The sequence below is a fragment of the Streptomyces neyagawaensis genome (genome assembly GCF_023516595.1).
GTDB classification, from domain to species: domain Bacteria; phylum Actinomycetota; class Actinomycetes; order Streptomycetales; family Streptomycetaceae; genus Streptomyces; species Streptomyces neyagawaensis.
The window spans coordinates 1-83177 of sequence record NZ_JAMGBG010000123.1 but is presented as its reverse complement, the minus strand read 5'-3'; the positions used below and the strand labels follow the sequence as shown (position 1 = coordinate 83177).

At 72.8% G+C, this 83177-nt stretch carries 72 protein-coding genes, 1 tRNA gene and 1 pseudogene; 29 read left to right on the top strand and 45 right to left on the bottom strand.

All coding sequences use genetic code 11. The features are described 5' to 3' along the window. The 3 genes from M8J73_RS35995 to M8J73_RS35985 all read right to left on the bottom strand — a co-directional run. Positions 1-1560 (bottom strand): L-aspartate oxidase (locus M8J73_RS35995; RefSeq protein WP_249829549.1); only part of this gene is annotated, 1560 nt, incomplete at its 3' end. After that, on the bottom strand, positions 1557-2549 hold the full coding sequence (panC, locus tag M8J73_RS35990) for a pantoate--beta-alanine ligase (protein ID WP_055540745.1): 993 nt from the start codon (positions 2547-2549) through the stop codon (positions 1557-1559). The genes panC and M8J73_RS35995, both read right to left, overlap by 4 nt. Beyond that, positions 2546-3484 (bottom strand): Rossmann-like and DUF2520 domain-containing protein, encoded by a 939-nt coding sequence (locus M8J73_RS35985; RefSeq protein WP_055540744.1) that lies wholly within the window; start codon positions 3482-3484, stop codon positions 2546-2548. The genes panC and M8J73_RS35985 overlap by 4 nt, the downstream gene beginning before the upstream one ends. Before the next feature lie 298 nt (positions 3485-3782). Between M8J73_RS35985 and M8J73_RS35980 the strand changes: the two genes are divergently transcribed. The 3 genes from M8J73_RS35980 to M8J73_RS35970 all read left to right on the top strand — a co-directional run bounded on the left by M8J73_RS35980 (position 3783) and on the right by M8J73_RS35970 (position 6707). Then, positions 3783-4916 (top strand): threonine aldolase family protein, encoded by a 1134-nt coding sequence (locus M8J73_RS35980; protein ID WP_240501555.1) that lies wholly within the window; start codon positions 3783-3785, stop codon positions 4914-4916. Between the two features lie 68 nt (positions 4917-4984). Further along, a complete protein-coding gene (locus M8J73_RS35975; protein ID WP_055540749.1) occupies positions 4985-6091 on the top strand; it encodes a DUF5937 family protein in 1107 nt (368 codons plus the stop codon). Between the two features lie 82 nt (positions 6092-6173). Then, positions 6174-6707 (top strand): NUDIX hydrolase, encoded by a 534-nt coding sequence (locus tag M8J73_RS35970; RefSeq protein WP_055540743.1) that lies wholly within the window; start codon positions 6174-6176, stop codon positions 6705-6707. 57 nt (positions 6708-6764) lie between these two features. Here the strand turns inward: M8J73_RS35970 and M8J73_RS35965 are convergent, their stop codons facing one another. After that, on the bottom strand, positions 6765-7316 hold the full coding sequence (locus M8J73_RS35965) for a hypothetical protein (protein WP_055540742.1): 552 nt from the start codon (positions 7314-7316) through the stop codon (positions 6765-6767). 20 nt (positions 7317-7336) lie between these two features. Between M8J73_RS35965 and M8J73_RS35960 the strand changes: the two genes are divergently transcribed. After that, on the top strand, positions 7337-9919 hold the full coding sequence (locus M8J73_RS35960; RefSeq protein WP_249829548.1) for a hypothetical protein: 2583 nt from the start codon (positions 7337-7339) through the stop codon (positions 9917-9919). Positions 9920-10023: 104 nt separating this feature from the next. Here M8J73_RS35960 and M8J73_RS35955 read toward each other — a convergent pair whose 3' ends face one another. The 3 genes from M8J73_RS35955 to M8J73_RS35945 form a co-directional block, all read right to left on the bottom strand. Further along, a complete protein-coding gene (locus M8J73_RS35955; protein ID WP_249829547.1) occupies positions 10024-10653 on the bottom strand; it encodes an AAA family ATPase in 630 nt (209 codons plus the stop codon). 66 nt (positions 10654-10719) lie between these two features. Then, on the bottom strand, positions 10720-11388 hold the full coding sequence (locus tag M8J73_RS35950) for a response regulator (protein ID WP_055540227.1): 669 nt from the start codon (positions 11386-11388) through the stop codon (positions 10720-10722). 75 nt (positions 11389-11463) lie between these two features. Next, positions 11464-12666 (bottom strand): sensor histidine kinase, encoded by a 1203-nt coding sequence (locus M8J73_RS35945; RefSeq protein ID WP_055540226.1) that lies wholly within the window; start codon positions 12664-12666, stop codon positions 11464-11466. Positions 12667-12802: 136 nt separating this feature from the next. Between M8J73_RS35945 and M8J73_RS35940 the strand changes: the two genes are divergently transcribed. Beyond that, the gene (locus M8J73_RS35940; RefSeq protein ID WP_079054995.1) at positions 12803-13912 is read left to right on the top strand and encodes an SAM-dependent methyltransferase; all 1110 of its coding nucleotides are present in this window, start codon (positions 12803-12805) and stop codon (positions 13910-13912) included. A 13-nt stretch (positions 13913-13925) separates the two neighbouring features. Here M8J73_RS35940 and M8J73_RS35935 read toward each other — a convergent pair whose 3' ends face one another. Continuing rightward, positions 13926-15086 (bottom strand): NADH-quinone oxidoreductase subunit D, encoded by a 1161-nt coding sequence (locus tag M8J73_RS35935; RefSeq protein ID WP_063799246.1) that lies wholly within the window; start codon positions 15084-15086, stop codon positions 13926-13928. Between the two features lie 31 nt (positions 15087-15117). Here M8J73_RS35935 and M8J73_RS35930 point away from each other — a divergent pair, with 31 nt between their 5' ends. Next, a complete protein-coding gene (locus M8J73_RS35930) occupies positions 15118-15624 on the top strand; it encodes a PH domain-containing protein (protein WP_055540224.1) in 507 nt (168 codons plus the stop codon). Next, positions 15621-17126, top strand: a complete 1506-nt coding sequence (locus tag M8J73_RS35925) for a PH domain-containing protein (protein WP_240501469.1) — start codon at positions 15621-15623, stop codon at positions 17124-17126. Before M8J73_RS35930 ends, M8J73_RS35925 begins: the two co-directional genes overlap by 4 nt. Before the next feature lie 129 nt (positions 17127-17255). Here the strand turns inward: M8J73_RS35925 and M8J73_RS35920 are convergent, their stop codons facing one another. Both M8J73_RS35920 and M8J73_RS35915 read right to left on the bottom strand, forming a co-directional pair. Continuing rightward, complete coding sequence (locus M8J73_RS35920) at positions 17256-19091, bottom strand: putative sodium/potassium/calcium exchanger (RefSeq protein WP_420834089.1); 1836 nt, start codon at positions 19089-19091, stop codon at positions 17256-17258. 369 nt (positions 19092-19460) lie between these two features. Continuing rightward, a complete protein-coding gene (locus M8J73_RS35915) occupies positions 19461-20585 on the bottom strand; it encodes an alpha/beta hydrolase (protein WP_055539827.1) in 1125 nt (374 codons plus the stop codon). 192 nt (positions 20586-20777) lie between these two features. On the opposite strand from M8J73_RS35915, the gene M8J73_RS35910 reads away from it, so the two are divergent. From M8J73_RS35910 to M8J73_RS35885, 6 genes are all read left to right on the top strand, one after another. Then, positions 20778-22622: a phosphatidylglycerol lysyltransferase domain-containing protein gene (locus tag M8J73_RS35910; protein WP_249829545.1), complete on the top strand. Its 1845-nt coding sequence runs from the start codon at positions 20778-20780 to the stop codon at positions 22620-22622. Between the two features lie 167 nt (positions 22623-22789). Then, complete coding sequence (gene folP / locus M8J73_RS35905) at positions 22790-23656, top strand: dihydropteroate synthase (protein ID WP_249829544.1); 867 nt, start codon at positions 22790-22792, stop codon at positions 23654-23656. Beyond that, positions 23653-24156, top strand: coding sequence for a nuclear transport factor 2 family protein (locus M8J73_RS35900; protein WP_055522857.1), 504 nt, complete (start codon positions 23653-23655; stop codon positions 24154-24156). Before folP ends, M8J73_RS35900 begins: the two co-directional genes overlap by 4 nt. A gap of 249 nt (positions 24157-24405) precedes the next feature. Beyond that, positions 24406-24765 (top strand): dihydroneopterin aldolase, encoded by a 360-nt coding sequence (gene folB / locus M8J73_RS35895; protein WP_055522859.1) that lies wholly within the window; start codon positions 24406-24408, stop codon positions 24763-24765. Next, positions 24762-25373, top strand: coding sequence for a 2-amino-4-hydroxy-6-hydroxymethyldihydropteridine diphosphokinase (gene folK / locus M8J73_RS35890; RefSeq protein WP_055542202.1), 612 nt, complete (start codon positions 24762-24764; stop codon positions 25371-25373). Before folB ends, folK begins: the two co-directional genes overlap by 4 nt. A 120-nt stretch (positions 25374-25493) precedes the next feature. Next, entirely contained in the window at positions 25494-25979 is a 486-nt protein-coding gene (locus M8J73_RS35885; protein WP_055542201.1) for a DUF3180 domain-containing protein, read from the top strand. A gap of 8 nt (positions 25980-25987) precedes the next feature. On the opposite strand, the gene M8J73_RS35880 is transcribed toward M8J73_RS35885, so the two are convergent. The 7 genes from M8J73_RS35880 to dacB all read right to left on the bottom strand — a co-directional run bounded on the left by M8J73_RS35880 (position 25988) and on the right by dacB (position 35024). Then, a complete protein-coding gene (locus tag M8J73_RS35880) occupies positions 25988-26980 on the bottom strand; it encodes a hypothetical protein (RefSeq protein WP_240501697.1) in 993 nt (330 codons plus the stop codon). A 67-nt stretch (positions 26981-27047) separates the two neighbouring features. After that, a complete protein-coding gene (folE, locus tag M8J73_RS35875; protein WP_055542200.1) occupies positions 27048-27653 on the bottom strand; it encodes a GTP cyclohydrolase I FolE in 606 nt (201 codons plus the stop codon). 178 nt (positions 27654-27831) lie between these two features. Beyond that, positions 27832-29847, bottom strand: coding sequence for an ATP-dependent zinc metalloprotease FtsH (gene ftsH / locus M8J73_RS35870; protein WP_249829552.1), 2016 nt, complete (start codon positions 29845-29847; stop codon positions 27832-27834). 199 nt (positions 29848-30046) lie between these two features. After that, positions 30047-30607 carry a hypoxanthine phosphoribosyltransferase gene (gene hpt, locus M8J73_RS35865; RefSeq protein ID WP_055542655.1) on the bottom strand — a complete coding sequence of 187 codons (561 nt, stop codon included), beginning with the start codon at positions 30605-30607 and terminating at the stop codon, positions 30047-30049. Between the two features lie 86 nt (positions 30608-30693). Further along, the gene (tilS, locus tag M8J73_RS35860) at positions 30694-31878 is read right to left on the bottom strand and encodes a tRNA lysidine(34) synthetase TilS (RefSeq protein WP_249829543.1); all 1185 of its coding nucleotides are present in this window, start codon (positions 31876-31878) and stop codon (positions 30694-30696) included. A 191-nt stretch (positions 31879-32069) separates the two neighbouring features. Then, positions 32070-33194, bottom strand: coding sequence for an Rv3626c family coenzyme F420 biosynthesis-associated protein (locus M8J73_RS35855; protein WP_249829542.1), 1125 nt, complete (start codon positions 33192-33194; stop codon positions 32070-32072). Positions 33195-33368: 174 nt separating this feature from the next. Continuing rightward, positions 33369-35024, bottom strand: a complete 1656-nt coding sequence (dacB, locus tag M8J73_RS35850; protein ID WP_249829541.1) for a D-alanyl-D-alanine carboxypeptidase/D-alanyl-D-alanine endopeptidase — start codon at positions 35022-35024, stop codon at positions 33369-33371. A 79-nt stretch (positions 35025-35103) separates the two neighbouring features. Between dacB and M8J73_RS35845 the strand changes: the two genes are divergently transcribed. Then, on the top strand, positions 35104-35595 hold the full coding sequence (locus M8J73_RS35845) for an inorganic diphosphatase (RefSeq protein ID WP_055520960.1): 492 nt from the start codon (positions 35104-35106) through the stop codon (positions 35593-35595). A 145-nt stretch (positions 35596-35740) separates the two neighbouring features. After that, positions 35741-37459, top strand: coding sequence for a threonine/serine exporter family protein (locus M8J73_RS35840; protein ID WP_107424104.1), 1719 nt, complete (start codon positions 35741-35743; stop codon positions 37457-37459). A gap of 132 nt (positions 37460-37591) precedes the next feature. Here the strand turns inward: M8J73_RS35840 and M8J73_RS35835 are convergent, their stop codons facing one another. After that, complete coding sequence (locus tag M8J73_RS35835; RefSeq protein ID WP_055541908.1) at positions 37592-38548, bottom strand: DedA family protein; 957 nt, start codon at positions 38546-38548, stop codon at positions 37592-37594. 151 nt (positions 38549-38699) lie between these two features. Then, positions 38700-39461 carry a MerR family transcriptional regulator gene (locus M8J73_RS35830; protein ID WP_055541909.1) on the bottom strand — a complete coding sequence of 254 codons (762 nt, stop codon included), beginning with the start codon at positions 39459-39461 and terminating at the stop codon, positions 38700-38702. A gap of 89 nt (positions 39462-39550) precedes the next feature. Here M8J73_RS35830 and gad point away from each other — a divergent pair, with 89 nt between their 5' ends. Beyond that, positions 39551-40987, top strand: a complete 1437-nt coding sequence (gene gad / locus M8J73_RS35825) for a glutamate decarboxylase (protein WP_055541910.1) — start codon at positions 39551-39553, stop codon at positions 40985-40987. A gap of 62 nt (positions 40988-41049) precedes the next feature. Here gad and M8J73_RS35820 read toward each other — a convergent pair whose 3' ends face one another. The 6 genes from M8J73_RS35820 to M8J73_RS35795 all read right to left on the bottom strand — a co-directional run bounded on the left by M8J73_RS35820 (position 41050) and on the right by M8J73_RS35795 (position 46688). Beyond that, positions 41050-41796 carry an ABC transporter permease gene (locus M8J73_RS35820; protein WP_079055161.1) on the bottom strand — a complete coding sequence of 249 codons (747 nt, stop codon included), beginning with the start codon at positions 41794-41796 and terminating at the stop codon, positions 41050-41052. A 29-nt stretch (positions 41797-41825) separates the two neighbouring features. Further along, a complete protein-coding gene (locus M8J73_RS35815; RefSeq protein ID WP_055541912.1) occupies positions 41826-42794 on the bottom strand; it encodes an ATP-binding cassette domain-containing protein in 969 nt (322 codons plus the stop codon). A 103-nt stretch (positions 42795-42897) separates the two neighbouring features. Then, positions 42898-43539 (bottom strand): PadR family transcriptional regulator, encoded by a 642-nt coding sequence (locus tag M8J73_RS35810; RefSeq protein WP_055541913.1) that lies wholly within the window; start codon positions 43537-43539, stop codon positions 42898-42900. 26 nt (positions 43540-43565) lie between these two features. After that, a complete protein-coding gene (locus tag M8J73_RS35805; RefSeq protein WP_055541914.1) occupies positions 43566-44114 on the bottom strand; it encodes a DinB family protein in 549 nt (182 codons plus the stop codon). Between the two features lie 135 nt (positions 44115-44249). Beyond that, positions 44250-45710, bottom strand: a complete 1461-nt coding sequence (locus M8J73_RS35800) for an aldehyde dehydrogenase family protein (RefSeq protein ID WP_055541915.1) — start codon at positions 45708-45710, stop codon at positions 44250-44252. Positions 45711-45851: 141 nt separating this feature from the next. Further along, a complete protein-coding gene (locus M8J73_RS35795; RefSeq protein ID WP_492012104.1) occupies positions 45852-46688 on the bottom strand; it encodes a Sco1979 family transcriptional regulator in 837 nt (278 codons plus the stop codon). Between the two features lie 434 nt (positions 46689-47122). Between M8J73_RS35795 and M8J73_RS35790 the strand changes: the two genes are divergently transcribed. After that, on the top strand, positions 47123-47617 hold the full coding sequence (locus M8J73_RS35790) for an ATP-binding protein (protein ID WP_249829540.1): 495 nt from the start codon (positions 47123-47125) through the stop codon (positions 47615-47617). A gap of 72 nt (positions 47618-47689) precedes the next feature. On the opposite strand, the gene M8J73_RS35785 is transcribed toward M8J73_RS35790, so the two are convergent. The 5 genes from M8J73_RS35785 to rpmG form a co-directional block, all read right to left on the bottom strand. Then, complete coding sequence (locus M8J73_RS35785; RefSeq protein ID WP_055543410.1) at positions 47690-47956, bottom strand: DUF397 domain-containing protein; 267 nt, start codon at positions 47954-47956, stop codon at positions 47690-47692. 421 nt (positions 47957-48377) lie between these two features. Next, positions 48378-48611, bottom strand: a complete 234-nt coding sequence (gene rpsR, locus M8J73_RS35780) for a 30S ribosomal protein S18 (protein ID WP_055712106.1) — start codon at positions 48609-48611, stop codon at positions 48378-48380. Positions 48612-48614: 3 nt separating this feature from the next. Beyond that, positions 48615-49844 carry a CobW family GTP-binding protein gene (locus tag M8J73_RS35775; protein WP_249829539.1) on the bottom strand — a complete coding sequence of 410 codons (1230 nt, stop codon included), beginning with the start codon at positions 49842-49844 and terminating at the stop codon, positions 48615-48617. A gap of 5 nt (positions 49845-49849) precedes the next feature. Next, the gene (locus tag M8J73_RS35770) at positions 49850-50101 is read right to left on the bottom strand and encodes a type B 50S ribosomal protein L31 (protein ID WP_055542189.1); all 252 of its coding nucleotides are present in this window, start codon (positions 50099-50101) and stop codon (positions 49850-49852) included. 5 nt (positions 50102-50106) lie between these two features. Beyond that, positions 50107-50271 (bottom strand): 50S ribosomal protein L33, encoded by a 165-nt coding sequence (gene rpmG / locus M8J73_RS35765; RefSeq protein WP_055542188.1) that lies wholly within the window; start codon positions 50269-50271, stop codon positions 50107-50109. A 62-nt stretch (positions 50272-50333) separates the two neighbouring features. Here rpmG and rpmB point away from each other — a divergent pair, with 62 nt between their 5' ends. From rpmB to M8J73_RS35745, 4 genes are all read left to right on the top strand, one after another. Next, positions 50334-50570 (top strand): 50S ribosomal protein L28, encoded by a 237-nt coding sequence (gene rpmB / locus M8J73_RS35760; protein ID WP_055542187.1) that lies wholly within the window; start codon positions 50334-50336, stop codon positions 50568-50570. Then, complete coding sequence (rpsN, locus tag M8J73_RS35755; RefSeq protein WP_055542186.1) at positions 50570-50875, top strand: 30S ribosomal protein S14; 306 nt, start codon at positions 50570-50572, stop codon at positions 50873-50875. Before rpmB ends, rpsN begins: the two co-directional genes overlap by 1 nt. A 194-nt stretch (positions 50876-51069) precedes the next feature. After that, entirely contained in the window at positions 51070-51597 is a 528-nt protein-coding gene (locus M8J73_RS35750; RefSeq protein WP_249829538.1) for a hypothetical protein, read from the top strand. A 109-nt stretch (positions 51598-51706) separates the two neighbouring features. Continuing rightward, on the top strand, positions 51707-52282 hold the full coding sequence (locus tag M8J73_RS35745; RefSeq protein WP_055542896.1) for a DUF4232 domain-containing protein: 576 nt from the start codon (positions 51707-51709) through the stop codon (positions 52280-52282). A 95-nt stretch (positions 52283-52377) separates the two neighbouring features. On the opposite strand, the gene M8J73_RS35740 is transcribed toward M8J73_RS35745, so the two are convergent. Further along, entirely contained in the window at positions 52378-53604 is a 1227-nt protein-coding gene (locus M8J73_RS35740; RefSeq protein ID WP_055542895.1) for a DUF2786 domain-containing protein, read from the bottom strand. A gap of 301 nt (positions 53605-53905) precedes the next feature. Between M8J73_RS35740 and M8J73_RS35735 the strand changes: the two genes are divergently transcribed. From M8J73_RS35735 to M8J73_RS35720, 4 genes are all read left to right on the top strand, one after another. Continuing rightward, entirely contained in the window at positions 53906-54733 is an 828-nt protein-coding gene (locus M8J73_RS35735) for an ABC transporter ATP-binding protein (protein WP_372504079.1), read from the top strand. After that, the gene (locus M8J73_RS35730; RefSeq protein ID WP_249829536.1) at positions 54727-56886 is read left to right on the top strand and encodes an ABC transporter permease; all 2160 of its coding nucleotides are present in this window, start codon (positions 54727-54729) and stop codon (positions 56884-56886) included. Before M8J73_RS35735 ends, M8J73_RS35730 begins: the two co-directional genes overlap by 7 nt. 68 nt (positions 56887-56954) lie before the next feature. Further along, complete coding sequence (locus M8J73_RS35725; protein WP_107465369.1) at positions 56955-57680, top strand: Clp protease N-terminal domain-containing protein; 726 nt, start codon at positions 56955-56957, stop codon at positions 57678-57680. A gap of 169 nt (positions 57681-57849) precedes the next feature. Further along, entirely contained in the window at positions 57850-59556 is a 1707-nt protein-coding gene (locus M8J73_RS35720) for a bifunctional 3'-5' exonuclease/DNA polymerase (RefSeq protein WP_249829535.1), read from the top strand. 112 nt (positions 59557-59668) lie between these two features. Here M8J73_RS35720 and M8J73_RS35715 read toward each other — a convergent pair whose 3' ends face one another. From M8J73_RS35715 to M8J73_RS35675, 9 genes are all read right to left on the bottom strand, one after another. Then, positions 59669-63115, bottom strand: a complete 3447-nt coding sequence (locus M8J73_RS35715; protein ID WP_249829534.1) for an AfsR/SARP family transcriptional regulator — start codon at positions 63113-63115, stop codon at positions 59669-59671. A gap of 361 nt (positions 63116-63476) precedes the next feature. Beyond that, complete coding sequence (locus M8J73_RS35710) at positions 63477-64412, bottom strand: glycosyltransferase family 2 protein (RefSeq protein WP_055541375.1); 936 nt, start codon at positions 64410-64412, stop codon at positions 63477-63479. 132 nt (positions 64413-64544) lie between these two features. Then, positions 64545-64982 (bottom strand): DUF3052 family protein, encoded by a 438-nt coding sequence (locus M8J73_RS35705; protein WP_055541374.1) that lies wholly within the window; start codon positions 64980-64982, stop codon positions 64545-64547. A gap of 243 nt (positions 64983-65225) precedes the next feature. Then, complete coding sequence (locus tag M8J73_RS35700) at positions 65226-65768, bottom strand: GNAT family N-acetyltransferase (RefSeq protein ID WP_055541373.1); 543 nt, start codon at positions 65766-65768, stop codon at positions 65226-65228. 231 nt (positions 65769-65999) lie between these two features. Next, positions 66000-67409 (bottom strand): hypothetical protein, encoded by a 1410-nt coding sequence (locus M8J73_RS35695; protein ID WP_055541372.1) that lies wholly within the window; start codon positions 67407-67409, stop codon positions 66000-66002. 212 nt (positions 67410-67621) lie between these two features. Beyond that, positions 67622-68128: a hypothetical protein gene (locus M8J73_RS45645; protein WP_055541371.1), complete on the bottom strand. Its 507-nt coding sequence runs from the start codon at positions 68126-68128 to the stop codon at positions 67622-67624. Continuing rightward, positions 68116-68625 (bottom strand): hypothetical protein, encoded by a 510-nt coding sequence (locus M8J73_RS35685; protein ID WP_249829533.1) that lies wholly within the window; start codon positions 68623-68625, stop codon positions 68116-68118. Before M8J73_RS35685 ends, M8J73_RS45645 begins: the two co-directional genes overlap by 13 nt. A 145-nt stretch (positions 68626-68770) precedes the next feature. After that, entirely contained in the window at positions 68771-71263 is a 2493-nt protein-coding gene (locus tag M8J73_RS35680; RefSeq protein ID WP_249829532.1) for an FtsX-like permease family protein, read from the bottom strand. Beyond that, positions 71260-72054, bottom strand: coding sequence for an ABC transporter ATP-binding protein (locus tag M8J73_RS35675; RefSeq protein WP_249829551.1), 795 nt, complete (start codon positions 72052-72054; stop codon positions 71260-71262). Before M8J73_RS35675 ends, M8J73_RS35680 begins: the two co-directional genes overlap by 4 nt. A 475-nt stretch (positions 72055-72529) precedes the next feature. On the opposite strand from M8J73_RS35675, the gene M8J73_RS35670 reads away from it, so the two are divergent. Beyond that, on the top strand, positions 72530-73903 hold the full coding sequence (locus M8J73_RS35670) for a sensor histidine kinase (RefSeq protein WP_249829531.1): 1374 nt from the start codon (positions 72530-72532) through the stop codon (positions 73901-73903). Then, positions 73900-74676, top strand: coding sequence for a response regulator (locus M8J73_RS35665; protein WP_274757609.1), 777 nt, complete (start codon positions 73900-73902; stop codon positions 74674-74676). The genes M8J73_RS35670 and M8J73_RS35665 overlap by 4 nt, the downstream gene beginning before the upstream one ends. Here M8J73_RS35665 and M8J73_RS35660 read toward each other — a convergent pair. Continuing rightward, positions 74645-76750 (bottom strand): WD40 repeat domain-containing protein, encoded by a 2106-nt coding sequence (locus M8J73_RS35660; RefSeq protein WP_249829530.1) that lies wholly within the window; start codon positions 76748-76750, stop codon positions 74645-74647. The two genes, M8J73_RS35665 and M8J73_RS35660, sit on opposite strands and share 32 nt — an antisense overlap. Before the next feature lie 63 nt (positions 76751-76813). Here M8J73_RS35660 and M8J73_RS35655 point away from each other — a divergent pair, with 63 nt between their 5' ends. After that, positions 76814-77476, top strand: a complete 663-nt coding sequence (locus M8J73_RS35655; RefSeq protein ID WP_249829529.1) for a hypothetical protein — start codon at positions 76814-76816, stop codon at positions 77474-77476. A gap of 67 nt (positions 77477-77543) precedes the next feature. Continuing rightward, positions 77544-78536 (top strand): MBL fold metallo-hydrolase, encoded by a 993-nt coding sequence (locus tag M8J73_RS35650; protein WP_055542196.1) that lies wholly within the window; start codon positions 77544-77546, stop codon positions 78534-78536. 66 nt (positions 78537-78602) lie between these two features. Here the strand turns inward: M8J73_RS35650 and M8J73_RS35645 are convergent. From M8J73_RS35645 to M8J73_RS45800, 4 genes and pseudogenes are all read right to left on the bottom strand, one after another. Further along, a tRNA-Thr gene (locus tag M8J73_RS35645) sits at positions 78603-78679 on the bottom strand. A gap of 157 nt (positions 78680-78836) precedes the next feature. After that, a complete protein-coding gene (locus M8J73_RS35640) occupies positions 78837-80423 on the bottom strand; it encodes an alpha/beta hydrolase (RefSeq protein WP_055542197.1) in 1587 nt (528 codons plus the stop codon). 196 nt (positions 80424-80619) lie between these two features. Next, on the bottom strand, positions 80620-81825 hold the full coding sequence (locus tag M8J73_RS35635; protein ID WP_055542198.1) for a DNA polymerase III subunit delta': 1206 nt from the start codon (positions 81823-81825) through the stop codon (positions 80620-80622). A 585-nt stretch (positions 81826-82410) separates the two neighbouring features. Further along, positions 82411-83177: pseudogene (locus M8J73_RS45800) on the bottom strand (dTMP kinase); the annotation flags it as partial.

Genomic DNA, 83177 nt, shown 5'->3' with positions numbered 1-83177 from the left:
GGTCTCCTCGCGCAGCCGCGCGGCGGCGACCAGGACGCGGGCCACGCACAGGAGGTTGGTGGTCTCCCAGGTGTCGACGCCGGGCTCGGCCGTCTTGCCGTTCTCGGCGAGCGCGTCGCGGGCCTCGGCGTGCAGCCGGTCCAGGGCCGCCGCGGCGGTCGCCAGGGAGGCCTCGGAGCGCAGGACGCCGGCGCCCTCGGTCATGATCCGCTGGATCGCGAACCGTATCTCCGGGGCGAGCAGCGGGTGCGCGGGCTGCTCGGCGTACGGGACGGGCTGGGGCACGCGCGCGTGGAGGCCGTTCTCGGCGTGGGCGGCGGCGATGTCGGCGACGATGCGCTCGGCGTAGACCAGGCCCTCCAGGAGGGAGTTCGAGGCGAGCCGGTTGGCGCCGTGGACGCCGGTGCAGGCGACCTCGCCGCAGGCGTACAGGCCGGGGACGGTGGTACGGCCGTGGGAGTCGGTGCGGACGCCGCCGGAGGCGTAGTGGGCGGCCGGGGCGACCGGGATGGGCTCGGTGACGGGGTCGAGTCCGTTGGCGCGGCAGGCGGCGAGGATGGTGGGGAAGCGGTGTTCCCACATGTCGGCGCCGAAGTGCCGGGCGTCCAGGTACATGTGCTCGGCGCCCTGCTCCTGCATCCGGCGCATGATGCCCTTGGCGACGATGTCCCGGGGCGCGAGTTCGGCCAGCTCGTGCTGTCCGAGCATGAAGCGGGTGCCGGTGGCGTCGACCAGGTGGGCGCCCTCACCGCGCACGGCCTCGGACACCAGCGGCTGCTGGCCCTCGGCGTCCGCGCCGAGGAACAGCACGGTGGGGTGGAACTGCACGAATTCGAGGTCGGAGACCTCGGCGCCCGCGCGCAGGGCGAGGGCCACGCCGTCGCCGGTGGACACGGACGGGTTGGTGGTGGCGGAGAAGACCTGGCCCATGCCGCCGGTGGCGAGGACCACGGCGGGGGCGTGGACGGCTCCCACGCCGTCGTGCTGGCCCTCGCCCATGACGTGCAGGGTGACACCGGCGGTGCGGCCCTCGGCGTCCGTCAGGAGGTCCAGGACGAGCGCGTTCTCGACCGTGCGCAGTCCACGCGCGCGTACCGCCTCGACGAGGGCACGGGAGATCTCCGCGCCGGTGGCGTCGCCGCCCGCGTGGGCGATGCGGCGGCGGTGGTGGCCGCCCTCGCGGGTCAGCTCCAGGCCGCCTTCCTCCGACTCGTCGAAGTGGGCGCCGGTCGCGATGAGGCGGCGCACGGCGTCGGGGCCCTCCGTGACGAGGAGGCGTACGGCGTCCTCGTCACACAGGCCGGCGCCCGCGACGAGGGTGTCGTCCAGATGTTGTTCGGGGGTGTCGCCCTCGCCGAGGGCGGCGGCGATGCCGCCCTGGGCCCAGCGGGTGGAGCCGTCGTCGAGGCGGGCCTTGGTGACGACGACCGTGGCCAGGCCGGCGGCCTCGCAGCGCAGCGCGGCGGTGAGGCCGGCGACGCCGGAGCCGACGACGACCACGTCGGCGTCGATGGACCAGCCCGGTGCGGGCGCGTGCAGTCGTATGCCTGTGGTGCTCACGAGGCGGCTCCGAAGGTCAGGGGGATGTTGTCGATCAGCCGGGTCGTCCCCACCCGGGCCGCGACGGCGAGGACGGCTTCGCCGGTGAAGTCGTCGGGGATGTCGGTGAAGTCGGACGGGTCCACCAGGGCCAGGTAGTCCAGCTCCAGCGGGGGCTTCGCGCGCAGGGCCTCGTCGAGGACGAGACGGGCGGCGGCGCGGACGGCGGCGGGGCCGCCGGGCGCGGCCTTGGCCATGGCGTGGGCGTCGGCGGCCGCGCGGGACTCGCCGAGCGCGCTGAGGGCCTCGGCACGCGCACGCGTGGCGGGCACTTCGCGGGCACGCGCGCGGAGCGCCTCCTGCGCGGCGTGCCGGTCCCGGCCCGCGAACAGGGCCTGCGAGAGGGCGAGGGCGGTGCGGCGTTCCTGGGCGGACAGGTAGCGGTTGCGGCTGGAGAGGGCCAGCCCGTCGGGTTCGCGGACGGTGGGGACGGCGACGACGTCCACGCCGAAGTTGAGGTCCCGGACCATGCGGCGGATCAGGGCGAGCTGCTGGGCGTCCTTCTGGCCGTAGAGCGCCACGTCGGGGCGGGTGAGGTGGAGCAGCTTGGCGACGACGGTGAGCATGCCGTCGAAGTGGCCGGGGCGGGAGGCGCCCTCCAGGCGTTCCCCCATGGGGCCGGCGGTGATGCGGACCTGGGGTTCGCCGCCCGGGTAGACCTCGTCCACGGCGGGGGCGAACACGACGTCGGCGCCGGACTGTTCGGCGAGCTTGACGTCGGCGTCCAGGGTGCGCGGATAGCGGTCGAGGTCCTCGCCCGCGCCGAACTGGAGGGGGTTCACGAAGACGGTGACGACGACCTCGCCCTCGGTGCCCGCGATCTCGCGGGCGGTGCGGACCAGCGTGGCGTGGCCCTCGTGCAGGGCGCCCATGGTCATCACGACGGCGCGGCGGCCCGCACGCGTGCGTGCGTGCAGTTCGTCGGCGGTGCGCAGCACGGTGGTGGTCATCCGGCGTTCCCTTCGGTCCCGGTGGTCCCGCCCGCTCCGTTCGCGAGTACCCCGAGGAGGTCCTCGGCGAGCTCCGGCTTGAGCAGGCCGTGGGCGAGGGCCCGGTCGGCGGTGGCGCGGGCCATCGCCAGATACCCGGCCACGGTGGCGGGGGCGTGCGCGCGCAGCTCGGCGATGTGCGCGGCGACCGTGCCCGCGTCGCCGCGCGCGACGGGGCCGGTGAGGGCCGCGTCCCCGGAACGCAGGGCGTTGTCGAGGGCGGCGCCGAGGAGCGGGCCGAGCATACGGTCGGGGGCCGTGACGCCGGCCGTGCGCAGCAGTTCCATGGACTGGGCGACCAGGGTGACCAGGTGGTTGGCGCCGAGGGCGAGGGCCGCGTGGTAGAGCGGGCGGTCGGCCTCGGCGATCCACTCGGGCTCCCCGCCCATCTCGATCACCAGCGCCTCGGCGGCCAGCCGCAGCTCCTCGGGCGCCGTGACCCCGAAGGAGCACCCGGCGAGCCGCTGTACGTCGACGGCGGTCCCGGTGAACGTCATCGCGGGGTGCAGCGCGAGGGGCAGCGCCCCGGCCCGCAGCGCGGGATCCAGCACCTTCGCGCCGTACCGCCCGGAGGTGTGCACCAGCAGCTGCCCCGGCCGGACGGAACCGGTCTCGGCGAGGCCCTCCACGAGGCCCGGCAGGGCGTCGTCGGGGACGGTCAGCAGGACCAGGTCGGCGTGGCGCAGTACGTCGGCCGGGGGCATCAGCGGCACGTCGGGCAGCAGTTCGGCGGCGCGTCGCCGGGAGGCGTCGGAGACTCCCGACACGGCCACCGGGCGGTGTCCCGCGAGCTTCAGCGACGCGGCCAGCGCCGGGCCGACCCGGCCGGCGCCCACGACGCCGACGGTGAGCCGCGCGGGGCGGTCCTTCGGCTCTGGTTGCTGGAATGTACTCACTCGCGGTGGCCTTCCCGTTCCAGTCCGCTCCGGGTACCGGACGATTTCTCGTCATGTTAACGCGATTGGTTCGAGGGTCGATCGGTTGTCCACAGGCTGTGGGTTTCCGCGTGGAATGTCCGCAGGTCACGCCGGTGTGAAATCCGTGTCCCCGGAGGGCGGGGCACGGGATGATCAGGCAATGACTGACGCGGCGGAGAACACGACGGCACACATGCACGGCGGGACGGACTCCGCGGAGGGACGCGCGGCGGGCGAGGAGTCCTCGGCGGAAGCAAAGCTTGAGGAGTCCGCGGCGATGTCGCGGTACAGGCGGCGGTTGACCGCGCACCGCGCGGCGGACCGCGTGCTGTCGCGGCCGGGTGCCCTGGGGACCGTCAGGGAGCGGCTGGCCGTGCTCGACGCGGCCGGGGACGTGTACGACCTGGACGGCTCGGCGGACATCTACGGCAACGGGGTCGTGGAGGCCCTGGAGGAGCGGACGGCCGCGCTGCTCGGCATGGAGGCCGCCGCCTTCTTCCCGACCGGCACCATGGCCCAGCAGGTGGCCCTGCGCTGCTGGGCGGCCCGCACCGGGAACCCGGCCGTCGCGCTGCACGCGCTGTCCCACCCCGAGGTGCACGAACGGAACGCGTTCAGCCAGGTCAGCGGGTTGCGCCCGGTCCGGCTGACGGGAGAGGCCCGGCAGCCGACCGCGGACGAGATCGAGGGACTCCCCGAGCCCTTCGGGACGCTGATGCTCGAACTGCCCCTCAGGGAAGCCGGGTTCGTCCTGCCCTCCTGGGAGGAGCTGACGGCGCTCACCGAGGCGGCACGCGAACGCGACGCGGTGGTCCACTTCGACGGGGCCCGCCTGTGGGAGTCCGTGACGCACCTCGGCAGGCCCGTGGACGAGATCGCGTCCCTCGCCGACAGCGTCTACGTCTCGTACTACAAGTCCCTCGACGCCTACGGCGGTGCCGCGATCGCCGGTCCCAGGACACTGGTCGAGGACCTGAAAACGTGGCGGCACCGGTACGGCGGCCAGCTGTTCCAGCAGTTCCCCACCGCCCTGTCGGCCCTGGTGGGGCTGGAGCGGGAGCTGCCCCGGCTGCCGGAATACGTCCGCCACGCGCGCGTGGTCGCCGCCGCGCTGGGCGAGGGGTTCGCCCGGGCGGGGGTGCCGTGGGCGCGGGTGCACCCCGAGGTGCCGCACACGCAGGAGTTCCAGGTGTGGCTGCCGTACGACGTCGACGTCGTCGCGGAGGCCGCGGTCCGGCAGGGCGAGGAGACGGGGACGCTGCTGTTCGCCCGCGCCTGGGACAGGGGCGGGCCGGGACTGGCCGTCACCGAGGTGGAGGTGCGCGCGGCGGGGCTGGAGTGGACCGCGCAGGACGTACGGCGGGCGGCGGCGGACTTCGTGGAGCGGGTGAGGGCGGTGGTCGGGGCGTAGCCGGTGAGGGCCCTGCTCGCCGGGCGGCCGCGCCGGGTGTTGTCAGTGGTCGGGTGCACCATGTCGTCATGAGCGTGCGCATCGACATCACGGGGCTGCGGCCGGAGCGGGTGGCCTTCGTCCCCTCTCCCCTGGCCGAACTCGGCATGGCGCTGCACGTGCTGGCCGAGCCGGGGCACCATCCGGGGTCGCAGGGCTGGGTGACGGGGGTGACCGCCCGGCTCGATCCGCATCTCGCGGACCGGATGTGCGAGGCGGACTTCCTGTGGCGTACGACGTTCTCGGACCTGTTCATGCCGTTCGCCGGCGTCCCCGGCCGGGACACGCTCCCCGGCGGGACGCTCGCCGAGGAGCTGGACCTGCTCGACAAGCTGACGGACGACCAGTTCGTGGACGCGGGAATGGAGTTCGTCTGCACCCCGGGGTACGACTCGCGGAAGCGGGACGTGCTGTCCGATCCGGAGACACGCGGGCTCGCCCTGGAGTTGGCCGCCGCGCGGGGGCCGCGGCAGGTGCGGTTCGCGCAGCGGCTGCTGGCGGACCCGCCGGCCGTGCGGGCCTGGCTGCGGCAGTTCCTGGAGGACTGCGACGAGGCGTTCTTCGCCGAGACGTGGTCCCGGGTGCGCCACACTCTCGCCGGGGACGCCCGCCACAAGACGGAGTTGCTGCGCCACAAGGGCCTGGGCGAGGCGCTGGGCGCCGTGTCCCCGTCGATAGCTCATGACGAGGCGGCGGCCCGGATCACCGTGGACAAGCTGGTCGAGAGCCGGACGGCCACGGAGGACGGGGGACTGCTCCTGGTGCCGACGAGTCTGGGCCGGCCCCATCTCACCGTCCTGCACCGGTTCGGCTGGCAGCCGGTCCTCCAGTACCCGGTCGGTACCGCCGAGCCCGCCGCGCCGCCGTCGGTCGAGCAGCTCGCCCTGCGCATGACCGCCCTGTCGCACCCCGTCCGGATGCGCCTGTGCCGCAACCTCGCCCGCAGCGCGTACACCACGGGCGAGCTGGCGCAGATGTTGGGCATGACGGCACCGGAGATATCCCGGCACCTCGCCGTCCTGAAGAAGGCGGACCTCCTGACGACCCGCCGCCGCGGCCGGTACGTCCTGCACCAGCTGGACGTGGCGGTGGTCGCCCGCCTCGGCAGCGACTTCCTGGAAGGGGTCCTGCGGTAGGCGGGATGATCCAGCTGAGCAGGTGGGCGACCCGCGCCGGGCCCCGCCTCCGGCAACTGCGACCGAGGAGAGCAGGCGCACCATGCGATGGACCGTTCACGGCGAGCACACGCTGCACGACACCCCCTGGGTGCGGTTGAGGTCGCTGGACGTGACCCAGCCGGACGGCACCCGCGGCGACTACCACGTCGTCCGACTGCGCGATGTCGCCGTGACGGCGGCCGTGGACGACAGGCGCCGCGTGCTGATGATGTGGCGCCACCGCTTCGTCACCGACACCTGGGCCTGGGAGCTGCCCATGGGGCTGGTCGAGGACGGCGAGAGCCCGGAGGCCGCGGCCGCCCGGGAGTTGGAGGAGGAGACGGGGTGGCGTCCGGGGACGATGCGGGAGCTGATCTACGCGCAGCCGGCGGCCGGGATCATGGACTCACGGCACTTCGTGTTCCGTACGGACGACGCCCGGCACATGGGTGAGCCCACGGAACGCAACGAGTCGGACAGGCTGGCGTGGATCCCGCTGGCCGACGTCCCCGGCATGATCGGCCGACGCGAGATCGTCAGCAGCGCCACACTCGTGGGCGTCATGGCGCTCCTGCTGCCCGGGACGGCGACCTGAACCACCCGCCCGGGAACGCGCCGGGGACGGACGCGGCCCTGCTCAGGAAGCGCGCCGTCAACGCTGGGTGCCGAACTGCCGTGTGCCCGCGGCGATCCGGCGTTTCAGCTCCAGCGCGGCGGTGATGTCCTGGCGGGTGAACCGCGTCGGGTCCTTCGCGTACAGCTCCTGTCCGAGCCGCGAGGTGAACCTGTCCTCGGGGACGCGGTCGGCGTGCTCCGGAAGGAACTTGGCGACCTCCTCCAACGCGGCGATCGCATACGCGGTGGCCGCGCCGATCGCCCGGTGCTCGGCGAGCGGCGCGCTCAGCAGCCGTAGCCCGGACTCGGTCGACACCTGGTCGGCGACCCACAGGAACTCGCCGGGGTCCAGGATGCGCGAGGGCGCGGCGCCGCCGAACGCGGGAGGCTCCGGCGGCCGGTCGTCGGACAGCGTGAACTCGAACACGCGGGTCGTCCCGCACGCGGGGCAGACCCCCTCGTACACGCTGAGCAGTGCCCCGTCCCGCTCCTCCAGCCGGTGCTGCCGGTCGAACCCTGAAGCCCCGCACGCACAGGCACGCAGGTCCATGTACAGGTGCGCTTCTTGAGCCGAACGGGCGATCAACATGCCATCATCCTACGTGAATCATGGCGCTGATCAGGGGGGATGCAGTGGAATCGGGTGCGGAGAGGCGGCTGCTCGCTGAGGCCGAGGCCGCGTTGCCCACGGTGCTGCGGGACATTCGTCCCGGGCTGCTGACCGGTGTGTCGGCGGTCGAGCAGGACGGCCGGCGCTTCTTCGAGCTCGACACCACGGCCGGCGACAGAATCGAACTGCGCCTGGACACGGCGGCCCTGCCGCAACCGCAGCTGGCGCGCACCTTCACCAACACCACGACCGACCGGTACGTCGTGCAGCTCGCCGACACCCTGCGCCCGGAGCTGGCCGGGCAGGTGCTCTCCCGTGAGGTCGGGGAGCTGCTGGCGGTACGGGACCGGGCCACCGTCGGCGCACGGGTGCCCCTGGACAGCCTGCTGGCCCCCGGCGCGACACTGCCGGCGCATCCGGAGCTGTCCGACGCGGACCGGGGCCGGGCCGAGGAGTTCAACTATCTGGCGGCCCGGATGAACGACGCGGACCTGGGCGCGGCGGAGCGCCTCGACGCCCGTCACCGGTTCTCGGAGCTGGTCGACGAGTCGGGGCTGCGGCCCAGGGCGCCGGTCACGGACGCGAGTCACGCGATCGAGCTGTACGCGGCCGACATCCGCCAGGACGTCGTACGGCCCCTGCTGCGGGCGGGGGCGCGCGAGGCCATGGCGGAACTCGCGCGGCCGGTGGAGCGGCTGGACGCCGCCGACGCGCGCGCCGTCGTCGAGGCGCGGGCGACGCGGGCCGCCGAGGGGGCGGCGCCGGTGGTTCCGCCGGGGTTCACCATGCCGGGGCTGCGGCCCGACGGCTCGCCCGTGCCACGCGCGGAACTGGACCGGGCCGCGGCGGAGGCCGCCGAGCGGCGGACGTCGCTCAGCGGCCGCACGCTGGAGGAGCTGCGCGCCCGGCAGGCGGCACTGCCCGAGGGCCGGCACCCGCAGTACGAACTCATGATCGGAGGGGGTGCCGCCCTCGCGGCCCGCTCCCCGGACATGCTGCTCGTGGACGCGAGGGGGCGCTGGCACGTCGACCCCATCGAGGCGATCGTCCAGTCCGCCGACCAGGTGCGGCATCTGCGGCAGAGCGGCATGGGCGACCCGTACCAGTTCGCCGATCCGCAGCAGCGCGTGCCGCTGCCCGCGCTGCAGCTCTGGGAGGACACCGCCGCCGTCCGCGGTCCGCTCGTCGACGGGCGGGCGGAGCTCCGTGTCGGCGCCGAGGGCCGGCTCCTCGCCGAGATCAGTCCGGCGGACGGATCCGACCCGGTGACGGTGGAGGTCAAGGGGTCCCCGCTCATCGCGACCGGTATCCCGCCCGAGATCGTCCCGGGGGCCGACCGTCAGGTACCGACCGTGCCGGAGGCGACCGAGCACCTGGCCGAGGGGCTCGCCGCGCTCGGCGTCCCGGAGGCCGCCGCGGCCCGCGACCGGCTGCTCGCCCTGCCCGAGGGCCAGGACCGAGCCGGGGCCGCACTCGCCGTGCTCGCCGACGCGGGAGTCTCCGACAGCCTCGCGGCATCGGCGGATCCGCGGGTGGCCGGGGCGATGGAGACCCTGCGGGCGACGGCCGCGTGGGAGGAGGCCCGCGCCGCGGCACCCGGACGCGTCCTGATGGGCGACGAGGTGGGAGACGGTGACTACGACCCCTCCGTCGCCAGGGACTGGGTCATCGCCGGAGTGGGCGGCGCCGCCATCGCCAACGCCGAGATCATCCTGCAGGCCCGCCCCGACAGCCGGGTCTTCATGGTCGGCAAGGACGCGCCGTTCGTGCTGCACAACGACGCCCAGTACACGGCGCTGCGCGTCAAGCACGACGCCGAGTACGGCGGCGACGGCCGCCTCGTGACCTTCTCCGGCCGCTATCTCGGGGCGGTCGGCACGGTGACCGCCCCGGACGGCCGGGTCCGACTCGCGGCGCTGGACAGTGCGGGCAGGTCACTCGGGGTGGAGGGGGACGCCTATGTGGCGTGCCTGGGGCGGGTCTCCCGTCTGCCGCACGCCGTGGACTCCGTCGAGTCGTGGGCGCGGTCGGCGGGCGGGGAGGTCCGCGGCGAGCTTCGCTTCGACAAGGACCGCCAGTACCTCGGCTACCGCCTCGAGTTCGAGGCGCACGGGCAGCGCCACGCGTGCGAGGTGACGGGGGCCGCCTCGCGCATGCTTCCCACCCATGTCTTCGGCCGCGAGGACACAGCACGGCTCGCGGTCCTCAACGACAAGACCACTCCGCCGGAGAGCGGCAATGTCGCCGCCGGTTTCATGGCGACCGCCCTCCAGGGCAGCCACCTGGCCAGGCACAACGCCGCCGAGCGCGAACACCGGCAGGGACCGCCCCCGTCCGGCAGACCGGGCGGGGCGGTCGGGTCGGTCGGGGCGGCCGGGGCGGTCGGGGCGGCCGGGGCGGCCGGGGCGGCCGGGCCGGGCGACGCCCAGCGTGCCGCCAGCGCGGCGGCCCGTTCCCGATCGGCACCCCGGACGACACCGGGCCAGAACCGGCCCACGCCCCCCGGCCCCGCCGTGCCACCGCCGCACCTGCGCAACCGTCCGGGGCCAGAGCCCGGTCGCGGACGGGGTCCGGGCGCCTGACGAACGCGGAGGGTCTCCGTCGGCCGTCGCCGATCCCGGCGCCACCAGCTCGGCGGCGGCCCACGCGATCACGCCGTCACCCCGCGGAGCGGCCGCAGCGGCCCTCAGTCGAATCGCATGTGCCGTACGCCGACGCGGGCCTGGCGCAGGCGGGTGCGCAGGGGGCCGTCGGTGTTCGGGCGGAGGGTGAGGCCGGCGAGGACGGCGATGCGGTCCGCGGTCTTCGGGACGGTGGTGTGGTCGGTCCACAGGTGCTCGGCGAACTCGGGCTCCCCCAGCCGCTCCAGGCAGTGGTCGAGCCGCCCGACCGCCCAGCTCTCCCCGCGCAGCGAGGCGTTCCCGGCGATACGGCCGAGGAGGCGGCCGAAGCCGCGTTCCCGCAGGCGCCCCAGGACGGTCTCGCGCCGGGCGAGGAGCGTGAAGTGCCGTACGTCGTGGCCGAGTTCGCGCAGGCGGCCGACGGTCTCCGCGAAGCAGACGGGGTCGGTGACCGTCATGGGGGCGATCACCACACCGTCGTGCCGGGTGAGGGCGAGGTCGAGCACCTCGACGACTCCCTGCCGCCAGGACACCAAGTCCTGGAAGTCGCCGCGCAGTTCGGGCGGAAGCATGCGGTGCAGGCCGAAGCCGGGGTGCTCGGGGTCGCAGATGACGCTGCCCGGCAGCCGCCGCTGGATCTCATGTGCGGTGTGTGTCTTGCCGCCCCCGAAGGGGCCGTTGATCCACAGGAGCATGCGCGCACCCTAGGGTGCGCGTGTCACACGGGGGTCACGCTCCCGTGGACGCGGGGGACGGCCGGCTCAGCCGTGGCCGCCGGCCCGGACCAGCCCCGTCTCGTACGCGAGGACGACGACCTGGACGCGGTCGCGCAGGCCCAGCTTGGTGAGGATGCGGCCGACGTGGGTCTTGACCGTGGCCTCGGACAGGACGAGACGGGCGGCGATCTCGCCGTTGGACAGGCCCTGCGCGACGAGGATCATCACCTCGCGTTCGCGTTCGGTGAGCCGGTCCAGCTCCTTGTGCTCGGGGTCGGCGGCACCCGGCAGCAGCGGCGCGAACCGGTCGAGCAGCCGCCGGGTGGTGGAGGGTGCCACGACGGCGTCGCCGCTGTGCACGGAACGGATCGCGGCCAGCAGTTCACCGGGCGGCACGTCCTTGAGCATGAAGCCGGAGGCGCCCGCCTTCAGCCCGGAGAACGCGTACTCGTCGAGGTCGAAGGTGGTCAGGATGAGCACCTTCGGCGGGTTCGGCTCGGCGCAGATCCGGCGGGTCGCCTCGACGCCGTCCAGCTTCGGCATCCGCACGTCCATGAGGACCACGTCCACGGCCGTCGACCGCACCACCTGGAGGGCTTCGACGCCGTCGCCCGCCTCGGCCACGACCTCCATGTCCGGCTGGGCCGCCAGCACCATCCGGAACCCGGTGCGCAGCAGCACCTGGTCGTCGACGAGCATTACGCGGATCGCCATCGGGGTCCTCTTCCGTGTCCGTGGGGTGTCGTCCGGTGCCGTCCGTGACAGGTGTCAGCCGGTGGCACGGCCATGTCAGTGTGCGGGCTTGAGCGGCAGGAGGGCGCTGATACGGAAGCCGCCACCGGGCCGGGGACCCGCGTCGAGCGTGCCGCCGACCATACCCACGCGCTCACGCATCCCGATCAGCCCGTGCCCCCGACCGTCGACGCCGCCCTCCTCGTACAGCTCGTGCGGGGCGCCTTTGCCGTCGTCCTCGACGAGCAGACCCAGCCCGTCGTCGAAGTACACCAGCCGGACGCTCGCACCCGCGTTCGGACCGCCGTGCTTGCGGGTGTTGGTCAGCGCCTCCTGGACGATGCGGTACGCCGTCAGCTCCACACCGCTGGGCAGCGGGCGCGGAGTGCCCTCGATCTTGAAGTCGACGGGCAGACCCGCGGTACGGCACTGCTCCACGAGGTCGTCGATCTGCTCGACGTCCGGCTGCGGCACGTACTCACCGACCTCCTGGTGCTCGCCGGTGCGCAGGACGCCCAGCAGGCGGCGCATCTCGGCGAGGGCCTGGCGGCCGGTGGAGGAGATGGTCTCCAGGGCCTTCTTCGCCTGGTCGGGGGCGGCGTCCAGGACGTAGGCGGCACCGTCGGCCTGGACGACCATCACCGACACGTTGTGCGCGACGACGTCGTGCAGCTCCCGGGCGATCCGGGCGCGCTCGGCGGCGACCGCGACCTTGGCCTGCGCCTCGCGCTCCTTCTCCAGGCGGGCGGCGCGCTCCTCCAGCTGCGCGAAGTACGCGCGGCGGGTGCGCAGCGAGTCGCCGAGCACCCAGGCGAGGGCGAACGGCACCGTCAGGATGATCGCGAGCACGGCGTTGCCCAGCATCCCCGTCTGGCCCTCGGGCCACCGCATCTGCGCCAGGGGCGCGGCACACAGACCTCCGGCCAGGGCGAACCAGGAGGCCCAGCGGGCGCCGATCGCGGCGACCGTGTAGATGATCACCAGCATCGCGAAGTCGCCCGCGATCCTCGGCACGCCGAAGATCAGCTGGGCGATGCCCGCGGCGGCGGCCAGCACCAGCATCTTCTCCGGCATCCGGCGCCGCAGGGCGACCGAGAGGCTGAGCGCCAGGGCGATCGGTACGAGCGCGGCCTCGTTCATGCTCTCCGCGTAGTCACTGTCGATCGCTCCGCCGACCAGGGACGTCCCGAGCAGGACGACGGCCCAGAAGCTGTCGACCCATGTCGGGTGCCTGCGGAGGAAGTCATAGAGGCGCTGCACGTAACCCAGCGTAGGGAAGCGCGCGGCACAGCGGGGTCAACCGGAGGATCGATCCATGACAGGGCCAAGTACTCCCCAAGGTGGAGGCGGCATAGCCTCTGGCGGCGAGGGATCACCGGGACTTCGGGAGGGTTGCGTGGTTCACGACCGCGGGTCGGCGGAGGCCGACCGCTCCGCCGCGCCGGATCCGCACGGGTCACGGCCTCCCGCCCCCGGCGGGGCGGGCCCCTGGCTGCCGTGGCGTGCCGCCACCGAGGAAGCCCTGTACGGGCCCCACGGCTTCTACCGGCGGCCGGAGGGCCCCGCCGGGCACTTCCGGACCTCCGTGCACGCGTCCGCGCTCTACGCGGGCGCCGTGGCACGGCTGCTGTGCCGGGTCGACGCGGCGCTGGGGCACCCCCGTGAACTGGCGTGCGTGGACATGGGCGCGGGACGGGGCGAGCTGGGCGCCGGGGTTCTGGCGGCGCTCCCCGCGGAGGTGGCGGCGCGCACGCGCGCGTACGCCGTCGAGATCGCCGACCGGCCGGACGGCCTCGATCACCGCATCGAGTGGTGCGCCGAACCGCCGGAGCGGGTCACCGGGCTGCTGTTCGCCAACGAGTGGCTGGACAACGTGCCGGTGGACGTGGTGGAGGTGGACGCGGCGGGCACGCCCCGGCTTGTCCTCGTCCGCGAGGACGGCCGGGAACGACTCGGGGAGCCGGTCGGCGGCGAGGAGGCTGCCTGGCTGGAGCGGTGGTGGCCGGTGGCCGGGGAGGAGGGGCTGCGGGCCGAGATCGGGCTGCCCCGGGACCGTGCCTGGGCCGCGGCCGTCGCGGGCGTCGAGCGGGGGCTCGCGGTCGCCGTCGACTACGCGCACCTCGCGGACGCCCGGCCGCCCTTCGGGACGCTCACCGGCTTCCGGGAGGGCCGGGAGACAGCGCCCGTGCCGGACGGTTCCGGCGACATCACCGCCCACGTCGCCCTGGACGCCTGCGCGCTGCCGGGCGCGCGGCTGCTGACCCAGCGGGACGCGCTGCGGGCCCTCGGCGTCACCGCCGGCCGCCCGCCGCTCTCCCTGGCGACCACGGACCCCACCGCCTACGTGCGCGCCCTCGCGGGCGCCGGCGAGGCCGCCGAACTCACCGCGCCGGGCGGACTCGGCGACTTCGGCTGGCTGATCCAGCCGGTGGGCATCCCCCACCCGCTCGGGGAGGGCGACACGGCGTCGGACACGCCGTCCGGCACGGGGCACGGCGCGGAGTAGACGGGTCGGATCCCTACTTGTCGATGTCCCCCACCACGAAGAACATCGAGCCCAGGATCGCCACCATGTCGGCCACCAGGGTCCCCGGCAGCAGCTCGGTGAGGGCCTGGATGTTGTTGTAGGACGCCGAGCGCAGCTTCAGCCGGTACGGGGTCTTCTCGCCCTTGCTGACGAGGTAGTAGCCGTTGATGCCGAGGGGGTTCTCGGTCCAGGCGTAGGTGTGGCCCTCGGGCGCCTTGAGGACCTTGGGCAGACGCTGGTTGATCGGCCCGGGCGGCAGCTCGGCGAGCCGGTCCAGGCAGGCGTCGGCGAGGGCGAGGGAGACATGGGTCTGCTCCAGCAGGCACTCGAAGCGGGCGAGGCAGTCGCCCTCGTCGCGGGTGACGACCTTGAGGACGTCCTGGAGCTCCCCGTACGCCAGATACGGCTCGTCGCGCCGCAGGTCGAAGTCGACACCGGACGCCCGGGCGATGGGCCCGCTCACCCCGTACGCGTGCACGGCCTCCGCGGACAGGACGCCCACGTCCCGGGTGCGGCCCCGGAAGATCTCGTTGCCGAGGACGAGGTCGTCGAAGACGCCCATGCGGGAGCGTACGTCGGCGACGACGGCACGCGCGCGTGCGGTCCAGCCGGCCGGGAGGTCCTCCTTGAGACCGCCGACACGGTTGAACATGTAGTGCATGCGCCCGCCGGAGATCTCCTCCATGACGTTCTGGAGCTCCTCGCGCTCCCGGAACGCGTAGAACACGGCGGTGATGCCGCCGAGCTCCAGCGGGTACGAGCCGAGGAACATCAGATGGTTCAGGACCCGGTTCAGCTCGGCGAGGAGCGTACGCATCCACACCGCGCGTTCCGGAACCTCCATGCCGAGCATGCGTTCGACGCCGAGGACGACGCCCAGCTCGTTCGAGAAGGCGGAGAGCCAGTCGTGGCGGTTGGCGAGCATGATGATCTGGCGGTAGTCGCGCGCCTCGAACAGCTTCTCCGCGCCGCGGTGCATATAGCCGATCACCGGCTCCGCGTGCGTGATGCGCTCGCCGTCGAGGACGAGCCGCAGGCGCAGCACACCGTGCGTGGACGGGTGCTGCGGTCCGATGTTCAGCACCATGTCCGTGCTCTCGGCGGCACCGCCGATACCGACCGTCGTCTGTCTGGTCTCCGTCGGAGGAGTCATGGACACAGTCTGTCGTACGTACGCTGGCGGAATGGAGACGGGGACCGTGGAGGACGGCGCCGAGCGGGCGCAGGGTGAGCCGGTGTGGACGGGACTGCCGCGCGGGCTGCTTCGGATGAGACGACTGTTGCTGGTGGTGTGGCTGGGCCCGATCGCCGTCGGTACGGGCGTGCTGCTGGGCTGGCTGGCGGGGCCCGGCTGGACGGCGTTCGCGCTGCTGCCGCTGGGCCTGCTGCTGTGGGGCTGGCCGATGCTGGGGCGCAACTGGCGCTCCTGGCGGTATGCCGAACGGGCCGACGACCTGCTGATCAGCCGGGGGGTGCTGTGGCGTGAGGAGACTGTCGTGCCGTACGGACGCATGCAGTTGGTCGAGGTGACGTCCGGGCCGGTGGAACGGCACTTCGGGCTGGCGAGCGTGCAGCTCCACACGGCCGCGGCCGCCACCGACGCCCGGATCCCCGGCCTCGACCCCGAGGAGGCGGAACGTCTCCGCGACCGGCTGACCCAACTGGGCGAGGCCCGATCGGCGGGGCTGTGACCGTGCCGACCCCGGGCGCCGACGACGCCATGAGCACCACGAGGAACACGACACCGGAACAGCGCACGGCAGCCGAGCACCGGACGGGGGTCGAGCAGCGGACGGCAGTCGAGCAGCGGACGGGGGCCGAACAGCAGCCGACAGCGGTACATCAAGCGGCTGTGGAGGATCGGGCGGACGTCGACGGGGAGATCTCCGGCGGCCCGGCGGCCGTCGTGGAGCAGCGGCTGCATCCTGTGACGCCGCTGCGGCGGGCCTGGGCGCCGGTGGCGGTGGTCATCGGCTGGGCGGTGCACGATCCCGACGGGGCGCAGCGGCAGCTCACCCGGCTGGACCCGTCCACCCTCCTGATCGGGCTGGCCGTGCTGGTGCCGGCCGCTGCCCTGTACGGCTTCCTGACCTGGTGGTTCACCCACTTCGCGGTGACCGACAGCGAACTGCGCATCCGTACCGGCCTGCTGTTCCGCCGGACCGCGCACATCCGCCTCGAACGCATCCAGGCCGTCGACGTCACCCGCCCCCTGCTGGCCCGGATCGCGGGCGTCGCGAAACTCCGGCTCGACGTCGTCGGGACCGACAAGAAGGACGAGCTGGCGTACCTCGGCGAGGGCACCGCCCGCGCGCTGCGCGCCGAACTCCTCGCCCGCGCCGCCGGGTTCGCCCCCGACTCCGCGCAGGACGTGGGCGAGGCGCCGGAGCGGCAGCTGCTGAAGGTCCCGCCGGGCGTCCTGGCCGTCTCCCTGGTGCTCACCGGCGCCACCTGGGGGACCCTGCTGGCGGCGGTCGTCGTGCCCTCGGTGCTGTGGATCGCCACGGAGAGCCTGTGGACGGTCCTCGCGACGGCGCTGCCGCTGCTCGGCGCGGCCGGGGCGAGCAGTGTGGGCCGGTTCGTGGGCGAGTACGACTGGACGGTGGGCGAGTCCCCGGACGGCCTCCGCATCGACCACGGGCTCCTCGACCGGGCGCACGAGACGGTGCCGCCCGGCCGCGTGCAGACCGTACGCATCGTGGAACCGCTGCTGTGGCGGCGGCGCGGATGGGTACGGGTCGAGCTGGACGTGGCCGGGTCCTCGAACTCCGTGCTCATCCCGGTCGCGCCGCGCGAGGTCGCCGAGTCGGTGATCGCCCGGGTCCTGCCGGGGGTGCGCGTACCGGATGCGGCGGAGCTCGTACGGCCCCCGGCACGGGCGCGGTGGTGCGTGCCGCTGTGGTGGAAGGGGTACGGGCTCGCCGTAACCGACACGGTGTTCGCGGCCCGGGAGGGCCTGCTCCGCAGACAGCTGGCCCTGGTGCCGCACGCGAAGGTCCAGAGCGTACGGCTGGCGCAGGGGCCCTGGGAGCGGTTCAAGCACGTCGCCGACGTCCATGTCGACACCGGCGCGAACAAGACGGTCACCGCCCGCCTCCGCGACGCCACCGAGGCGGCCGCGCTCCTGCACGCCCAGGCCGAACGCTCCCGAACGGGACGGCGGGAGGCGCTGCCGGACAGGTGGATGGCGTAAAGCCCCGGGGCGGACCAGGAACGCCCGGAACACCGAGGCCGCCCAGCGCGTGGCATGGGCGGCCTCGGTGTTCCCGGCCGGTGTGGGCCAGGCGGGTCGTACGCTCCGGGCGGGGTGGGCCCGGTGGCCTCAGGAAGCCGCCGTCCGCAGCCCCTTCAGGTCGATCTGCTCCGTCTCGTCGTGGGCCGTGAGGTCGATGACCTGGCCGACCCCACGGGCCGCCTCGTCCCTGCGCTTGAACTGCGCCTCGGACTCGGCCTTGTGCAGCGCGAGCGCCTCCTGCCCGACCACGTCGGCGAGGTCCTCGTTCTGCACGGCCTCGATCACGTCCGCCTCCTTCTGCGTACCGAAGAAGTCGAACCCGCCCTCGACGGCCGTCCGCCGCTGCGGCGCCGCCGGGACGACGGCCACGGCGGTCGGCACCGTGAAGTGACCGGCCGGCCGCACCACGGGCAGGGCGGGCAGCGCGGACTCCGGCGACAACTCCGACTGCGACTGCGACTGCGACTGCGACTGCGCGGGAACGGGTGCGGCCGGAACGGAGGCCGCCGGTACGGGCTGGGCGGCCGCGTGCTCATGCTCGTCGACCGCCCCCGGCTTCCCCGCCGGATCGTCCTCCTCGGCGGTCACGACCGGAACCCGCTCCGCCGCGTCACCCTCGGCGGAACGTCCCTGCCGGGTACCACCGCCGTTCGGCCCGTCCGGATCGTCCTCCGGTGAACCGCCCTTGCCGGAACCGTCTTTCACGGACAGCGCCCGAACGGGCTCGTCCACGGCCAGGCCACCCGGCACGCCACCGGTCACATGCTCATCGCCCGAGTCGCCGGACTCCCCCGGCTGCCCCGACTGCCCCGACTGCCCGGCCTCGACGGACTCGACCGACTCGACCGACTCGACCGACTCGACCGACTCGACGACAGCCTCCGTCTGAGTCTGAGCCGCCGCCCGATCCTCGCCCTCGCCGTCTCGCCGACCCTGAGCCTCGGCCCCGTCCGCCTCATCGGCCGCGTCCGTCTCGGCCTCCGTCACGACGTCACCTTCGCCGCCGGCCTCAGCCTCGGTCACGGCGTCGGCCACCTCGGCACCACTCTCCGCCTCCCCCGACACCCCGGCCTCGGCCCGGGTCTCGGTCCCGGCCTGGTCCTCGGTCCGGTCCTGGTCCTCGGCTTCCGCCGCCACAGCCACGACCCCGGAGTCCGCCGCGGCCCCGGCCCCGGCGACGTCCTCACCCGAGACCTTCCCCGCGCCCTTCGCCGTACCCCGCTGGGTGATGATCCGCTCCAGCGCCGAGTTCGCCCGCAGCCACAGCGCGGAACCGGCCGGGGAGAACACCCCGGACGCGGGCTTCTCGCCATCGCCCGCCCCGCCCTCAGCGCTCTCGACGTCCTCGGCGTCCTCGGCGTCCTCGGCGTCGGCCCCGCCCGCCCCCCAGGGAGCGCCCGCCGCGGGAACCCCCTGCGGCGGCACCGGCGAAGCCTGCGCGGCGGCACGGCCCCGAGCCGCACCCGCCACCCCGGACGCGGCCCCGGAACCGACCGCGGCGGACGCGTCCCCCGTGCTCTCCGCGCCCTCGCCGCCGGCCGTCAGTTCCCGTGCCCCCTCCGGGACCGTCGTCTCGATCTCCAGCAGGCGGCGGCCCTCCAGGGCGCTCGCCCGCTCCGTCTCGGCGGTGGCGTACCGGCGCAGCAGCGCCGCGTGCTCGTTGCGGAGGTTGGCCAACTCGGTCCGCTTGGCGCGCAGCTTGTGCTCCAGCTTGGTGCGCAGTTCGCGGGACTCCTCGAGGTCCGTCTCCAGTTCCGCGACCCGCTCCTCGTGGCGCCACTCGTCGCTCGCCCGCGCGCGCGTGAGGTCGGCGACGCGTTTGCCCGCCTCGACGTCCCAGCGGCGCATGACCGCGGCGCCCACGGCCGCGGTGGCCGCGGCGAGCGCCGCGAGGACCCGGAGCACCGCCGGCCCGGAGAACACCCAGGGCCCGAGGGCGCAGACGAGCGAGACGCCTGCGATCGCCGTGGGGGGCAGCAGCCTGTGCAGAGGCGGTGAATGGCGGTGACGTCCACGTGGCATGGCCAGAAACTTACCGCGCGTAGGCGAATCATGGTGCCCCGGGCCGTAAAAACTCGGCCGCCCCTCTCACCTCTCACATGCCCTCACAAGCTCCCTCACCCCCGGGGCACCATTGCGCTCACCGGCGGCTCCTCTACTCGATCAACTCCCGTCATTCCAGATACGCCTTGGCCACATCACGCTCTTTCGCCACCCGCGCAATTCCACGGATTCCACGGATTCCACGGAATTGCCGACCGCCCGGAGCCGACCTGCCCGGACCCCCGCCCCTCACCGGTCACTGAGCCGTCCGCTGATCCACTGCAGGGTCGCCGGAATCTCCCGCCGCCACGTGTTGAAGTTGTGCCCGCCGCTGTCGAGGATGATCGACGAGATCCGCGTCGGCTGCTTCTCCTCGGCCAACGCGATGAAGTCCAGGGTGGCCTTGTAGTTGACCTCTCCCTGTTTGCTGCTGGTGACGAGGAGAGAGGTGTCGGGCGCCGGCCGGTGCTTGAGGTACCAGAACAGATCGGCCTCGTTCCGCAGCGTCTTGTTCCCTCGAAAGAGATCACCGGTGGTCGGGTCGATCGGCGCCTTGTAGTACGGCGAGAGTCCCGCGCCGGCGGCGTACGTACCCGGGTGGTGGACGGCGAGCTTCAGTGCGCAGTACCCGCCGGTGGAGTCGCCGATGACGCCCCAACTGCCGGGCCTCCTGCCGACCCTGTAGTGGTGGCCGACCGCGTCCGGCAGGTCCCGCGCGAAGAACGTCTCGGTCTGCGGGCCGCCCGGGACGTCCACGCACTCGGTGTCGCGCGGCGGCGCCACGGTCGGCCGCATCATGACCAGGATCATCGGCTGCGCCTTGCCCTCGCGGGCCAGCGTATGGGCGGTCTGCGGGAAGCGCAGGCCCTCGATGAGCGCCTCGGCGGTGCCCGGGTAGCCGGTGAGGACGACGGCCGCCGGGAAGCTGCGGGTGCGGTACCGGGGCTGGAAGTACTCCGGCGGCAGATAGACGTACGCCGGGCTGGCGATCCGTGAGGTACGGCCGACGATCTCGACCTTCTGGATCTGCCCGCCGACCTCGGGCCGGCCGCCGCCCGTCACGTTCACCGGCCGCGTGTCGAGGACCCGCAACGGGCCCCCGGTCTCGGCGTCGTCGTGGTCGACGACCACGCCCTGCCCGGTCTCGCGGCCGAAGAGGTCGGCCCAGCTGGCGTAGAACCCGAAGGCCTGGTTCGCGGTGAGGCCGATCGCCGCGAAGACGGCGACCTGCGTGGCCAGCAGCACCCCGATCCGTCCGCACACGGGCCGCCAGCCCCGTCGTGCCAGCCGCGGCCACAGCCACACCGTGCCGACGAACAGCAGCACGGCGGACGTCACCGCCAGCACCAGCACCATGTCGCTCGTAAGACCCATCGGGTTGTCCCCCGCCGTTCTTTCTTTCCCTGTCTTTCCCTGCCCTTTGGTTCAGCTTTCCGATGGAGAGTGAACCGACGTGGCCAAGCCGACGTCCTAGAGGGCGCAATGTCGCCGGATGCCGGAAAGGCGCCGGGTCCAAGATCACTCGCGGAACTACGGGATGCGATGTCTGTCAGGACAGATGGGGAAATGTCGGGTGGGGTTCCGGTCCGTTCGGGTCGGCTCCCGCTGAGCGCCGCTCGGCGCGCACGTGGCCTGCTGCGCGGGCCGCGCCCCGAGGCGGTGCCCGCTCTGGTCGCCAGGGCCTGCACGCTCGTCGGACTCGTGGACATCGCCGCCGGCGTGTTCCCCCGCTTCCGGCACAGCCGCATGCACGCCCTGGCGGAGGTGCTGCCGGGTGCCCTCGGCCCGTTCGCCGCGGCGATGTCGCTGAGCGCGGGGGTCCTCCTGCTGCTGCTCGCCCACGGACTGCGGCGGCGCAAGCGCCGGGCCTGGCGCGCTGCCGTCGTGCTCCTGCCGGCCGGGGCGATCGCCCAGTTCACCTACCGGCACTCGATCGTGGGCGTCCTCGTCTCCCTGGCGCTGCTCGTCCCACTGCTGCGCCACCGCGACGAGTTCCGCGCCCTGCCCGACCCCACCAGCCGCTGGCGGGCACTCGCCAACTTCATGCTGATGGGCACCGGTTCGATCCTCCTCGGCCTGCTCGTCGTCAGCGCCCACGCCGGGCACATGGTGGGCGACCCGAGCCTCGCCGACCGGCTCGAACACGTCATCTACGGCCTCTTCGGCTTCGAGGGACCGATCGTCTACGCCGGCAACACCTCCTGGACGGTCGCCTTCTCGCTCGGCGCCCTCGGCCTGCTGACCGCCATCACCACCATCTACCTCGCGTTCCGCCCCGAGCACCCGGCGGCCCGCCTCACCTCCGACGACGAGTCCCGGCTGCGCGCCCTGCTGGCCCGGCACGGCGGCCGTGACTCCCTCGGCCACTTCGCGCTCCGCCGCGACAAGGCGGTCGTCTTCTCACCGAGCGGCAAGGCGGCGGTGACCTACCGCGTCGTCTCCGGGGTGATGCTCGCCAGCGGCGACCCGATCGGGGACGTCGAGGCCTGGCCCGGCGCCATCGAACGCTTCATGGACGAGGCCAAGGCCCACTCCTGGACCCCCGCCGTCATGGGCTGCTCCGAGACCGGCGCCGAGGTGTGGACCCGCGAGACCGGCCTCGACGCCCTGGAACTGGGCGACGAGGCGGTGGTGGACGTCGCGGATTTCTCCCTCGCCGGACGCGCGATGCGCAACGTGCGTCAAATGGTGAAGCGCATCGAGCGCCTGGGTTACGAAACCCGGGTACGGCGCGTCCGTGACCTCGGCGAGGCCGAGCTGGACCGCGTCCGCCGCGCCGCCGAGGACTGGCGGGGCACCGACACCGAGCGCGGCTTCTCCATGGCCCTCGGCCGCATCGGCGACCCGGACGACGGCGACTGCCTGATCGCCACCGCCCACAAGGCCGATGAGACGCCCGGCCCCTACGGCGACCTGAAGGCCGTACTCCACTTCGTGCCCTGGGGCCCCGACGGCGCCTCCCTCGATCTGATGCGCCGCGACCGCTCCGCCGACCCCGGCATGAACGAACTCCTCATCGTCGCGGCCCTCGAAGCGGCCCCCCGTCTGGGCGTCCAGCGTGTCTCCCTGAACTTCGCGATGTTCCGCGCCGCCCTGGCCCGCGGCGAGAAGATCGGCGCCGGCCCCGTCCTGCGCGCCTGGCGCGGCCTGCTCGTCTTCCTCTCCCGCTGGTTCCAGATCGAGTCGCTGTACAAGTTCAACGCCAAGTTCCGCCCGCGCTGGGAGCCCCGCTTCGTCGTCTACGCCACCTCGCGCGACCTGCCCCGCATCGGCCTCGCCGCCATGCAGGCCGAGGGCTTCGTCAGCCTCGCCCTCCCCCGCGTCCTGCGCCGCCGCCCCAGGCCCCCGGCCCCCTGCGCCCACGCCGGACGCGACCACGACCTCAACGAAAGAACCGCCCAGGCGGTCTGACCCACCCCGGAACAGCCTGAGCGAGAGCCCCCACTACCCCGTGCCAGGGGCTCTCGCTCAGGTCGTCGTGCAACCCCGGCCGGCGGCCAGAGGTCTCCTCGACCGCCCAGCCGCCTGGCCCGGGCGGCGGAGCACCGGCCCATCGACAGGGGGCCTAGGCTTGTCGCATGAGCAAGCTGAACCGGCGCGGCCGAGTGGCTGGTATGCCTCTGTGGGACCGCTGCGCGGTCATGGGCGTCGTGAACGTCACCCCGGACTCCTTCTCCGACGGCGGCCGCTGGTTCGACACCACGGCGGCCGTCAAGCACGGTCTGGAGCTGGTCGCGGAGGGCGCCGACCTGGTCGACGTGGGCGGTGAGTCGACCCGCCCCGGCGCCACCCGGGTCGACCAGAGCGAGGAGCTGCGGCGAGTCGTCCCCGTCGTGCGGGGTCTGGCCTCCGAGGGCGTCACCGTCTCCGTGGACACCGTGCGCGCCTCCGTCGCCGAGCAGGCACTCGCGGCCGGAGCCACCCTCGTCAACGACGTCAGCGGCGGCCTCGCCGACCCCGCGATGATCCCGGTCGTCGCCGACGCCGGCGCCCCCTTCGTGGTCATGCACTGGCGCGGCTTCCTGGAGGGCGGCAACGTCAAGGGCGTGTACGAGGACGTCGTCTCCGAGGTGGTGGACGAGCTCCACGCGCGCGTGGAGGCCGTTCTGGAGGGCGGTGTCGCCCCCGACCGCGTCATCGTCGACCCCGGGCTCGGGTTCTCCAAGGACGCCGAGCACGATCTCGCCCTGCTCGCCCACCTCGACCGGCTGCACGGGCTCGGCCATCCCCTGCTGGTCGCCGCCTCCCGCAAGCGGTTCCTCGGCCGGGTGCTGGCCGGACCCGAGGGCGCCCCGCCGCCCGCGCGGGAACGCGACGCGGCCACCGCCGCCGTCTCCGCCCTCGCCGCCCAGCAGGGCGCCTGGGCCGTCCGCGTGCACGAGGTGCGCGCCACCGCCGACGCCGTCCGCGTCGCCCGCGCGATCGAAGGAGCCCGGGAGCGGTGAGTTCGGCCCACACCGACGTCGAACAGGTCGAACTCGCCAACACGGCCTTCTACGAGGCGATGGAGCAGGGCGACTTCGAGACGCTGTCCTCGCTCTGGCTGGACCCCGCCGACCTGGGCGTGGACGAGGAGTACCACGACCCTGCCGAGACCGGCGTGATCTCCTGCGTGCACCCCGGCTGGCCGGTGCTCACCGGCCGCGGCGAGGTGCTGCGGTCGTACGCGCTGATCATGGCGAACACCGAGTACATCCAGTTCTTCCTCACCGACGTGCATGTCTCCGTGACCGGGGACACCGCTCTGGTGACCTGCACCGAGAACATCCTCAGCGGCGCGCCCGCCCCGGACGGCAGCGACGAGCTGGGGCCGCTCGTCGGGCAGCTGGTCGTCGCGACGAACGTGTTCCGCCGTACGGCCGACGGCTGGCGGCTCTGGTCGCACCACGCCTCTCCCGTGCTCACCGAGTCCGCCGACGACGAGGGCGAGGAGTCACCCTCCTGAGTGGGGTGGGCGCCGCCGGACGGGGCGTGGCGTGACGGGGAACACGGCCGTGCGGGTATGGGCGGCGCCCGGCGCGTGAGCCATCGTGTTCCCTGCGGGAAACGCCCGGTGAACCCTTCCCCCCGGGGAGTGGGCACCGCCTTCCCCGGGCAGGCGCTGTCAGTGCCCGCAGGTAGATTCGAGGTGGCCGGTGTCGCGACCGCACCCGGAGGACACCGGCCGATACCGACGATTGCAGGAGTGATTCGCGTGGATCGTGTCGCGCTGCGCGGCCTGAAGGCCCGCGGGTACCACGGAGTGTTCCCGCACGAACGCGAGGAGGGCCAGACCTTCGTCGTGGACCTCACGCTTGGCCTGGACACCCGGCCGGCCGCGGCCGACGACGACCTCACAAAGACCGTGCACTACGGGATCGTGGCGGAGGAGGTCGTGGGCATCGTCGAGGGCGAGCCGGTGAATCTGATCGAGACCCTCGCCGAGCGCATCGCCCGGGCGTGCCTGGGGCACGAGGGGGTCCAGGAGGTCGAGGTGAGCGTCCACAAGCCGAACGCCCCGATCACCGTCCCCTTCGACGACGTGACCGTCACCATCACCCGGAGCCGAGTATGACCGCGTTCTTCACCGGGGGTCAGAGCGACCCGACCGTCCAGCCGGTGCCCGCCTCCGTGGTGCGGCAGGTGGACGAGGCCGACACGACTCTCCAGAACCCCCGGCGCGCCGTGATCTCCCTCGGCTCCAACCTGGGCAACCGCCTGGAGAACCTCCAGGGCGCCATCGACGCGCTGGAGGACACGCCCGGCGTGCGCGTCAAGGCCGTGTCGCCGGTGTACGAGACGGAGCCGTGGGGTGTCGCGCCGGGCAGCCAGCCCTCGTACTTCAACGCGGTCGTCGTCCTGAAGACCACGCTGCCCCCGTCGTCCCTCCTGGAGCGGGCGCAGGCCGTCGAGGAGGCCTTCCACCGGGTCCGCGACGAGCGGTGGGGCCCGCGCACGCTGGACGTGGACATCGTCGCCTACGCCGATGTGATCTCCGACGACCCGGTCCTGACCCTGCCGCACCCGCGCGCGCACGAACGGGCCTTCGTCCTCGCGCCCTGGCACGACGTGGAGCCGGAGGCCCTCCTCGCCGGCCGCGGCTCGGTGGCCGCGATCCTCGACGGTCTCACCCGTGAGGGCGTGTCGCCCCGCGCCGACCTGGAACTCCACCTGCCCGAGTAGTCGTTAAGGTCTACCGGGTCGGGGTCGTCACCCGACGCCGCCGGGACCGGGGATCGGACCGCCGTCCGACGCCCGCGGCTCCCGGTGTCCGTGGACCACCGGACTCGTCGAGAGGGCATCGTGAAAGAGCTGCGCATCAGGACGCTGGCCACGGTGTTCGTCGTGGCGGGGGTGCTGTCCTGGGCGGGGGCCCGGCTGTGGTACTCGGTGGGCACCCTGCCGAGCGTGCCGCTGGCCGCGCCCATCGTCCTCGCCCTGATCGCCGCCGTCCTCACCGCCACCGCGCTCTCCATCCGCAGCCGGCTCAAGGCCCAGCGGGAGCGGCAACCCGACGCCAAGGGGGTCGACCCCCTGATGGCGGCCCGCGCCGTCGTCTTCGGCCAGGCCAGCGCCCTCGTCGCCGCCCTCGTCTGCGGGATGTACGGCGGCGTGGGTGTCTTCCTCCTGGAGCACCTGGACGTACCGGCCCGCCGCGACCAGGCCATCTACGCCGGTTTCTCCGTCCTCGCGGGCATCGGCGTCATAGTGGCCGCCTTCTTCCTGGAGCGCGTGTGCAAGCTCCCGGAGGACGACGACACCAACGGGGGCGCGGCGCGGGCCGCCTAGGGGTCGGATCACCAGGGCATTCGGGCCGCGTGACCGTTGACCAGGAAGCCCGGGTGGGGGTCGAGGCGATAGCTGTAGAGGGTGAAGGGCTTGGTACTTCCGGCAGGACGCCGCCGTACGGCCCGCACTTCGGCCCACCCCGATTCCCTCAGGTCCAGCAGATGTCTCTCGGGTGTGAACGTGCCCCGTGACGGCCAGCTGTCGGCCACCACCAGATGCGAGGCCGCGCCGTGCGGACGAGGTGTGAATCTCGCTCCGACGACCTGGGCGAGCTCTTCGAGGAACGGAACGTTCGAGCTGACGAGCAGCCGACCGGACCATCTCTTGCTCCGGAACCCGTCCCCGTCCGTATAGCCGTCCAGGAAGCCGTCGAAGGTCTCCCTGTCCCGGAGCACCACGCGGGGAAACCGCTGTCGCTGGTGGTGCGCGTCCCCTCCCACGTACTGCCGCATCAGGTCGGCCAGGTACGACGAGACCACCCGCACACGAAAGCCGGGCACCGGCCGCCCCAGGTATCCCGAAGGGCGCGTCACAGGTTCCAGCCGTGCGCTCAGGCCCGTGGCGCTGCACAGGCTCTGCGCGTACCGCTCGGCGAACGCCCTGTCGTTGACCACGAGCGACACGTAGTTCTTGCCGACCGTGCCGTCCGAACAGGTCGCGCCGATCAGATAACCGAAGTCACGCCCCGGCCGGACGGTCAGCCGTAACCGGCACAGCTTCCTCGCCGGTGTCCAGGCCAGCACCGTCCCTTCGGCGTCTCTCGCATGCGTCCAGCCGTCCGGCGTGGCAAGCATCTGGTCCGGAGCCACCGTGAAGGTCACCTGGTCCGTGACCACGTCGACGACTTCGCGCACTTGGGCCGAGGTGACGGCCCTGACGGTCGTCTGGACCGTGCGGTGCCCGTCCAGCGCCCAGAGACGCGCTCCCACCCGTACGTCACACGCCCGCAGGCGTCCACCGACGGCGTTCACCGTCTGCCGGCTGGGCAGCCCCTGGCCCATGCGGTCCCCCCATCAGCGATGTTCTCCACTGCCGGGTGGACCGTATCGGGCAGCACTGACAATCCGGTCAGCGCGCCAGTATCAGGCTCATCGCCTCAGCGCGGGTCGTGGCATCCCGAAGTTGGCCGCGCACCGCCGACGTCGTGGTCTTCGCACCCGGCTTGCGGATGCCACGGACCGACATGCACATGTGCTCCGCCTCGATGACCACGATGGCGCCCCGCGCCTCCAGGATCCGCACGAGCGAGTCGGCGATCTGCGTGGTGAGTCGTTCCTGCACCTGCGGTCGGCGAGCGAACACCTCGACGAGCCGCGCGAGCTTCGACAGCCCGGTGATCTTCCCCGTCTCGGCCGGGATGTACCCGATGTGAGCGACACCATGGAACGGCAGCAGATGATGCTCGCACAAAGATACGATTTCGATGTCCTTCACCAGGATCATCTCGTCGTGTCCGAGATCGAACGTAGTCGTCAGAACGTCCTCGGGCGCCTGCCTGAGCCCTGCCAGAAGCTCCTTGTACGCCCGCGCCACCCGCGCCGGCGTCTCCCTGAGCCCCTCCCGGTCCGGGTCCTCCCCGACCGCGATCAGCAGCTCTCGTACGGCGTTCTCGGCGCGCTTCTCGTCGAACTCGCCGATGGTGCCCTCGCCGTCAAGCGTCACGGGGTCGGTCATGTGGTGCCTCGCTCCTGCAGCCTGTGACGCGTGCGGCTGACGCGTCTGTTTACGGCCATACGACAGTGCCGCGCCCCCCAGGCTAAAACCAGGGGGGCGCGGCATCCATTCCGGGCCTGGTGAGGCGGCCGCGGCCGGGAGCGGTGGCTCCCGGTGGCCGGATCTCATCGGGTGGGCGTCAGCTCTCCGGACGCTCCTCCGGGGTCGCCTCGACGGTGGACTTGGCGGTGATCGCCGACGTCGCGCCGTTGGCGCCGTTCGTCAGTGCCAGCTCCTTGGGGGAGAGCACCGGCGGACGGGTGGAGGGGGTGCGGCGGGAGGAGCCGGTCCAGGCGGGCCGGGGCGGACGCTTGACGATGGGGGCGAAGATCTCTGCGATCTCCTCCTTGCCCAGCGTCTCCTTCTCCAGCAGCTGGAGCACCAGGTTGTCGAGGACGTCGCGGTTCTCGACCAGGATCTCCCAGGCCTCGTTGTGCGCGTTCTCGATGAGCTTCTTGACCTCTTCGTCCACGAGCGCGGCGACCTCTTCCGAGTAGTCGCGCTGGTGAGCCATCTCACGACCGAGGAACGGCTCGGTGTTGTCGCCGCCGAACTTGATGGCGCCGAGACGCTCGGTCATGCCGTACTGGGTGACCATCGCACGGGCCAGGTTGGTGGCCTTCTCGATGTCGTTCGCGGCGCCGGTGGTCGGGTCGTGGAAGACCAGTTCCTCGGCGGCGCGGCCGCCCAGCATGTAGCCGAGCTGGTCGAGCATCTCGTTTCGGGTGGTCGAGTACTTGTCCTCGTCCGGCAGGACCATCGTGTAGCCGAGGGCGCGGCCCCGGGACAGGATCGTGATCTTGTGGACCGGGTCGGAGTTCGGTGAGGCCGCCGCGACCAGGGCGTGACCGCCCTCGTGGTACGCGGTGATCTTCTTCTCCTTGTCCGACATGATCCGGGTCCGCTTCTGCGGGCCCGCGACCACGCGGTCGATCGCCTCGTCCAGCATCTGGTTGTCGATCAGCTTCTTGTCGCTGCGGGCCGTCAGCAGGGCGGCCTCGTTCAGGACGTTGGACAGATCGGCACCCGTCATACCGGGGGTGCGGCGGGCGACGGCGGACAGGTCGACGTCGGGCGCGACCGGCTTGCCCTTCTGGTGGACCTTGAGGATCTCCAGACGGCCCTGCATGTCCGGGCGGTCGACGGCGATCTGCCGGTCGAAGCGGCCGGGGCGCAGCAGCGCCGGGTCGAGGATGTCGGGGCGGTTCGTCGCGGCGATGAGGATCACGCCGCCCTTGACGTCGAAGCCGTCCATCTCGACGAGGAGCTGGTTCAGGGTCTGCTCGCGCTCGTCGTGTCCGCCGCCGAGGCCGGCGCCGCGGTGGCGGCCGACCGCGTCGATCTCGTCGACGAAGACGATCGCCGGGGCGTTCGCCTTGGCCTGCTCGAAGAGGTCGCGGACACGGGAGGCACCGACACCGACGAACATCTCGACGAAGTCGGAACCGGAGATCGAGTAGAAGGGGACGCCCGCCTCGCCGGCGACGGCGCGCGCGAGGAGCGTCTTGCCGGTGCCGGGCGGGCCGTAGAGCAGGACGCCCTTGGGGATCTTGGCGCCGACGGCCTGGAACTTGGCGGGCTCCTGGAGGAATTCCTTGATCTCGTGGAGTTCCTCGACGGCCTCGTCCGCGCCGGCGACGTCGGCGAAGGTGGTCTTCGGGGTGTCCTTGGTGATGAGCTTGGCCTTGGACTTCCCGAAGTTCATCACCCGGGAGCCGCCGCCCTGCATCTGGTTCATCAGGAACAGGAAGACGACGACGATCAGGACGAAGGGGAGCAGGGACAGCAGGATGCCGACGAAAGCGTTCTGCTTGGTCGGGGAGACCGTGTAGCCGTCGGGGATCTGCTTGTTCTGGTACTTGTCCTGCAGGGTGTTGGCGAGGGTGACGCCCTGGTCGCCGATGTAGCTCGCCTGGATCTTCGAGCTGCCCTCGATCTTCTCGCCGTCCTTGAGCTGCACCTTCAGGAGCTGCTCTTCGCCGGTGGTCAGCTTGGCCTCTTGGACCTTGTTGTCATTGATCGCCTGGACGACCTGGCCGGTGTCCACCGTCTTGTAGCCGCCGGACGAGCCGACGACCTGCATCAACACGACCACGGCAAGGACGGCCAGCACGATCCACATGACTGGCCCACGGAAGTATCGCTTCACGTCCATCCATACGGAGCGGTGCCGCCCCGTCCCTCCTGCCATAGTGAGTTTGATAAAGACTGTTCTTCGGACGGTACCCCAGCATTGTCACCCGAAGCCGCGTAGGACCGATGGCACCCCGTCCTCGCATGCTCCAACGGCTTGAAACCCGCTGGGGTTCCCGAGCGTCTCAGTAAGACTGGCCCGTGCGCGTGACGCGGGTGTTTCAGCCGCCGTAGACGTGGGGCGCGAGCGTACCGACGAACGGGAGGTTCCGGTACTTCTCGGCGTAGTCGAGGCCGTAGCCGACGACGAACTCGTTGGGGATGTCGAAGCCGACCCACTCGACGTCGATGGCGACCTTGGCGGCCTCGGGCTTGCGGAGCAGCGTGCACACCTTGAGGGAGGCGGGCTCGCGGGAGCCGAGGTTGGAGATCAGCCAGGACAGGGTCAGGCCGGAGTCGATGATGTCCTCGACGATCAGGACGTGCCTGCCCTTGATGTCGGTGTCGAGGTCCTTGAGGATCCGCACCACGCCGGAGGACTGGGTGCCCGCGCCGTAGGAGGACACGGCCATCCAGTCCATGGTGACCGGGGTGGACAGCGCCCGGGCGAGGTCCGCCATGACCATCACCGCGCCCTTGAGGACGCCGACGATGAGCAGGTCCTTGCCCGCGTACTCCGCGTCGATCTTCGCGGCCAGCTCGGCCAGCTTCGCGTCGATCTCTTCCTTGGTGATGAGCACCTGCTTGAGGTCGGCACCCATGTCTTTCGCGTCCACCCGCATCACTTTCGGTCGTCCCAGGGCCGCCGCCGGACGCGTCTTCCCCTGGGGGCCCGGGGCCCGGTGAGGGGCCCCTTCGGCGTCCGGTTTCAGCCTTGCCGAATCACCAGTCTGCCACCCTGACGCTGGGCGACGACCCGGCCGGGGAGATTGATGGCCCCCTGACCCCGCCATCCGGTGATGAGCCGGTCGATCTCCTCGATGTGGCGGGCGAAGAGGGAACCGGCCGGGGCACCGGCCTCGATGGCGGCGCGGCGCAGGATGCGGCGGCGCACGGCGGGGGGCAGGGCGTAGAGCTTGGCGCACTCCAGGAGGCCCGCGGCGTCGCGTACGGACGCTTCGGCCTGGCGGGCCCAGGCGTCGAGGGCGTCGGCGTCGTCGCGGGAGAGCTGGGCCGTACGGGCGAGGGCTTCGACGACGCCCTTGCCGAGGGCCTTCTCCAGGGCGGGCAGGCCCTCGTGGCGGAGCCGGGAGCGGGTGTAGGCGGGGTCGGCGTTGTGGGGGTCGTCCCAGACGGGGAGGGACTGGACCATGCAGGCCTTGCGGGCGGTCTGGCGGTCCAGTGTGAGGAAGGGGCGGCGGTAGCGGCCGCCGGCCCCCGAGACCGCGGCCATACCGGACAGGGAGCGGATGCCGGAGCCGCGGGCGAGGCCGAGGAGGACGGTTTCGGCTTGGTCGTCGCGGGTGTGGCCGAGGAGGACGGCGGCGGCGCCGTGGCGGTCGAGGGCGGCGTCCAGGGCGGCGTAGCGGGCGTCGCGGGCGGCGGCCTCGGGGCCGCCGTCGCGGCCGACGGTGACGGCGACGGACTCGGCGGGGTCGAGGCCGAGTTCGCGCAGGCGCAGGACGACTTCCTCGGCGCGCAGGTCGGAGCCGGGCTGAAGTCCGTGGTCGACGGTGATGCCGCCGGCGCGGATGCCGAGCTTGGGCGCCTCGAAGGCGAGGGCGGAGGCGAGCGCCATGGAGTCGGCACCGCCGGAGCAGGCGACGAGCACGAGCGGCGGGGGCGCGGGCTCGTGCGGGGGGCTCCCGGCGTCGGCGGGGGGTGCCGGGCGGGGGGCCGGGCTCGCGTGGGACGGCGTCGGGCCGGGCACGGCCTCGGGGGGTGCGGCCGTGAGGGGCGTGGACGCCGGTGGTGCGCCGGTGAGAGGTGGCGCGCCCGAGGTCGTGCGGGCGGGCGTGCGACGGGTGGTGTTCGTGTTGTGTTCGGTGAGGATGTCGTGGAGTACGCGGCGCACCGCCAGGCGTATCGCCGCGACCGCGGGGTGGGGACCCATGTCCGGTTCCCTTCACGAAATTGTCGGGGGGTGAGCCCGAGGTCGGTCACTCAGAGTGTGTAGATGGTGACAGAACCGGGCCGTTCCCCGAGCATTGCACGCCTACCCATCGCTCACGGTCCCTCGGACGGGTGATTGGAGGGGCGTTCGCCTGCCGTCGGCCGGATTCGTTCACCACGCACGCACGCGGCTCAGGACTCCGCCTTGCGGTGCACCCGTGCGACCCAGTCCGCCGGTTTGGCGATCTCCGCCTTGGTCGGCAGGGTGTTCGGCGAGGTCCACACGCGGTTGAACCCGTCCATGCCGACCTGTTCGACGACTGCGCGTACGAACCGTTCACCGTCCCGGTACTGCCTCAGTTTGGCATCCAGACCGAGCAGCTTGCGCAGGGCGAGGTCCAGTCGTGAGGCGCCCCTCGCGCGGCGCTGCTGGAACTTCTCGCGGATCTCGGAGACGGACGGGACGACCGCGGGTCCCACTCCGTCCATCACGAAGTCGGCGTGTCCCTCCAGGAGGGACATGACGGCGGTGAGACGGCCGAGGATCTCGCGCTGGGCGGGGGTCTGCACCAACTCCACGATCGAGTGACCGTCGTCGCCGACCTCGCCTTCGGGGCGGCCCCCCGCGAGTGACTGGGCGGCCTCCCGGATGCGCTCCAGGACTGTCATGGGGTCGACCTCGGTCTCCTGCAAGAAAGACTGGATTTCGCCCTCGAGGTGGTCACGCAGCCAGGGAACGGCCGTGAACTGGGTCCGGTGGGTCTCCTCGTGGAGACAGACCCAGAGGCGGAAGTCGTGGGGCTGGACGTCGAGTTCGCGCTCGACGTGCACGATGTTCGGGGCGACCAGCAGGAGCCGGCCACCGCCGTTCTCGCCCGCGGGGAGTTCGCGGGACGCCGGGGCGAAGGTCTCGTACTGGCCGAGGACCCGAGAGGCCAGGAACGACAGCAGCATGCCGAGTTCGACGCCGGTGACCTTGCCGCCGACGGCGCCCAGCACGGCTCCGCCGGGGCTGCCGGCGCGACGTTCCTGCATCTTCTCCAGCAGCGGTTTGAGCAGTTCCCGGAACCCGGCGACGTTCGCCCGGACCCAGCCCGGGCGGTCGACGACGAGGACGGGTGTGTCGTCGGCCTCGTCGGGGAGCATCCGCGTGAACGCGCGGACGTGCTCCTCCGACGCCTTCGCGTGTCGGCGCAGCTCGGCGACGATGGCGCGTGCCTCGTCGCGGCTCACGTCGGGGCCCGGCCGTACGAGCCGGGTCGCGGTCGCGACCGCGAGATTCCAGTCGACCATCTCGGCACCACCGATGCGCGTCATGTTGTCAACCGTACGGGAGCGCTGCCGCTGGGGGCAGGCCGCGCCAGCGGTGGGGGGTGGTGCTCGTCGTTCGGCGACTGCGGGTCTGTGGGGGTTGTTCGCGCCCACGCGGCGGAGCCGCATGTGTCACAGCCCCGCGCCCCTGTCAGGCCTTCGGCCTCCAGGGGCCGCGGGTCAGCGGCAGCCGCAGTTGGCCAGCGCTGAGGCTGCTGTGTCCAGGGCTGCTTGGGCCTGGTCGCGGCTGGGTGTCTGCGTGGCCATGAAGGCGAAGGAGAGGAGGCGGCCGTCGGCGTCGACGACGGTGCCGGCGAGGGTGTTGACGCCGGTCAGGGTGCCGGTCTTGGCACGGACGACGCCGGTGCCCGTCGAGTCGGCGGGGTAGCGGGTGCGCAGGGTGCCCGTGAAGCCGGCGACGGGGAGGCCGGTGAGGACCGGGCGGAGTTCGGGGTGGGAGGGGGACGCGGCGGCGGCGAGGAGCGAGGTGAGGAGGGCGGGGGTCAGCCGGTCGCCCCGGCTCAGGCCGCTGCCGTCGGCGAAGGCGATGTCGCCGAGGGGGAGTTCGAGTTTCTTGAGTTCCTTCTTGATCGCCGCGCCGCCGCCCTCGAAGCTGGCCGGTTCGCCGGCGGCGAGGGCGACCTGACGGGCGAGGGCCTCGGCGATGTCGTTGTCGCTGTGGGTGAGCATGCGCTCGACCAGGGTGGACAGGGGCGCGGAGGAGACGGAGGCGATCTCCTCGGCCTTCTTGGAGGCCGTGACGGGGCCCGCGGCGGGGCTCTTGGCCGTCTTGATGCCGCGGTCCGCCAGGAGGTCCGCGAAGGCGCGGGTGGCGTCCACCGGCGGGTCGAGGCTGCGCGTGGCCGTGCCGCTGGTGGAGTCGTTCTGGCGGGCCTCGTCGACCATGAGGGCGGTGACGGGGGCCAGGTTGTCGTCGCGGCCGATGGTGTGGAGCACGGGTCCGTCGTAGAGGGACGTGTCGTAGGTGAGCGTGATCTCGTTCAGGTGACGCTTGGCGAGCGCGGTGGCCGTCCGGTCGGCGAGGGTGCGCAGGCTCGCGTAGCCGCCGGCGTCCTTGTGGGCCGTCAGGGTGGGGTCGCCGCCGCCGACGAGGACGACCTCGTCGGTGCCGGGCTGCAGGACGACGCGGGTCTCGATGCGGTGGTCCGGGCCGGCCGCCGAGAGGGCCGCGGCGGCCGTGGCGATCTTGGTGGTGGAGGCGGGGGTCAGTGCGTCGTCGGCGCCCTTGCCGTACAGCAGCTCGCCGGTCTTGACGTCGACGACGGCCGCCGCGCGGCGGGGGCCAAGCGCCGGGGCCCCCAGCAGCGGGTCGAGGACGGCGGCGAGCGCGTCGCCGCCGGGCATGGAGTCCGCGCCGGAGGCGCCGCCGAGGCCGGTCAGCACGGAGGGGGCGCTCGGTGCGGGCTTGGGCGCCCCCTGGGCCGTACCGGACGACGTACCGGAATTACGTCCGTGATCTGCGCCACCCTCGTGACCGTGCGATGCGGCCCAGTCGCGCTCGGCCGTACGCTGACCGGTGGAGTCCCAGGGCCCGGCGGCGAGGACGGCGCCGGCCGAGAGCACCAGCCCCAGGGTGGCAGCACCCGCGGTGAGCTGGAGGTTCGTGAGGTTCTTCGTGCTCCCCGTGAGTCGCGAAGAGCGCGCGCCGACGGCGCTCGTGACGCGTACGACACCGGGTTTCACCACCCGTGCGACGCGCGCGGCACCGGGTTTCACGGCGTGCGCCATCCGCACGACACCCGGTTTCACGGCGCGCGCGACCCGCACGACATGCGGTCTCGCGGCCCGCCAGACCTTCGGCTCGGGCACGACCACCAGCCCCTTTCGCGATCACACACCTGCGTGAGGGACACTTAACCACCAGAACTATGTGTTGATCATGGAGGAGCCACCGGTGGAGTTCGACGTCACGATCGAGATTCCGAAGGGTTCGCGGAACAAGTACGAGGTGGACCACGAGACCGGTCGGATCCGCCTGGACCGTCGGCTCTTCACCTCGACCAGCTACCCGGCCGACTACGGCTTCGTCGAGAACACCCTCGGCGAGGACGGCGACCCGCTGGACGCGCTGGTCATCCTGGAGGAGCCGACCTTCCCCGGCTGCCTCATCAAGTGCCGCGCGATCGGCATGTTCCGGATGACCGACGAGGCCGGCGGCGACGACAAGCTGCTGTGCGTCCCGGCGTCCGACCCGCGTGTGGAGCACCTGCGTGACATCCACCACGTCTCGGAGTTCGACCGCCTGGAGATCCAGCACTTCTTCGAGGTCTACAAGGACCTGGAGCCCGGCAAGTCCGTCGAGGGCGCCGACTGGGTCGGCCGCGCCGAGGCCGAGGCCGAGGTCGAGAAGTCGTACAAGCGCTTCAAGGAGCAGGGCGGTCACTGACCTCCCGCCTCGCCTCGCAGGCCGTGGAACCGAACGGGCCGCGTGTCCCCTTGTGGGACCCGTGGCCCGTTCGCGTACCGGTGTGTGGCGCCGCGCATACTGAGGCGTACTGGAGCTGTCGTACAGGGAGCGCCGCGGAGTGGGAGTGACGGGACGCGAGGACCGCAAACCGGTGTCGGACGAGGCGAGCAGCGCCTTCGCCGCCGTGAGAGCGGCGGCCCAGGCGGGTCCTGTCCCGGGGATCGACGGCGAGTCGTCGGTGACCTCGGAGTTCGCGATCCCCGCGGGGCTGGACGTGCCGCCGGCCGCGGTGGAGCCGGAGTCGCAGACGACCTCGGAGTTCGCGCTGCCGCAGGGGCTCACGCCGCCCGAGCCGGTGGCCGGGGAGCAGGAGGGGTCGGCGTTCAGCACACCGCGGACGTACCGCGCGAAGCAGGCGCCGCCCGCGTTCACACCGGCGAACGGCATCCCGGCCGTCAGCCTGACCAAGGACGTGCCGTGGCAGGACCGGATGCGGACCATGCTGCGGATGCCGGTGGCGGAGCGGCCCGCGCCGGAGCCGGTGCGCGCGGAGGGCGAGTCGGGGCCCGCCGTGCCGCGGGTGCTCGACCTGACGCTGCGTATCGGGGAGCTGCTGCTCGCGGGCGGTGAGGGCGCGGAGGACGTGGAGGCGGCGATGTTCGCCGTCTGCCGGTCCTACGGTCTGGACCGCTGCGAGCCGACGGTGACGTTCACCCAGCTGTCGGTGACCTATCAGCCGTCGCTGGTGGACGACCCGGTCACCGCCTCGCGGATCGTGCGGCGCCGGGCCACCGACTACACACGGCTCGCGGCCGTCTTCCGGCTGGTGGACGACCTCAGCGACCCGGAGAACGTGATCTCGCTGGAGGAGGCGTACCGGCGGCTCGCGGAGATACGGCGCAACCGGCACCCGTATCCCGGCTGGGTGCTGACGGCCTCCAGCGGGCTGCTGGCGGGCGCCGCGTCCACGCTGGTCGGCGGTGGCGTCGTCGTGTTCGTCGCGGCGGCGCTCGGGGCCATGCTGGGCGACCGGTTGGCGTGGGTGTGCTCGGGGCGCGGGCTGCCGGAGTTCTACCAGTTCCTGGCTGCGGCGATGCCGCCGGCGGCGATCGGCGTGCTGCTGACCGTGTTCCACGTGGACGTGGAGGCCGCCGCCGTCATCACCGGTGGGCTGTTCGCCCTGCTTCCCGGGCGGGCGCTCGTCGCGGGCGTCCAGGACGGGCTGACCGGCTTCTACATCACGGCCTCGGCCCGGCTGCTGGAGGTCATGTACCTCTTCGTGGGCATCGTGGTGGGGGTGCTGCTCGTCCTGTACTTCGGGGTGAAGCTGGGGGCCCAGCTGAACCCGGACACGGAGCTGAGCACCGCCGAGCGGCCCGTGCTCCAGCTGATCGCGTCGATGCTGCTGTCGCTGACCTTCGCGGTCCTGCTCCAGCAGGAACGATCCACCGTGCTGGCGGTGACCCTCAACGGGGGTGTGGCCTGGTCGGTGTACGGGGCGATGCACTACGCGGGCGGGATCTCGCCGGTCGCGTCCACGGCGGTGGCCGCGGGCCTGGTGGGGCTGTTCGGGCAGCTGCTGTCCCGGTACCGGTTCGCTTCGGCGCTGCCGTACACGACGGCCGCGATCGGGCCGCTGTTGCCGGGTTCCGCGACGTACTTCGGGCTGCTGGCGTTCGCGCAGAACGACGTGGACGCGGGGCTGGTGTCGCTGACGAAGGCGGCGGCGCTGGCCATGGCCATCGCGATCGGGGTGAACCTGGGCTCGGAGCTGTTCCGGCTGTTCCTGCCGGGCGCGGCCCGCGCGGGCCGCAAGGCGGCGAAGCGGACGCGGGGGTTCTGAGCGCCTGCTGCCCGGGGTGTGCTGTTCGTGGGCGGCCGCGGGGCGTCTCGGGCTGGTCGCGCAGTTCCCCGCGCCCCTGAAAAGCGATCCGCGCCCCTGTTGACAAGGGCGCGGAGTCCTGGGCGGAGCGGGTCAGTACTGCGGGTAGTTCTGCCCCTGGTAACCATGGTTGTTCCCCTGGTTCTGGCCCCCGTTGGGGTCCTGGGGGTACTGGTTGCCCTGCGGGTACTGCGGGGCGTACGGCTGCTGCTGCGGGGGCTGCTGGTAGCCGTAGTCCTGGTGGCCGCCGTCGTCGTAGCCCTGGTTCGGGTAGCCCTGGTTGTCGTAGCCCTGGTGCTGGTCGTACTGCTGCTGGTGCGGGGGCTGCTGGGCGTACGGCTGGGGCTGGTCGGTGGAGGGGACGCGGCGGAGCTGGGTCGTCGCGTCGTCCATCACCGGGGCGGCGGCCGGGGGCTGTTCGGGCTGGTTCTTCTTCGCCTTACGGGCCTTCAGCAGCTCGATGATGATCGGGAGCACCGAGATGAGGACGATGAGGATCAGCATCGCCTCGATGTTCTTGCGGACGAAGTCGATCTGCCCGAGCCAGGCGCCCAGCAGCGTGACGCCCGCGCCCCACAGGATGCCGCCGACGACGTTGAAGATCAGGAACGAGCGGTACTTCATGCCGCTGACGCCGGCGATGATCGGCGTGAACGTGCGCACGATGGGCACGAAGCGGGCCAGGACGAGGGACTTCGGGCCGTGCTTCTCGAAGAACTCGTGGGCCTTGGTGACGTTCTCCTGCTTGAACAGGCGGGAGTCGGGCCGCTTGAAGAGGGCGGGACCGACCTTCTTGCCGAACATGTAGCCCGCCTGGTCGCCCAGGATCGCCGAGACGCAGATCAGCGCGATGGCCGCCCACAGCGGGAAGTCCAGCAGATCGGTCGCGATGAGCATGCCGGCCGTGAACAGCAGCGAGTCACCCGGCAGGAAGAAGCCGATGAGGAGGCCGGACTCGGCGAACACGATCACGAGCAGGCCCCAGATCCCGAACGAGTCGAGCAGATAATCCGGGTCCAGCCAGCTCGGTCCGAGGGCGATCGTCGTCACGGTTCCGGGCTCCTGGGGGGTGAGAGGCAAGTGAGGGTCTGCGGGTGAGGACCCACAGGGGTGACCAAAGCTATCAACGCACGGTCACCCCCTCAGGTTCCACGGGCTCCTCCAGAGTGCCCTGTGCCCGCCCCGGGACCAAGCTGTGTGGTCAGGGACGCGCACGGGCGGCGTTGGCCGTGATCGCCTCCCGCAGGTGCTCCGCGAGCCCCGGGCACATGGAGTCGTAGAACGCCTTGAACCGCTCGTCGGCGACGTACATATCGCCGAGGGAACGGTGCATGTCGTAGGGGCACTCGTAGAACCAGCGGCAGATGTGGCGGCGGTGCTCCTCGGCCATGTCCATCGCGGCCTCGCCGGTCGCCGGCTCGCCGGCGGTCATCAGGGCGTCGTAGCGCGCGCCCCAGTCGGCCACCTCGGCCTGCATGCGCTTCCAGTCGTCCTTGGTGTACGACGCCGCGCGGCGCTGCGACTCGGCGTACGCGTCGGTGCCGCCCCAGCGCTGCTCGGCCTCCTCGGCGTACTGCTCGGGGTCCTTGTCCCCGAAGACCTCGAACCGCTCCTCGGGCGTGAGGTTGATGCCCATCTTCCGTGCCTCCATGGCATGCTCCACGGCCGCGGCCATCTTCTGCAGCTTCTCGATCCGGGCGGTCAGCAGCTCGTGCTGGCGGCGCAGGTGCGCCCGCGGGTCCGTCTCCGGGTCGTCGAGCAGGGCCGCGACCTCGTCGAGGGGGAAACCGAGCTCCCGGTAGAACAGGATCTGCTGCAGCCGGTCGAGGTCGGCGTCGCTGTAACGGCGGTGCCCCGCGTGGGTGCGTTCGCTCGGTACGAGCAGGCCGATCTCGTCGTAGTGGTGCAGCGTGCGCACCGTGATCCCGGCGAATCCGGAGACCTGTCCCACGGTGTGGCTCATGTTCCGCTCCTCCTTTCGGTCTCCCTCCAGCCTGGGTCCTCACGTCGCGTGAGGTGCAAGTCCCCCGTGCCGCACCTACCGTCGAAGACATGCCACTGCACCGATGGGACCCCCTCGCCCCGGACGACCGGCGGCACGACGGCGACCGGCGGCGGATCGCCGTGAACCCCTTCTACGGCGCCGCCGACCCGGTCGCCGGTATGGCGGAGGCCCCGCCCAGGCACCGGCTGCCGGACGGCCCGCTGACGCCGTCCACGGCGTATCAGCTGGTCCACGACGAACTCATGCTGGACGGCAACGCGCGGCTGAACCTCGCCACCTTCGTCACCACCTGGATGGAGCCGCAGGCCGCCGTCCTGATGAGTGAGTGCCGGGACAAGAACATGATCGACAAGGACGAGTATCCGCGCACGGCCGAGCTGGAGCGGCGCTGTGTGGCGATGCTCGCCGATCTGTGGAACGCGCCGGACCCCGACACGGCCGTCGGCTGTTCGACCACCGGGTCCAGCGAGGCGTGCATGCTCGCCGGGATGGCCCTCAAACGGCGGTGGGCGCGGCGCAACGCCGACCGGTACCCCTCGGCGGACGCGCGACCCAATCTGGTCATGGGCGTCAATGTGCAGGTCTGCTGGGAGAAGTTCTGCAACTTCTGGGAGGTGGAGGCCCGGCAGGTGCCCATGGAGGGCGACCGGTTCCATCTCGACCCGGCGGCGGCCGCCGCGCTGTGCGACGAGAACACCATCGGGGTCGTGGGCATCCTCGGGTCCACCTTCGACGGGTCCTACGAGCCGATCGCGGAGCTGTGCGCGGCGCTCGACGAGTTGCAGGAGCGCACGGGGCTCGACGTGCCCGTGCATGTCGACGGGGCGTCGGGCGCCATGGTCGCGCCGTTCCTCGACGAGGACCTCGTGTGGGACTTCCGGCTGCCGAGGGTGGCGTCGATCAACACGTCCGGGCACAAGTACGGGCTGGTGTACCCCGGTGTGGGCTGGGCGCTGTGGCGGTCGCCCGCCGAGCTGCCCGAGGAGCTGGTGTTCCGGGTGAACTACCTGGGCGGCGACATGCCGACCTTCGCGCTGAACTTCTCACGGCCGGGCGCCCAGGTCGTCGCGCAGTACTACACCTTCCTGCGGCTGGGCCGCGAGGGGTTCCGGGCGGTGCAGCAGTCCACGCGGGACGTCGCCACCCAGCTCGCCGAGCAGGTGGCCGCGTTCGGTGACTTCCGGCTGCTCACGCGGGGCGACGAGCTGCCGGTGTTCGCCTTCACCACCACCGACGACGTCACCGCGTACGACGTGTTCGACGTGGCGCGGCGGATGAGCGAGCGGGGCTGGCTGGTGCCGGCGTACACCTTCCCGGAGAACCGGCAGGACCTGTCCGTGCTGCGCGTGGTGTGCCGCAACGGGTTCTCCTCCGACCTCGCCGAGCTGTTCCTGGAGGACCTGGGGCGGCTGCTGCCCGAACTGCGCAAGCAGCCGCACCCGATCACCCGCGACAAGGCCGCCGCGACCGGCTTCCACCACTAGGGCACGGATGTTCTTACGCGGGCAGGTCCCGGCCGCCCCGGGGGGCTACGCGCTGAGACCGGCTACTTGCTGAGGTGGGAGAACCGCCGTACCGCCAGGGGGAAGAAGGCGGCGGTCAGGGCCACGGGCCAGGCCACGGCGAGGAGGGCGGCGTGTTCGGCGGCCCAGGACGCGGAGGTGGCGCCCTGGTCGCCGAACAGGTCCCGTACGGCCGTGGCGGTCGCCGAGAGCGGGTTCCACTCGACGGCGGCGCCCAGCCACGACGGCATGGTCTCGGGGGTGGCGAACGCGTTGGAGAGGAAGCCGACGGGCCACACCAGGATCTGCACGGCCTGCACCATCTCCGGCTTGCCCGCGATCATCGCGAGGTGGATGCCGATCCACAGCATGGCGAAGCGGAGGAGCAGCAGCAGGCCGACGGCCGCGAGGAGGGCCCCGGCCCCGCCGTGCGCGCGCCAGCCGAGCGCGTACCCGACGCCGAGCATCACGGCGAGGTTCAGCGCGGACTGGAGCATGTCGGCGGTCGCGCGGCCCACCAGGACGGCGCCGCTCGCCATCGGCATGGACCGGAAGCGGTCGATGACGCCCTTGTCGAGGTCCCGGGTGACGGCGATCATGGTCCCTTCGAGCCCGAACGCCATGGTCAGCGCGAGCATGCCGGGCACCAGGTAGGGGATGTAGTCGCCCTCGACGCCGCGGCCGCCGCCGAAGAGGTGGCCGAACATCAGCAGCATCATGACGGGGAAGACCAGGGCGACCAGGACCTGGACCGGCCGCCGCGCCCAGTGGGCGAGTTCACGGCGGGTCATGGTCCAGGAGTCGACGAGCGCGTACGGGGTCACACGGTCTCCTTCACCCGGTGGTGCCCTGCCCGGTCGTCCCCGGTGAGGTGCAGGAACACCTCGTCCAGCGTCGGGCGGCGCAGGGCGATGTCCTCGGCCTCGATCCCGGCGTCCTCCAGGGCCCGTACGACGCCGGCCAGGGCCGTCATGCGGTCGGTGACGGGGACGCTGAGGCGGCGGCGGTCGGCGTCCGCGGAGACGTCGTCCTTCGGGACCGGCAACAGGGCCAAGGCGGCGCCGAGTTGCCCGGCGTCGCGCAGGACGACGTCGATGCGGTCGCCGCCGGTCAGGCGTTTCAGCTCGTCGGCGGTGCCGTCGGCGACGACGCGGCCGCCGTCGACGAACGCGATGCGGTCGGCCAGCCGGTCGGCCTCCTCCAGGTACTGGGTGGTGAGCAGGACCGTCGTCCCGCCGCCGACGAGGGAGCGGACGGACGTCCACACCTCGGCCCGGCCGCGCGGGTCGAGGCCGGTGGTCGGTTCGTCGAGGAAGAGCACCTCCGGTTCGGCGATGAGGGACGCGGCGAGATCGAGGCGGCGCCGCATGCCGCCGCTGTACTGCCTGACCGGCTTGCGGCCGGTGTCGGTGAGGCCGAAGCGCTCCAGGAGTTCGTCGGCGCGCACGCGCGCGTGGCGGGCGCCCAGGTGATACAGGCGGCCGAACATCTCCAGGTTCTGCCGGCCGCCGAGTTCCTCGTCGAGTGCCGCGTGCTGGCCGAGCAGTCCGATGCACGGGCGCACCTCACGCGCGTGTGCCACCACGTCGTGCCCGGCCACCCGGATGCGGCCCGCGTCGGGGCGCAGCAGGGTGGACAGGATCCGGACCAGGGTGGTCTTGCCCGCGCCGTTGGGCCCGAGCACGCCCTGCACCGTGCCGGACGCGACCGTGAGGTCGAGCCCGTCCAGCGCCTTCTTGTCGCCGTACTTCTTGTGTGCGCCCTCGACGGTGATCGCCGTGTCGGCCACTGTCCCCACTCCCTCACCGGGCCCCTCACTGGCGACCCAGGTCACTAGTCAAGTTTGACTACACTGCCACGGTAAGGCAGGGCGGAGCACTGGTCAAACTTGATCAGCGACTGTCCTCCGGATGCCGCTGCCCCGTCGCGTACGGGTTCTCCTGGCCCTCGGTCAGGACGCCGACGAACGGTTCGCCCTCACCGGCGAAGGTGTAGGCGCCGCCGCGGATCCGCTCGATGAGCCCCTGGGTCCACTCGGCGCCGGCGTCGGCGGAGTGGACCCAGAAGTTCATGATCTCGCCGATGTGGCCCAGCTGGGCGGGGCCGTCCTCGGGGGTGTAGTGGTCGGTGACCGCGGCGCGCCACTGCCGGATGGTGCGCACCCGCTGCTGGAGGAGTCCGAGGACCTCCTCGCGGTCGAGGTCGACCATGAAGCCGAGCGCCGCGGAGAGCACGTCCGGCTTCTGGTCATGGGCGAGGAGGGCCTCCCGCAGCAGGCTCAGATACTCGGCGGTGCCCTTCTCCGTGATCTCGTACTCGGTGCGCGGCGGCCCGCCGGCGGTGGAGGGGGCGATCTCGTGCGCGTGCAGCAGTCCCTGTTTCGCCATCTGCTTCAGCGCGTGGTAGATCGAGCCGGGCTTGGCGTTGGACCACTCGTGCGCGCCCCAGTACTCCAGGTCGTTGCGCACCTGGTAGCCGTGGGCCCGCCCGTGCTGGCGCACCGCGCCCAGCACGAGAAGACGGATCGCTGACATGGGGCCCAGCGTAGGACCCCGCGGGGTCAGCCCCAGCTGCCGCCCTGTTCCTTCGCCACCAGCTCGAAGGCGGTCGCGCCGTCCAGCGACTCCCGGATGATGTCGGCGTGCCCGGCATGCCGGGCCGTCTCACGGATCAGGTGCAGACACAGCCAGCGCATCGAGAGCGTCTCGTCCTGCGGGTGCCAGGGCGCCGCCGGCAGTTCGAAGGTGTCGTCGAGGCTCGGCACCGCGCGGATGAACGCCTCCGTCTCGGCGGCCACCTTCTCGTAGTACGCGAGCTGCTGCTCGACGGTCTCGTCGCCGACGAGGGTGAAGCACTCGTGCCAGTTCGACTCGTCCCGGTGCACCGCCGCGGGCTCGCCCTTGGCGCGGGCGATCCAGCCCTGCTCGACCTCGGCGACATGCTTGACCAGCCCGGCCAGGGACAGCTCGCTCGCGCTCGGCCGGCTGACGGCCTGTTCGTCGGTCAGCCCGAGCAGCGTGCGCCGCAGGCCGCCGCGCTGCTCCGCCAGGAAGGCGAGCAGCGCCCCCTTCTCGTCGCCCTTCGCCTCTGCCTGCACGTGCGTGACCATGACCGGCCGCCTTTCGTCGGGTCCGGGCTCCGCTGAGCCCCTCTGACACCTCCGAAGCTACGGGCCCTTGCGGACAGGTACGGTCCGCAAGTCCGCGGGGCGTACGAAATCCGGTGGGCGATCAGCCGGACGGCGTCAGAACGGGAAGCGGCTGCGGCCGTGCTGGATCGAGATCCACTTCTGGGTGGTGAACGCCTCCACCGTGGTCTCGCCGCCCAGGCGGCCGAGGCCGGAGTGCTTCTCTCCGCCGAACGGGACGATCGGCTCGTCGTGGACGGTGCCGTCGTTGACGTGGAACATCCCGGTGTCGATCCGCTGGGCGAAGCGCACACCCCGCTCGACGTCCCCGGTGTGGACGGCGCCGCTCAGGCCGTACGGGGTGTCGTTGACGAGGCGGACGGCCTCCTCCTCCCCGTCGAAGGGGATGAGGAAGGCGATGGGGCCGAAGATCTCCTGCTGGAGGAGGGGGGAGCCGGCCGGGAGGCCGGTGAGGACGCTCGGCCCGACCAGGTTGCCGGTGGTGGTGCCGCGGACGAGCGCCGTGGCGCCCTGGGCGAGCGCCTGGTCCACGACGGCGGTCAGGGCGTCGGCCTGCGAGGAGCTGATGACCGGGCCGATGACCGTCCCCGGGTCGCGCGGGTCGCCGGTCTTCAGCGCCCTCACCTTCGCCACGAACTTCTCGGTGAACTCGTCCCGCACCGAGCGGTCCACCAGGACGCGGTTCGCGGCCATGCAGACCTGGCCCTGGTGGACGTAGCGCGAGAAGACCGCCGCGTCGACCGCGTAGTCGATGTCCGCGTCGTCCAGCACCACCAGCGCGCTGTTGCCGCCCAGTTCGAGGACCACCCGCTTGAAGTGCGAGGCGGCGACGGTGGCGACATGGCGGCCGACCTTGTCGGAGCCGGTGAAGGAGATGACCCTGGGGATCGGGTGCTCGATGAAGGCGTCACCGATCTCGGCGATGTCGGTGACGACGACGTTCAGCAGACCGGCCGGCAGACCCGCCTCCTCGAAGATCTTCGCGACCAGCGTGCCGCCGGTGACCGGGGTGTCCTCGTGCGGCTTCAGCACGACACCGTTGCCGAGCGCGAGGGCCGGGGCGACCGACTTGAGGGAGAGCAGGAACGGGAAGTTGAAGGGGCTGATCACGCCCACCACACCGACCGGCACGCGGTAGAGGCGGTTCTCCTTGCCCTCGACCGGCGAGGGAATGATTCTCCCCTCCGGGCGCAGCGTCAGCTGAATCGATTCGCGCAGGAACTCCTTGGCGAGGTGCAGTTCGAAGCCGGCCTTGAGGCGGGTCCCGCCCAGCTCGGCGATGATCACCTCGGCGATCTCCCGCTCGCGCTCCTCGACGACCCGCAGGGCCTTCTCGAACACGGCGCGACGGGCGTAGGCGTTGACATCGGCCCACTCCCGCTGGGCGTCCCGCGCGGCCCGGTAGGCCTCGTCCACCTCGGCGGCCGTGGCGATCGTGATCGACGCGAGCTTCTCACCGTCATAGGGGTCGAAGTCGATGATGTCCCAGGAGCCGGTGCCGGGGCGCCACTCACCGCCGATGTACTGCTGCGCCAGATCGGTGAAGTAGGACGACATGTGAACCCTCAATCCCTCGCGGCCGGGGCGGACACCCGTACGCACACAACAGTGCATGACGATGTGATCACGCGTCATCGTACGTCTGTGCACTGGGAGTTGAGAGGGAATTCCCGCAGACTCACGGGGGACCCACGGGCCTCAGGACAGCTGGAGCAGCCCCCGCAGCAGGTCGCGGCTCTCCGCCGGGGAGGGGCTGTCGTTCTGGAGCTGTTTCATGGCCCGCTCGTACTGGGCGACGTCCTCGCGCTTGTCCAGGTAGAGCGCGCTGGTGAGCTGTTCGAGGTAGACGACGTCCGAGAGGTCGGACTCGGGGAAGCTGAGGACCGTGAAGGCGCCGCTCTCGCCGGAGTGCCCGCCGAAGCCGAACGGCATCACCTGGAGGCAGACGTTGGGGCGCTCGGAGATCTCGATGAGGTGCTGGAGCTGACCGCGCATCACCTCGCGGTCGCCGTAAGGGCGTCGCAGGGCGGCCTCGTCGAGGACGCAGTGGAACTCGGGGGCCCGCTCGGAGACCAGGTACTTCTGGCGCTCCATGCGGACGGCGACCCGCTTGTCGATCTCGGCGTCGCTCGCGTCCTTCATCCCGCGGGCGACGACCGCGTGGGCGTACGCCTCGGTCTGCAGCAGGCCGTGGACGAACTGCACTTCGTAGGAGCGGATGAGGTGGGCGGCGGCCTCGAGGCCGACGTAGGTGGGGAACCAGCTGGGCAGGACGTCGGAGTAGCTGTGCCACCAGCCGGCGACGTTCGCCTCCTTGGCGAGGGAGAGCAGGGAGGTGCGCTCGGCCTCGTCGGTGACGCCGTAGAGGGTCAACAGGTCCTCCACGTCACGGGTCTTGAAGCTCACCCGGCCGAGCTCCATACGACTGATCTTCGACTCGGAGGCGCGGATCGAGTACCCGGCCTTCTCCCGGGTGATCCCCTGTGCCTCGCGCAGCCGCCTGAGATGCGAGCCCAGCAGCATCCGCCTCACCACCGACCCGCTCGATTCACCGGCGCCCACGTTCGTCCAGCCTCCCCAACTTCTTCAAGGGCCGCAGTCTGCCACTAAACCACTCCGATCCGCACTCGTCCGGTTACAGAAATGGAAAGTCTTCAACACCTGGGACGGGTGGGGCGAGGAGCGGCCGGGAGCGCCAAGAACTCGGCGGGCGGTCGAAGATGACGTGGAGAGTCGGTGGAGGTCGCTGAAAACCGCCGGTAAGTCGTCGGTTCGCGCCCGGTTTTCGGGAACAAGGTGACAGAAGAAATGTCCAGGAACCGGTACCGCCGGGTCCATTCCGGGCGCGTGCACGTGCATCTGCCCTTGCATCTGCTGTACGCATCCGAAACCATGGTCCCGCGCCACCGCTGCATCGCTACGACCGCGAACACTCGGGAGTGCCTCGCATGGGGACGAATGGATCGACCATGCTCGAACCCTTACGGCAGGGACTTCCGCCCCTCGATCCCGCGACCGTGTCCGACGCCGCCTCCTGTGCGCTCCCGCCCCGCTACGAAGCGGTGCGCGAGGCGCGGCAGTTCACGCGGGGGACGCTCGACCAGTGGCACATGGGCGAGCGGTTCGACGACATCTGTCTCGTGGTCTCGGAACTCGTCACCAACGCTCTGCGGCACGGGCTGCCCTCGGTCAACGGACACTGCCCCACCCAGAACCCTCCCGTACGGCTGCATCTGATGCGCTGGACGGAGCGGCTGGTGTGCGCGGTGCGCGACCCCAGCCATGACAGTCCCGTCGCCCGGAACTCGGACGACTTCTCGGCGGAGTCGGGACGCGGACTGTTCCTGGTCGACTCCTTCGCGGACAGCTGGGGCTGGCATCCGCTGGCCGGCACGCTCAGCGGCAAGGTCGTGTGGGCGCTGTTCCGCGTACCGCCCGCGAGCGGCGGCTCCTCGAACCGCTGACGAACCGCGGCGCACCTCCGCGCCGCGGTTCTACGCGTGTCACACCACCGGACGGCCGTCCATGAGCAGGCGTCAGGCGATCAGGTGGTCGAACTCGCCGTCCTTCACACCCAGCAGCATCGCCTCGATCTCGGCGCGGGTGTAGACGAGCGCGGGCCCGTCCGGGAACCGGGAGTTCCGCACCGCCACGTCACCGCCGGGCAGTCGCGCGAACTCCACACAGTTGCCCTGCGAGTTGCTGTGCCGGCTCTTCTGCCAGGCCACCGCGTGGAGCTCGGTCAGCTCCGTCGCGGCCATGCCGTTGTACACGTCATCCACGCCGTACACGTCGTGGTCCACAGGTAGCTCCCCGGGTGGTGCAGTGGTGCGCTCGATGCGCTTGGCACTGGTGTGGCCAGAGTTGCAGTAGTCAACTGCCCCGGATCATAGCTTCGTTCACGTGCTGTTGCATGAGCTGATGCACCTGCGCATGCACGGTCAGATGCACGTGCACGAGGGGTGGTGCCGCGATTACAGCACCGGGGCACTTGAGAGACGCATCCTGGGGCGTTCCTGTTCCCTTCGCACGTCACGTCTTCAACTTCTCGGTACGTGGCGCGGCCCCCGGAAGTTCACGGCGGCCCGTCGACGGCGGGATTCCTGATCGCACAGATTGGCGGAAAAGAAGCGGAAAGGAAGCGGCCCCCGGCGAGGTGGTGGGTCCTCGCCGGGGGCCGGGTGGGGGGCGGTGGATCAGTGGGACGCGCTCAGTGGGACGCGCTCACCGTGAGGAGTACGGAAGGAGCGCCATCTCCCGGGCGTTCTTGATCGCGCGGGCCAGCTGCCGCTGCTGCTGGGCGGAGACCCGGGTGACCCGGCGGCTGCGGATCTTGCCGCGGTCGGAGATGAACCGGCGCAACAGGTCGGTGTCCTTGTAGTCGATGTAGGTGATCCCGGCCTGGTCCAAAGGGTTGGGGCGGGACTTGGCGGGCTTCCGCTCGGGCTTGCGGGCCATGGGTCAGACCTCCAGGAAGGCGTCGAAGGGGCGCGGCAGCCGTTCCCAGGCTTCGCGCCCGGCGGCGTACTCGGCGTCGGTGAGCAGGCAGGACTCCAGCAGCCGTTCGAGTCCGTCGCGGTCCAGGCCCGGCGAGGTGAAGACCAGGTGCTGGCAGCGGTCGCCGTGCTCCGGGTGCCAGTCGAGCGCGGCGGCCGCGCGGCGCACCGGGGGCACCATGTCCCAGGCCGCGTCCGGCAGCGAGGCGAGCCAGGGCCCGGCCGACTCCACGCACAGGGCGCCGCCGGCGGCGTCCCAGTGCAGCAGGGTGTCCGGGCGTTCGGCCAGCCAGAACCTGCCGCGGCTGCGGGCGGCCGCGCAGCACAGGTCCTCCAGGGCCGCGTACAGGCGCTCCGGGTGGAAGGGGCGGTGGCGGTGCCAGACGAGGGTGGTGACGCCGTGCTCGTCGGCATCGGTGGGGAGCAGGGCGCAGGCGGGGTGCTGGGCCGCGGCGGCGGCCTCCACGTCGAACCCGGCGAGCGCTGCCGCGAGCAGGGAACCGGGCGGTGCCATGGGGGTGGTGGCGCGTTGCGGGGTGCGGGTGCGTCGTGGCTGGTCGCGCGGTTCCCCGCGCCCCTCAAGAACCGAGGGCGCCCCCTGACCCTGAATCGGCACCCGTAGCGCCGTCGGGTGGAGTTGGGAGAGGAGGGCTCTGTCCTCCTCGTCCGCCTCCTCCGAGTCGAGTACGGCGAGGACGGGGGCGTACTCCAGTTGGCGGGCGAAGGTGTCGGCGACGGTGCGTTCGTCGGTCGGGGCGGCGGCGAGGCCGGTCTCGGCGAGGTCGTCGCCGTTGCCGAGGCAGGGCAGCAGGAGGGCGGGGTCGACCGCCGTGATCACCGAGGTCAGCGGCAGACCGCTCGCCGCGACGACCTCGGCCATGGCCTTGGGTTCGACCGAGTCCCAGAGTTCGACCACCGCGAGGCGGGTGACGCCCGCCTCGGCGAGGCGCTCCAGTTCGGGGACGAGGTCCTCGCGCAGGGCGCAGCAGGCGCAGTCGTTGACGAGCGGGGTCTCGCCGGTGGAGACGATGCCCGCGGCGTCCCGGATCGTCCGCAGGACCGTTCCGTCGACGGCGGTGGACAGGTCGTGGTGCAGCGCGACGCTGCCCGGGACCCCGGCGAGCAGCGCCTCGACGGCGGCCCGCCGGGCGTCGGCGTGGAGCCCGCCGACGATCGCGACAGACAGCTGGGTCACGTCGGTCAGCCCCGCTTCTTCCCGTACCGCTTCTCGAACTTCTCCACGCGACCCGCCGTGTCCAGCACGCGCGCGGTGCCCGTGTAGAAGGGGTGGCTGACGTTCGAGATCTCGACGTCGACCACCGGGTACGTGTGGCCGTCCTCCCATTCGATCGTCTTCTCGCTCGTCATCGTCGAGCGGGTGAGGAAGGTGTGGTTCGCGGCGCGGTCCCGGAAGACGACGGGCCCGTACGAGGGGTGGATGTCCTTCTTCATCGCGGTCAGCGCTCCTCTCGGAAGTCGACGTGACGGCCCGCCATCGGGTCGTACTTGCGCAGGGTCAGCCGGTCCGGGTCGTTCCGGCGGTTCTTGCGGGTGACGTACGTATAGCCCGTGCCGACCGTGGAGCGGAGCTTGACGACCGGACGGAGTTCGTTGCGTGCCATGCTGGTATCTTACTGAAAATGAATTCCATTTACATCATCGAGCAGAGAGAGGTGCGTCACCCTTGTCCGCCCACTGCATGCTGACCGGCGCCCAGCCGGGCTTCGGCAACCGCGTCTCGCACTCCCACCGGCGCACGTCACGCCGCTTCGACCCCAACATCCAGTCCAAGCGGTACTGGCTGCCGAGCGAGAACCGGTACGTGCGGCTCCGGCTGAGCACGAAGGGGATCAAGACCGTCGACGTCATCGGCGTCGAGGCCGCCGTCGCGCGGATCCGCGCCAGGGGGGTGCGGGTCTGATGGCGAAGAAGAGCAAGATCGCGAAGAATGACAAGCGGCAGGAGATCGTCGCCCGGTACGCCGCTCGGCGCGCGGAGCTGAAGGAGATCATCCGGCGGCCGTCCTCCACGGACGCCGAACGGCTCGCGGCGCGGCGGGAGCTGGCGCGGCAGCCGCGTGACGCGAGCGCGACGCGCGTCCGCAACCGGGACAGTGTGGACGGCAGGCCGCGCGGCTACTTCCGGGCGTTCGGACTGTCCCGCGTCAGCCTGCGGGAGCAGGCGCACGCCGGGTATCTGCCGGGGGTGCGCAAGTCGTCCTGGTGACGGGCGGGGGGCGCGGGCGGCGTGCGGGGGCGGGGCAGGCGTGGGCGGGGTGCGCGGGCGGGGTCGTCATCAACGGTTCGCTGGGTTCTCACAGTTCCCGGCGAACCGGCGCCCGGGGGCTCCTGGTAGCTTGCCGCTGTCGCCGCGGCGACCGGATCCGGCCATACCTTGGGGAGACCTCAGTGACTACGGCGATGACGGCAAGGACCGCGACGAGGGGGACCTCGACCCGCCGGCGCGTGCGGGCCGGGGCCGCGGCCGCCGGGCTGGCGGCCGCGCTCGTGCTGACCGGGTGCAGCGACGACGGCGACTCCGCGGCGAAGGAACCGAAGGCCACCCCCACGGCGACGGACACGGCCGACGGCGGCACCGACTCCGGCGGCTCCACCGGCGGCGACAAGAAGCTCCAGGGCAACTGGCTCGCCACGACGGGCGGCAAGCCGGTCGCCCTGTTCGTGAACGGCGACGAGGCCGCGCTGTTCGTCGTCGGCGGCACGGTGTGCAGCGGCAAGGTCTCCGACGAGGCGAACATGCGGATGATCGAGCTGAAGTGCACCGACGGCACCAAGGACCGCACCTCGGGCATGGTCGACTCCGTGGACGCCAAGTCCCTCACGGTCACCTGGGAGGGCAAGGTCGGCAAGGAGACCTTCCAGAAGACCGAGGGCGCGCTCCCCTCGGGCCTCCCGACGGACCTGCCCACGGCGGGCTCGGGGTCCTAGGGCCCTTCTCAGTCATGGGGCGGCGGGCCGTGGAACCACCGGGTTCCGCGGCCCGTTCGTACCTTCACACCAGCACAGGCTGCGACAGCCACGAACTCTCGGGAACTTCATGCGTACCGCTCCGACCGCCATCGCCGCCGCGCTCCTCGCGGCTCTCACACTGACCGCCTGCGGCGGCAACGACGGGGGTGACGCCGGCGACGGGGGCAAGACCGCCACCGCGTCCCCCTCCGGCGACGGGAAGGGCGCGGGCTCGGGCTCCGCGTGTGTCGCCGCCAAGACCGCGTTCGAGGTGGGGCCGAGCAGCGCCGCGCCGGCCGCCGGTGACGAGGGCGCCGTGCCGGTCACCGTCACCAACAAGAGCGGTGCCCCCTGCACCGTGAAGGGCCTCGCCCACGTCGAACTGCTCGCCGGCGGGCAGTCCTTCCCGCTCGCGCCGCAGGAGGGCGCGGCGAAGGACGCCGAGATGACCCTCGCGGAGGGCCAGTCGGTGACCTTCACCATCGCCTATGTGCGCGGGGTGGCCGGGGACGCGCAGAAGAGCGCCGACGTGGACAAGCTGAGCTTCAGCCTGCCGGGCGAGAAGAAGGCCAACACCTACGACTGGCCGGACGCGGAGGTCGCCCTCCAGTCGGGCGGCACGCTGGACGCGACGGTGGGGCCGTTCACGCCGGTGGGCGACTGAGCGGTGACCCGTGGGGCCCCCTGGGTCGACCGGTGCGGCGGCCGGCGGTGCGGACGGGGCGCCCCGGTGTGTTCAGGACGGCAGACGGGGCGCGTTCATGACGGCAGTCGGGGTCGGGCCCTGACCTGGGCGCGGTCGGCTGCCTCGGCGCCCTGTTGCCAGCCGGCGGCGTCGCTGACGCCTCGTACGCGGGTGGTGACGGTGTCCGGGAACATCCGGGTGAACCGGTCGCGGACGGCGACGCCGCGGGCGGCGAGCACGGGCAGCAGGTCCTGTTCCGGGGTGCCCTCGCCCTCGGTTCGCTCGGTCCGTTCGACCTCGGCCTCGGCGGCGGCCGTCAGTCGGTCACCTATCCGGTGGGCGTAGGCGGCCAGGAACGACTGCCGGAAGGTCTTGGTCCGTTTGCGGCCGCCCTTGCGCTGGGCCGCCTCCGCCTTCGTCATCGCGGTGGTGGCCTGGACGAGGAGCGAGGTGTAGAGCAGCTCGACCGACTCCAGGTCCGCCTCGAACCCGACGACCGTGGAGAAGCCGAAGGCCTCGTTCCACACGGCCTCGCAACGGTTCGCGCGGGCCACGGCGTCGAGGAGCACGGCCTTGGCCGTCTCGTACGGCGCGTCCACCCCGATCCGGCAGGCGCCGGGCGCGTCCTTCGCGTGGGTACGGGCCGCCAGCAGCGCCTCGTCGATGCTGTGCCGGGCCATCAGCTCCTGCGCCTTCGCGCTGAGCGCCTCCGCCTCCTCGGGGAAGTCGGTGGCCTCCGCCTTGGCGAGGAGGGCGCGGATCCGGGAGAGCATCCGGGACTCGGGGTGGTGGGACGGGTGCGCGCCGGTGTCCCTGGGGCGGTCGAGGGATTCCAGGGTGGGCAGACGCAGAAGCAGGCGGTACAGCTCCAGCGCGGTCGTGGCCCGGGAGAAGCGGTCGCCGCCGGGCCCGCTCTCGGCGGCGGGCCCGGCTTCGGCGAGGGCCCGCGCCTCGTCCAGCTGGGCGGCCCAGCGGGGGCTCGGGGGCTGCCGTCGTCCACCGCCGGGCGCCCGCCCGTTCCGGTGCTCGTCGTCCCGCCCCTCCTCGTGCTCGTCGACGACGAGGCGCGCGGCCAGCCGTACGTGGGCGTCGTCCAGGTCGCGCCGGACCAGGCGTACGACGTCGGCGGGCTGCCAGCCGCGTCGCCAGGCGCCGGCGACGAACTCCCGGCCCCGCCGGGCCACCTCCGCGTCGGTCGCGGGGTCGGCGGCGAGCAGGGAGGCGCCGGTGTCGAGGGCGGCGTCGGTGTCGGCGTAGAGGGCCGCCTCGAAGGCGCGGTCCACCGTGCTGGTCGTACTCACGTGTTCGATCGTGTCATGGCGTGGGCGGGGCGGAGGTAGTGCTGGCCCTACCGCGGGACGCCCTCCAGTGGTCGTGTGCGGGCGGGCCGCGGACGGTTCGCTGGGAGTCATGACCAGGACAGAGGAAACGGGCACGTCGGGGGTACCCCGAAGGATGGCGCGACCGGGACGTGCGGGACGGCCGGGGTGGCTGAGGCGGTCGGCGGGAACGCACGGGACGTCAGGAGCACCGGCGACACCGACGGTGGCGGCGGACGCCGGGGTGTCGGGAGGAACGTCGGCCGCGGAGGGCTCGGCGGCCGTGCGGGTGCGGGGGCTGCGGCGGGTGTACGGGGACGTCGTCGCCCTGGACGGGGTGGATCTCGACTTCGCCGTGGGGACCTTCACGGCGGTGATGGGGCCGTCGGGGTCGGGCAAGTCGACGCTGTTGCAGTGTGCGGCGGGGCTGGACCGGCCGTCGGGCGGGACGGTGCGGGTCGACGGGGTCGAGCTGGGCGGGCTGGGCGAACGGCGGCTGACGCTGTTGCGCCGGGACCGGATCGGCTTCGTCTTCCAGTCCTTCAACCTGCTCCCTTCGCTGACCGCCGCCCAGAACGTCGCCCTGCCGCTGCGGCTCGCCGGGCGGCGGCCGTCACGGGGCGCGGTGCGGGCGGCGCTCGACCGGGTGGGGCTCGGCGAGCGGGCCGGGCACCGGCCGGCCGAGCTGTCCGGCGGGCAGCAGCAGCGGGTGGCGCTGGCGCGGGCGCTGATCACCCGGCCCGCGGTGCTGTTCGGCGACGAACCGACGGGCGCGCTCGACACCACCACCAGCCGCGAGGTGCTCGGACTGCTGCGCGAACTGGTGGACCGGGAGGGTCAGACGACGGTCATGGTCACGCACGACCCGGTGGCCGCGTCGCACGCGGACCGGGTGGTGTTCCTCGTCGACGGGCGGGTGAGCGGGGAGCTGACCGCACCGTCCGCGGAGGCGGTGGCGGCGCACATGGCGGGGTTGGAGCGCGGCGCCGGGGCCGGTGGATCGGGTCCGGCGGCGGAAGTGGCGGGTGCGGTAGGCAGGACGGGCGACGCAGGTGTGACGGGCGGGGCCGGCAGGGCGGGCGTGGTCGTAGGGAGGTCGTCGTCGTGCTGAGTCTGGCGTCGTTGCGGGCGCGGTGGGCCGCGCTGGTGGGGTCGTTCGTGGCCGTCGCGCTCGGCGTGGGCGTGGTGGCGGTCATGGGGCTGGGGGTCGCCGCGACCCTGGACCCGCCGGGGCGCGAACCCGAGCGGTTCGCCTCCTCCCCCGTCGTGGTGGCGGGCATCGACACGCTCACGGTCGAGGTGGAGCGGGGGTCCGGTACGGCGCGGGTGTCGAAGAAGCTGGCCCGTCCACACCCTGTGGACGAGCGGTTGCTGGCCCAGCTACGGAAGCTGGGGCCGGTGCGGACGGACGACACGGCGGCGCGGGACGCCGTCGGGGTGGACGCGCCCGTCGCGGACGTACGGGCCGTCGTCGGGGATCGGGCACGGGTGCTGACCGGGGACGACCGGCGGCGGGTCGACCCGTCGTACGAGCGGGACGCGGAGGCCCTGGTCGCCGTCAACTCGCTGCTGGGCACGGCCGCCGGGGTCACCGCGTTCGTGTCGGTGTTCGTGACGGCGTCGACCTTCGCCTTCGTCGTGGCGCTGCGCCGGCGGGAGTTCGGGCTGCTGCGGATGGCGGGCGCCACGCCGGGGCAGGTGCGGCGGCTGCTGCTCGGGGAGGCGCTGGCGGTCGGGGTCGCGGCGTCGGCGGCCGGGTGCGCGCTGGGCACGTGGGGCGCGCCCGTGCTGATCGGGGAGCTGGTGGCGGGCGGGGTGGCGCCGTCGTGGTTCGCGCTGCCGGACTCGGTCGTGTGGCCGTACCACGTGGCGTTCTGGACGGGTGTGTCGGTGGCGTTCGCGGGGGCGTGGGTCGCCGCGCGGCGGGCCGGGCGGATCGGTCCCGTCGAGGCGTTGCGGGAGGCGTCCGTGGACACGGCGGTGCTGCCCCGGTCGCGCCGGGTGATCGGTGTCGCCCTGCTGGCGGCCGGACTGGGGCTGCTGGCCTGGAGATGGGGCACGGACCCGGCGGAGCTGCTGAAGCGGAAGACGTACACCACGCAGCCGATGCTGCTGATCACCGCGGTCGCGGCGCTCGCACCCCTGCTCGTCCGGCCCCTCGTCCGGCTCATCGGCGCTGCGCTGCCCGGTGCCGTCGGTCTGCTGGTCCGCGAGAACGCGGCCACGTCCGTGCGGCGCACCGCCGCCGTCGCGGCCCCGGTCCTGGTGACCGTGGCGCTGGCCGGCTCACTGCTGGGCTCCTCGGCGACGGTCGCCGGGGCGAAGGCGGCGGAGGCGGAGGCCAGGACCCGGGCGGACTTCGTCGTGACGGGGCCGGAGGGTCGGCTGGGCGAGTGGGCCGGGCGACGCCATGGGTCCGGCGGGGCGTTCGGGACCGGGGCCGGCGGTGCGACCACGGGGGCCAGCGGTGTGACGGCCGGGGCGCGGGGGGTGGTCGATCCGGGCACGTCGGTGGTGTCCGCGTCGGCTTCTACCGCCGTGTACGTGAAGGAGGAGCGGACCGCGCTCGTCCGGTCCGATGCGCGGGCGGTGACGGATGTGGCGGCGTTCGCGGCGGTGTCGCGGCTTCCGGTGGTCGCCGGTGACGTACGGGACCTCGACGACCGTTCCATCGTCGTGAACGAGGAGTGGGAGCGGCCCGAGGTGGGCCGGTCGGTGCGGGTCTGGCTCGGCGACGGGCGCCCCGTACGCCTGCGGATCGTGGCGGTGCTCGCCCGCGGGACCGGTGACAACGGGGCGTACGTGACCGCCGCGAACGCCGGCGGCGCCGGGGTGGACCGGGTCGAGATACGGGTCTGGGGCGGCGCGGACCGGGAGGCGGTCGGGGCGGCCCTGCGGGAGTCCGGAGCCGACGGGCGGGTGTGGGCCGCCGGGGAGTGGCTGGAGGCCAACCGGCCGAAGGGCGGCGCCCAGACCCGGCTCGGACTCTTCGTGGTGCTGGGGATCGCGCTGCTGTACGCGGGGATCGCGCTGGCCGGGACGCTGCTCATGGCCACGTCGGCACGCGGGGCGGAACTGCGGTCGTTGCGGCTGGCGGGGGCCACGCGGGGGCAGGTCCGGGTGGTGGTCGCGGGTGAGGCCCTGGTCGCGATGGCGGTGGGCGCCGTGCTCGGCGCGGCGGTCTCCGCGGTCAATCTGGCGGGGCTGGCGGGAGCGCTGGGACTGCTGGGGGCGCCGGTGGGGATCTGGTGGGGGGCCTTCTAGGGAGGCCCACCGGCGCCGGGTGTCAACTTCGGGTTGACACCCCTCCCTTGTCAACCTACGGTTGACACATGACGACGAACCCGCGAGTCACGGCCTCCGTACGTCTCGACGACCTCATCGAGGCCATCAAGAAGATCCACCCGGAACCACTCGACCAGCTCCAGGACGCGGTGATCGCCGCGGACCACCTCGGAGACGTGGCCGACCATCTGATCGGCCACTTCGTCGACCAGGCGCGGCGCTCCGGCGCGTCCTGGACGGAGATCGGCAAGAGCATGGGGGTGACCCGGCAGGCGGCGCAGAAGCGGTTCGTGCCGAAGGCCGAGGCCGACCTCGACCCCGAGCAGGGCTTCGCCCGCTACACCCCGCGGGCCCGCAACGCGGTCATGGTCGCGCACGGCGAGGCCAAGGCCGCCGGGAACCCCGAGGGCCTGCCCGCCCACCTCGTCCTCGGCCTCCTCGCCGAGCCGGAGGGGCTCGCGGCCAAGGCGATCGTCGCGCAGGGGGTGTCGCCGGAGGCGGTGCGGGAGGCGGCGACGGCCGCGCTGCCGCCGGCCGTGGACGAGGTGCCCGAGCTGATCCCGTACGGCTCCGACGCGAAGAAGGTCCTCGAACTCACGTTCCGCGAGGCGCTCCGGCTGGGTCACAACTACGTCGGCACCGAGCACCTCCTCCTCGCGCTCCTGGAGTTCGAGAACGGAGAGGGCGTCCTGAGCGGTCTGGGCATCACGAAGACGGCGACGGAGGAGGACGTGGCACGGGCGCTGCGGGCGGTGACGGAGGGGCAGGGTTAGAGGCCGTCTCCGGGTGCGACCGGCTGAGAAGCACGGGGCGCGGCCCCGGTCGCTTATCAGGGGCGCGGGGAACTGCGCGAGAAACCACGACAGCCCCGCACGCGCCCGACAACAGTGGCCCCCGAGCTATTGGGCGCTCGTTGTCAGACCCCCCTGCGACACTCACCCCATGACCGACCGGTGGGCTCTCGCTCCGACCGAGGACGGTGGCGCAGAGCTCGCCCCCCTCGGCCCGGACGGGCTGCCCGCCGGACCCGTGACACGGGAGCCGGACCTCGTGGAGGCCGTGCGGCGGCGGGAGCCGGACGTCGGGCGGTGGGTGTGGCGGGCCACCGCCGAGATCTACCCCCGGCTGCTCGCCGACGGCGTCCGCGTCGAGCGGTGCTACGACATCGAGGACGCCGAGACCCTGCTCCTCGGGCACGAGGGCCGCCTCGGCGAACCCCGCTCCGCGGCCGCCGCCCTCGCCCGCCTGCGCCGCACCCCGGTCCCCCCGGACCCGCCGCTCCGCTCCGCGGAACCCGGCGCCCAGCCGTCCCTCTTCGAGCCGCGCCCCGTCCACGTCCCCCTCACCGATCTCATCGAGGTCTACGCGGACCAGCAGCGACGGCACGACACCACCGCCCACCCGGACCGGATGCGGCTGCTGACCGCCGCCGAGTCGGCCGGAATGCTCGTCGCCGCCGAGCTGAACCGCGCCGGAATGCCCTGGCGGGCGGACGTCCACCGCCAGGTCCTGCACGAGATGCTCGGCGAGCGGTACGCGGGCGGCGGGGAGCCGCGCCGGCTCGCCGAGCTCGCCGACGAGGTGTCGCAGGCGTTCGGCCGCCGCGTGCGGCCCGATCTTCCGGCCGACGTCGTCAAGGCGTTCGGGCAGGCGGGCATCCGGATCCGCTCCACCCGGCGCTGGGAGATCGAGTCCGTCGACCACCCCGCCGTGAAGCCGCTCCTGGAGTACAAGCGGCTGTACCGCATCTGGGTCGCGCACGGCTGGTCCTGGCTCCAGGACTGGGTCCGGGACGGCCGCTTCCGGCCCGAGTTCCTCGCCCACGGCACCGTCACCGGCCGGTGGGTCACCAACGGCGGGGGCGCGCTGCAGATCCCGAAGGTGATCCGCCGCGCCTGTGTCGCCGACCCCGGCTGGCGCCTCGTCGTCGCCGACGCCGACCAGATGGAGCCCCGGGTCCTCGCCGCGATCTCCCGCGATCCGGGGCTCATGGAGGTCGCCGGACGCGGCACCGACCTCTACCAGGCCGTCTCCGACCGGGCCTTCTCCGGCGACCGCGACCAGGCCAAGCTCGCCGTCCTCGGCGCCGTGTACGGGCAGACGTCCGGGGACGGTCTCAAGAACCTCGCCGCGCTGCGCCGCCGCTTCCCCAGGGCGGTGCAGTACGTCGACGACGCGGCCCGCGCGGGCGAGGAGGGCCGGCTGGTGCGGACCTGGCTGGGGCGTACGTGCCCGCCCGCGGCCGGGGCCTCCGACGCGGCGGGCGAGGAGGCGGGCATCCCCCAGGCCGAGGCCGCGCCGGACGGCGGCGACCAAGAGCAGACGACCGAGTGGGTGCCCGGGTACGCCTCCACCAACTCCCGCGCCCGCGGCCGATTCGCCCGTAACTTCGTCGTCCAGGGCAGCGCCGCCGACTGGACCCTGCTCCTCCTCGCCGCGCTGCGCCGCGCCCTCGCCGGGATGGCCGCCGAGCTGGTCTTCTTCCAGCACGACGAGGTGATCGTGCACTGCCCGGCCGAGGAGGCGGACGCGGTGGTGGCCGCCATCCGGGAGGCGTCGGAGCTGTCGGGGCGGCTGACGTTCGGGGAGACACCGGTGCGGTTCCCGTTCACCACGGCGGTGGTGGAGTGCTATGCCGACGCGAAGTAGCCGCAGGGCGGGAAGAGATACCGACGCAAGGCGCTTCCCCTCATTGCTCTGACTGCTCTCACTGCTCTCGCCCCTCTCCCTCCCGTCGCCCCTCTCGCTCCCGTCGTCCCGCTCACTCCTCCCCCAGCAGGCGGCGCAGTTCGCCCGTCACCGTCGACTCCGTGCCGTCGAGCACGGCCAGGGCGCGCCGCCATTCGTCGCGCGCCTCCTCGGTACGCCCGCCGGCCCGCAGGAGCAGGCCCCGCTGGTGGCGGGCGAGGCCGACGGCGTACTGGTCGGCGCGGCACACGGCGAAGTCGAGGAGGAGGGCGCACTCGCGGTCGGCCCGGTCGCCCTGCCCCAGTTCGCGCAGGGCCCGGACCAGACCGAGCCGCGTCTTGGACTCGCCCTGCCAGTCCTCGTCGTCGCCGAGGACCCGCAGGCTCTGCTCGAAGCTGCGGACGGCGGCGGCCGGTTCGCCGAGCCTGAGGTGGGCGTAGCCGATGTTGCAGTGCGCGGTGTGCCGTACGACGACGCTGTCGGCGATCTCGCCGAGGGCGAGACTCCGCTCGTGGTGGGCGATGGCGGCCCGTGCGTCGGTGTGTTTGACCAGGTTGCCGAGATGGCTGAAGGTGACGGCCTCGCCGTACGGGTCGCCGAGCTGCCGGGACAGTTCCAGGCTCTCCCGGAGCGCCTCCTCGCTCTCCTCGTACCGGCCGAGGCTCTCCAGCACGAGCCCCCGGTTGTTGAGGCACCGCCGTACGCACGAGACGACGCCGAGCTTCCGCCACAGCGTCAGGCCCTGGTCGTTGAGGTCGAGTGCGTCCGAGGCGCGGCCGGACATGAAGTGCAGCCCGGCCCGGTCGGTCAGCGCGAACGCCTCCGCCTCGTCGTCCCCCAGCGACCGCGCCACGTCCAGGGCGTACCCCCCGAGCACATCGAGCTCGGCGAGCCGGCCGCCCCGGTGAAGGTACGGGAAGAGGTGGCGGACGAGGGCGGGCGCGTACGCCGCCGTCCCGTCGTCGCCGCCCGGCTCGCGGGAGCAGCGCTCCACGAGGGCGACGATGTTGGGGAGTTCGCGGTCGCCCCAGGCGAAGGCCTCCTCGGCGGAGGCGAAGGGTTCCGTGGCGGTCGCTGCCGGTTCCGTCGGGGTCGTACGGAGCCGTTCGTCGCGTTCGTGGCCGGGCGGGAGCAGCACCAGCAGGCTCTCCCGGGCACGGGCGGCATACCACCGGAGGGCTTCGGTGATCTCGCCCCCGGCGGCGGGGCCGGTCCTCGGGTCGGCCGGCGCTGTCGTCGTGTCGGCCGCACCGGGCCGGGTTGTATCGGTACGGGCCGTACCGGGGCGAGCCGTATCGGGGCGGGCCGCGCCTGTCCGAGCTGTGCCGGTCCAGGCCGCGTCTGTCCGGGTCGCGTCTGTCCGGGGCGCCTCTGTCCGGGCCGTGTCGGCGAGTTCACGGGCGAAGTGGCGGACGAGGTCGTGGGGGACGTAGCAGCCGTATGTCGTCTCCTCCAGCAGGGCGACGTCGACGAGGCGGTCGAGGGCGGCCTCGGCGCGGCGTTCATCGATGCCGGCCAGGCGGGCGAGGAGGGGGGCGCCGTAGGCGGGCAGGTCGAGGGCGCCGACGAGGTGGAGGACGTGGGCGGCGTCGCCGTCGGCCTCGCGGGCGGAGGCGCGCAGGGCCTCGTGGGCGACGGCGAGGGAGCGGCGGACGCTCAGGTCGTCGTACTCGAGGTGGTGCAACCGGCTTTCGGTGGCCGCCAGTTGGCCCGCGAGCGCGTCCGGGGTGAGCGCGCGGCGGGCGGCGAGGCGGGCCGCGACGACGCGGAGGGCGAGCGGGAGCCGCCCGGTCAGCGCGACGAGGGGGTGCGCGGCGTCGAGCCCGGCCGCGCGTCCGGACGCGGCGCGCAGCAGCGCGGCACTCTCGTCGTCCGACAGCGGGGCGAGCGGGAAGCGATGGGCGCCGTCCAGCGCGGTGAGCGGGGAACGGCTCGTCACGATCACCGCGCACCCGGCGCCGGCCGGCAGCAGCGGGCGTACCTGCGCGGCGTGCGCGGCGTCGTCCAGCACCATCAGCGTGCGGGTCGGTGCGAGCGTCGAGCGGAGCAACGCGGCTGCCGCGTCCGGGTGTTCCGGGATGCGGCGCGGGTCGGTGCCGAGGTCGCGGAGGAGGGCGGCGAGGGCCTGGGCCGGCGTGAGGGGGGTCATGCCCGGGGTCGCGCCGCGCAGGTTGACGTACAGCTGGCCGTCCGGGAAGCGGTCGGCCAGCTCGTGGGCGAGGTGGAGGGCGAGGGCGCTCTTGCCGACACCGGCCATGCCGCTGATCACGACGGGTTCCGCGGCCGCCGGGCGACGCGCGGCACGGGAGGGGGCGTGACCGGGGCCGTGGCCGCCCGGTGGGCGCGGTTCGCGGGCGGCGCGCCGCGCGGTGTCCCGTACGCCGTGGCCGCGGGCCGGCGTGGTCACGGCGAGCGCGGCGCGCAGCTCGGCCAGGACTCGGCGACGGCCCGTGAAGTGGGCGGGCGGAGGCGGAAGTTGCGCCGGGCGCGGGGGCTCGGGGGCGGGCGGGTCGGCGGTCGGCGGGGCCGAGGGCGTGTCCTCGCCCTCCCGGAGGATCTCCAGATGGGCCTCGCGTACGGCGGGGCCCGGGTCCACACCGAGTTCGTCGCGGAGCCGGTCGCGGAGGTCACGGTGCACGGCGAGGGCCTCGGCCTGACGGCCGGTGCGGTGCAGGACGAGCATGAGGAGGCGGTGGAAGGCCTCCCGCAGGGGGTGCTCGGCGACGAGGGCGGCGAGTTCGGGGGCGAGGGCGGTGAGGGCGTGCGCCTCCGCGTGGGCCGCGGTGCCCGCATGGCCCGCGGCGCCGTCGGCGGCGTCGGCGGAGCCGCGTGCGAGGTGGAGTTCGGCGTCGTAGCGGCGTTCGAGGAGGAGCAGCCGGGCCTCCTCCAGGCGTTGGACGAAGGCGTGCGCGCCGAAGTCCCCGGCGGGCAGGCCGCCGAGCGGAGTGCCGCGCCAGAGGTCGAGCGCGGCGGTGGCCTCGCGAACGGTGCGGGCCCAGTCGTGGGCGGCGTGCGCGGCCCGCGCGGCGGCGGCGCGCGCCTCGAAGACCCGGACGTCCAACTCGCCCTCGTCGACCCGCAGGAGGTAGCCCGGCGGTACGGCGCGCAGCCGGTCGGGGTCGTCGAGGAGCCTGCGCAGCCGGGTCACATGGTTCTGGAGGGAGGCCTGGGCGGACGGCGGCGGCGACCCGTCCCACAGCACGTCCTTCAACGCGTCGACGGACACGACACGGCCGGGTTCGAGGAGCAGCGCGACGAGGAGAGCGCGCACCTTGCCGCTGCCGACGGGGCGTACGGCACGGGCGTACGGGTGGTCGGTGCGGGCGTCATGGGCGTCGACGGGGCCGCCATCGTTGTCGGGGCGGGGGTGGGGGCGGGAACCGGAGTCGGGGCCGGGGGCGGGACCTGAGTCTGGACCGGCGTGGGGACCGGGGGCGAGGGCGGTGTCGCCGTCGGGTGTGTCGGAGGCGTCGTACAGCACCGGCGGACCCAGCAGTCCGAACCGCAGCCCGTCCCGCATAGCGTCCGTCCGCTGCCTTCCCGTGCCGTCGTTCCGGACCGCGCCCCCCGGCGACTCGCGTCGGCCCGCGCCGACTCTCCCACGGCTTCCGTACGGTCCCGGTAGGACCGTTGGGCACATGTTAGCGATCCGTTGGCGGGACCTGATGTGATCACTTCATCGGATCCGGCGCCGACGGCGCACGCGGACGACGCGTAGCTCGGGGGAGCGCCGCCGCCGCTGCCGGGTCCGGAAACGCGCGGTGCCCCGGTCGGTGGAGGTGAACGACCGGGGCATTCGTGTGCGTACGCGAGCGCCTGGCGGATGGGCGCCGTTGGCCGGGTGGCGATTCCCGGCCCCCGGGTGGAGCCGTCGGCCGGGGCTACAGGATGGGTGGGCGGCCCAGTCGGGTGAGGCGCCAGACGGTGCGCCAGTGCATGGGGCGGCGTTCGCCGCCCGACTCGCGCCAGCCCTCCATGAACCCGCCGAACCACGCGCGCAGTCCGCCCGCCGAGCGGGTCCGCAGCAGGGTGATGAGCACCCACACCCCCAGATGGACGGGGATGAGGAGCAGCGGGAGCCGACGGCGGGACAGCCAGACACGGTTGCGGGCGTTGACCCGGTAGTAGATGGCGTGCCGGGCGGGCGACGTCTTCGGGTGCTGGAGGAGCAGTTCGGGGGCGTAGAGCACGGTCCAGCCGGCGTCGATCGCCCGCCACGCCAGGTCCGTCTCCTCGTGCGCGAAGAAGAACTCTGCGGCCCAGTCGCCCGTCTCGCGGAGCATGGCCATGGAGAGGGCGTGTCCGCCGCCGAGGAAGCCGGTGACCGGGCCGCCCCGCAGGGGGTCCTTGGCCCCGACCCTCGGCACGTGCCGCCGCTGGGTCTCGCCGGTCTCGTCGGCGATACGGAAACCGACGATGCCGAGGCGCGGCTCGGCGACATACAGGTCCCGGACGCGGCGCAGGACGTCGGCGTCGACGAGCAGTCCGTCGTCGTCGAGTTCGACGACGATGTCGACATCCCCGAACGCGCGCAGCCGCTCGATGGCCACGTTGCGGCCGCCGGGGCAGCCGAGGTTCTCGTCCACCTCGATCGGCGTGACCTCGCCGGGGAGGCCGAGCCGCTCGGCGAACTCCGGCAGCGGGCACCCGTTGCCCACGATGACGATGCGTGCGGGCGCCAGGTCCTGCTTGGCCACGGACGCGAGCAGCGCGTCCACCTCGGCGGGCCTGTTCCCCATCGTCACCACGGCGACGGCGACCCGAGGCCCCTCCTCCGCGTCCGTCACGACACCAACCCCATCCCGTCGACCGACCATCCGAGACAGCCGACGAGCCCCCGCAACCGACCGACTGATTACCGCCGGATGCTAGCCGTTCACGCCGACGACTTCTCAGAGACGCCCCAAGTACGCGGTTGCCGACGGCGAATGAGGGTGGATGCGGGGGTGCTACCGCTTCCCGCTGCCGCCCCGCCGCTCCTCCCTCCGGCGTACGAACTTGAGCCCCGACCAGTCGTCGCCGAGGGCGGCGACCTTCACGTCGACGACGCCGAGGGGGAGGAAGAGGTCGCGGAGGGCGTTCTCGGTGATGTCGCTGGTGTGGCCGGCCGCCTTGCGGGGCCAGGCGATCCAGAGCATGGCCGGGTCGGCGAGGTCCGCGACCAGTCCCGGCCCTTCGGCGGCGAGATCGCCGTGCGCCCGGTAGAACGCGACGACGACATCGGCGCCCCGAGGCCCGCCCTCGGCGATGTCGCACCCTTCCGGCAGCCCCGGGATCTCCCATCCGGGCGGCGCGTGCAGCAACCGCACCCGCTGCCCGGCCTTGACGCCGATCTTCTTGGCGAGCGGCGTACCGGAGTACCCGCCCCCACCCGAACCACCACCCATGCCCGACCTCCGAGGTAGAAGACACACGCCTCCACCCTTCCGGCATGACAGAACCGCGCCCCCGACACAACCTGGGCGGGCCGGACGGGGGCGACGAGAGCACGGGAGGGGCGGAGGACGCGGTGTCGGTGCGGGGCGAGAAGGCCGGGAAAGGGGCGAGGCCCGGCGCGGGGGCGTGCCCCGCGGTGACCGCCGACCGGAAGCCGCTGACCAGAGGCAGGTGGCCAGGGCCCCGGGGTCCGGCTAGCTCTTGGCGTCCGGCTTCCAGTCCTGGACGAGGAGGCCGAGGAGCACCTCGTCGAGGAACTCGCCCATCACCCAGGCCGAGGAACGCAGGACGCCCTCGCGGACGAAGCCGTTGCGCTCGGCGGAGCGGAGCATCGCGGTGTTGTCGGACAGCGTCTCGATCTGGAGCCGGTGCAGGCCGCGCACGACGAACCCGTAGTGGCACAGCACGGCGACGACGTCGGTGCCGTAGCCCTTGCCGCGGGAGGACGGCAGCAGCCCGAGCCCGATGTGGGCGCACCGGTTGTGGTTGTCGATGCCCCAGAGCGTCGCGGTGCCGACCAGGGTGTCGCCCGCCAGTTCCACCACGGAGAACTGGACGACTCCGTCGTTCTTGCCGTCCACGAACAGCCGCGGGTCCTTCGAGTCGGGTGTGATCGGCCGCCACGGCCCGGCCTCGGCGCGCGCGGCGTTGGCCACGTCGTCGTAGAGCTCGGTCCGCAGGACCGGGATGTCGTCCTCGTACCGGGCCCTGAGCCCGACCTTGGTCCCCTTCAGCATGCGAGCTTCCTATCCGACCGCCCGTACCGGCGGCAAACCAATAAGCGATCTCCGCGTCGGGGCGGGCCGGTCCGGCATCGCACGTGACATCAACGTCCACCACTGGGCGTCCGGCTCGCCGCGTGGCGGTGGGGCGACTGGATCAGCAGGTCCCTGAGAAGGCGGCGCGCCTTGTCGTCCAGACCGGCGTAGAACCTGTTCTTGTCCAAGGTCAGCCGGTCCGGGGGCCGTTCACGCCCGCAGGGGGTTCGCCCGTACCGCCGCCAGCAGGTACCAGGCCGTCGCGCCGGTGTGCCGGTACGGGTAGTAGCCGAAGCCGAAACCCGTGTCGAGGGGGCTGCTCGCGGAGACGATGCCGGAGCGCTCCGGGAGGGGACGGCCGCCGACCGTCTGGGCGGTGCCGAGGTGGTCCTGGGCGCGTTCGAGAGAGTCGAGCAGGCGCCGGGCGCGGTACTCGTCGCCGCGCGCCCCCCGGTCCCGGAACGCGAGCGCCAGATGGGCGGTCCCCTCGAACCACACGCCGTTGCGGTCCGGCTTCGGCTGGAACTCGGCGATCGGCTTGTCCTCGTCGGCCACGAGGCTCGCCGAGCTGAACGTGACCCCCTCGAACGACTGCCCGGCCGGCACCGTGCTGTTGCGGCGCTCGGAGTGGTCCAGGACGGCCAGTTCACCGGCCGCCCAGTCCAGCGACCGCGTGAAGCGGCGCGAGTCGAGCGCGAGATGGGTCCAGGTCTGGGTGTCCTCGGGAATGGGCGACTTGTTGACGGTGACCCCGTCGTTGGTGCCCGTGTAGAAGAAGCCGCCCGCCGGCTCCCACATGCGCCGCACGAACGCCTCCGCCCGCGCCGCGCGTTCCCGCCACACCCGGTCGCCGGTGAGCCGGGCGAGCCGCCCGAACAGGCAGACCAGATCCGTGTTGTGCTCGGTCGACGTGAACGGCAGCTTCTCGTTCGCCCCGTTCACACCGAACTTGTAGCCGCCGAGAGGCTCGTCCGTACGGCCGGTGCGCTCGATCCACTCCCCGATCCGCACCGCCGCCGCGAGGAACCGCCGGGCCCGTGTCCGCCGGGCCAGCGCGCTCAGCGCGATACCGGCCCACGCCATGTCCCCGACGGCCGTCCCCGTGAAGCCGAACTGCGTGCCGACGTTCGCGGTGCCGTCCGGCCGCACGAAGCCGTGCGGCTGCGGCACGCCGTCGAAGAAGACGTACGGTCCGACGTTGTACGCCTGCCGCAACCGGCCGTCGTCGTAGGCCGGGTCGTGCGCCTGGGCGTAGATCAGCGCGTCCCCGAGGGCGACGGCCCGGACCTCGCCGTCCCGCGTGCGCACCGCCAAGTGGGCGAGGATCGCGAGGGCGTTGTCGTACGTGAACGCCGTGCTGAACAGGTTCGCCTGGTCGGTGTAGCTCTGCGTCAGCCGGACGGTGCCGTGGTCCGGGTAGGCGTCCATGGCGGCGGCGAGGAAGGACTGCGCACGCCGTCGGGCCGACCCGCCGGGGGCCTTGGTGGCGCCGGGCACCTGCCTGGCGGTAACCCCGGGTGCCGCGTGGGCCGTGCCGGAGAGGCCGGTCGCGGTGAGCGCCGCCACGCCGAAGCCGAGCAGCGCGCGACGGCTGGGGGTCGGACCTGGTCTGCCGGTCATGGTTCTCCCTTGGAGTGCGGGACATCAGGCGACACCTGACGTTTGAGAGCGCTCTCAGAGCACGCGCGCTCATTGTGCTGGCGCTCCTGATCCGGGTCAACGGCTGTGACGGGCGCGCCGGTTGGGACACCCCTCTGGTCTGCGGCCGTACCCCGGCCGTACCCCGGCCGCGCCACCGCCGTCGCCGTCGCCGTCGCCACCGCCGCCGTGGCTCAGCGGCGGAGCGCCTCCACCGGTTCGACACGGGCGGCGCGCCACGCCGGGTAGAGGCCCGCGGCCCCGCCCGTGGCGAGGCCGATCAGCGGGCCGTCGTCACCACCAGCGGGTGGACCACAGGGGACCACTCCCGGGCCACCGCGACCGCCACCACCACGAGCACGCCGATGCTGGTCCGACCATGCCACCGAGGGCACCCAACGCCCGGCGGTGACCGCGGTGATGGGGACGACCAGTTCCCGGCCTTTCGTGGGGGCGGCCCGGATGGTGACGCGGACGTCCTGTCCGGACAGCTCGGCCCCGATCGGCTTGTCGGGGCGCAGGACGACGAGACAGCCGGAGCCGTCGGCGGTCCGCTCGTCCCCCGTGTCCTCTTCGCCGTCCTCGGTGTCGCGCCGCGGCGAACCGGGGGTGTCCGCGACGGAGACGAGCCGCGCGGAGAACCGCCGTTGCCCCAGCTCCGCGTGGATCTCCGCGGGCTGGCCGGTCTTCAGCAGGTCCACCTGGAGCTGGTTGACCCGGGCGTGGACGAGGAGCTGCCGGCCGAGACGGTCATCGCCCGCTCGCCCACCGCGCCGCCGACGTGCGCGTCCACCTTGTCGACGCGGGCCGGGAACCCGGAGAGGAAGACGACCTCGGCGGCGGGCAGTGTGGGCCCGGCGCTGTCCTCAGCGGCCCTGCGGTCGGCGCGCGCGGTGTCGCGGTCCTCGATGGCCCGGGCAAGCGTCCGCCGGGCGGTCCGCACGGCCCGCCGGGGCCTCGGTGCGGTCGTCGCCGGCGGCGGCGTTCGCAGGGTGGCGTAGGTGTCGAAGAGCGCGGTCCGCGCGTCCTCGACCGTGCGTTCCGCGGTGGTGAGTGCGGTGGCGGCGGCCTTCAGGGTCTCCCCGCCGTCGTCCGTCGCGGGCAGCGGCTCGTAGCCGATGGAGGAGTAGAAGGAAGCCAGGGCGGCCTTGGTGGCGGGGCCGACCCGCCACCCCTTTATCCGCCACCAGCGCACCACCCCGGCCCTGCCCCCTCGTCCCCGGAGCACCCGCCCGGCCCCGTCCCCTCGTCCCCGGAGCGCCCGCCCGGCAGCAGACCGGAGCCCCGGCCCGTGGCCGGTTCGCGCCCCCGCCGTTCGCCTCGGCCTGCCGCCGGGGTGCCTCTCACTCCGTCCGCAACGCCGTCGCCGTCCCCGCCCGTGCCGCCCAGCCGGCCGGGAGCAGGGCGCCCGCCACCGCGAGGACCAGCCCGCCCAGCGCGAGGAGCACCAGGACCGGTGGGTCGTAGACGGCGATGTCGGCGGCCGGTACGGACATGCCGATCGCGTCGCCCATAAGGGGGGTGACGGCACGGTGCAGGGCGACACCGACCGGCACCGCCACGACACCGGCGAGCAGACCGACCCCCGCGACCGAGGTCACGACCATCGCGACGGTCTGGCGGGGCGTCATCCCGAGCGCCTTGAGGACACCGAGGTCACGGACCCGGTCACGGGTGTCGAGGACGACCGTGTTGAGCGCGCCGAGCCCCGCGACCACGACCAGCATCAGCGTGAGCATCCCGATCAGCGCGTCCATGGCCACGATCACACCGGAGGTGCCGGGGGTACCGGTCCTGGCGACGGCGCCCACTCCGGCCGCTTTCAGCGCGCCGTTCAACGAGTCGAGGTACCGCGCAGGATCGGTGCCGGGTTCCGTCCGTACATGGAACTGTCCGGGCCGGGCGTCGGCGCCGAGCCCGAGGTCGGCGAGCGTGGTGGTCGAGGTGAGCAGTGCCATGCTGCCGCCCTCGGTGAAGAACGCCGCCCCGACGATCCGTACGGTTGTCCGCCGCCCGTCGTCCGTGAGCGTCACCGTGTCCCCGACCCCGATCCCGGCCGCGTCGAGGAACCGCTCGGTGACCACCGCCTCGCCCGCTCCGTCGAGCCAGCGCCCCGAGACGATCTGCGGAGCGCCCCACGCCGAGTCGCCCTCGTACGCCACGACGGTCGTCGCCCCGGTGACCCCGGACGCCGCCACCTGGGCCTGGGCGGTGCCGTAGAACCGGGCGGTGCCCTCCTGCGCCCGCAACACGTCCGCCACGGCCCCCGGATCGGCCCGTTCTCCTTCCTCCTCGCCTCCGGCCCGGACGACGTCCGCGCCGGGCGGCCCCTGTCCGCCGCCGGCCTCGACGACCACGTCGGCGGCCGAGTTCAGCAGGCGCCCCTCCTGCACCGCGCCCAGCGTCAGCGCCAGCCCCACCGCGAAGGTGACGGACACCGCTCCGAACCCGACCGCCGCCGCGGTGACCAGCGACCGCCCCGGCCGCGCGAAGGGATGCGCCAGCCCGAGCCCGACCGCCCTCGGCAGTGGCACCCGCGGGGCGAGCCGCGACGTGAGCCGCCCGAGCCGTCCCGCTCCCCGCCCGGCCTCCCCGGCCGTGCGCCCCACGGTGATCGCCTCGACCGTCCGCAGCCGTCCCGCCCGCAGCGCCGGGACGAGCGCGGCACCCACGACCAGGACGAGCGCGCCCACCGGCACCGCCACGTCGATCCACAGCGGGACCGTCGTCGTGGGAGCCCCGACCACGTCGCCCGCCTCCGCGAGCACCGGCACGGCGAGCGCGTTGCCCAGCCCCACCCCCAGCACGCAGCCGACGGCCGCCGGTACGAACGCCTGTGCCACGTAGGCCCGTACGACCTGTCCCGGAGTGAACCCGAGCGCCTTGAGCACCCCGATCCGACGCGTCGCGGCCCCCACCGCCCCGCCGACCACAATCCCGATGACGAGCACCGAGAGGAACAGCCCGAGTCCGCCGAAGGCCACCAGGAACGGCACGAACGCCATCGCGTTCGCCGTCTGCTCCTGCTTCACCGTGAGATACGACCGCGCCCCGGTCATCACCCCCTCCGGCACGGCCCCGGCGACCGCGGCCCGCCCGGCGGCCACGTCGGTGGCGGTACGGGCGTCGTGGAAGCGGTAGTACATCTCGTACGAGTACGAGTACGAGTACGCAGACGGAGCCGAAGACGAAGACGGGCGAGAAGTCCCGGCCGCATCAGTGGCCCCCGACGGCGCCCCAGCCGGCGCCCCAGCCAGCCCCTTCGCCTGGTCCGGGGTGACCCACGCGTCCGCGGTGCCCGTGACGGATCGCGCGACGCCCACCACGGTCAGCGTCGGACTGCCCGGCGCGTCCGGGATCGTGAGGCGCGCCCCCGGCCTCAGGGGCACCTCGCTCTCGTCCACGGCGATCTGACCCGCCCGGGAGGGCCACGCACCCTCGACGAGCTGGATCCGGTCGACAGGCCCCGAGGCGTCGGCCCGGCCGACGACGGTCAACGGCGGAAGATCGACCCCGGCGGGCACGAACTCCGACCGCGAGGCGGTACGCGGCCGCACGGAGAGACTGAGGAAGGGCCCGGCGGCGGCAGCCACCCCCGCGGCCTCGGCGGTGGCCTTCACCTCGGCGGCCGAGGCACGCGCACCGTCGAACTGCCCCACCAGATGCGCCCCACGCTGCTCGGCGAATGCCCGTTCGAAGGGTGCCCGCGCGGCGACCAGCAGTCCGGCCGCGAGGACCGAGGCGGTGACAGCCATCAGCGTCGTCAGCACCATCACCGCGGTCTGCACCCGCCGCCGCCCCACTCCGGCGCGCACCACCTTCCCGAGGGCGCTCACCACCCCACCCCCGCCGCGCCCCCACCCGGACGCCGACCGGGACCACCCCGCGGACCACCACCCCAGTCGCCCCCTGCGCCACCGGCGCCGGCGCCGTCAGTGGTCACATCCCGGATGATCCGGCCGTCCACCAGCTCGATCGTCCGCTGGGCGCAGGAACGGGCGAGATCCAGGTCATGGGTGACGAGGACGATCGTCTGCCCGTCGGCGTGGAGGTCGGTGAGCAGTCGCCGTACGTCGTCGCCGGACGCCGTGTCCAGCGCGCCGGTGGGCTCGTCGGCGAGCAGCAGCGCCGGACGGTTCATCAGGGCCCTTGCGACGGCGACGCGTTGCCGTTCGCCGCCGGAGAGTCGTCCGGGATACGCGTCGGTGTGCCGGTCGACCCGCAGGTACTCCAGCAGGCTCGCGGCCCGTCGACGTGCCTCACCGCCGGGCATCCCCGCCAACTGGGCGGGCAGCAGCACGTTGTCGCCGACGGTCAGGTCGTCGAGCAGGTTGAAGAACTGGAAGACCATGCCGACCTTGGCCCTCCGGTAACGCGCGGAGCCCGCCTCGTTCAGCTCGTCCACCCGTACGCCGTCGACCGTGACGCTTCCCGAACTGGGCCGGTCCAGCCCGGCGATCAGGTTCAGCAGCGTCGACTTGCCGCTCCCCGAGGGCCCGATGACGCTCACGGCCTCACCGGCCCGCACGCTCAAGGTGACACCGGAGAGCGCGGGCGGCCCTTCGCCGCCGTACGCCCGGCTCACCTCACGGATGTCGATGACGGGCGCGGCGACGGCCCCGTTCATGGCCGTACTCGCGGTCGTGGTCGATGCCACGAGACCTCCCCAGGACGGTGGTTGATGACGCACCACGACGCTAGGAAGCGTGGGGCACCCGGTCGTCACCCACGGCGACGACCTCGCCTGCCGCCTACGACGGACCCGTGCGGGGCGTCATCCCTGAGATGTACGCGGAGGATGCAGGCCCCGTCCGCACGGAGAACGATGTGGCGCCCGGACCCGCTTGCCAGACTGTGCGCATGGGCGGCGGGGCGACAACGACACGGGCGATGCGATGCCGATGCGCACGGGGCTGACGAACCGAAGGCGATGGACGCAGCCGGACTCTGGGCGGAAGGCGAACACCGATCGGAGCCCGAACCCGGACACCGATCGGAGCCCGAACCCGAACGGCGACCGGAACCCGCACCCGGACGGCGAACGGAGCCCGCACGCACCGCGGTGGTCAGGACGACTCCGGGCGGCGCGGTTGCCGTCCCCCTTGCGTCGCCGCCTCTCACGCCTCACCCCGCCGACGTTCCTCTCCCCCGTCCTCACGCCGGTCCCGCTCCCCCGCCCCTCCCGCTGGATGTGGACGGCCGACGCGACTCTGGCGCTCCTCCTCGCCGTGTGCACGGTGGTCACGGCGCTGCGCCAGGGGACGGGCACGATCCTGCTGCCGCCCGGCCCGCTGGAGGCGCCGCTCCCAGGAGCCGTACCGGCGCCGCCGGTCGTACCGTCCCTGCCCGGGGCACCCCCGGAATCGCACCTCGTCCCCGTCCACGCCTGGCAGTTGATCCTCGCCGCCCTGACCGCGCTGCCCCTGGCCGTGCGACGCCGCTGGCCGCTGGCGGCGTTCTGGGCGGTGACCGGTGCGGCGCTGCTGTTCAACCAGCGCCTGGTGGCCGGTGACACCACCGTGTACACGTTCCTGTCGTGCGTGATCGCCGCGTACAGCGCGGCTGTGCACAGCCCGCACCGGCTGGGCGCGATCGCGAGCCTCGTGGCGGGCGCCGGCCTGATCGCGGCGTACCCCGAAGAGAACTTCCCGTACCTCACTCCCAGTGTGATCCCGTTCGTCGCCCTGCTCGGTGTGGGCCTGGGCGCCAACGCGATCCACACCTGGAAGCAGCGCGTACACGCCCTGAAGGACGAGCAGGAGACCGCGACCCGGCTGGCCGTCGACCGCGAACGTTCCCGTATCGCCGCCGAGTTGCACGACGTCGTCACCCACAATGTGAGCGTGATGGTGATCCAGGCGGGTGCGGCCCGCAAGGTGATGGACGCCGCGCCGGACCACGCCCGCGAAGCGCTGCTCGCCGTGGAGGCGAGCGGCCGCACGGCGATGTCCGAACTACGGCACGTCATGCACCTGTTGACGATGACGACGGAAGCCCTGGACGGATCGTCCCCCGTGCCGGCGCCGACGGATCCCGCCCTCTCCCCGCAACCGGGCCTGGCCGACGTGCCCGCCCTCGTGGACCGCGTACGCGGGACCGGCGTCCCGGTGGACCTCACCGTCACCGCGGCTCCGTCACCGCCGTCACCTCCGTCACCCACGTCCCCCCTGCCGCCCGGCGCGGACCTCGCCGCGTACCGGGTGGTGCAGGAGGCCCTGACGAACGCGGTGAAGCACGCGGCGGGCGCCCGCGTCGCGGTCACCGTCGAGCACACCCCCACCGCGGTCCGGGTGGAGGTGACGGACACGGGCGGCACCCCCGCCCCCGAGGCCACGGCGGGCACCCGCCGGGGCCTGCTGGGCCTCCGCGAACGCCTCGCGGTCAACGGAGGCACCCTCAGCACGGGCCCACGCCCCACGGGCGGCTACCGCGTCGAAGCGGTGATCCCCCGGAACGGCACGGAGAAGACGCCATGACCCCACCGTCGCCCAACCCCCCTTTGCCGCCCGGTTCCGAGCCGACCCCGGACTCCACGCCCCCGCCCGGCTCCCCGCTGTCCCCCGGCTCCGCACCTCCGCCCCGTGTGGTGATAGCGGACGACCAAGCCCTGGTCCGCACCGGCTTCAGCATGATCCTGACGGCAGACGGCATGGACGTGGTGGCGCAGGCGGCCGACGGCGACGAGGCAGTGGACGCGGTCCACCGCACCCACCCGGACCTGGTGCTGATGGACATCCGCATGCCCGGCAAGGACGGTCTGGAGGCGACCCGCGAGATCCTCGCGGCCGATTTGCCGACGCCGCCCCGCATCGTCATGCTGACCACGTTCGACCTGGACCGTTACGTGTACGCCGCCCTCGCGGCGGGTGCCAGCGGCTTCCTTCTCAAGGACGTCACCCCGGAGCACCTGGTGGCCGCCGTCCGCCTGGCCCGCACCGGCGACGCCCTCCTGGCCCCGACGATCACGCGCCGCCTCATCGAACGCTTCCTGTCCCCCACCCCGGACACCCCAGCTCTCCACCGGGACCTGACGCCCCTCACCCCCCGGGAACGCCAGATCCTCCACGCCCTGGCCACGGGCCTCAGCAACGCCGAACTCGCCACGCACTTCCACCTGAGCGAGGCCACCGTGAAAACCCACGTGGCCCGCATCCTCGCCAAACTGAACCTCCGCGACCGCGCCCAGGCGGTGGTCGTCGCCTACGAGTCGGGCCTGATCACGCCGGGCACCACGGCTGCCGCCCCCTGACCGGGGCCGGGCCCCCGGGTCTCTCCCCAAGCCCCCGGGAGTCCTCGTCGCGAGCCGGCCACAGCACCGACAGGTCGCCACCGTGAAGCCGACAGGCGGTCACGCGCCCCTCCCGGGACTGGGCGAAGACGTACGCCTCGTCGTCGATCACCCCGACGGCGACCTCGTGGACGAGGCGGGCGAACGTGGCAAGGGTGGTGAGATACCGCCCCGAGACCGGGTCCCACATCCGTACGGTGCCGGCGCTGTCCCCGGTGACCAGCAGCGGACGGCCGCGGACGGTGGCCAGGGCGAGGCAGGTCACCGTGGCCCCAGGGTTCTCGACGACCGCCACTGGCCGCCCGTCGCGGGCGTCACCGATCCGGACCTCGCGCCCCACTCCGGTGGCGAAGACGTCCCGCCCGGCGACGGAGCCGAGGGCCAGACCGGCGTCACCCCCCTCGAACCGTTCGAGTAGCTTCCCCCGCACCGGATCCCACAACTGAACCAGCCCCAGCCCCCGGTGACCGGTCGCGAGAACGGTCCGCCCACCCACCGTCCCGAACGCAAGGGCACTCAACCGCCCGGGGGCGTCTACGCTGCCGAGGACCTCACCGGTCGCGGCGTCCCACACGGTCACCGGCCCACTGGTGTCGGCCTCGGCGAGGAGGAACACGCGTCTGGCGTCGGCGGCACGCCGACCGGGCAGGAGCACACGCCGCCCGGTGTCCCCGAGAGCCACGAACCGCGACCAGCTGTACGGAGACCTGCGCAGCTCCCGCACGACCGCCCCGGTCTCCGGATCGCACAGGGACACACCGTGGCCGATCCCGGCGACGGCGACCAGCGGCACACCGTCCACCGCACCCGAGGCGACGGCCACACCACGGCTCTCCCCGTGCTGGTAGTCGTCACAGCGGGGAATGGCTGTACGACCGACCGCCCGCCCGGTCACCGGATCGATCAGCGCGACCTGGTAATCACCCCCGACCGCCAGAACGGGCCGCTGCCCCCCGTCCACGCCGAGCGCCAGCCCACCGGCGACGGGCTCCCCCGCCCCCCGGAACGGGACGGGTACGTCCGACAGCACGATGCCGTGATCGTCCTGCTCCGTACGGTCGAGGTACCCGGTGTTGGCGGTGGCGAGCAGGGTCCCACCGTCGACCGCGCCGAAGGCACCGGTCAGAAAGGGCCCGGCATGCACGGGCAGCACGCCGCCCCCTTCACCGCCCAACACCCTGACCCGAACCTGAACGCCATCGACCCAGGCACCACGGTCCCGACGAACAACAGTGGCGAGCACGATCGGCACCCCCTCACCCCCGCTCCCGCCGCTCCCGCCGCTCCCTCGGCTTCCCCTGCTCCCCAGGGCCCCCACGGCAAGGACCGACTCCGACTCGCTCAGCGGGAACCGCGCGACGACCCTCCCGGCGGGCCCCCGCGCCGGATCCCACAGGAGGACGGTCTGCTGCCACTCACGGGCGTCCCACCCGACGCCGCCCTCCTCGACCACCAGGACGAGCACCTCGCGCCCGTCCCAGACGCCACCGGCGAGGGGCGCGACGAACGGCGGAAGCCGGAAGCCGTCGTACGCACCGGACCACTGAGCGAGGGGCGCGACGGACTGGACGGCGGCCTCTCCGTTCCCGATGCCCCACACCCGCACCCCGTCGCCGCACACGCCGGCCACGGCGCCACGTCCACCGACGGCCGTGGCGACGAGACCGAGGACCACCTCATCCGACTCGAACAGCCGGACGAGATGATGCCCGGTGAGCGGCTCATACAGATCCACGCGGCCCGAGTCATCCCCATCGTCATCGTCGGCGTCGCCCCCGGAGGCGAGGGCGAGCACGTCCCGCCCGTCGTCGAGCGCCACGAAGGCGCCGGCCCGCGCGTACCCGGAAGGTACGGAGAAGGAGGCCACCACCTCCCCCGTACCGGGATCCCAAACTCGTACGGCGCCATCCGCAGCCCCACTGACCAGGACCGAACGCCCACCGACGACACCGAACTCCAACAGGGTGGGCACCGCGCCGCTGTGCGCGGTGAGCGTGGACAACAACTCACCGGAGCGCGGGTCCCAGAGCCGCACACCCCCGTCCCGCCCACCACTGGCAAGAACGGCTCGTTCCCCGACCGCACCGAATGCCAGCGCATGCACCTGCACTTGCGCCTGCGCAGGATCCTCACTGTGCCCGGCCAGCCGCCGGTGAAAGGCCGACCGCCCCTCTTCACCACTCCAGACAGGCACCCACCCCGCCGACTCACCAAGACCGAGCGCGTCCTCCCCCTCGGCCGGCTCGAGCGCCTCGGGTTCCTCGCACTGAACCATCGCCTGAAGCACGGCGGCCCGGTCGTCCGGCGCCGCCGCACGCAGCCGATCAAGGGCCCTCCAGTAGGCACGCAGCAAGGGCGAACGGGAACGATCGACCGGGTGGAGGACGCGGGCAAGCCGATCCGGATCGGCGAAGGCCAGGAACCGGGCGTCGAGGACCAGTTCCTCCAACCGCCCGGCGGCGGCCGCGAGGTCGGCCAGATGCTCCCGCAGCAGAGAGGGGGCCAGACACCAGTCGCGGCGCCCGCCCGCGTCCCGGGGAACCAGGCCGAGCAGAGCATCGACAAGCCCGGAAGCCGCCCCCGAATCCCCCTGCCCAAGAAGCCCGGACGAAGCCTCGGCGGCCAAGTCATCCCCAACGGCACGAGCCAGCGCGGCAAGTACGTCCTTGTCCACGGAGCACCTCATCTCCCAACCCCCCAAGGACGACTGACGCCCCGTACGATCATCCGCCCACCCGCTTCCTCCCCTCTGCCCCTCTGACTCTCCGCCCCTCCGCCCTCTCCGATCACCCACCCACTCCACCGCTCCGCTCTCACCTGAGGCCAGAATGAACGACCAACCCACCCCACACATCCCTCACCCGCAACAACTCGGGAAGGGACACCCGTTCCGCCAGTGGAAGACGTGGAAGATACCCGGCACCGAACTGACCCTGACCGGTTACTCCCGGGCGAACGACAAGACGTTCTTCCACATCCCCGAACTCCGCTGCAGCCTCGACGCGGGCCTGGCGGAAGGCCGACAGGTGGAGTCGGTGTTCCTGACGCACACCCACCTCGACCATTCCAAGGACCTCGACTACCTGGCCGCCAGGGACGGGGGCGTGGACATCTACCTCCCGGCCGAAGCGGAACCGTACGCGGAGGCCTACCTGCGCGCCGCGACCGAACTGAACCACGGACCGACGTTCGATCCGTCCCGCGCCCCGGAGTACCGTCTGCACGGCGTGCGGCAGGGTGACGAGTTCACGGCGGGCGGCCGAAAGAACTACACGGTCCGGGTCGTCGAGTGCCTGCACAAGGTGCCCTGCGTGGGCTACTGCTTCGCGGAGACCAAGAAGATCCTGAAGCCGGAGTACGAAGCCTTGAAGACGTCGATGCTGGCGTCGGGCAAGGGACGGGAATTCGGCCGGCTCATCGCACAGAAACGAAAGGACGCCGGTGACGCCGCGATCTACGAGGAAGTGGCCCGCCCCCTCTTCGCGTTCCTCGGAGACACACACGCGAGCGCCTTCACCCGAAACCCGTGGCTGTTCGACTACCCGGTCATCATCACCGAGTGCACCTACCTGGACGACGCCCAGATCCCCCGGGCCCGCCAGGTCGGCCACACCGTATGGAGCGAACTCCGCCCGGTGATCGCGTCCCACCCGGACACCCTCTTCGTCCTGACGCACTTCAGCCTGCGCCATTCCGACCGAGAGATCATCGACTTCTTCAACCATGAACTCACCACGGGCGCGATCCCCCACCCGGACAACATCGTCGTCTGGGCCCACCCGGAAAGCCACCTACCAGAACAACACCAACAACACACCTGACCCGAGGCCCCGCAAAGCCCCACACAGCAAAAACCCCAGATCAGAATCCTGACCTGGGGTTCCAAGTGGAGCCGCCTTCGGGATTCGAACCCGAGACCTACGCATTACGAGTGCGTTGCTCTGGCCATCTGAGCTAAGGCGGCGCGCCGTCCGCACTATGGTGCGATCAGCAACGTCGGTAAGTCTACACAGTTTCTGAGGTGCTCCGAACCAGGGTCCGGAGCACCCCTGCGGCCCGGCGGCGCGGACCCTGGGGCAGGGTCGCACGCCTCGCCTCCCGTCCGTCGGCCGAGGCGCCCGTCAGGACGGTGAGCAGCGCTTTCCCTCCGCGGGAGGCGTGCCGCGCAGCAGATACGTGTTGATCGCAGAGTCGACGCAGTCGCTGCCCCGCCCGTACGCCGTGTGCCCGTCGCCGTCGTACGTGAGGAGGCGGGCGGAGGTGAGCTGGGAGGCCAGGGCCTGGGCCCAGCGGTACGGCGTGGCGGGGTCGCGGGTGGTGCCGACCACCACGATCGGGGCGGCGCCCTTCGCCTCGATCCGGTGCGGTCCCCCCGTCGGCTTCACCGGCCAGTACGCACAGTTCAGCGACGCCCACGCCAGGGCCCGGCCGAACACCGGGGACGCCTTCTCGAACGCGGGCAGCGCCCGCTCCACCTCGTCCGGGGTCGCGTAGGCCGCGGGGAGGTCGAGGCAGTTCACGGCCGCGTTGGCGTACATCAGGTTGGAGTAGTTGCCGTCGGCCTCCCGTTCGAAGTAGCCGTCGGAGAGGGCCAGCAGTCCGGCGCCGTTCTGGTCCCGGACGGCCTGGGTGAGGGCCTGGCGGAGCCGCGGCCACGCCCCCTCGTCGTACATCGCCGCGATCACCCCCGTCGTCGCCAGGGATTCGCCCAGCTTCCGCCTGCCCGCCTCACCGGTCGGCAGGGGCCGCGCGTCCAGGCGCTCGAAGAGGGCGCTCAGGTTGGTGCCGACCTGTGCCGGCGTGCGCCCCAGCGGGCAGTCGTCCCTGCGTGCGCAGTCCTCCGCGAACGCCTGGAAGGCGGTCTCGAAGCCCGCCGTCTGCTCCTGGTTCAGCCGGTCCGCGCTCAGCGACGGGTCCAGCGCCCCGTCCAGCACCAGCCGGCCGGCCCGCTCCGGGAACAGTCCCGCGTAGGTCGCGCCGAGGAACGTCCCGTACGAGGCGCCGACGTACGTCAGCTTCCGGTCCCCGAGCACGGCCCGCAGGACGTCCATGTCACGGGCCGCCTCGACGGTGGACACATGCCGCAGCAGCTTCGGCGCCCGCGCCCCGCACCCTTCCGCGAACCGCTTGTACGCGGCGACCAGCGCGTCCTTCTCCGCCCCGTCGTCCGGGGTGAGGTCCGTCTGCGTGTACGCGTCCATCTCGCGGCCGGTGAGGCACTCGATCCCCTGGCTGCCGGCCACGCCCCGCGGGTCGACGGCGACCATGTCGTACCGCGCGCGGATCTGCGCCGGGTAGGTGACGCCCGCGTAACCCTGGAGGTAGCCGATGGCCGAGCCGCCCGGGCCGCCCGGGTTGACCAGCAGCGAACCGAGCCGCTTCCCCGGGCCGGTGGCCTTCTTGCGCGAGACCGCCAGCTTGATGTCGCCCTCGCCCGGGTCCGCGTAGTCCAGGGGCGCCTTCAGCGTGGCGCACTGAAAGCCCGGCGCCTCGCAGTCGCGCCAGCGCAACTTCTGCTCGTAGTACGGCGCGAGCGCGGTGGGCGTCGCGCGGGGCAGCGGGCCGAGCGCGGGCGCCCCGTCGTCCGCCGTCGCGGCCCGGCTCGCACCGCCGGAGGAACAGGCCGACACGAGCAGCGCGGCGGCGGCGAGCAACGCGCCGCCGATGCGCGAGGACCGATTCGGCCGGGAAGTACGCCTGGTTCGCATCTCGCGAGCGTAACCACAGCCACCCGAATGATCACGAACAGCGACGAATGCTCCTCGTACGAGTGACTCCGTCAACCGAACGCCCGCCCGTACTCACCCGAACGCCCCGCCACCACTGACCCAAAACGCCGCCACCACTGACCCGGACGCCGCCGCGCCCCACTCGCCGAGGCACCAAGCGCGCCCCTCACCACCGTCAGCCGGACCGCAGAGCCATGGTCATGGCCTCCACCGCCAACAGCGGGGCGACGTTCCGGTCCAGCGCCTCCCGGCAGGCCGCGATCGCGTCGATCCGCCGCAGCGTCGCTTCAGGCGTCCCGTCGCGGGCCATCCGCTCCAGCACGTCCTGGACCTCGATGTTGGCGAGGGCGACCCGCGATCCCAGTTGCAGGGCCAGCACATCCCGGTAGAAGCCGGTGAGCTCGGTCAGCGCCAGATCCAGGCTGTCCCGCTGGGCCCGGGTACGGCGCCGCTTCTGCTTGTCCTCCAAGTCCTTCATCACACCCGCCGTGCCGCGCGGCATCCGCCCGCCCTGCACGGCCCCGAGCGCCGCCTTCAGCTCCTCGGTCTCCTTGGTGTCGACCTCTTCCGCCAGCTGCTTGGACTCCTCGGAGGCCGCGTCCACCAGCTCCTGCGCGGCCTTGAAGCATCCGCCGATGTCCTCGATCCGCAACGGCAGCTTCAGTACGGCGGCTCTGCGCTCCCGCGCCCGCGGATCGGTCGCCAGCCGCCGCGCCCGTTCGATGTGCCCCTGGGTGGCCCGGGCGGCGACCGCAGCCGCCTCCGGCTCGATGCCCTCACGCCGTACGAGCATGTCCGCCACGGCGTCCACCGACGGCGTGAGCAGCCCGACGTGCCGGCATCGCGAGCGAATGGTCGGCAGCACGTCCTCCAGCGAGGGGGCGCACAACAGCCAGACCGTCCGGGGAGCGGGCTCCTCCACGGCCTTGAGCACCGCGTTCGCCGACTTCTCGTTCAACCGCTCGGCGTCCTCGACGAGGATGACCTGCCACCGCCCGTTCGCGGGCGACGTGAACGACTTGCGGACCGTGTCCCGCATGTCCTCGGCGAGGATCTGCGTGCCCACGGCCGCCACGGTCGTCACATCGGCGTGCGTCCCCACCAGCGCCGTATGGCACCCGTCGCAGAAGCCGCACCCCGGGCTCCCCCCGAGCGCGCGGTCCGGACTCACGCACTGCAACGCCGCCGCGAACGCCCGCGCCGCCGTGTTCCGCCCCGCTCCCGGGGGCCCCGTGAACAGCCAGGCATGCGTCATCTTCGAGGCCTCGGGAGGCGGCCCCCCTGTCTCCGCCGCCGTGACGATGGCATCCGCGTCCCGGGCGGCCGCGTCCAGCTGTCCGCTCAGCCGCTCCTGCCCCACCAGGTCGTCCCACACGGTCATGCCCCCACCGCCCTCCGTCCCAACAACCGAACCCGACCCCCGTCGCCCCCATTCTGCGCGACCCCACTGACACCACCGACCCGACGGGAGGGAGCGGCCGCGGGCGCACACCCTTCGGGCGCCCCCAGAGGGAACAGTCGCGTCCCCTCCACCGCACGCCCGGAGGGGCCAGCCGCGGACGCACACCCCCACCCCCACGCGCCCGGCGCAGACGCGTACCCCTCCACCGCGCGCCCGGAGGAGACGGCCGCAGACGCGCCCCCCACGCGGCTCGGCGCAGACGCGCACCCCCTCCCCCGCGCGCCCGGAGGAGACGGCCGCAGACGCGCCCCCCACGCGGCTCGGCGCAGACGCGCACCCCCACCCCCGCGCGCCCGCCCCCGCACGGGAGGGGCCGTGCCGGTGTGTCAAGCCCGTCGCGTAGAGAAGCACAGAGAACAGCTCCCCACGAACCCCCGAGCAGTAGGGCACCAATCGACGGGCTGACACACCGGCACGGCCCCGCCCCCCAACGCACCGCAGGCGCCCCGAACAGCGGGACTCAGCCCAGTCACGCCGAAAGCCCAACCCCGGCGCGAACGAGGCTCAGCCCCGCCGCCGCCCCCAGCCACGACCGCGCCTCTCGTCCGGATCGTCCGAGTCGTGCGACCCCAGCAGCTCGTCCGCCAACGTCGGCAGATCGTCGAGCGGCGTCTCCTCGGCCCAGTCGGACCGCTGCCGACGCCGAGGAGCCCCCTCCTCGTCGACCTGCGGCAGCTCCCGCGTCCGCTCCCCGGCCCCGTCCGGCGCGGGCCGCTCGTCCCGGAAGAACCCCGGCGGCACCCGATCCTCACGCACCGGCGGCAGCACAGCGGTCTCGTCGGCCGCCCCCGGAGGCACCGGCGGCACCGGCGGCAGCACCGCGGTCTCATCCTCCGCCCGCGCCTGTGCCCGCGCCCCCGCCCCGAACTCGGACGTGGACCCAGCCCCCTCATCCGACGGCTCGGGCGGCCGAGGCAGCTTCGCCGTGGTCTCGGAATCGGTCGCTCCCCCGGGCCGAACCGGCGGCAGCACCGCCGTCTCGTCCCACGGCCCCCCGGACACGTTCGTGGGCGTCACCACAGGCGTGGGCACGGTGACATCACCCGAACCGCCCCGCTCAGCCCCATCACGCCCGCCAGCCCCGCCACGCGGCTCAGCCCCGTCGCCCCGCTCAGCTCGACCGCCACGCCCCCCGTCGCCGTCAGCCCCCCGAGAAGCCTCGCCATCCCGAGGCGCCGCAGCCGCAGCCTCCGCCTCAGCCGCCCGGGCAGCCGCCGCGGCCCGCTCCGCCGCAGCGGCCCGCTCCGCCTCGGCTGCCGCCGCTGCCGCCC

Coding starts and splice junctions, on each gene's coding strand:
- M8J73_RS35725 (WP_107465369.1), top strand. CDS start 56,955: ATGACGACGAACCCGCGAGTCACGGCCTCCGTACGTCTCGACGACCTC.
- rpmG (WP_055542188.1), bottom strand. CDS start 50,271: ATGGCACGCAACGAACTCCGTCCGGTCGTCAAGCTCCGCTCCACGGTC.
- M8J73_RS35640 (WP_055542197.1), bottom strand. CDS start 80,423: ATGCGAACCAGGCGTACTTCCCGGCCGAATCGGTCCTCGCGCATCGGC.
- M8J73_RS35930 (WP_055540224.1), top strand. CDS start 15,118: ATGGAGACGGGGACCGTGGAGGACGGCGCCGAGCGGGCGCAGGGTGAG.
- M8J73_RS35830 (WP_055541909.1), bottom strand. CDS start 39,461: ATGAGCCACACCGTGGGACAGGTCTCCGGATTCGCCGGGATCACGGTG.
- M8J73_RS35745 (WP_055542896.1), top strand. CDS start 51,707: ATGCGTACCGCTCCGACCGCCATCGCCGCCGCGCTCCTCGCGGCTCTC.
- rpsR (WP_055712106.1), bottom strand. CDS start 48,611: ATGGCCCGCAAGCCCGAGCGGAAGCCCGCCAAGTCCCGCCCCAACCCT.
- M8J73_RS35805 (WP_055541914.1), bottom strand. CDS start 44,114: ATGGTCACGCACGTGCAGGCAGAGGCGAAGGGCGACGAGAAGGGGGCG.
- rpsN (WP_055542186.1), top strand. CDS start 50,570: ATGGCGAAGAAGAGCAAGATCGCGAAGAATGACAAGCGGCAGGAGATC.
- tilS (WP_249829543.1), bottom strand. CDS start 31,878: ATGGGTCCCCACCCCGCGGTCGCGGCGATACGCCTGGCGGTGCGCCGC.
- M8J73_RS35705 (WP_055541374.1), bottom strand. CDS start 64,982: ATGGGTGGTGGTTCGGGTGGGGGCGGGTACTCCGGTACGCCGCTCGCC.
- M8J73_RS35675 (WP_249829551.1), bottom strand. CDS start 72,054: ATGAACGGGGCCGTCGCCGCGCCCGTCATCGACATCCGTGAGGTGAGC.
- M8J73_RS35720 (WP_249829535.1), top strand. CDS start 57,850: ATGACCGACCGGTGGGCTCTCGCTCCGACCGAGGACGGTGGCGCAGAG.
- M8J73_RS35750 (WP_249829538.1), top strand. CDS start 51,070: ATGACGGCAAGGACCGCGACGAGGGGGACCTCGACCCGCCGGCGCGTG.
- M8J73_RS35700 (WP_055541373.1), bottom strand. CDS start 65,768: ATGCTGAAGGGGACCAAGGTCGGGCTCAGGGCCCGGTACGAGGACGAC.
- M8J73_RS35655 (WP_249829529.1), top strand. CDS start 76,814: ATGCACCTGCACTTGCGCCTGCGCAGGATCCTCACTGTGCCCGGCCAG.
- folP (WP_249829544.1), top strand. CDS start 22,790: ATGAGCAAGCTGAACCGGCGCGGCCGAGTGGCTGGTATGCCTCTGTGG.
- M8J73_RS35665 (WP_274757609.1), top strand. CDS start 73,900: ATGACCCCACCGTCGCCCAACCCCCCTTTGCCGCCCGGTTCCGAGCCG.
- M8J73_RS35980 (WP_240501555.1), top strand. CDS start 3,783: ATGTCGCGGTACAGGCGGCGGTTGACCGCGCACCGCGCGGCGGACCGC.
- M8J73_RS35955 (WP_249829547.1), bottom strand. CDS start 10,653: ATGCTCCTGTGGATCAACGGCCCCTTCGGGGGCGGCAAGACACACACC.
- ftsH (WP_249829552.1), bottom strand. CDS start 29,847: ATGGACGTGAAGCGATACTTCCGTGGGCCAGTCATGTGGATCGTGCTG.
- panC (WP_055540745.1), bottom strand. CDS start 2,549: ATGACCACCACCGTGCTGCGCACCGCCGACGAACTGCACGCACGCACG.
- M8J73_RS35800 (WP_055541915.1), bottom strand. CDS start 45,710: ATGTCGTCCTACTTCACCGATCTGGCGCAGCAGTACATCGGCGGTGAG.
- M8J73_RS35970 (WP_055540743.1), top strand. CDS start 6,174: ATGCGATGGACCGTTCACGGCGAGCACACGCTGCACGACACCCCCTGG.
- M8J73_RS35915 (WP_055539827.1), bottom strand. CDS start 20,585: ATGGGTCTTACGAGCGACATGGTGCTGGTGCTGGCGGTGACGTCCGCC.
- M8J73_RS35715 (WP_249829534.1), bottom strand. CDS start 63,115: ATGCGGGACGGGCTGCGGTTCGGACTGCTGGGTCCGCCGGTGCTGTAC.
- M8J73_RS35960 (WP_249829548.1), top strand. CDS start 7,337: ATGGCGCTGATCAGGGGGGATGCAGTGGAATCGGGTGCGGAGAGGCGG.
- M8J73_RS35935 (WP_063799246.1), bottom strand. CDS start 15,086: ATGACTCCTCCGACGGAGACCAGACAGACGACGGTCGGTATCGGCGGT.
- M8J73_RS35635 (WP_055542198.1), bottom strand. CDS start 81,825: ATGACCGTGTGGGACGACCTGGTGGGGCAGGAGCGGCTGAGCGGACAG.
- M8J73_RS35855 (WP_249829542.1), bottom strand. CDS start 33,194: ATGACGCGCATCGGTGGTGCCGAGATGGTCGACTGGAATCTCGCGGTC.
- M8J73_RS35790 (WP_249829540.1), top strand. CDS start 47,123: ATGCTCGAACCCTTACGGCAGGGACTTCCGCCCCTCGATCCCGCGACC.
- M8J73_RS35810 (WP_055541913.1), bottom strand. CDS start 43,539: ATGTCAGCGATCCGTCTTCTCGTGCTGGGCGCGGTGCGCCAGCACGGG.
- M8J73_RS35650 (WP_055542196.1), top strand. CDS start 77,544: ATGAACGACCAACCCACCCCACACATCCCTCACCCGCAACAACTCGGG.
- M8J73_RS35695 (WP_055541372.1), bottom strand. CDS start 67,409: ATGACCGGCAGACCAGGTCCGACCCCCAGCCGTCGCGCGCTGCTCGGC.
- gad (WP_055541910.1), top strand. CDS start 39,551: ATGCCACTGCACCGATGGGACCCCCTCGCCCCGGACGACCGGCGGCAC.
- folE (WP_055542200.1), bottom strand. CDS start 27,653: ATGACCGACCCCGTGACGCTTGACGGCGAGGGCACCATCGGCGAGTTC.
- M8J73_RS35975 (WP_055540749.1), top strand. CDS start 4,985: ATGAGCGTGCGCATCGACATCACGGGGCTGCGGCCGGAGCGGGTGGCC.
- M8J73_RS35880 (WP_240501697.1), bottom strand. CDS start 26,980: ATGGGCCAGGGGCTGCCCAGCCGGCAGACGGTGAACGCCGTCGGTGGA.
- M8J73_RS35965 (WP_055540742.1), bottom strand. CDS start 7,316: ATGTTGATCGCCCGTTCGGCTCAAGAAGCGCACCTGTACATGGACCTG.
- folK (WP_055542202.1), top strand. CDS start 24,762: ATGACCGCGTTCTTCACCGGGGGTCAGAGCGACCCGACCGTCCAGCCG.
- M8J73_RS35710 (WP_055541375.1), bottom strand. CDS start 64,412: ATGGTCGGTCGACGGGATGGGGTTGGTGTCGTGACGGACGCGGAGGAG.
- hpt (WP_055542655.1), bottom strand. CDS start 30,607: ATGCGGGTGGACGCGAAAGACATGGGTGCCGACCTCAAGCAGGTGCTC.
- M8J73_RS35910 (WP_249829545.1), top strand. CDS start 20,778: ATGTCGGGTGGGGTTCCGGTCCGTTCGGGTCGGCTCCCGCTGAGCGCC.
- M8J73_RS35820 (WP_079055161.1), bottom strand. CDS start 41,796: ATGACCCGCCGTGAACTCGCCCACTGGGCGCGGCGGCCGGTCCAGGTC.
- M8J73_RS35770 (WP_055542189.1), bottom strand. CDS start 50,101: ATGAAGAAGGACATCCACCCCTCGTACGGGCCCGTCGTCTTCCGGGAC.
- M8J73_RS35950 (WP_055540227.1), bottom strand. CDS start 11,388: ATGGCGATCCGCGTAATGCTCGTCGACGACCAGGTGCTGCTGCGCACC.